Genomic DNA, 93797 nt, shown 5'->3' on the forward strand with positions numbered 1-93797 from the left:
GCTGCTGCTCGACGACGGGTACGACCTGGCACGCCAACTCGGGTGCGCCGACCTCGCGCTGGACGTGTCGTCGAGCAACCCCCGGGCGCGCCGCCTCTACGAGCGTCGCGGCTTCACCGACGAGTCGTACGCGCAGTGGACCGAGGTACGGCTCGACGGAGTCGCCCCCGACCCCACCGTCCGTCTGCTCGACTGGCCGTCGTTCGCGGCGCACCACGCGGCGTACGGCTTCGGGGATCTTCGGATCGGGTGGGCGACCGGCACGGCGAGCGTCCGGGTCGTCGGCCCGTCCCTGCGTCTCGCCGCAGAGGCGCCCGGCCCGGGTCTCGCCGCAGCACTCGCCCAGGTCGTGCCGGCCACCCGCTGCTATCGGATCGGCCCGACAACCGAGGCCGCCATTGCCGGAGGCTTTGCCCGATTCGTCCGGATGTCGCGTCCGGTCGATCTCCGGAGCTGAACACAGCGCCCGGCGAGGCGGTACGTGAAAAAGACAAGTGATCAATAAATAGGAGGTATCACTACATAAGGCGCAAAGCCGCCGGTCAGGCGGCCGAACGATTGGGACGAGGACACACATGCCGCAGCGGCACATCGAAAGAGAACGACGCTCGGAAAGGGCCGGAGCGCGATGGGGGGCGGTGCCTCGGGCGTGCGCTCTCCTCGGCGCGGACGCCGGCGCCTGGATCGTCGGGGTTGTGCTGGCCACCTGGGCGCGTTACGAGTTCACCCTCACCACTGGCCAACTGACGCGCGCGGTGACCCTCGGCGGCATCGCGGCGGTCCTGCACGCGGGGTTGGTTCCGGTGCGGCGGCTCCGCTCGGGCCGGCACCCCGTCGGCAGCCTCCACGAGGTCCAGCACGTCGCCGGCACGGCGATCATGATCGCGAGCATCCTGACGGTGGGTCTGTTGCCGCTCGCCGAGCGACCGGTACCTGCCAGCACCCCCCTCATCGGCGGCGCCCTGGCCGTGCTGTTCATGCTCGCCGCGCGGTTCGCGTACCGGCACCGCCACGATCTCGCCATGCGCCCCGACGTCCACTCGGCGACGCCGGTGCTGCTGTTCGGCATGGGCGACGCGGGCCAGGGCCTGCTGCGGGCCATGCTCGGCGACCCGCGCGGACACTACCTGCCGGTCGGCGCGCTCGACGACGATCCGGAGAAGCGCGACCTGCGCGTTGGCGGGGTACGGGTGCTGGGCGGCCGACACGACGTCGGCACTGCCGTCCGACGCACGGGCGCCGGTGCCGTGATCTTCTCGGTCGCCAACGCCGACGCCGCCCTGATCCGTCAGATCCGCGAGGCGACCCTCGAGACGGGCGCCGCCTTCAAGGTGCTGCCGCCCGTCCGGGACCTGGTGGACCACCGGATCACCGTCACCGACGTCCGCGACGTGCAGATCAGTGACCTGCTCGGCCGCCGCCAGGTCGTCGCCGACCTGCCACTGAGCGGCAACAGCCTCACCGGCCTGCGAATCCTGATCACCGGCGCCGGCGGCTCGATCGGCTCGGAACTGTGCCGACAGGTCATGAAGGCCGACCCGGGTGAGGTGATGATGCTGGACCGCGACGAGACGGCCCTGCACAGCCTCCAGATGTCGCTGGCCGGGCGTGCCCTGCTCGACGGCCCGGAGCTGATCCTCGCCGACCTTCGCGACGACGAGGGCATCCGCCGGGTCATCCGGGAACGCCGGCCGGACGTGATCTTCCACGCGGCGGCGCTCAAGCACCTCACCCTGCTCCAGCGGCACCCCGGCGAGGCGGTCAAGACAAACGTCTGGGGCACCCTGTCGGTGCTCGACGCCTGCCGGGACGTGGCCAGGTTCGTGAACATCTCCACGGACAAGGCAGCCAATCCGATCAGCGTCCTCGGCTACTCGAAGCGGATCACCGAGCTGCTGACCGCGCACGCCGCGTCGCGGTTCCCGGGCACGTTCCTCAGTGTCCGGTTCGGCAACGTGTTGAGCAGTCGGGGTTCGGTGGTGACAGCCTTCCAACGGCAGATCGAGGCCGGCAATCCGCTGACCGTCACCCACCCGGACGTGACCCGCTATCTCATGACGGTCCAGGAAGCCGTCCATCTGGTCCTCCAGGCCACCGAGATCGGTCGGGACGGGGAGGCTCTGGTGCTGGACATGGGCGAGCCGGTGCGGATCGCCGACCTGGCCCGGCAGATGGCCGAACACGCCACCAGCAGCGTTCCGATCGTCTACACGGGCCTACGGCCCGGCGAGAAGCTGCACGAGGACCTCCTCGGGGCTGGGGAAATCGACGCCCGACCGCTGCATCCTCTGGTGTCGCATGTGACGGTGCCGGCGCTGGACCCGAGGGAGGTGCGCGGGCTCGACCCGTACGCCGAGCCGGCGAAGGTCGTCGAGCAGCTCGCACTGCTCTGCACCCAGCCGACGCTTCCGGTGGTGAACGGTCCGCTGGGCGTACCGCTGCAGTCACGCTGACGATGGCCACAGGGCCGGGTCACCGCTCGACGCGGTGACCCGGCCCTGTCGACTGTCCGGCGCTGCCCGGTTCGGCGCTGCCTGCTTCAGCGGCGGATGCCCGCCCAGTCGTGGTGCCGGCGGACGGTGGAGAGGATGAAGTCGACGACCCGCCGGGAGGTGTCCGGCACCTGGTAGTCGACCGGGCAGGGAACCCCCTGCGCGGCCACCTGGGCCACCGTCACCTCGACCGCCTCGACCACGCCCTGCGGGTCGAGACCCGTCATGATGATGCCGCCGGCGTCGAGAGCCTCCGGCCGTTCGATCGACTCGCGCAACGTCACCGCGGGGAAGCCGAGGATGGCCGCCTCCTCGCTGACGGTCCCGCTGTCCGACAGGGTGCAGTACGCCATGGTCTGCAGGTGCACGTAGTCGAGCAGACCGAACGGCTCGTGGAAGGCGATGCCGTCCAGCGCGGTGGCGTCCGGGGCCAGCGCCTCCAGCCGCTTGCGGGTACGTGGGTGGGTGGAGACCAGCACCGGCAATCCCCATCGGTCCCGCACCGCGACCAGGCAGTCCAGCAGCCGGCGGAGCCGGTCGGGGCGGTCCACGTTCTCCTCCCGGTGCGCGCTGACCAGGAAGTACCCGCCCGGACCCAGTTCCATCTGCCGGAGGATGGTCGAGCCGGCGATCGATGTCCGGTAATGCTCCAGCACCTCCCGCATCGGCGACCCGGTGTGCAGGATGCGGCGCGGGTGCAGACCCTCGGCGAGCAGATTGCGCCGGGCGTGTTCGGTGTAGACGAGGTTGAAGTCGGCCACGTGGTCGACCAGCCGGCGGTTGGTCTCCTCCGGCACGTTCAGGTCGAAGCAGCGGTTCCCGGCCTCCATGTGATACACCGGCACCCGCATCCGCCTCGCCATCAGCGCGGCGATGCAACTGTTGGTGTCGCCCAGCACCAGCAGCGCGTCCGGGCGCAGCTCGGCGATCGCCTGCTCCATGCCGACCAGCACACCCCCGAGGACCCGGCCGAGCGACGAGGTGTCGACCTCCAGGAACCGGTCGGGCTGGCGCAGCCGCAGCTCGGTGAAGAACACGTCGGACAACGTCGGGTCCCAGTTCTGGCCGGTGTGGACCAGAACGTGGTCGACCGTGTCGTCGAGCCGGGCGAGCACCCGGGACAGCCGAATGATCTCCGGTCGGGTTCCGACCACCGTCATGATCCTGGTCATGCCCGTCCTCTCTGCGCAGCAACCTTGGTCAGGATGTCCTCGAACTGGTCGACGCCCACCCGCAGCGACATCCGCTCCTGGTAGGTGTGTCGGGCCCGGCGGCCCATCTCGCGACGCGCGTCGGTAGGCATGTCGGCTGCCGCCACGAACTGGTCGGCGAGCGCCCGCCAGTCCTCCGGTGGGCAGACGAGACCGAGCCCGGCCGAGCGGACGAGGGCCGCGGTGTCGCCGCCCGCCGCCGCGATCACCGGAATGCCACAGGCCAACGCGGCCTGGAGCTTCGACGGGACGGCGGCCCGCAGGGCGGGCACGTCCCGCAGGCACACCAACTGCCAGTCCGCCGCCGCGGACAGCTGCGCCATCTGATCGGGCGGGTGTCGACCGACGAACCGCACATTGTCGGCGCCCAGGTCGGCCGCGAGCCGACGGGCCGCGTCCTCGCCCGCGCCGGAACCGACAAGCACCAGGTCCAACCGGTCCCGGGCGGAGGCCGCCGCCCGGATGGCCGTGTCCAGGCCCTGCAGGAGCCCGAGGTTGCCGGCGAACATCACGGTGCACCGTCCGCGATGACCCAGCACCGCGCGGGCCTCGGCGGTGACCGGCACCGGCCGGAACAGGGCGTCGTCGGTCCAGTTCCAGACCACGCGCACCCGGTCCGGGTCGGCGCCTCCCGCCACCACCCGCTCGGCCATCGTCGGGGAGATCACCACGATGGTGTCCGCCAACCGGTACGTCGCACGCATCAGCGCGCCGACGGCCCCCTCCAGCGAGCGACCGGCCCGGCCGGTGGGTGCCATGCCGGAATGCGTCACCGAATCGGGCCACAGGTCCTGCACGTGCAGCACGATCGGTGTCCGCCGGGCGGCGCGCAGCAACGCCGCGGCGGCGACGGCCGTGGGCGGTGGGTGGTAGACGTACGTGACGTCGACGTCGGCGAGCCACCGTGCCCCGGGCAACGCGCTGCTGGCACCGAACGACAGGAGACTCAACGCCCGGCGCAGGGCGGAGGCGTCATGACTCGGATAGGCCGGAACCCGCCGGACCGCCACCGGCCCCTCGGTCTCCCGATACCCCCACCGCTGCCGCCAGCCGGGGTAGGTCCGGCCGTACGGGTAGCTCGGAAAGGTGGTGAGCACCCGGACCTGGTGGCCCCGGCCGGCGAGCCCGCTCGCCAGGTTGCCGGGGATGAACGCCCCCTCGGGGGGATACCACTGGCTGATCAGGCCAACCTTCACGCGCCGACCGCCACCGGCGCCGTCCGGGTCGCCTCCACCGGCTCAGGCCAGGTGTCCGGTCGGTCCGGATCGAACAGTTCGTTGGTCCAGAACATCGTCACCAGGTCGTCCGAGCCGGTGTTGACCAGCTTGTGCACCCACATCGTGGGCATGTCCACCAGCACCGGCTCGTCGCCGCTGACCGGGAACCGCAGCACCTCGGTGTCGTCCACCCGGCGCAGACTGATCTCGGCCGAGCCGCGCAGCACCACGAACCGTTCCACCTTCGCCAGGTGGAAGTGCTCACCTCGGGTGATGCCGGGGCGGGTGGTGGAGCAGAACGTCTGGCCGGCGCCGCCGTGCGCCTTGACCGTCTCGACCAGCTCGCCCCGGGCGTCGGCCCGGCGGGGCAGCGCGAGCGGATAGTGCGCCGGGAAGCAGTGCGACCGGTAGGTGTTGAACAGCCGCACGTCGTGCCGGCTCACCAGGGACGGGAACTCCCCGGTCCGGTACGTCGCGGCCATCCCGGTCAGCAGGCTGGCCAGAGCCTGCACGCCGATCCGCACCGGCGGCATGGCCGGATCCCACGAGCCGCCGGCCGGTACACCGATGAGCCGCGCGGCCGCGTCGGTGACGTGCACGAGGCTCAACTCGCGGTCGGCGTGCACCTCTGGCCGGCCGCCCTCGGCGAGCACCCGGCAGAACGTCGCCACGGCCGAGTTGTAGTACGGACGTCCGTGTTCGCCGTACAGATTCGGCAGCAACACGTCGTCGACCTCGATGCCGGTGGCCGCCAGCACCCGCGCGGCGGTGGCTTTGGCATCGCCGTACGGGGTGCCGTTGCCGGCCTGCACGGAGTTCGCGTAGACAACCCGTGCCGGCGGGTTCGCACACCGCTTGAGACCTTCGGCGAGCTGCGCGGCGAGTTGGACGTTCCCGGCCGCGACATCGGCCGGCTCGCCCCGGTTGACGCCGGCCAGGTGCAGCACACGGTCCACCCCGGCCACCTTGGCGGCGACCACGCCGGGATCGGTGAGGTCGGCCCGGGTGAGCACGACCGGTTCCGGCCAGCCCAGCGCCCGCAGCAGCACCCGCACGTGCCAGCCGAGGAATCCTCCGGCACCGGTGACGGCGAGCCTCAGCACGCCAGCACCGGGTCCCGCAGCGCCAGCTCCGCGCGTACCTCGGGCAGCGTCTTCAACAGCGCGATGATCTCGGGTACGCCGAGCTGCGGCGCGTTGGCCGAGTTGAAGTCCTCGCTCGGCCCGCCGCCGAGGTCACCCTCGGAGACGTACAGCGCGTAGTTGAGGTCGCGGGCGTCCAGCGGCACCCGGAGGAAGTCGCCGAAATCCTCGGCCTGGGCGAGTTCCTCCCTGCTGGCGAGCGTTTCGGCCTGTTTCTCTCCGTGTCGCACGCCGATCACGTCGAGCTTGGTGGGCACGTCGAAGAGCTGACACACCGCCTCGGCCAGGTCGCCGACCGTGCAGGCGGCGGCCTTGCGGATGAAGATGTCACCGGGTCGCGCGTGGTGGAAGGCGTGCTCGACCAGCTCGACCGAGTCGGCGAGCGACATCAGGAACCGGGTCATCCCCACGTCGGTCACGGTCGGCGCCCGGCCGGCCTTGATCTGCTCGACGAACAGCGGGATCACCGATCCACGCGAGTACATGACATTGCCGTACCGGACGCAGGAGACGGTGGTCGAGCTGTTCGGGTTGTTCCGGGCGTGCGCCTGGGCGACCTTCTCCATCAGCGCCTTGCTCATGCCCATCGCGTTGACCGGGTAGACGGCCTTGTCCGTGCTGAGCACGACGACCGATCCGACGCCGTTGCGCTCGGCGGCCTCGATGACGTTGGCGCTGCCCAGCACGTTGGTCCGGACGGCCTCCAGCGGGAAGAACTCACACGACGGCACCTGCTTGAGGGCTGCCGCGTGGAAGACGTAGTCGATGCCCCGGCTGGCCTTGAGCACCGAGTCGTAGTCGCGCACGTCCCCGACGTAGTAGCGGACCCGCTCGTCGCCGAGCAGCCGACGCATGGCGTCCTGTTTGGCCTCGTCCCGGCTCAGCACCCGGACCTCACCGGCACCACGGTCGAGGAGCCGGCGCACCATGGTCTGGCCGAAGGAACCCGTACCGCCGGTGATGAGAACACGGCGTCCGGTGGTTGCGAAATTCATTGATTCTCCCGTGTCGTCGCTGCGCCGGTCCGCAACCCGACGACTCGACGAGAGAGTCACGGGGCGCCCGCGCACCCGTCCCGGAGCAAGGGCCAAATCGGCCAGTTTCAGCATCCGGGATAACGAGAGGCGACCTCCACAGATACGCTCTCCGTCGCGATTCGACCGCAAGGCATTACCAGCAGCGAATCGATCCGGACGTCCAATGTGAATCGGGCACTCTATCGTGGCGCAGGCCAAGACGAATTGCGTTCGCGGACTGGAGCCCACCGCGTTTCCGATCGATTCGGAAACCTCTCGCACCCAGCGTCACGACGAGCCAGCGCGGACGGGGAAGATCGAAGTGGGCGAAGAGATTACGGGCGGCACGTCCTCGTCGGCCCGGTGCCGTCCGGCCATCTTTCCCGACCTCGGCAGTATCGACGTTCCCTTGGCCGCCCACCGCCACGTCCCTGGTGACAACCGCGACCACAGCGCCGCGACCAACCAACCGGCGGGAGACAGTTCCCAGTGACCGGACAGGAGGATCGGCAGCCACGCCAGGACCAACACGCCGGCGAGACATTTGCCGACCGTGCCCGAGCCCGCCGGCCCGATCAGCACCGCCACCCCGAGCGCGGCGAACAGCGCCAGCCCGACAGCACCCAGCTCCACGGCGATGGTCAACGGGACGCTGTGCGCTCCGATGCCGGTAACGGTCGGGAACATGCCCGGCCCGATGCCCGTCCAGATGTGCCCCTCCCACACCTGCCGGGCCAGCGCCCACAGATAGAGCCGCCCCGACATGTTGTCGTCCCTGCGGGCGAAGAACTCCTGCAACCACAGCAGCCGCGAGTCCCCGTACACCCCGAAAGGGATGGCGATGAGCAGGGCCGGAGCCGCTACCGCGATCGAGGTCCACGCGACCCGGGGCGCGGCCCGAGCCGCGAGCAGATATCCACCGACCAACACGAGGGCCATGAGCGCGCCCCGGGTGCCGTTCCACACCACCGCGTAGGCCAGCAGCGGGATCGCGGCCAGCACGGCGAGCCGCAGCCGCCGGGACAGCCCACCCGCCCGCGCCACCGCGACCGCTACCACCACCCCGGTGACCAGCGAATAGGCTGTGTAGTTCGGGTTCACCGCGCCGATCCCGACGCGGATCAGTGCCGGGTCGATCGTGGGGTCGACCCCCCGAGCGCTGCTCACCACCTCGACGGCCGCCCACACGCACCCGCCGAGGTAGGCGCAGCCCACCAACGCGAAATGCGAGGCGTTGGTCACCGCTCCCCGCGCCGCGACGAACAGCGTGCACATCCCCCAGTACGCCCACAGGGCGTTGGCAGACGACGGCACCCCGGTCACGCTGATTGCCGCGGCGCTCGCCCAGACGGCCAACACGACCGCGAGGAGATCCGGCCACCCGAGACAGCGCCACGCCGACGGCACGATCAGCAGCAGTGCCATCAACACATACCGCCCCTGCACGGTGGCCGGCGCCACCGGAGCCACTGCGGCGAGCACGCACACGAGGACCAGCCCCAGCCCGCCCCACAGGTTCACCGCCGGCAACTGATGGTCCCGACGGTAGCCGAGCTGCGCCCCCATGGTCCGCACCATGCCGTTGCGTCCCCTCTTCAAGGCGGCCCTGTCCCGCTCCTGCGGCCCGACCGATACCCCCTTCATCGCCCAACGCGACCGGGAGCCGCCGGGAAACTGTTGGACTGCACCCAATATCGGCAACTTTGGAGCCAGCTACGAGACGGTCGACGTCGTAGGCGCTGTGGAGAGCCGCCATGCGCGCGACCGGCATTCGCGAAAGCTGCCAGATATCGTTTCGGCCACTGATATAAAACCCTCAACACTTGTGACACCACCATCGGGAATGCCCCGCCCGCGACCTGACCTGCTCGCACGGCGACAGACCTCTGGTCGATCCACGTGTCGACCCGGCGGACCAGATCGGGGACGAGTGGAACCAGCCCGGCCGGGAGGCACCCGGCGGATCGGGAATTGACGCGGGAGCACCAGCCGGATGACCACGACAGCACCGAGCACCACACGTTGGAACGCACCTGCGCCCGTTCCCACGGAGCCCGTTCACCACCAGGGACCCTTTCGCCATTCGTCGCGCGCCTGGTTGCCACTGATACTGGCCGTCGGCTGGATGCTGGGGACATTCGGCTTCTTCTGGGCCGGGGCGCTGGCGCAACAGGTCCCGAACCCGGCCAAGCTGTGCCTGTTCGTGTTCAGCGCCACCGGCGCCTTCGCCGCCGGTTACGCCGCGCAGCTCTACCGCCGCGGTACACCTCGACGATCCGGCGGCGCGACGAGGTCGACCGACATCCGGCGGATCCGCAGGCTCGTCCTGGCCGGCGGGATCTACCACGTCGCGCTCGGCGTCGCCCTGCTGCTCGAATACGGGGCGACCGGCCCCGGCAGCATCCTCGCCAGTCTGCAGAACCCCGCGGCGGCCTACCTGAACAAGTTCACGGTCTACCAGCAGCAGCAGGACAGCGGGCGCACGAATCCGGCCATCCAGGTTCTCACTCTGCTCGGCGTGCTGGGTACGGTGCTCGTCCCACTGCTTGTCGTCCACTGGCGGCGGTTGTCCAGCGGCCTGCGAGCCGCCGGCATCGCGGGCGTCGGTGTCTACAGCCTCTTCTTCCTCTATATCGGCACCCTCAAAGGGCTCGGCGACGTCGTGCTCATGATGGCGGCCAGCCTGCTCATCGGCGCCTCGCGTGGGCCGGGCCGGCTCGGCCGGACGAAGAAGCGTCGACGCGCGACAGTGCTGGTGGCGGTCGTCGTGGCCCTCTTCTGCGCCTATCTGGTCAGCAACCAGGCCGATCGGGTGGACCAGTTCGGCACCCAGGACCGTGTCCGTGCCAACCCGACAGTGGAGCGGATCGTCGGCGAGCATGCCGCGACCGGAGTGGCCGCTCTGATGATCTATCCGACCCACGGCTATCTCGGTCTCGCGTACAACCTCGACACACCGTTCGTCTGGTCGCACGGTCTCGGCAGCACCCCGGCCGTCACCTCGTACGGCACCCAGTATTTCGGGGTCGACGCGGACCGGTATCCGGCCTATCCCACGCGTACCGAGGCCCGGACGGGATGGCCGGCGGGTATGTACTGGTCGACGATCTATCCCTGGCTGGCCTCTGACCTCACGTTCCCGGGGACCGTCCTGTTCATGGCGTTGCTGGGCTGGTTCTTCGCCGGGCTCTGGCGTGCGGTCAACCTCGCTGGCGGCATCCTGCCGACCCTGCTCTTCGTGCAGATGTGCCTGCTCGTCACGTACATCCCGGCGAACAATCAGCTCGGCATGTCCCGCCCGGGGATGATCGGTCTCGCCACCCTGCTGATGCTGTACCTGTGGAACGCCCTGACGAACGGCGCGGGCGATTCACGGCCGCCCGAGGTGCAGCGGCGAGCTGCGCCCCTGCTCGGCGGTGTCCACATCCCCTGATTGGGCGACCGACAGGCCGGCCAGGAACGACCGGATGCGTCGGCCCTGCGGTTCCGGACCGCGGGTCTCCCGCACGAAGGCGGCACCGGCAGCGCCGAGGGCGGCTCTCTCCCCGGGAGGCATCGCCAGCAGGTGCCGCAGCGCGTCGCACAGCCCGTCGGCCGTGTCCGTCTCCGCGAAGCGCAGGTACGGCTCGTAGTCGGGCGGGATGCCCGGCAACCGTGTGGTCACCACGGGAACGCCGGTGGACAGGTACTCGATGAGCTTCGACGGGAACGAGTAGCGGACGAACGTCTGATCCACCGGTCGCGGGTTCACCAGCACCGACGCGCCGGCGAGGCGTTGCACCAGCTCGGCGCGGTCCAGCAGCTCCGGCGGGGAGATCCGCGGATCGACCTCCGCCTGCGTCCGCGCCCACTCCTCCAGCTCGCCCCGCCCGAACAGGAGCAGGCGCAGGTCCGGGTCAGCCATACCGCGAAACGCCTCGACGAGACGGTCCACACCGTACGCGCGGGTCAGCCCACCGGCGTAGACGATGTCGCGGGTGGCGGTGTCCGGTCGGGTCGGGACGGCAGCGGGTCCGCCAGGTGACGCCCCGGCGGCGGGTGGATCGCAGATCCCCTCCATGACCAGGCGGGGAATCGATGGCGCGAAATCCTCGCCAAGTGCCGCAGTGAGCACCACGACGCCGGAGGAGCGACGCAGCGCCATCCGGACCAGCGCGTGATCCAGCCGGCGCAGCGCGCGGACGATCCGCCCGTCGGAGGGGAGAACCACACCGGGAGGATCGGTCAGCACCGGCACCACCCGTGCCGTGCCGCGCCGCGCGACCAGGACACCGAACCACAGGAACGGCGTGTGGACGCCGTGGATGAGCAGGACGTCGTCGCCGTGCCGGCGCAACGTCCGCGACCCGGCGCGTACGGCGGCAACGAACCGGGTCAGGTGCTTCAGGCCGAGCAGATTGACGAAGCCGAGCAGTTCCCCGTGCACGCCGTCCTGCTGGAACTGCCCCGAGCGGAAGTGGATCTGCCGGTTGCGCGGGAACGTCGATGCGGGTGCCGCGGAGAGCAGACGTACCGGACAGCCCGCCGCGCGGAGGCTCCGCACCAGGGCCCAGGCGAACGTGTGCGTCTGGGTGGGCAGGACGACATCGCGCGCCACGATCTCTCGGAGCACGTCGTCGGCGACCGTGAAGCCGAGCAGCAGTACGCGGGGGCAGTGCTCGTCGGTCACGCCGCTCCTCGCAGGATGCGCTGGTAGACGTCGTCGAGGGACCGGAGCATCACCGGCAGGCTGTACGCGTCGTGCACCACCTTGCGGCCCGTCTCCCCCAGGTGCCGACGTTCGGCGGCGTCGTCGAGCAACGGCTCGAGGGCGGCGGCGAACGCGACCGGGTCTCCCGCCGGCACGAGATGACCGCCACCCTGGCGCAGCACCTCGACGTTGCCGCCGACGGCGGAGGCCACGACGGGCAGCCCGTGGGCCATCGCCTCCAGCAGCGCGTTGGACAGGTTCTCGTGCAGGGTGGGAAAGACGAAGATGTCGGCGGCCGAGAGAAGATCCGGCACGTCGAGCCGACTGCCGAGCAGCCGCACCTCGATGTCGTGGACACCGGTCAGGGCTTCGGTGATTCCCGCGCGGTCCGGTCCGTCACCGGCGACCAGCAGCACCCGGCGGCGCGGTGGCGGCGGCAGTCGCCGCAGCGCGTCGGCCAGCACCCCGAAGCCCTTGTCCCAGTTCAGCCGCGCTACCGCGATCATGACCACGTCCTCGTGGCCCAGGCCGAGGGCGGCACGTCGAGTGCTCCGCACGCTGCCCACGTCGGCGGGTAGTGGAACCCCGTTGGGGATCACGCCGACGAACCTGCCGGCATGTGCCCGCACGAAGTCCCGGCCGGCGGCGTACTCGCACACCGTGGCGACGTGGCTGGCCATCCGCAGAGTGGCCGGTTCCGCGCCACCGGCCAACAGCGCTCTACGCCAACTGCGGCCGGTGTGCCTCAGGTCCCGCACGGTGCCGTGCACGGTGACCAGGATTCTGGGACAGCCGGCCAACCGGGCGGCGAGCACGCCGTGAAAACCCTCGTTCTGCAGGCCGCGCACGTGCACCAGATCGGGTCGCACCCGCCGCAGGAGTCGGACCCATTCGCGCAACAACGGCACGTTGAGACCGCCGTTGCCGCCGACCTGATGCATGCGGACGAACTCGTACCGCTCGCCGAGGGCGGAATCCAGCACCCGCCCCACGGCGGTCAGTGGCCCGTTGGCGCCGGGCGTGCCGGCCGAGTGCTGCACGACGACCGGCCGTGCGCGCACCGGTGGAGCGCTCGGACCGTGGTCGTCCCGGCGAACTGGCTGCACTGACACTCCATCGTCGACCGTGGGCCACCGACGGCGCGCCCTGATCCCCGGTAACCGCATCGGTGCGTACAGTAACACCGGCAATAGCCGTCAAACGTTTGAGACACGCTTTATACGAACGGAACGCATGAAAAGCGACGAGACCCTCACCTCTCCAGCTCGGTCGTCGATCGCCCCGGGCGAGCCGGCGCCACGAGTGGTCATGGTGGCGGCGTACCGGTTCCCGCACGGTGACGCCATGTCGAACCGGCTGCTCCAACTGGCCCGCTCCGCGACTCCCCCGGGCGCGACGACCGTGATCGTGAACGACTGGCCCGGCACCGAACGCCCACCCGAGCCGGTCACCCTGCCACCCGAACTGCGACTGATCACGCTGTTCGCCGCCGACGGGGGCGGGAGACTCCGGCGCTGGGCGCGCCGGCAGAGCCGCCCGCTTCGCGTGCTCAGAGCCCTGCGTCAGGCGGGGGTACCCACCGGTGAGGTCACCGGCATCTGCCTCCCGCTGGGCTTGTGGAACCTGAGCACCTGGATCGTGTTGCGGCTGACGATGCGCTGTCCGTTGACCGTGGACGTGCTCGAACGGCACGAGCCCGGACAGTTCCGCCACGGACGCCTGACGCCCTACTTCATCCGGCACCGGTGGCACTCCCTGCTCGCGGAACGGTTGGCGGATCGGGTCATCGCGATCTCCACGACGCTGCAACGACGCCTCGCCCGGCCGAACCGCCCCATCCTGGTGGTGCCGCCCCAGGTCGACTGCGCCGATTATCACGAACCCGCCCCGCCGTCGCTGAGGGACGGTCTGCGGTTGCTGTACGCCGGCACCGCAGGGCCCAAGGACCGCCTCGCCGCGGTGCTGGAGGGCATTCGCCGGCTGCCGGAACCTGAGCGTCAGCGGGTGCGGCTGACCGTGGCCGGGATGACCCAGGAGCAGGCCGCCGCCATGTCCGACCTGGACGATACGGTCGTGGCGGACCTCACCGACCAGATCGTCTTCCTGGGCCGGGTGTCGCGCGACCGCGTTCTGGCGGAGTTGCGCACGGCGCACTACTCGGTGCTGGTCCGACCCACCGGGGGCTACGCCGATGCGGGCTTCCCGTCGAAGGTGCCCGAGAGCCTGGCCGCCGGCTGCCCGGTCCTGCTCAACCACACCAGTGACCTGGCGACGTACATCGACGACGGGTGGCAGGGCATCGTGCTGGCCGGGCCCGACGCGGACGACGTCCGGGACGGCCTCCGGCGGGCGCTCAGCCTCGACGACGCGCAGTGGTGGCAGATGAGCCGCCGCGCCCGGGAGCGGGCGTCGGCGTTCGACTACCGCGCCTGGAGGCCCACGGTCAGCGCGTTCGTGGCCGGCCGCCCCTGACGTCTAGGACCTCGACACTCCGTAGATCTCGCGGATCACAGCGGCCTTCTCCTGCGCAGGCAGGTGGCCGCAGCCGAGCGACTTGGCCCTCATCGCTGTGAGGTACTCGTCGGTGGTGCGCAGAACGCGCGCGGGCACGCCAGCGGCGACGCTCCCGTCTGGAACGTCACGGGTGACGACGGAGCCGGCTCCGATGATGCATCGATTCCCGATCCGGACCCCCGGCATGATGATCGACCGGACACCGATGTAGACATCGTCGCCGACACTGATCGGCGCGGTCCACTCGAGATCCGGATATTCCCGGCGCAGGATGAGGGTGCCGCCGTCATGCGTGAGGAACTGCACGCCGGCCGTGATGTAGACGTTGTCGCCCAGTGTGATCAGCCAGGGCTCGGAGCCGAACATGCTCCGGTTGACGCCGTAGAAACGTACGCGCCCGCGTAGGTTCACCCCGATCGAGCGCGCGAACTCTTCCGGGTCGCGGGCCGCCGCTCGGCGATCACGCAGGGCAGCGAGGATGCTGCGCACCATCATGCTCCATCTCAGGTGAAGTGGACGATCTCGCGGAAACTCCCGCCAACGCCTTCCGGTAACCGACGATGGCGGCGGGGAGCACGGTCACCCCGTACGACAGCGCCGAGGCGAATGCGACACCGGAGAGGCCTTCGCTGCCCGCCAGCAGGATCTTCAGCGGTACGGCGACAGTCAGGCAGGCCACCCAACCGAGGAACTGCGGCCCCAGCAGCCCGACGCTGTTCTGCACCATGAAGAGCGGCGACGCGACGGCGACGCAGACCGACCACACGGCGAGCGCGACGAACAGCGGGATCGGCACCCGCGCGAGGTCGTCGGACCGTACCCAGATCCGCAGGATGTCGTTGCCACCCACCACGAGGCACAGCGCGGGCAGCGCCACCCCCGCGGCGGACAGGACGACCATCCGTCGGGTGCTGCGCCGGACCCAGCTCACGTCGCCCCGGGCGAGAGCTTCTCCATTGGCCGGCCAGAGCGGCAGGTTGACCAGAGTGACGAACAACGCCAGCACGGCGAACATCCGCAGGATCACCGCGTAGTTCGCGGCCGCGTGCAGACCGAGCACCCGGCCGACGAGGAAGCCGTCGATGTTGAGGGCGAGGGAGGTGAGCACGGAGAGCCCGAAGAACCGGGACCCCAACCTCAGGAGGCCCCGCACCTTCGTGGCGCGTACGTCCCTGCGGCGCGGTCGGAGGTCGGGCTGCTGCCAGCCGAAGAACCAGACGGAGTTGGCCAGGCTCATCAGGGGCACGGCAAGCACCGCGGCCGCGATCACCAGGACCGGGTCGGCGTTCGCGGCGGCGGCGACCACCACCAGGCCCGCCGAGATCAGGCTCCCGGCCGCCTGCCAGAGGTTGCTCGCCCCGACCTGCTGGTGGGCGTACTGCACCCGCTGGATGAGGGCCAGCGGAATGTTGACGAGGAAGGCGCCGAAACAGAGCAGCACGACCACTCGGGCGTCCCGGGCGACCGCCGGGTCCGCGACGTTCAGCAGCGCCGGCCAGGCCACCAGCCGGATGGTCGCCACCAGCACCAGCACCAGCGTCACCGCCAGGGAGCCGAGCAGGGCGTACGCGCTCGCGATCTCCCGGGCCGCCGCGCCGCGATCGCCTGTGGCGTAGAGCCGGGAGAGCCGGGTGAGCAGGCCGTTTCCGAGGCCGAAGTCGGCGAACAACGCCATCGCGGTCAGTGAGGTGATCGCCATCCACATGCCGTACCGCTCGGGGCCGAGATAGCGGAAGGCGATCGGGGTGATCAGCAGTGGCGCGACCAGGCCGACGGCCTTGCCGGCGAGTGACGAGGCGATGCCGGCGACCAGTGCCCGGCCACGCGAGCGCCGCGCCACCGACAGGTCGTCCTCGCCCACCGCCGACTCCGCCGTCGCGGCCTGTGCCGTCGACGCGGTGTCCACGGGCGTGTCGACCAGGGCAGGTGCGGCCGCCCCGGCCTCCGGGGGCCGGTCGAGCATCAGGCGGGCTGCTTCAACACATGCGCCTCGAACCATTCGACGGTGGCGCGCAGGCCGTCGATCCGGGGAGTCGGCACCACGTCGGGAAAGAGCGAGCGGAGCACCCGGTTGTCGGCCTCGGAGTGGCGGACGTCCCCGGTACGTGGCTCCACGTGCCGCCGGGCGATCGGGCGACCGATGATCTGCTCCAACTCGGACACCACCGTGTGCAGCTCGGCCCGGGCGCCGAAGGCCAGATTGACCGGCTGAGGATGGGAGACCGAGCGCTCCACCGCGTCGAGCAGCACCGCGCAGACCGTCTCGACATAGGTGAAGTCGCGGGACTGCCGACCGTCGCCGTGCAGCTCGACAGGTTCACCGCGCAGTGCCGCGTAGACGAAACGGGGTACGACGGCCGCGTAGCCGTGGTCGTGCCGTTGGGCGGGGCCAAAGACGTTGAAGAACCGGAACGCGAGGGTGGGAAGGCCGAAGGACGACTGGTACGCCAGCGCGTAGGCCTCGGTGGCGAGTTTGCTGACCGCGTACGGACTGAGCGGGCGGGTCCAGGCGAGCTCGGTCTTGGGCAGCACCGGGTTCGCGCCGTAGACCGAGGAGGACGAGGCGACGACGACGTGGCCCACCTCGTGACGGCGCGCGGCCTCCAGCACCCGCAGCGTGCCGGTGGCGTTGGCATGGTGCGACGCGATCGGGTCACGCAGCGAACGCGGCACGCTGGGCAGCGCCGCCAGGTGCACCACCGCGTCCCGGCCGACCATCGCCCGGTCCAAGGCCTCGTCGTCGAGCATCGAGCCCGGGATCGTGTCGACGTCGAGGCCGTCGAGATTGCTCATCTGCCCCGTTGCGAGATCATCGAGGATCCGGATGTCGGTGACGCTGCGGCGCAGGATCGCGGCACGGGCCAGGTTGGACCCGATGAAGCCCGCGCCGCCGGTGATGAGTAGTCGCATGCGTTCGCCTCCGCGATCCATGGAGTGGTCACCCGTTCCAACGAGCATCCACAGCGACCGTCACGTTTCGTCATCGGGCGACTACAAGCCGACATTGGCCCCGACCCTCAGTGCAGGGCAGCTGCGGTCGAGTTCGTTCGCGGCTCGGCCCCGGGCAGGCCCCGCAGGGCCGTCAGATCCGCCGGCGTCAGTCGGCGTTCCGGTGGATAGAGCAGTTGCTCGTGGGAAATGATCGTCTCCACGGGCCAGCGCAACCGGATCACGCGGGCCGGGTTGCCGGCGGCGACCGCGTAGGCCGGCACCGGGCGGGTCACCACGGCGCCGGCCCCGATCACCGCACCACGACCGATCGTGACGCCGTGCAGGATGACGGCGCGGGTGCCGACCCAGACGTCGTCACCAATCGTCACCCCCCGGTCGAGGTCGCCGTCGGCGTGCCCCTTCTCGACGGCGACCATCGGCACGCCGACGCGGTCGATCCGGTGGTTGCCACCCCGGATGGTCACCTCCGGGCCGAACATGACGTTGTCACCGATCCGGATCCGGGATCGAGCAGCCATGAGGATCGGACGGTGCCCGAGATCGACGTTGTGGCCCACCTCGATCGTCTCGTAGGTGTAGACGCCGTCCGGGTCGAAGGCGAAGTTGTCCCCGTGGGCGGCGAACCGACCGGCGTTCGCCACACCCCGGACGGCCCTGCGGGCCCGGGACCCGGTGGTCCAGACCAGATCCAGGAGCCGGGCGAAGCCCACGAGCACGCGCCCCGGGCCGCGCGAGGACACGCGCATCAGGCGCCACACCGCCCTGCGCCAATCAAGCCCTGCGAGGCCACACCAAGGACCTGACGCATCGACGTACTCCCTATCCGATGTCGTCACCACCACTGCGGACACGGGTGAGCGTACGTGCGGAATGCGGCTTCGATGGCGAAATGCTGGTTAACTGCGAAACGGGCGGTCGATCGCCACCACTGATCGACCTATTGACATCCTTAAGTGCAGACCGAAGGCTCGCGCCAACAGGTCCTTCACACAAGGAGGCGCGATGAGACCGAGACGACTGGCGATCGCCGGCGTGGTCACCCTGCTCGGAGCCCTGGCACTGGCGCCACCGGCGAGCGCGCGGCCACCGTCGGACCCCGGCGCCCGCGAGGGCCTGGAGGTGTACGTCGGCACGGTCGACGGCAAGCAGCGGGACCTGCTGCGCGAAGCCGGTGTGGACCTCGGTCACGACGCGACGGCGGACTCCACCGGACGCACAGCCGTCGAGACGGTCCTCACCCCGCGGCAGGCGAAGCGACTGATCGACAAGGGCGTACCCCTGCGGGTGAAGAAGGTGCGCGGCAAGGACGCGTCGCAGGCGCTCCGGGAGCAGGCCGCCGGAGGCTGGTCGGCGTTCCGCCCGTACAGCGAACCGGGCGGCCTGCGCGACGAGATGACCGCCACCGCCGCGCGGTTCCCGAAACTGGCCAAGGTGGAGACGATCGGCAGGACCCAGCAGGGCAAACCGATCCTCGCCGTCAAGGTGACCAGGGACGCGCGCAAGGTCCGCGACGGACAGCGACCGGCCGTCCTCTACTCCGGCGCCCAACACGCCCGCGAGTGGATCACTCCGGAGATGACCCGCCGCCTCATGCACCACGTCCTCGAAGGTTACGGCGCCAACCGGGAGATCACCCGCCTGCTCGACACGACCGAGCTGTGGTTCCTGCCCGTGGCCAACCCGGACGGCTACGACTACACGTTCACCCCCGGCAACCGCCTCTGGCGCAAGAACCTGCGGGACAACGACGGCGACGGCCAGATCGGCCCCGGCGACGGCGTGGACCTGAACCGCAACTTCGCCTTCAAGTGGGGGTACGACAACGAGGGCTCGTCGCCCGATCCCAACAGCGAGACCTACCGGGGCCCCCGACCCTCCTCCGAACCGGAGACGAGGGCCCTCGACGGGCTGCTGCGCCGGGTCGGCTTCGAGTTCTACGTCAACTACCACTCGGCGGCCCAACTGCTGCTCTACGGCGTGGGCTGGCAGGTCAGCACACCGACGCCCGATGATGTGATCTACGAGGCGATGGCCGGTGACGACGCCCATCCGGCCGTTCCGGGCTACGACCCGGACATCTCCGCGGAGCTCTACACCACCAACGGTGACACCGACAGCCACGCCACCGTCCGCTACGGGACGCTGGGCTTCACGCCCGAGATGTCCACCTGCGACTCCGCCGCGGCCGTCGATCCGGACGACGAGTGGCGCCCCGAGGACTGCGTCAGCGACTTCATCTTTCCCGACGACGAGACGCTGATCGCCGGCGAGGTCGCCAAGAACCTGCCGTTCGCGCTGGCCGTGGCGAAGTCCGCGGTCGACCCGGACGACCCGGTGTCGGTGGTCGGCCGCAGCACCCCCGACTTCGTCGTGGACGCCTTCGACACCTCGTACGGGCGCACCCAGCAGGTCGCCTCCATCACCCGTCGGGCCCTGAAGAACGTGCGGATGCACTACACGGTCAACGGTGGTCGGCCGAAGACGGTCGGGGTCCGCGAGTGGCGCGGCGGCGAGCGGTACGGCGACACCAACGACGACTACTACGCCGAACTGCGCGGCACGGTCACCGGCACGAAGCCCGGCGACCGGGTCGAGGTCTGGTTCACCGGCGTCAAGCAACGCGCCAAGGTGGTCGCCAGCGAACACTTCACCTACCGGGTGCACACCGACATCGGCGGTGACGTGCTGGTCCTCGCGATGGAGGACGTCACCGGGCTGAGCCCGACGCAGACCGGCGCCACCGCGAAGTACACGGACGAGATCGCCGCGTCGCTGACCGCCGCCGGCCGCACCAGCGACGTGTACGACTTCGACGCCATGCGCCGTACGGCCCCGCACCCGCTCGGTGTGCTGTCGCACTACAAGGCGGTGGTCTGGGAGACCGGCGACGACGTCATCCTGCGCTCCCCCGGTCAGGTGGCCGGCACCGCCGCCAAGGCGGCGCTGGACACCGAACTGGCCGTACGTGACTACCTCAACGAGGGGGGCAAGCTGCTCGTCAGCGGCCAGTACGCCCTCTACGCTCAGGGCGCCAACGGCGCGTACGTGTACCGGCCGGACGCGCCGCCGGAGTGCACCGACGGGGACGACCCGGCCTGCCTGCCGCTGCTGAACGACTTCCAGCAGTACTGGCTGGGCGCGCACACCTACGTCAGCGACGGTGGCACGGGCGACGACGGCCCGTACCCGATCCAGGGCGTCGACGGGGCGTACACCGGCCTGTCCGGCACCCTCAACGCGCCCGGCTCGGCCGGCAACCAGACCCACACGGCCTCGTTCCTGACCACGTCGAGCTTCCTGCCGGTGGACGACTTCCCGCAGTTCGCCAGCTCCGCGCCGGTCGGCTGGGTGCGTCCGGGGTCGGCCCCATTCGATCCGCGCACCGGTGACTGGTACCTGTGGAGCGGGCAGGCCGACGAGTCGTTCAAGCGGCTCACCCGGACCGTGGACCTCACCGCGGCCACGAGCGGCGAGCTGCGTTTCGCCGCCTCGTACGACATCGAGACGAACTGGGACTTCCTGGTCGTCGAGGCGCACGAGGTGGGCAGCGACGACTGGACCACGCTGCCCGACGCCAACGGGCACACCGGCCAGGAGACCGGGGACAGCTGCGCGTCGGGGTGGCAGACCCTGCACCCGTTCCTCACGCACTACCAGAGCGCGGACTGCTCGCCGACCGGCAGCACGGGTGCGTGGAACGCGATCACCGGAGCGTCCGGTGGCTGGCAGGAGATTTCGGTCGACCTCTCGGCGTACGCCGGTAAGCAGGTCGAGGTGTCGATCTCGTACGTCTCCGACTGGGGCACCCAGGGCCTGGGCGTCTTCCTGGACGATGCCCGGGTGCTCGTCGACGGTGCCACGGTCACCGAGACCTCGTTCGAGACCGAGGACCTGGGCGGCTGGACGGTGGCCGGTCCGCCAGCCGGTTCCACTGGTAACGCCACCGACTGGTCGCGCAGCCAGCAGGCGTTCGAGGAGGGGTCGGTGGTGGTCACCGGGGACACCGTCTACCTGGGCTTCGGGCTGGAGGGCCTGCCACCGGCCGCGCGCGACGACCTGGTCGCCCGCTCGCTGACCCACCTGACCGGGCGTCCGCGCCGCTGACGGCACGGGGTGCGCCGGCGGTCCGCGCGACCGCCGGCGCACCTTCGGGTGTACGCCGGACGCGTCCGACGCGGGTGTGGTGAGCTGTACGGGTGTCGGGGCTGGGTCTGGTGCTGCACCCCACCCGGGATGTCACCGAGGTGGTCGGGATCATCGAACGGTGGGCGACGCGCCACCACAAGTCGCTCTTCGTGCGCGCGGAGGACAAGCACCGCGTGCCGGCCAGCGTCGAGCCCCTGCCCGAGAAGGAGGTGGCCGTCCGCGCCGACGCGTTGATCAGCATCGGCGGTGACGGCACCATGCTGGGCGCGCTGCGCTCCGCCATCCTCGACCCGAAGCCGGTGCTCGGCGTCCACCTGGGCCGGCTCGGCTTCCTGGTCGAGATCGAGCCGCCCGCGCTGCCGGAGGCGCTGAGCCGGTTGCTGTCCAAGGACTTCACCGTCGAGTCGCACGCCTGCCTGGCCTGCGACGTGTGCGGCGACGACGTCGTGGCGTTCAACGACATCGCGCTGGTCCGGAGGCCCGGCTCGGGCTTCGTCACCGCCACCCTGGCCGTCGACGGGCAGCGGTACGGCTACTACCGTGCCGACGCCGTGGTGGTGAGTACGCCGATCGGCTCCACCGCGTACAGCTACGCCGCCGGCGGTCCGTTGATCTCCCCGGCGGCGGACGCCGTGGTCGTCACCCCGTCCGCGCCGATGGCCGGCATCTCCCGCTCGGTGGTGCTCTCCGGCGACGAGAAGATCCGACTGGAGTTGGAGCCGGGGTCGTCGTCCGTGGTGGTGGAGATGGACGGGCTGGTCTTCCGTGACGCGGCGGACGAGGGCGCCGTGGAGATCAGCTACCGGCGCAACGCCGGGCTGGTGGTCCGCTTCGACCCGCTGCGCTACCAGGAACGCAACCAGTTGAAGATGAGCCTCCTGGACCTGCCCTTCCTCCCGGAGCAACTGAAGGCCCTGCTCCCCAAGGAACTCCAGAACCCCAACGAAAAAGACATCCCCCCACGCTGCTAACCCCCCCCCAACCCCCCAACCCCCACCCCACCCCGTTGATCATGAAATTATTGCCACGACACGCCGAGGCGGATGGCAATAACTTCATGATCAACGGGGTGGGAGGGGCCGGGGGGCCGGGGGGGCCGGAGGGCCGGGGGGCCGGGGGGGTCGGGGGGTCGGGGGCGGTTCGTTAGCTTAGGACCTCGGTGACGAGCTCTTGGGCTTCCTGCTGGAGACGGCGGAGGTGGTCGGGGCCCTGGAAGGACTCGGCGTAGATCTTGTAGACGTCTTCCGTTCCCGAGGGCCTTGCCGCGAACCAGCCGGACTCCGTGCTCACCTTGAGGCCACCGATCGGGGCGCCGTTACCGGGGGCGGTGGTCAGGGTCGCGGTGATCGGCTCGCCGGCCAACTCCGTGGCGGTGACCTGGTCCGGGTTGAGCTTGGCGAGCACGGCCTTCTGCTCCCGGGTGGCCGGGGCGTCGATGCGGGCATACGCGGGCGCGCCGAAGCGCTCGGCCAGCTCCGCCCAGTGCTCGCTCGGGCTGCGCCCGGTGGTGGCCAGGATCTCGGAGGCGAGCAGGCAGAGCAGGATGCCGTCCTTGTCGGTGGTCCACGTGGAGCCGTCGCGGCGCAGGAACGACGCCCCGGCGCTCTCCTCGCCGCCGAAGCCGACCGACCCGTCGAGCAGGCCGGGCACGAACCACTTGAACCCGACCGGCACCTCCAGCAGGGGCCGGCCCAGGTCGGCGGCCACCCGGTCGATCATCGAGGACGACACCAGGGTCTTGCCGACGGCGGCGGCCGGACCCCAGTCGGCGCGCGTGCGGAACAGGTGCCCGATCGCCACCGCGAGGAAGTGGTTGGGGTTCATGAGGCCGCCGTCGGGAGTGACGATGCCGTGCCGGTCGGCGTCCGCGTCGTTGCCGGTGGAGATCTGATAGTCGGCGCGGGCGGCGATCAGCGACGCCATCGCGTTCGGCGACGAGCAGTCCATCCGGATCTTGCCGTCGCCGTCGAGGGTCATGAACCGCCAGGTCGGGTCGACGGTCGGGTTGACCACCGTCAGGTCCAGCCGGTGCCGCTCGGCGATCTCGCCCCAGTACGCCACGCTGGCACCGCCCAGCGGGTCCGCGCCGATCCGGATGCCGGCGTCGCGGATGGCGTCGATGTCGATGGCCGCCGGCAGGTCGTCGACGTAGTGGGCGAGGAAGTCGTACTCCCCGGTGGTGTCGGCGGCCCGGGCCCGCGCGTACGTGATCCGTCGGACCTCCTTGAGCCCGGCGGCCAGGATCGCGTTGGCCCGGTCCTGGATCCACCGGGTGACGTCGGTGTCGGCGGGCCCGCCGTTTGTCGGGTTGTACTTGAAGCCGCCGTCGTCCGGCGGATTGTGCGACGGGGTGATGACGATGCCGTCGGCGAGCCCGCTGGTACGACCCCGGTTGTGGGTGAGGATCGCGTGCGACAACGCCGGAGTGGGGGTGTAGCCGTCACGGCTGTCCAGCAGCACGGTGACGCCGTTGGCGGCGAGGACCTCCAGCGCGTCCACGGCGGCCGGCGCGGACAGCGCGTGGGTGTCCCGGGCGAGGAACAGCGGGCCGTCCAGGCCCTGCTCCCGCCGGTAGTCGCAGAGCGCCTGGGTGACCGCGACGATGTGGTCGGAGTTGAACGCGTTGCGCAGGCTGGAGCCCCGGTGACCGGAGGTGCCGAAGGAGACCTGCTGCGCCGGGTCCGCGGGGTCCGGATGCTCGGCGTAGTAGGCGGTCACCAGGCGCGGCACGTCGACCAGGTCGGCGGGCTCGGCGGGCTGGCCGGCACGGGGATGGGTCACTGCGGGATCCTCCTCGATGAGTACCTGTCGGTCACGGCTCGACCTTCTGGCCCTTGCCGATGACCACGATGCCGTTGTCGGAGACGGTGTAGCGCTGGCGGTCCTTCTCCAGGTCGACGCCGATCTCGACGCCCTCGGGGACGAACACGTTCTTGTCCAGGATCGCCCGTCGGACCACCGCGTGTCGGCCGATCTCGACGCCCTCCATCAGCACCGAGCCCTCGACGTGCGCCCACGAGTGCACCCGCACCTTCGGCGACACGATCGAGTTTTCCACCAGCGAGCCGGAGATCACCACCCCGGGAGAGACCATCGAGCCGACCGCCCGGCCGACCCGCTCACCCCACTGGTGGACGAACTTCGCCGGCGGCCACGGCGGCTGCTCGGTGTAGATCGGCCAGTCGAAGTTGTAGAGGTTGAACACGGGGTGCACGTTGATCAGATCCATGTGCGCGTCGTAGAACGAGTCGAGCGTCCCCACGTCCCGCCAGTAGCCACGGTCCCGATCGGTGCTGCCCGGCACCTCGTTGTCGCGGAAGTCGTAGACGTTCGCCTCGCCCCGCTCGACGAGCATCGGGATGATGCTGCCGCCCATGTCGTGCTTGCTGCTCTTGTCGGCGGCGTCGCGTTCGACTGCCTCGCAGAGCGCGCGCGTGGTGAAGACGTAGTTGCCCATCGAGGCGTAGATCTCGTCCGGCGCGTCCGGCAGGCCGACCGCGTCGGTGGGCTTCTCGCGGAACGCCCGGATCCTGCGGCCGTCCTCGCCGACCTCGATGACACCGAACTGGTCGGCCATCGACAGCGGCTGGCGGATGCCGGCGACGGTGACCGCCGCACCGGAGGCGATGTGGTCCTCGACCATCTGCCGGGGGTCCATCCGGTAGATGTGGTCGGCGCCGAAGACGATCACGTAGTCGGGCTGCTCGTCGTTGATGAGGTTGAAGCTCTGGTAGATGGCGTCGGCCGAGCCGGCGAACCACCACGGGCCGCGACGCTGCTGCGCCGGCACCGGGGTGACGTAGTTGCCGAGCAGCGTGGACATCCGCCAGGTCTTGGTGATGTGTCGGTCGAGGGAGTGGGACTTGTACTGGGTCAACACGACGATCTTGAGATAGCCGGCGTTGGCCAGGTTGGAGAGGACGAAGTCGACCATGCGGTACATCCCGCCGAACGGGACGGCCGGCTTGGCCCGGTCCGTGGTGAGTGGCATCAGGCGCTTGCCCTCCCCACCCGCCAGGACGATCGCGAGCACCTTGGCAGCCATGCCCCGACGCTATCCACCCGCGTCCCACTTCACCACTCGTACGGGGAGTCTTCTGCACTAGGGTGCGGGGTCATGACGGAACCCACCCCGCTGCGCGTCGACCTGCTCACCCGCGAGTACCCGCCGGAGGTCTACGGCGGCGCGGGCGTGCACGTCGAGTACCTGGCCCGGGAGCTGCGTCGCCTCGCCGACGTCCGCGTGCACTGCTTCGGCCTGCCGCGCACCGAGCCGGGCGTCACGGCGTACGCCGATCCACCCGGTCTGACCGGCGCGAACGCCGCGCTGCGGACGATGGGCGTGGACCTGGAGATGGCCGCCGGCGCCGCCGGCACCGACGTGGTGCACAGCCACACGTGGTACGCGAACCTGGCCGGGCACACCGCGAAGCTGCTGCACGGGGTGCCGCACGTGGTGACCGCGCACAGCCTGGAGCCGCTGCGGCCGTGGAAGGCCGAGCAGCTCGGCGGCGGTTACACGCTCTCCTCGTGGATCGAACGCACCGCGATGGAGGCCGCCGACACGGTGATCGCGGTCAGCGAGGGCATGCGCAGCGACGTGCTGACCGCGTACCCGCAGATCGATCCGTCGAAGGTCCGGGTGGTCTACAACGGCATCGACACCGTGCAGTACGCCCCGGACTCCGGCACCGACGTGCTCGACCGGCTCGGCATCGACCCGGCGCTGCCCAGCGTGGTGTACGTGGGCAGGATCACCCGCCAGAAGGGCCTGCCCTACCTGCTGCGGGCCGCCCGGGAGTTGCCGGCGGACACGCAGCTCGTGCTGCTGGCCGGCGCGCCGGACACGGCGGAGATCGCCGCCGAGGTCGAGGAGCTGGTCGCCGAGTTGCGCGCCAACCGCTCCGGCGTCGTCTGGGTGGCCGAGATGCTGCCCAAGCCCGAGGTGATCCAGGTGCTCACGCACGCGACGGTCTTCGTCTGCCCGTCCGTGTACGAGCCGATGGGCATCGTCAACCTGGAGGCGATGGCCTGCGAGACGGCGGTGGTGGCGACCGCCACCGGCGGCATCCCCGAGGTGGTGGCCGACGGCGACACCGGTCTGCTGGTGCCGATCGAGCAGGCCACCGACGGGTCGGGGACGCCGCTGAAGCCGGAGACGTTCGTGGCCGACCTCGCCGCGGCGATCAACACGCTGCTCGCCGACCCGGCGCGTACCGAACGGTTCGGTCTGGCCGGCCGGCGACGGGCGGTCGAGCACTTCTCGTGGGACGCCATCGCGCGGCAGACCCTGGACGTCTACCACTCGGTCAGCGCGCGCTGAGGAAGACGGGCGACGTTCCTCAGGCAACGTGGAGGGTGGCGGCGAGCTGGGAGAGTTCGGCCGGCGCGTCGGCGTTTCGCGACACGACGGCGACCAGCTTTCGTACCGCCGGACGATGGTGCACCTCGCTGTGGGCGACGCGCTCCGCGTCCAATAGCGTCCGGCCCGCCCGGGGCATGTCACCTGCCCGAGCGTGAACGCGTGCCACGTCGAGGAGGTACGCGGCACGGTGCTCGGGCGGCAGTGACCGCCACCGGTCGTCGGCGACCAGTCGCTGGTGCCGGGCTGCGGCCGTGGTGACGTCGCCCAGCGCCGCCTCGGCAACCACCCGAGCCGCGTCGACCGCCGCCCCCTTGTCCGCTCCGACCTCCCCCGCGGCGTCCGCCGCCCGGTCGAGCGACTGGTGGGCGACTCGTTCGTCTCCTTGGCCGGCGGCGGCGAGGGCGGATTGGACGAGCAGCGCTCCCCGTAGCGACGAGGCGGCCGTGGACCAGTCGCAGCGGTCGACGGCGAGGAGCGCGGCATCCAGAGCGGAGAGCCGCCGACCACGGGAGCGTAGGGCCTGACTCAGTGCCACGGTGGCGACGGCGGCCAGCCGGGGGTCGCCGGCAGCGGCGGTCATCGCGCGGTCGGCGGCCAACCACGCCAGGTCACCCTGGTCGACCTTGACCAGCGCCAGGGCGATGAGCGCGTACACCGACACCAGCAGCGCGTCCGTCGCGCCGGGGCGAGCCGCGTGCGCTTCCCGGGCCGCGTCGAGCAGGCCGGGCAACAGTGCGAGCAACGCCGGGTACCGAGCGTGGCGATAGCTCTGCTCGGCATACTCCAGCCGGGCCCGCAACTCCTCCGCCAGCGGCGGCCGGTCCGCGCCCGGTAGGTCGTACCGGGCGAGCGCCAGCCGTACCCCGTCCACCCCGGCCACGACCGGAGTCGGCCGCACTGGCCGTGCCGTCAACAGGACCTCCACGTCGATGCGCAGCGTCTCGGCGACCTCCCGGAGGTTCGACACCCGCTCCAACCGGCGTACCCCACGCTCGACCTTGTCCACCCAACTCTTCGACTTGCCGAGCCGGTCCGCGAACTGCTGCTGCGTCATGTTGCGCCGGACCCGCCACTGGGCGACCCGGCGACCCACCGGCAGCTCGTTCACCGCTGGCCCGTCGCGCTCACCGCACGACCCCAAGAACAAACAACAGGAGTACGACCACAGCGATCACGAGTCCGTAGAGGTACTGCCGACGGGTGAGCGACGCCCGCGCCGGGAGCGGCGGACAGGGGGCCTGATCCCCGTCCGGCAGCCGAGGACGCGCACCGGCAACGGGATTTGCCGGTGGCAACGGCCCATCCGGCGAACGTTCATACATCGTGCCTCCTGAACAGCGCGATCGAGATGGCGAACATGGGAAAAGGCGGCTGATCGGGCGATCGGCCCGGGGCGGAAGCGCCCTGGGGGCACTCCCGCCCCGGCTGGAGGCACTCCGTTGCTGACGAGAGAACCCCTACCCATCCCAACTTAGAAGGCACTGCCGTCACAGTCAACAGAGCATGCACGGCGAGTTACCCAGAGTGCGAAGATCGGTGCGCTGACGAGAGGTGGCGCCACCATGCCGCAAGCACCGCTGTACGAGCAGATCATCGATGACGTCGCTGCTTCAATCCGCAGCGGCACCCTCAAACCGGGCGACAAACTGCCGTCCATCGCCGAGATGCGTGAGCAGTACCAGTCGAGCGCGTGGCCGGTGCGTTACGCCCTTCGGATTCTCGAGGAGCGAGGCTGGATCGTCACTCGCCAGGGCAAGGGGTCGTTCGTCGCACCGAACCCGCCCGCCTGATCCGTTCGGGTCGCCCAGGCGACCTTGATCCACTCGTTTCGCAGGAAACCGTGGCATCCAAGGCGCATTGATGCCGCGGTTTCGCGGAACGCGAGTGGATCAGGACGAGCGCGGCCGACCAGACGGACGCCCCTCCCCACCGAGCTGCGGAGATCCGCGCAACTTCGGGGAAACTGCTGCCTCAACGCGCTCCGATACAGCAGTTTCCCCGAAAGTGAGCGGATCTTGGGTCGGGTGCCCATCGGGGCGAGGGCCGGGGCCGGCGAGTGGCGGTCAGTCGGCCGGCGTGATCAGTTCCAGGGTCGGGAAGTACGTGCGGTAGCGCGCCCCATCCCGGGTCAGCAGGTGGTATCGGCAGACGGCGGCATGCGCCCCGATGTAGAAGTCGGCTACCGGGGACCGCTTCGTGCCACCCAGTTTGCGGTACCGCGCGTAGGCCTTACCGGCCAGGAAGCCCGCCGGGTACGGCAACTCCTCGCGCAGGAAGTCCCCCGCCGGCAGCGCCTCGTCCAACTCCTCGACACGGGCGAAACGGACCGACACCTCGGCGTACACGATGGGGTTGATCACCAGATTCCCCGCGTCGCGGGCCTCGGCGAGGGCGGCGCCGGACCACTCCGCCCACTTGGGGTCGTCGGTCAGGATGTCCAGCAGCACGTTGGTGTCGACCAGGGTCGTCACCGCGTCGGATGAACGCGACGGAACCGCGCGGAGCCGGTCACTCGCCACGCAGCAACTCCATCAGTTCCTCGGTGGACATGTGCTCGGTCTCCTTGGCGCTCCCCCGACCCCGCATGTGGCGAACGAGACGATCACCACGAGTGTCGGCACCGTGCACGCGCACGATGCGGAGAGCACCGCCCTCCTCGACCACATCGACCTCGTCGCCCTCGTGCAGGTTGTACCGAACCCGCAACGCGGCCGGAATGGTGACCTGGCCCTTGCTATTCAACCGCATACCCGACCCCCTGTCACGTATCACACATGATACGCGACACCGGCTACGACGCATCACACCTGATGCGTAGGCGCATCACCGGCGGCACGCCAAGATCTGCGCAACGTCGGGGAACTGCTGTCTCAACGCGCTCCGATGCAGCAGTTTCCCCGAAAGTGAGCGGATCTTGGGTCGGGTCTCCGTCGGGCGGGTGCTTGGCCGCGCGCGAGCCGATCTCGCACAGTAGGTTGGCGGGGTGACAGGACGGTTCCCGATCGAAGACGTCTCCCCCGTCGTCTCGTGCGGGCGGTACCCGGCCAAGGCGGTCGTCGACGAGCCGGTTCCGGTGTCGGCGCGCGCCTACCGGGAGGGGCACGACGCGCTGGGCTGCAACGTGGTGTGGACCGGCCCGGACGGCGAGGAGCGCCCGTTCACCAGGATGCGCCCCGGCGAGCCCGGCCAGGACCGCTGGCACGCCGTGATCCGCCCGGACGCCGTCGGCTCCTGGACCTTCACCGTCGAGGCGTTCGGAGACCCGTACCTGACGTGGCAGAACGCGGTGACCAAGAAAATCGCCGCCGGGCAGGGCCCGGAAGACCTCGCCAACGACCTCGCCGAGGGCGCGCGGGTGCTGGCCGCTGCCCGGGACCTGGTGCCGGCCGCCGACCGCGCGAGCGTCGCCGACGCGCTCACCGCCCTCGCGGCCACCGACCTGCCGTTGCCGCAGCGCGTCGGGCCGGCACTCGCCCTCGCCGACCTGCTCTGGGAGCACCCGGTACGGGAGATGGTGACCGTCGGTGACGCGTACTCCCTCTGGGTTGACCGCAAGCGGGCCCTCTTCTCGGCCTGGTACGAGTTCTTCCCGCGCTCCGAAGGAGCAGCGGGTGGGCGCTCCGGCACCTTCGCCACCGCCACCGGGCGGCTGCCGGGTGTGGCGGCGATGGGCTTCGACGTGCTCTACCTGCCGCCGATCCACCCGATCGGCCGGGTCAACCGCAAGGGCCGCAACAACGCGCTCACCGCCGGGCCGACCGACGTCGGCTCGCCGTGGGCGATCGGCGCCGCCGAGGGCGGGCACGACACGATCCACCCCGACCTGGGTACGCCGGCAGACTTCCGGGCGTTCATCGAGGCGGCTGCCGCACAGGGCCTGGAAGTGGCGATGGACCTGGCGTTGCAGTGCGCGCCGGACCACCCGTGGGTCACCGAGCACCCGGAGTGGTTCACCACCCGGGCCGACGGCAGCATCGCGTACGCGGAGAACCCTCCGAAGAAGTACCAGGACATCTACCCGGTCAACTTCGACAACGATCCCGAGGGCATCCGGGCCGAGGTGCTGCGTGTCGTGCTGCACTGGGTGGGCGAGGGCATCCGGATCTTCCGGGTGGACAACCCGCACACCAAGCCGTTCGACTTCTGGCACTGGCTGATCGCCGAGGTCAAGAAGGTCGACCCGGACGTGCTGTTCCTGGCCGAGGCGTTCACCCGGCCGGCCATCATGCACGGGCTCGGCAAGGTCGGCTTCACGCAGTCGTACACCTATTTCACCTGGCGCACGACGGCCGCACAGATGCGGGAGTACTGCGAGGAACTGGTCGAGTCGGCCGACCACATGCGGCCCAACTTCTGGCCGAACACGCCGGACATCCTGCACGAATCGTTGCAGCACGGCGGCCCGCCGATGTTCAAGATCCGGGCGGTGCTGGCGGCGCTGCTCTCCCCCTCCTGGGGCCTGTACGCGGGTTACGAGCTGTTCGAGCACGTGGCCCGCCCGGGTGCCGAGGAGTACCTGGACAACGAGAAGTACGAGCTGCGCCCCCGCGACTGGGCCGCAGCCGAGGCGCAGGGCCGCTCGCTCGCGCCGTTCCTGACGACCCTCAACCGGGTACGCCGGGACAACCCCGCCCTGCACCAGCTCCGCAACCTGCGCTTCCACGAGATCGACAACCCGGCGCTGCTGTGCTGGTCGAAACACGACGCGGAGACCGGCAACACGGTGCTGGTGATCTGCTCGTTCGACTCGCGCGAGGTGCAGTGGGGCAACACCACCCTCGACATGCCGGCGCTCGGGTTCGACTGGCACGAGCGGTTCACCGTGTACGACGAGCTGACCGGCACCAGCTACGACTGGGGGCAGCGCAACGCGGTGCGGCTCGACCCGTACCTGCAACCGGCACACGTGCTGACCATCCGCCGCCCGACGCCGCCCGCCGTGCCCGAGCCGGCCGGCGTCGAACCGGCGGACCTCACCGTCACCGACGTACCGGAGGAGCTGTCCGGCGGCACCGCCCCGGTGGCCCCGGCCACCGCGCCGTCGCTACCGGCCAGCGTCGGAGAGTCGGCTAACCAGCCGTCGCCGCCGGCAACCGCGCCCGTGAACCCGGCCAGCGCGACGCCGCCCCCGGTCACCGCGCCGCCGCCCCCGGTCACCGCGCCGGTGACCCCGGTCACCGCGCCATCTGCCCCGGCCACCGCGCCGCCGACTCCGGCCACCGCGCCATCTGCCCCGGCGACCGCGCCGGTGACCCCGGCCAGCGGGGCGGCGACGCCGGCCATCCTGGCATCCCGCGCCGCGGCCCGTGCGGCTGCCGCCCGGTCCTCGGCCGGCCGTCGGTCCGCGCCCCGCCCGTCCGCCTCCGCACCGACCGCCGCCGCACCGAAGGACGACCGATGGACCAGCTGATCACCGGCGTGACGCACGACCCGCACGCGCTGCTCGGCGCGCACCCCGCCGACTCCTCGACCACGATCCGCACGATGCGCCGAGGCGCGGGTGACGTGGTGCTGCTCGTCGGCGACGAGCGGCACCCGATGAAGCGGGTGCACGATCTGGGCGTCTTCGAGGCGCAGGTCGAGGGCACCGTGCTCGACTACCGGGTGGAGGTCGACGGCACGACGCACGACGACCCGTACCGCTACCCGCCCACGCTCGGCGAGCTGGACCTGCACCTCATCGGCGAGGGCCGGCACGAGCGGCTGTGGGACGTGCTCGGCGCGCGGGTCTTCGACGAGGGCGTGGCGTTCAGCGTCTGGGCGCCCAACGCCCAGGGCGTGCGCGTGGTCGGCGACTTCACCGGCTGGGGCGCGGACGACGGCTGGCCGATGCGCTCGCTCGGCTCCAGCGGCGTGTGGGAGCTGTTCGTCCCCAACGCCCGGGTCGGTGCCCGCTACAAGTACCGGGTGCTCGGCGCCGACGGGCAGTGGCGGGACAAGGCCGATCCCCTGGCGGCGTACGCGGAGGTGCCGCCGGCCACCGCGTCGGTGGTGCACCACTCGACGTACCGGTGGAACGACGCCGACTGGCTGGCCCGCCGGGCCGAGCGGCGGCCGCACCAGGAGCCGATGAGCGTGTACGAGGTGCACCTCGGCTCCTGGCGGCCCGGCCTCGGCTACCGCGAGCTGGCCGACCAGCTCACCGCGTACGTCACCGAGCTGGGCTTCACGCACGTGGAGTTCCTGCCGGTGATGGAGCACCCGTTCGGCGGCTCCTGGGGCTACCAGGTGACCGGCTACTACGCGCCGACGTCCCGCTTCGGTGACCCGGACGAGTTCCGCCACCTCGTCGACGCCCTGCACGCCGCCGGCATCGGCGTGATCCTCGACTGGGTGCCCGCGCACTTCCCCAAGGACGAGTGGGCCCTCGCCCGGTTCGACGGCACCCCGCTCTACGAGCACCCCGACCCTCGGCGTGGCGAGCACCCCGACTGGGGCACGTACGTCTTCGACTTCGGCCGCCGTGAGGTCCGCAACTTCCTGGTCGCCAACGCGCTCTACTGGTGCGACCAGTTCCACGTCGACGGGCTGCGCGTCGACGCGGTGGCGTCGATGCTCTACCTGGACTACTCCCGCGAGGAGGGCCAGTGGGCTCCCAACCAGTACGGCGGTCGGGAGAACCTGGAGGCCATCGCGCTCATGCAGGAGGTGAACGCGACGGTCTACAAGCACCACGCCGGGGTCGTCATGATCGCCGAGGAGTCCACCGCGTGGCCGGGGGTCACCCAGTCCACCGCCAGCGGCGGGCTGGGCTTCGGGTTCAAGTGGAACATGGGCTGGATGCACGACACCCTGCTCTACACGTCGAAGGACCCGATCTACCGCCAGCACCACCACCACCAGCTCACGTTCTCCCTGGCGTACGCCTGGAGCGAGAACTACGTGCTGCCGATCAGCCACGACGAGGTCGTGCACGGCAAGGGCTCACTGGCCGGCAAGATGCCCGGCGACACCTGGCAGCGGTTGGCCAACGTCCGGGCGCTGCTGGCGTACATGTGGGCGCACCCCGGCAAGCAGTTGCTGTTCATGGGCTCCGAGCTGGCCGACGACCGGGAGTGGAGCGAGGAGCGGGGCCTCGACTGGTACCTGCTGCATGACCCGGCCCGCGCCGGCGTGCAGCGGCTCGTCGGTGACCTCAACCGCGTCTACCGGGACACCCCGGCGCTGTGGGCGCAGGACACCCAGCCGGCCGGGTTCCGGTGGATCGCCGGCGACGACGTCGCCAACAACGCCGTCTCGTTCGTCCGGATCGCCCCGGACGGCTCGACGCTGGTGTGCGTGGCGAACTTCTCCGCCCAGCCGCTGCACGACTACCGGATCGGGCTCCCGGCCGGCGGTACGTGGACCGAGGTGCTCAACACCGACGCGCACCACTACGGCGGGTCCGGCGTGGGCAACCTGGGCGAGGTGCACGCCCAGGACATGCCGTGGCACGGTCTGGTGGCGTCGGCGGCACTCCAGGTGCCCCCACTGGGCGTCATCTGGCTCCGCCAGAGCTGACCCTCGAAGGGGGCAGGGCTTACGGCTGATCGGCGCTGACCTGTACTAGCGTTGACGCCGTGAGCAATCGTGCGGCGAGGTACGAACCGATGACGATCGCACGGCTGGGTGTCCTGCTCGCCGGGAGCGACGACACCAGGCGGTGGCGTCTGGTGGCGGAGTTCCTGGAGGAGTACGGCTGGGAAGCATCCGAGCATCGCGCTGACCTGCTGATCCAGGAGCCAGCGCCAACCGGTGACGATCATTGGGATGTCTTCCTCGCGGCATTGGCGGAATATCTCTCCGCCCGTGACGGGCGCGGCGCCCCCTCGTGGGTCGAAGCCCGGTCGCTACGGCAGTTCTGGTTCCCCTTCAATACACGAGCCGCCCGTGTCGACGCCGTGGTGCACGCGCCAGCGGCATTCCGGCGCCGTGGGGTCTTCATCTCCCCGCAGGAGTTGAAGGTCGCGTGAGCGCCGACGACCCCCTGCTGGATCGAACTGCCATCGAAGACGCCTTCCGCCGGCTCGGCGACCGGCTGGCAACGCGGGGCGTGGTCGCCGACCTGTACATCTTCGGCGGAGCTGCCATGGCACTGGCCTACGACGCCCGCCGGGCGACGCGCGATATTGACGCCGTTTTTCAGCCGCATGGCATCGTCCTCGACGAAGCGCGGGCCGTCGCGGACGAGCTAGGGCTGCCGCAGTGGTGGCTGAACGAACAGGCGAGCTCGTACGTCGCCGTTGGCGGGGACCCGGAAGCACCACGGGTCTTCGATCACCCTGGCCTGCGGGTCTCGGCGGCGTCCCCGGAGCATCTGCTCGCCATGAAGGTTCTCGCGGCACGACGCCGAGACGCCGAGGACATCCGCTTCCTCGTGGAGCACCTCGGGCTGAACAACCCCGAAGAGGTCCTCGGCCTTTGCGCCGAGATCTTCCCGGACGAAGAGGTCCCCGGCCGGGCGAGGCTTGTCCTCGAAGACGTGTTCGACGGCCGGTAGCCCGGCGGGAGCCGCCGGTCAGACCAGCCCGGCCTCGCGCAGCAGTCGCCACAGGCCGGTGCCGTCGGGGGCGGGTAGGCATTTCTGCCCCACCGGCCCCAAGGACGGCCGGTAGGGGCGGGGACGGTCGGCGGATCGCCACCTCGGCGAGGTTCTCTGGACGGGCGGCGGACTCGTGGGCTCGGAGCTGGCCGACGACCGGGAGTGGAGCGAGGAGCGCGGCCTCGACTGGTACCTGCTGCACGACCCGGCCCGCGCCGGCGTGCAGCGGCTCGTCCGTGACCTCAACCGCGTCTACCGGGACACCCCGGCGCTGTGGGCGCAGGACACCCAACCGGCCGGGTTCCGGTGGATCGCCGGCGACGGCATCGCCAACAACACCGTCTCCTTCGTCAGCATCGCCCCGGACGGCCGACGCTGGTGTGCGTGGCGAACTTCTCCGCCCAGCCGCTGCACGACTACCGGATCGGGCTCCCGGCCGGCGGCACGTGAACAAAGGTGCTCAACACCGACGCCCACCACTACGGCGGGTCCGGGGTGGGCAACCTGGGCGAGGTGCACGCCGAGGACGTGCCGTAGCACGGACTGGTGGCGTCAGCAGCCCTCCAGGCCCCCCCGTTGGGCGTCATCTGGCTGCGCCAGAGCTGATTTCGCTTCAACCGTGACAGTGATTATCAACGGGACCGACTGAGGTTATCTGGCTCCGCAAAAAGCCTACCATTGCACACTACCCGCCATTATACGATCGTCGAGTGATGGCGGATTGTCATCAATAGCAGCCCCTTGTGCCCTACCACTAGATAGGGCACAAGGGGCGCCACCTATTTCATGCCGTCTTTGCTCGCGGGCTTCGGTGGAATTGCCAGGAGATCCGTCACGAACATCTGACTAAAACGTGTCTGACGTTCGATCGGCCCCCTGCCGAGTGGATTGGCAGAGAAGTGCGCGGCCTGAATAGCAAGCGCTGGGATCGCGACCAGCACTGATGCAAGGAACACCAGCACGGCCGGCGCAATCACCGCCACCATCATCGGACGACTGATTACGTGGTTGGCCCACAGGACCTGCGTCAGAACCAGTACGGCAGCCGACAGGAGCACCGCCCGCCCAGCCCATACCAGCAGGCGGTAGGATTTTCGTCCTCTCGCCTCAGCCATGATGTCGCTCAAGGCCTAACTCCTCACCCAAGTAGACCTGTCACATCGGACCAATCGAACCAGCGGCCGGCAGCCGTTTTGGAGCCACCCTCCGTATAGCCGCCGCCTACGCCCACTCCAGCGCTCGCGCCGACGCTGTGCACCGGCTGTCCGTGCTTTCCGGTGCCAGCCGTGAAGGACACGCTGCCGGAGGCCTCGGCGCCGGCGCCGGCCTGCCAATACTGGGACGTGCCGGCCTGATCGTCAATGCTACCGTCCGACGCCACAGAGCCCACGCCTCCAAACACCCCGAAGTTGGGCCCGATGTCGATGCCTTTCGTGTAGGTCCAACCCACGCCCTGGCGATCGAAAGCCACACACCCAGTGACTCCACCGCCCAGGATCCCTGCGAAACTTCCGGTCAGGCAAACTCCTTCCATTTTGACATTCGCAACCAGCGGCTCTTCGGCCGCGCAATCCGTCGGCTTCGCCGCCCAACAACCGATTGGGCCAGGATCAGGCGTGCCCGCCAGAAGCTGGGACACGTCAGGTTTCGGCCCAGGCCCTGGCTTCGGCGTCTCGCGGCGCGGCGCAACATGCTTGTCAACGATCTTTGCCTTGGTGGTGGACTTGTGGTTCGCCTTTCCCCAAGCCTTGTTCTTGGCAGTTCCACAGCCCCCGGGACAACCGCCGGCACCGCGGCCATCGCCCTTCTTAAGAGGCCGAGGATCGTAGCCGTAGCAGTCAAAGTGCCGGCAGCCCTCCGGGATGAGACCGGTCGGATCGCTCGACGTGACCGGTGTGTTGTTGGAGTAGGAGTAGCCATTCCACTGCTGCGGCTGTCCGGCGGCCTGCAGTGGGTCCACCGATGTGAATCTGCCGATCGCGGGGTCGTATGAGCGGGCGCCGATGGTCGTGAGTCCGACCGGGCTCATGGGCTTGTTCAAGAAGCCTCGGTTGTCGGGTGCGGCGACGGCCGCACCTCGGGCACCGCCGTACGGGGTGTACTGCCGCCAAGTCGGGTTCTGGGCGGTGTTGTCGAGGTAGAGCGACGGGGTTCCCTGGTGGTCGGCGATGGCGAAGGTGTACGCCGTGCCGCTGCCGGTGCGGATGCAGCTACCGCCGCCAGGGAGGGCGTAGTAGCGGCTGCCGGTCACGACGCTGGTGGCGGTGTTGAGGGTGAGTTGCTGCCCCGGCAGGTAGAGGGTGTTCTTGCCCGGCTCCTTCTGCAGCAGCAGGTTGCCGTCGGCGTCGTAGATGAAACTGTTGTTGCCGCTCGTGCCGCCGGTGACGTCGGCGAGCTTGCCGGCGTCGTCCCAGGTGAGAGTCTGGCTTCCCTGGGCGGCGTTGCGACCGGTGGTGTTACCGGCGTTGTCGTACGAGTACGACGTGGTGCCGGCGGTTCCGCCGGTCGTGGTGGTGGAGGTCAGGGTGTGGGGCTTGTTCTGACCGTTGCCGTTGTAGGCGTAGACCGTCTTGGTGTCGGCACCGCCGGTGAGGTTGTGCTCGGTCTGTTGGGTGCGGTTGCCGATCAGGTCGATCTGCCAGCTGGTCCAGTAGGCGCTACCCGCGCCGATGGTGTTGCCGACCATGGACTTGTTGGCGTCCGTGGGCGTGGCGGCGCAGGCGTCGGTGCCGAGCGGTCTCGGCGACGTCACCAACGACGGGAAGGTCGACCTGGTGGTCCGTCGCCGAAGCAACGGCACCATGACCCTCTACCCGGGCAACGGCGCCATCGGCACCGTCACCTGGGGTGCACCCTCGTTGCTGTAGTAGGCGAAAAGAACCCCCGGGCGCCGCAGGAGTCGCGGCGCCCGGGGGTTCTCGCGTATCCCGTCGAGGGGTCAGACGAGGCCGGCGTCGCGGAGTAGCTGCCACAGGCCGGCGCCGTCGGGCGCGGACAGCCACTTCTGCCCCACCAGCCCCGAGGAGGGCCGACCCGCCGGGGCGGGCAGGCTACCGGCCAGCACCGACTGGGTCGGGGACAGCCTGCGGATCGCCACCCCGGCGACGTTCTCCGGGTGGGCGGCGGCGAACTCCCGGTAGATCTCCTGGTCGTGCTGGCCGTCGTCGCCGACGAGGAGCCAGCGTACGTCGGGGAACTCCTTGGCCAGCCGCGCGAGGGTGGAGCGCTTGTGTTCCATGCCGCTGCGGAACCAGCGGTCGGCGGTCGGACCCCAGTCGGTGAGCAGCAGCGGCCCGGCCGGGTAGAGGTGCCGGGACAGGAACCGCGTCAACGTGGGCGCGACGTTCCAGGCGCCGGTGGACAGGTAGAAGACCGGGGCGCCGGGGTGTGCGGTGACGAGCCGCTCGTAGAGCACCGCCATCCCGGGTACGGCCGCACGGGCGTGCTCGTCGAGGACGAAGGTGTTCCACGCGGCGAGCAGCGGCCGGGGCAGCGCCGTGACCATCACCGTGTCGTCGATGTCGGAGAGGATGCCGAACTTGACCTCTGGGTCGAGGATGCGCACGGGCGCGTCGACCGGCTCGGCGTCGGCCACGCTGAGGCGTACGGTGCCCCAGCCGGGCGGCAGGTCGGCCTCGACGAGCGTGTCGACGAAACCGCTGCGGTCGGCGCGGGCCTCGTGTCGTACGCCACCGGCCTCGATCTGCACGGTGACGTGCTTGGCGGGCAGGGTCGTGAAACTGCGCCAGCCACGCACCTTGTCCAGCCGGCCCCGCTGACGGTTGTCCGGACGGCCCAGCAGCACCCGGCACATGACGCGTACCCAACCGGGACGGCCGTAGCCCGTGTAGGCGACGATGTTCATCCGCCAGCCGGTGCGGCGCAGCCGACGCTCCACGAGCTGGTGCACGGCGTCTTCGATCCGCGCGGCCCGGTGCAGATTCGGCACGGCCAGTTCGCCGGCGGGAGTGGGTGGCACCCGCCAACCCTGCCACAGGTCGACGCCGACGGCCACGCGAGCGGGTCCGAACCGCAGCCCGCCAGCCAGGCCGGACTGGGCCGAAGCGGCCCGGCCGGCCCACGGTCCGTGAAACACTCCGGTCGGGACGACGACGGGGGCGTGGTCGTGTCGCATCCAGAGCAGCACCGCGGGCGGTGGCGTCCGCAACTCGACCGGCCGGCGCTCGTCGCGCTGGTGTTCGGGCTGGTCGGTGTCGGGTACCGGCTGGTCCTGACGCTGTACACCGTGCCGGTGTCGAACAGCGACGAGGCGACCTTCGGGCTGGCCGCCCTGCACATCGGCCAGGGCCGCGAGCGTCCGGTCTTCCTCTACGGCCAGCACTACATGGGGATGCTGGAGTCGTACCTGGCCGCGCCTCTGCTCGCGGTGGCGGGGCCGAGCTGGCCGGTGCTGCGGCTACCGATGCTCGCCCTGTACGCGGCCTTCCTCTACCTCGTGTACCGGCTCACCCGTCGGCTCTACCCGCCGTGGTTCGCCGTCCTCGTGGTCGGTCTGCTGGCGCTGGGCCCGGAGCGGGTGGTGCGCGACCAGCTCACCGTGGTCGGGGGTCGGCCGGAGGTCAAGCCGGCGGTGCTGCTGATGCTGCTGATCACCGTGGGGCTGGCCGCCGGGTCGGTGCGCTACCGTCGACTGGCGTTCGCGCTGTTCGGGTTGCTGGCTGGGCTGGCCGCCTGGTCGGACTGGCTGATCCTGCCGTACCTCGCGGTCGCCGCGTCGGCCCTGGTCTGGGCGGTGCGGCGGGAGCTGTTCGGCTGGGCCGGGCTGCTGCTGGTGGCGGGTTTCGTGGTCGGGGTCGCGCCGATGATCGTCGACAACCTGCGCGCCGGGCCGGGTGAGGACTCGCTGACGGTGTTCCGGGAGGTCAGCACCAAGGCCGGCCCGCTGCCGCCATGGTCCGACCGGATTCGGGGCGGCCTGCTGGAGGGGGTGCCGCTGGCGCACGGGCTCTGCCCGGTCGACGGCTGCGGCCGGGGGCAGCAGTGGTTCGGACTGCTCTACCCGGCGCTGCTGGTGGCCGCCGCGGCGCTGGCGCTCGTCGCGTACCGCCGGGCCGCCGGCACGCCACCCGCCGAGAGCACGCCACGGGCCGCGCGGGTCGGGCCGGTCGTGCAGCTCGCGCTCGTCGTCGGCGCGGCGTTGACCCTCCTGTCGTACGTGCGCAGCCCGCTCGCCGCGACCAGCCCACTGGACAACGCCCGGTACCTGTCGGTGCTGCAACTGTCGCTGCCGGCGGTGCTCTGGCCGCTCTGGGCGGTGGCCGTGGCCTGCTGGCGGGGCACGGTGGGCGCCCTCGGCCGGCTGACCGGCGCGCTGGCCACCGCCGCGCTGGCGGCGCTGGCCACGACGACGCTGGTGGTCACCGTGCTCTTCGCGACCAGCGGCACGGCCGCGTCGCGGACCGAGGAGCGCCAGGCCCGGGAACTGGCCTCCGCGCTGCGCGCCGACGGACCCCACGAGGTGTACGGGGACTACTGGACCTGCAACCGGCTCATCTTCAACACGGACGAGACGGTGGTCTGCGGAGTGCTCGACGGCAATCTGTCCCCCGGGCAGAACCGCTACCGGCCGTACTGGCGGCAGGTCGGGCGGGCCGCGCGGCCGGGTTACGTGGTGGAGATCGACTCGCCGATGGACCGGCGGCTGCGCCGGCTGCTCGCCGACCGGCCCGACGCCGCCCCGGTACGTGAGGTGGGCGGCTATCGCGTGTACCACCCCGACACCCCGGTGCGGCCGTGGCGCTGACGACGGGTCGTACGCTGGCTGGGCCGCCTCCGTACCCGTTCGAGGAGACCCGATGCTCATCCTGCTGCCGCCCTCGGAGGGCAAGGCCGACGCCGGCACCGGGCGGCGGTGGACGCCGGACAGGCTCTCGCTGGCGGAGCTGAACCCGGCCCGCGAGCGGGTGCTCGACGCGCTCGTGGCGCTCAGCGCGGGGCCCGACGAGGAGGCCGCGCTGACCGCGCTCGGGCTCAGCGACGGTCAGCGCGGCGAGTTGCGGCGCAACGCCCGGCTGCGGGAGGCGGCCACCGCGCCGGCCGAGCGGCTCTACACGGGCGTGGTCTACGAGGCGCTGGAGCTGGCCACGCTCCCGTCGACGGCGCTGCGGGCGGCCCGCCGGTCGATCCTCATCAGTTCCGGGCTGTGGGGCGCGGTACGTCTCGCCGACCGGATTCCGCCCTACCGCTGCCCGATCGGGGCCCGCCTACCGGGCGTCGGGGCGCTGTCGACGTACTGGCGCCGGGAGCTGCCGTCGGTCCTCGCCGGCGCGGCCGGTCGGGGCCCGGTGCTGGACCTGCGCTCCGGCGCGTACGCGGCCACCTGGACTCCGCGCGGTGAGCTGGCCGAGCGGACGGTCACCGTGCGGGTGCTGCACGAGCGGGAGGTCGACGGTGTGCCCGTCCGCTCGGTCGTGAGCCACTTCAACAAGGCGACCAAGGGGCGTCTGGTGCGTGACCTGCTCCTGGCCGGCGTCAAGCCGCGTACCGCCCGGGAGCTGATCGGCACCCTGCGCGAGCTGAAGCACACCGTGGTGGAGGAACCGGCCGCCGCCGGCCGGGTACGGCAGGTGGATCTCGTGGTCACCGACCTGTAGCGGCGCGCAAGCCGCAAGATTTGCTCAAGGCTGGGCGGGACACGTTCCGTAACGGCCGCGCAGGGGCCACGGTAGGGGAACCCAGACTCCGGCAAAGGAGCCTCCGTTGGCCCTAGATCCCGCCCTGCTCGACAGGCCCCGCTCGCCGTCGACGCCCCCTCCGCTGGACTGGCTGACCCTGGGCGACGCGTTCGAGGCGGCCTGCCTGCTGCGTTGCACGGCGCCCCCGGCGGGCGCCCGGCCGATCGCCGCGCTGCCGTCACACGCGCCGGGAGTCGAGTTCAACCGGGAGGACGCCGCGCAGCGGATGCGACAGCTGCTCGCGCGCCTCGACATCCCGGTCACCCAGGAGGTCACGGTCGGCGGACTGCGCCGCCGATACGAGGTGCACCGGCTCTGGGTGCCGCCGGAGCACCGGGGCGCGTACGCCCGGCTGGTGGACGCGGGCTGGTGGCAGGGGCGTCGGGAGCTGCTTCGCGGTCCGGTGCCGGGCGCGTCGCCGGCCCGCCGCCGGTGGACGTCCCGCCTCGCGGCGGCGGCGTGGCGGTCGGCGCTGCTGGCCGGCGGACGACACGTGCGGCGGCACATCCTCGGCGTCCGGCTCACCGACCGGGAGTTGGCCGCCGTGCTGATCCGCGGCGCGGCAGTGCTCGACGTGCCGGCCGTACTCCGCCCCGGCACCGGCTGTTTCCTGGTCAGCGTCGCCGACGGGCCGGACCGTGAGCGCATCCTGCGCAGCGCGTCGACGGAGCCGGCGCGCGGCGCGGTATCGGAGCCGGGCCGCCGACCGGCCTGCTGAGCGAGGCTCGGCCCCACCTGCCCCGAGGTACTGACGGGTACGGGCTTGCGCCCGCCCGCCGGAGCGCGCACAGTGCAGCGCGTGAGTCGTACCTCGTCGGATCGGGCCGGTCGGCGCCGCGCGGGGGCGGCGGCGCTGGCGCTGGTCGTGGCTCTGACCGCCGCCGGCTGCCGTGACGACCCGGGCGAGCCGGTGGAGATCCGGATCGCCACCGGCAGCCCCACCGCCGTCTACTACGCGTTCGGACAGTCCCTCGCGACCATCCTCAACCGCGAACTGCCCGGGGTACGGGCCAGCGTGGTGATCACCGCGGCCTCGGCCGAGAACGTCCGCCTGGTCGGCTCGGGGGCGGCTGAGCTGGGTTTCACCCAGGCCGACGTGCTGCCCACCAGCCCGACGCAGAGCCTGCCGGTGGACGCGGTGGCCCGGGTGTACGACGACCAACTGCACCTGGTCACGACCGACGGCGGCCCGGTCCGTACGGTCGGCGACCTGCGCGGCCGACGGGTGTCGGTGGGGGCGGCCGGCTCCGGCACGGAGATCACCGCCACCCGACTGCTGGAGGTGGCCCGGCTCGGCGGTGACGCGGTACGCCGGGAACGCCTCAACCTGGACGACTCGGTGGCCGCTCTGCGCTCGGGACGCATCGACGCGTTCTTCTTCTCCGGCGGTCTGCCGGTACGCGGCATCGTGGAGCTGGCCGGACGCAGCGCCACCCGGATCGTCGACCTGGGCGAGTGGACGGAGCCGCTGCGCGCCCGCTACGGGCAGGTCTACGTCTCCCGGGACATCCCCCGCTCGGTGTACGGCATGAACCCGGTCACGACGGTCGCCGACCCGAACTACCTGATCGTGCGCGCCAACCTGCCCGAGCCGCTGGTCCGGGACGTGACCCGGCTGTTGATGGAACGTCGGGCGGAGCTGGGCGCGGCGCATCCGGCGGCGGGACGGATGAGTCCGCGCTCGGCGATCGCCACCGCTCCGCTGCCGCTGCACCCGGGCGCCGCCGCCTGGTACCGCGCCGCCAAGCCCTGAGCCGCCGGATGACGACCGCCGCGGCCCGCTCCGCCGGGCCCGTCAGCGCGCCGGGGCGGGCCGCCGTTCCGTGCTTGGCTCCTCGTCGGCCGGCTCCTCGTCGGTCGACTCCGTGGCCGGTTCCGGCGCGGGGAACCACAGGCCGGCGACCAGCCCGCGCGGTGTGCCCGCACGCATCGTGAGCCGGCCGTCGGAGGCGTCCACCAGCACGGCGGCGATGGTCAGGCCGAGCCCGGCGCCGTCGACGTTCTGCGCGTCCGGGGCCCGCCAGAACCGCTCGGTGGCCTGGCCGAGTTGACTCTCGGTCATGCCCGGGCCGGTGTCGCGCACCTCCAGCACCACCCCGTCGTCGCGCCGTGCCACGGTCACCGTCACCGCGCCGCCGGCACCGCTGAACTTCACCGCGTTGTCGATCAGGGCGTCCAGCGCCTGGTCGACGGCTGTCGGTACGGTCCGCGCGTACGCCGGGGCGTCGCTCGTGGCGAGGCGCAGCGCGACCGACCGGTGCCGGGCCAGCGGCGCCCAGGCGGACACCCGGGAGGCCGCCACGGCGGCGGCGTCCACGGTGACCCGCTCGTTCTCCTCACGCTCGGCGCGGGCCAGGGTGAGCAGCGCGTCGAGCACCAGCGCCAACCGGTCGGTCTCCTCCAACGCCAACCGGTGCTCGGAGCGCCCGTCCGCGTCGGTCAGGCTGGGACCCAGTTCCTCGACCCGCAGCCGCAACGCCGTGAGCGGATTGCGCAGCTGGTGGCTGGCGTGTGCGACGAACGCGCGCTGCCGGTCCATCACGTCGGAGACCACGTCGGCCATGTGGTTGAAGCTGGCTGCGAGACGGCGCAGCTCCGGCGGCCCGAGTCGGTGCTGCACGCGGGCGCTCCGGTCGCCCTCGGCGATCTCGTGGGTGACCGCGTCCAGCTCGGTGACCGGCCGCAGCACCCAGCCGGCCAGTCCGAACGCGGTGAGCACGCAGGCCAGCACGACGAGCAGGCCGGCCAGGGTGAGCAGCAGCCACCAGGTGGTCACGGCCCGGCGTATCTCGTCGGCCGGCGTCACGATCACCACCGCGCCGAGGACCTCCCCGCCGTCGTTGATGGGCACCGCCACCACCACCGGGCCGGCGGACCACGGCCAGATCGATTCCGGCGCGCTGCTCTGCTGGCCGGACAGCGCGACGTCCAGCACCGTGGCGGTCCCCGAGGACTGCCAGCTCGCCGAGTCCACGACGATGCCCCGGTCCCGGTCGACGACCGCCGCGCCGATCCCGTACAGCTCGTCGTAGCTGCGCAGCTCCGCGCCGATCGGCCCGGGTTCGCCGCCGCGCAGCGCCGGCCCGGCCAGCGAGGCGAACCGGGTGGCGTCCGCGAGCCGGTCGGCGCGTACGCGTTCGGTCTCCCGGCTGGCCAGGGTGACGGCGAGAGGGCTCTCCAACGCGACGAGGACGAGCACCATCAGCAGCAGGTAACTGATCACCAGTCGGCGGCGCACGGCGACCCCTCACGCATCGCGCAGCCGGTAGCCGACACCACGGACGGTCTCCACCAGGCGCGCGTCGCCCAGCTTGCCGCGCAACGACCCGACGTGCACCTCGACCGTGTGCGGGTCGGCCCAGGTGGTACCCCAGGCGTCGAGCAGGATGCGGTCGCGGGGCACCGCCACTCCCGGCTGGCGGGCCAACGACAGCAGGACGTCGAACTCCTTGCGGGTCAGCGTCACCGCGCGCCCCGCCACCGTCACCGTGCGGGCGGGCACGTCGATGCGCACCGTCCCCGCCTCGATCAGGTGCCGCTCGGGGGCGGCGTTCGCGGCGCGCCGCAGCACCGCCTCGATCCGGGCCTGCAACTCCACCATCGAGAACGGTTTGACCACGTAGTCGTCCGCGCCCAGGCGCAGCCCGAGCACCCGGTCGCGCTCCTCACCCCGCGCGGTCACCGCGATGATGCCGAGCTGGCTGCTGCGTCGGCGTAGTTCCCGACACACCTCGGTGCCATCGCCGTCGGGCAGGGTCAGATCGAGTAGCACCAGGTCGCAGGGGGCGGCGGAGAGCGCGGCGGCGACGGTGGCCGCGTGCTCGACCTGGTAGCCGCGGCGGGTCAGGGCGGAGGAGAGCGCAGCGGCCACCCGGCGGTCGTCCTCCACCAGCAGGATCCGCACCGTGCCCCCATCCGTCGCAGCCGTCCTGCGAATGGTGGCAGAAGGGTGCCGCGAGCGGGAGGGCCGGTCTGCTACAGACCAAAGACGTCGTCGGCGACCGCGTCGCGGACGCCGTCGGTGAAGCCCCGGAAACCGGGGTCGTCGTGCCGGGCGGGCACGCTCGTGACGTTGACACCGCTGGCCTGCGTGACGGCGTCGACCAGGGGCGGGAAGTCGATCTCGGCGTCGTCGAAGGCGTCGTCGTCCGCCTCGGCCAGGTTGATCACGTGCTGCACGTCGTCGGACGGGGTGTCCGGGTCCTCGGCCCACTCGCCGCCGGCCCGGTAGCACTCGTCGTACAGCCCGCGCTGGGTGTCGGTCCAGTCGTCGTCGTAGCTCGCCATCGTCCATCCCCTCCCGGCCGCTCCACCTGAGCATGCCGGGCGGTGGCCGGCGTCGGCGGCGGTACGGCCGAAACGCAGGCGACGTAGTCTGCGGAGGTGATCTACAAGCTGTTGCCGACCGTCGAGTGGGACGACGCCCGGGCCGCCGGAGTCGTCGCCGGCTCGGCCGTGGACCGCCAGGACGGCTTCATCCACCTGTCCGCCGCCGACCAGGTGGTGGAGACGGCCCGCCGGCACTTCTCCGGCGCCACCGGTCTCACCCTGCTCGGAGTGGACGAGGAGCGGCTGGCCGACGCCCTGCGCTGGGAACCCTCACGCGGCGGGCAGCTCTTTCCGCACCTGTACGGGCCGCTGCCGCTGAGCGCCGTGGTGACCGCGCGGGCGTTGCCGGCGGACAGTCCGGTCGCCGACGCGGTCGCCGCCCTGCTCGACTGAGCCGCACCGACGGCACCGACACGACCGCGCCCGGTCCGACGGGTGTCGGGCCGGGCGCGGGACGTGGTGCGCGGGTCAGCGGCAGAGCCGGGTGATCTCCTCGGCGAACCGGTCCATCGGGTTGGTCTCCGCCGGCCCCAGCAGGTACGTCTTCAGGTCGCGGCGCGCCTCGGTCATCGGGTCGTCGCCGACCCGGGTCACCGCCACGATCTTCTCCAGCTCACCGCAGTCGGCCGAGAGCAGGTACGCGGCCCGCGCGGTCGGGTACTCCCGGCGGAACTCGTCCTCCGGCAGGCCGGACGGGTTCGCCACCACGTACGGCCGCTGGCTCTGCACGAAGTCCGAGACCACACTGGACACGTCGCTGATCAGCAGGTCGGTCTGGTTGAAGCAGTCGAACAGCGCGGGCGTGCGGCCGGTCACCACCAGGTGGTCCGTACCATCCAGGGACGCCGCGTTGGGGTCGCCGCCGGCGGCCCGGATCGCCTCGACGATGCGCTCGTGCACGGCCCGGGCGGCCTTCGACCGTGAGCCGGTGAGCGGGTGCGGCTTGTAGACCAGACGCACCCGGGGACTGGTGGCCAGCAGACCCTTGACGATCCGCTCACCCATCAGCACCAGCGAGGTGTGGTACGGGTCGTCGTCGAGCCAGCCCTCCCAGGTGGGCGCGTAGAGCACGGTGAACGGACGGTCCACCGACTCGGCTCCGAAGGTGTGCACGCCGGCCAACTGCGGCCGGCCGACCTCCACGATGTCCTGGTCGAGCACGCCCACCGCGGCGCGGGCGTACCGCTCACGCCCGGCCAGGCCGGCGACCCAGACCTCGTCGTACACCTTGCTGTAGGGGTTGACGCTTGCCTGCTTGTCGCTGTCGCCGTGCCCCACGAAGACGTGCTTCATGCCGGGCTCGCGCAGCATGTGGATGTTGGCGCCGACGTTCGCGGCGTAGAGGGCCGCGCGGACGCTGCCGAGTTCGAGGTTCATGAAGTCCACCCCGGCCGGTACGCAGATCACCGGCAGACGGGTGTCGGCCAGCTCGGCGAACGCCTCCCGGCTGCGCATCAGCACCACCGCACGCTGGTTCAGCGCCTCGGTCGGCGCGAGCCACATGTTGGCCTGGTAGACGTCCTTGGCCGGGCCGGCGAAGTAGAGCGCCACCTCGGGCCGGTACGTGTCGAGCCAGCGCTGCACTGCCGGCATCAGCGGACCCTGGCCGGAGCCACGACCACGCAGCCAGGTCACGGCGATGATCGCGCCCACCACCGCGGTCGTCGCCACCGTCACCGCGGCGGCGACGAAGTACGGCGTCGGCTCGTGCCGCACCGCGGCGACCACCGCGGCCGGGACCAGCAACAGGTTGAGCAGAGGCATCCGCTCACCCGCGACCGCCGCCGCCCAGGCCGGCGGGCGGGGGGCCGAGCGCAGGGGGCCCAGCTCGATGTTGCGCACCAGGGCGGACTGCGGGTTACGACGGTCGATCATGGTGGAGAGCGCGCCGGCGAAGACGGAGACGACCCACACCGCCGCCGGCAGGATCAGCAGCAGGCTCAGCTCGGTGCCGTCGAGGGCGACCTCCGCGGCGACCAGCAGCACGGCCGCCAGGTCCCGGGTCAACTGCCGGTACGCCCAGTGCAGACCGACCTTCTCCAGCAGCACCTGCGACGGCGGGGACCAGCGGGCCACGGCGAACTCGCCCACCACCGCCGCCAGTCCGGCAACGGCGAACAACGCGACCCAGCCGAAGGCGCCTGCGACGAGCATGACCAGGTAGGCCAGCACCAGCAGCGCGCTGCGGGCGGCCACTCCGATGCGTCCTGTCAACGTGCCGAACAACGAGTTCGCTCCCTACTAGATCGTTTGCGGGCAGGGCCCGAGGTCGTCGCGGCGTCACCGCACGTGGCCAGGCGGGGAGTCGAGGCCTTCCGCAGTCGCCATGAGCGACCTTTCCGGAGCTGGATCGCCGCCGATCCGGCAGCCTGTTCCGATGTCCGAACTCCCGCTCCACGGCTGAATGGCGGGAAACGATCTCCCACGTGCCGCTCGTACACATGCGACCTTAACGCGAGGGGTCACCGAGCTACCGCTCGGGTATCAGAACCCTTTCCGGTCAGAACACGCCGCTGCTCAGCGTTCGACGAGCCCTCACCCGCGACGGAAGCAGGTCATCGCTCCCGGGCGCTTACGGGTGGCGAACTGCTCGAAGCCCAACGTCGGAGCCAGCTCACGGGCCACCTGGTTGCTCGAGTAGACGCAGATCGTGGTGACGTCGAGCCGCTCGATCGCCCCGGCCAGCTCGGGCACCGGCGCGAGGTCGGTCCTGCCGTTGGCCAGTGCAACCAACTTCAACCGATCCTGGACGAACGGCGTGTTCATCCCGTAGTCGGGCAGGTAACGGTCGTTCGGGCTGACCACGCGCATCCTGCTGGTGACCATCGGGGCGGTGTGCATGAGGGTGGACGGGGCCAGCACCACGCCGTCGGGCCGATCGAGCCGGGCCATCCAGAAGACGATCGTCTTGCGCTGCTGAGGCAACTTCCAGACGGGCTGCTCGTGCACCGCGACGTAACTCTTCGGCGACCACATGGGTGTGCCCAGGATGGCGAAGCCGGCGACTAGCGCCAGTGCGATCGCGACGCTGCCGAACACCCGCAGGCGCGGCAGGTCGACGGTGCACAGGATCCCGATCACCGCCGGGAGGGCGAACATCCACGGCGTCCGCCAGAGCACGACACCGATGCCGGTCAGGCTGTTGATCAGCTCGAGGACGCCGGGGAAGAGCAGGACGCTCATCGCCAGCGTGCTGCCCGCGACGAGCAGTTGGGGCGTCCGACGGCGAGCGATAAGGGGGCCGAGCCAGAGAGCCAGGCCACCGATCACGCCGAGCACACCGAACAAAACGGTCCGCCGGTAGGTGATTTCGGCGTCGTAGAAGGCCGCGGCCGCGTTCTCGGTGATAGGGCCTGCGGTGAGCCGCGACCAGATGGTCGCGCCGACGGGGTAGACCAGCGCCGCCGCCCCGGCCAGTAGCGCGTCCCGCCATCGCCCGACGACGATCATCGCGAACATCGCGCCGCCGACCAGCAGCGGAAGGACGATGGCAGAGGTGGTGCTGAGGCCGGTGGCCACGATGGAGAGCGCGGCGATGAGAATCAGCCCGCGACAGGACCGCGAGTCGAACCAGTCGGTCAGGTAGACCCACATAAGCGGCACCACGGCCGCCACAAACATGGTCTTGCCCTGGTGAAGCCGCGTCAGGTGGAAGGTGCCCAGGGCCGCGTCCTGCCCGGCGACCAGGTAGAGATAGGCCACGGCAACGGTGAAGGCGAGTGCGGCACGGCCCGGCGCCCATCGCTGCACCAGCCGCCACAGAGCCAGCACCGCCAGTACGGACATGACCGGCATCACGATGTACCAGGTGGCGGACGCCGCGTGCAGGCCGAAGACATGGGCGAAGGCGCCGTAGAAGACCTCGATCGAGGGCACCGGCGGCTGCGAGTTCATCGCGGGCGCGACGCCGTCGGTGAACAGGAAGTCCCGCAGCGGCACCTGGTTGCGTTCGGCGACCCAGACCGACTTGCCGACGAAGAAGGCGTCGTCGACGGAGTTCCGGGCGAAGAAGAGCCCGGACACGGCGGCCAGCACGGCGACGATCAGGGCGTACGCCGACGACAGGGGGGACGCGGCGGCCGCCGGGGCGACTCGCGCTGGCGTGGTGAGCCAACGACCCCGGGCGAGCAACAGGGCTCCCACCCCGGCGAGGGCCCCGAAGCCACCCGGGATCCACCAGGGGATACCTGCGCCGATGCCGTCATCCGCGGCGGTCAGCCCTGCCGTGACGGCGGCGACGGTGCCGGCGCCGAGCACCACGGCTAGGAGAGGACGCGAATACGCGTAGGTGGCGTCCTCCGCGGTCTCCTGCTGCACGGCATCGGCGGCGGCCGACGGCTGGACCCGGCGGCGGTGCCCCAGCCACGCGCCGAACGCGACCACACAGCCGACAACCCAGATCAGGAACGTCGTCGCCGGGGCCAGGTTGATCAGGAACGCCAGGTGGTACATGACGGTCCAGAGCGCGAACGCCAGTACGCCAGCATCGGTGAGCAGCGTCGGCGCCGCGGCCACGAGGGCGCGCAGTCGCGCTCCGGTGGTTGGCCGAACCGAGTTGAGCTGCTGTCGCTCCGGCTCTGGCCCGGCGTCCTTCGAGGTGGGCTCGGCGGGCGCGACGGCGACCTGTTCGACGTGGGGCACGGGACGTCCTTGTCGTCATACGAACGAATTCGGGAGAAACTGCGGGTCACACCTGGGTGGCGAGATGGGGCGTCGCCACGGCGGGGGCCAGCCTAGCGGAATCGGTCAGAGCGCCACCTCGTCCGACGCGGCAGGAAAGGTCAACTGAGAGCCGAGGCGTCACGTTGACGCGAGACGGAGTTGGTCGCGCCCAGTCCGGCGGCCACCGATTCGACCAGGTTGTCCAGGTAGTTGTCGGTGAGCGGCAGCCGCGCGATGGCGAGTCGCCAGTAGAGCGGCCCGACGATGAGGTCGACGGCGGCGTCCGGGTCGGTGTCGGCGGGTAGCTCGCCGCGCTGCACGGCACGGGTGACCAGGCGACCGCCGATCTCCTGCTGGCGGGAGTGCAGCACCTGCCGCAGGGTCGCGTCGATGGCCGGGTTGCGGGCGGCCTCGGCCAGCAGGTCCGGGATGATCTGGGACGCCAGGGGGTGGCGCAGCGCGTGTGTCACGGCCTGGAACAGCAGCGCCAGATCGCCGCGCAGGCTGCCGGTGTCCAGCACCGGCAGCTTGCCGTGGGCCGCCGCGGCGACGATCTCCACCACCAGGTCGAGCTTCGAACTCCACCGGCGGTAGACCGCCGTCTTGCTGACGCCGGCCCGACGGGCCACCGCCTCGATGGAGAGCCGGCCGTAGCCGACCGCGGCGAGCTCCTGCATGAGCGCGCGCCGGATGGCCGAGGTGATCTCGTCGCGCAGCACCGCCGCGCCGGCCGGCACGCGCCTCTTTTCGGTCGTCACCGAGGACTCTTCTCGCAGGTCACGCCGGCTAGAATAGCGCAACGACGGTACGGTTGCGTCCCGACGTGTTTCGGACTACTGTCCACGCAGCGACGAGGCGACGTCCCGCGCACGCTTCCCACTAGGATTCCATCGTCGCGAGCAACCCGTCTGCACGAAAGATCGGAGCGCCATTTCCATGGCCACCACCGCGCTGGTCGACCCCGACACGGGCCTGACCCAGGCGCAGCTGGCCGCTCGGCACGGGCTACGGGTCGCTGGTGAGCGACCCACCCTCACCGAGTACAGCCGCCGACTCTGGGCCTACCGGCACTTCATCGCCGCGTACGCCAACGCCAAGCTTGTCGCCTCGTACAGCAACGCCAAGCTGGGCCAGCTCTGGCAGGTGCTCACCCCGCTGACCAACGCCGCGGTCTACTACCTGATCTTCGGGGTGGTGCTGGCACAGAACAGCATCCCGAACTTCATCGCGTACCTGACGACGGGGTTGTTCATCTTCAACTTCACCCAGAGCGCGGTGCTGGCCGGCACCCAGTCGATCAGCAGCAACCTCGGGCTGATCCGGGCGCTGCACTTCCCCCGGGCCAGCCTGCCGCTGTCCACCACCATGACCCAGTTCCAGCAGCTGCTGGCCTCGATGGTCGTGCTGGTCGGCATCGTGCTGGTCACCGGTGAGCCGGTCACCTGGGACTGGCTGCTGCTGGTGCCGGCCCTGCTGCTGCAGGCGGTCTTCAACGCCGGCGTGGTGCTGCTGGTCGCCCGACTGGGTTCCAAGGCCAGCGACCTCAAGCAGGTCATGCCGTTCGTCATGCGCACCTGGATGTACGGCTCCGGCGTCCTCTACAGCGTCAGCCTCTTCGAGCGGCTGCCCGGCTGGGCGACGACGGTGGTCCAGTTCAACCCGCTGCTGGTCTACATCGAGCTGGCCCGGTACGCGCTGCTCGACCGGGCGCCACTGCTCAACGAGTCGCTGACCCAGCTCTGGCTGGTCGCCGCCGGCTGGGCGCTGGTGGCCGGCATCGGCGGCTACCTCTACTTCTGGCGCGGCGAACAGGAGTACGGCCGTGGTTGATTCCCTGCCGGCCGCCGACGAGGCGACCGTCTCCCTGCCCGTGCTGACGTCGGAGCGGATCCCCACCGTGGTGGTGGACGACGCGCACATCATCTACCGGGTCCACCAGGGCGCGACAGGTGGCACCACCCCGGTCGCCGCGCTGCGGCGGCTGGTCAAGCGCACCAACGCGCCGAACGTGCGGGAGGTGCACGCGGTCAAGGGCGTGTCGTTCACCGCGTACCGGGGCGAGGCGATCGGGCTGATCGGCAGCAACGGCTCCGGCAAGTCCACGATCCTGCGGGCCATCGCCGGCCTGCTGCCGGTCAACCGGGGCGCGATCCACACCCAGGGGCAGCCATCGCTGCTCGGCGTGAACGCGGCGCTGCTCAACGACCTCTCCGGTGAGCGCAACGTCGTCCTGGGGTGCCTGGCGATGGGCATGCACCCCGACGAGGTCGCCAAGCAGGCCGCGGGGATCATCGACTTCTCCGGCATCAACGAGCGGGGTGACTTCGCCAGCCTGCCGATGCGCACGTACTCGTCGGGCATGGCGGCTCGCCTGCGGTTCTCCATCGCCGCCGCGAAGAGGCACGACGTGCTGCTCATCGACGAGGCCCTCGCCACCGGCGACAAGGGTTTCCGCAAGCGCAGTGAGCAGCGCGTGCGTGAGCTGCGCGAGGGTGCCGGCACGGTGTTCCTGGTCAGCCACCAGCTCTCCTCCGTGCGCGACACCTGCGAACGGACGATCTGGCTGGAATCGGGCCTCATCCGGATGGACGGCCCCACCGACGAGGTCATCCGTGCATACGAGGCGTACGCGAACAGCAAGTAGAGTGCCGGCCAACCCCCGGCATCGACACGGCTACCAGGACCGCGTCGCCCGCGTTGGGGCGGCGCGGTCCGCGCGTTAAGGTTCATTCCGTCGCCGCTCGGGCGGAACCTTCCGTTAACGCAACCCTGAGAGTGAGGATCCGGCAATGACGCAGGACCAGACCACTGGCCCGGACGCCGCAACGGAGACCCCCGCACCGTGGCGGCCCTCGCGGACAGTGGCCGTGGTGCTGGCGGGCGGCACCGGAACCCGGCTGGGCCTCGGCATCCCCAAGCAGCTCCTGAAGATCGCCGGTAAGCCGATCATCGGGCACACGCTGGCGGTCTTCGAGTCCGCTCCGGAGATCGACGAGATCATCGTGCTGATGGCGAGCGGTCACCTCGAGGATGCCCAGCGGATCGTCGAGAAGGCCGGCCTGCGCAAGGTCACCAAGGTGATCGAGGGCGGCGACACCCGCAACGCGACCACCCGGATCGCGCTCGACGCCGTCGGTCCGGCCGACTGCAACATCCTCTTCCACGACGCCGTCCGTCCACTGCTCAGCGGCCGGATCGTCCGCGAGTGCGTGAACGCGCTGTGGACCTACTCCGCCGTCGACGTCGCCATCCCCTCCGCCGACACGATCGTCCAGGTGGACGAGAACGACTGCATCACCGACATCCCGGTGCGCTCCCGGCTGCGTCGGGGCCAGACCCCGCAGGCGTTCCGCTCCCCCACGATCCGCGAGGCGTACCGGATCGCCGAGGACGACCCCGACTTTGCCGCCACCGACGACTGTGGCGTGGTGCTGCGGTACCTGCCGGGTACCCCCATCAAGGTGATCGACGGCTCGGACGAGAACATCAAGGTCACCCACCCGGTCGACGTGCACCTGGCGGACAAGCTCTTCCAGCTCGCGGCGGCGCAGGCCCCCCGGCTCACCGACCACCGCAGCTACACCGAGGAGCTGACCGGCCGGACGATCGTGGTGTTCGGCGGCAGCTACGGGATCGGCCACGAACTGACCGAACTGGCGCGGCGCTACGGCGCGCAGGTCTTCCCGTTCAGCCGGTCCACCACCGGCACGCACGTCGAGCGCGCCGAGGACGTCGAGGCCGCGCTGACGACCGCCTTCGAGGCGACCGGCCGCATCGACCACGTGGTGGTCACCGCCGGAATCCTGGAGAAGGGCGCCCTCGCCGAGATGGACGAGGAAACGATGGACCGGGTGTTGCAGGTCAACTTCGTCGGTCCGGTGACCATCGCCCGGCAGGCCCTTCCGTACCTGCAGCAGACCAAGGGTCAGCTGCTGCTCTACACCTCCAGCTCGTACACCCGGGGTCGGGCCCGCTACGCCCTCTACTCGTCCACCAAGGCCGCCCTGGTCAACCTGACGCAGGCGCTCGCCGACGAGTGGGCCGACGTCGGCGTACGGGTCAACTGCATCAACCCGGAGCGGACCGCCACCCCGATGCGCACGCGGGCGTTCGGCGAGGAGCCGGAGCACACCCTGCTGGCCGCGGAGGCCGTCGCCCAGTCCTCGCTTGACGTGTTGATCTCCGACCTGACCGGTCAGGTCATCGACGTACGCCGGGCACCCGGTGACGGGCCGTCCGTGCCGGCGCAGTCCGGCCCGGCCCGGTCCGAGGCGCCGGCCGCGGCGTCCGCGAACTGACGCCGACGGCACCGCGACACCGACGGCGGCGAACGGAGCAACATGCGTGGTGACCTGGTCCGCAAGCTGGCCGCCCGATGCCTCAGCACCGGGCTCGCGGTGCTGGCATTCGTCGTGCTGGCCCTCACCGGCGTCACCGGATGGGGGCTCGCGCTGGCCGTCGCCGCGCTGGCGGCGGCGGCCGTCGAGCAGCGGGTCCGGCCCGGCGCGGACCTGGTCGCCGAGACCGCGCTGATCGCCGCGGCGGTCCTCGTCGGCTACGCCCGTCGGCTCGACGACGGGTTCGATCCGGCGCTGGCCGCCACGGCCCTGGTCCTGCTGGGGCTGGTGCTGCTGGTGGGGCCGCTGCGCACCGCGGGCAACCTGGAGATCCGGGCGGCGAACCTGCCGGTACGCGCCTGGACTCCGCTGATCGCCGACCGGCTCGGCGTCGCCCTGCTGGGGCTGCTGGCGGTGGTGGCGGTCGCCGCCGCGCTGACCCTGCCGGCCGCCGTGGCGCTCGCCGCGAGCATGCTGGTGGCCGCCGGCGCCGGGGCCGTCGCGCTGGACCTGGCCCGACGACGCTTCCGGCCGACCGCCGGCGGTGGGCAGGTGGCCCGCGCGCTGCGTCGGCACGAGCCGAAGTTCCTGCTCTACTTCTCCGCGCCACCCGGTTCGGAATACCAGGTCACCATGTGGCTGCCGTACCTCGAACGGATCGGCCGGCCCTTCCTGGTGTTGGTCCGCGAGCCGGAGTTCCTCGCGCCGCTCGCCGCGGCCACCGACGCGCCGGTGGTCTACTGCCCCACCCTGCGGGCGATGGACGAGGCGCTGGTGCCGAGCCTGCGGGTGGCCTTCTACGTCAACCACGGGGCGAAGAACAGCCACTGCATCCGGTTCACCCAGCTCACCCATGTGCAACTGCACCACGGCGACAGCGACAAGGCACCCAGCGCCAACCCGGTGTCGGGGATCTTCGACCGGATCTTCGTGGCCGGTCCGGCGGCGATCGACAGGTACGCCCGGGCCGGGGTGCAGATCCCGGCGGAGAAGTTCGTGGTGGTGGGCCGTCCCCAGGTGGAGTCGATCGAGGTACGCCAGGAGCCGACACGAGGGCTCGCCCACCCGACCGTGCTCTACACCCCGACCTGGACCGGGCACCACGCCGACGCCGACTACTGCTCGCTGCCGGTGGCCGAGGCGCTGCTGCGGAGGCTGGTGGAGCGCGGCGCGACGGTGATCCTGCGGGCGCACCCGTACACCGCGCAGAACCCGACGTCGGCCCGGCACCTGAGCCGGCTCACCGAGCTGCTGGCCGCCGACCGGGCGCGCAGCGGGCGGCAGCACGTCACCGGGGCGGCGGCCCGGGAGCTGAGCCTGACCGAGTGCGTCAACCGCTCGGATGCGCTGATCTCCGACGTCTCCGGGGTGATCTCGGACTACCTCTACTCCGGCAAGCCGTACGCGGTCACCGACATGGGCGACGAGGGTGACCGGTTCACCGAGCGCTTTCCACTGGCCGGGTCGGGCTACGTGCTGCGGCGCGACATGTCCAACGTGGACGTCGTACTCACGGCCCTGCTGGACACCGACCCGCTGGCCGACGCACGCTGGGTCACCCGCCGCCGCTACCTGGGCGACTTCCCGGCCGAGTCGTACGCCGAGGGTTTCCTGACCGCGGCCCGCCGGGAGCTGACGTCGGCGCGGGAACTGCCCGCGCCCGCACCCGCCTAGCGGTACGGCTCCAGCAGCTCCAGCACCGCCGCCGGGTCCTCCAGATGGGCGTTGTGCCCGAGGCCGGGCAGCGTGACGACCGGTACCCCATACTCCTTGAGCTGCGCGTCGGTGACCATCGGGTCGTGCTCCCCGCGCGCCAGCACCACCGGCACGTCGGTGGCGGCCAACAGCCCGGCCAGGTCGGGCTCGCCGACGGCGAACGCGCTCGTGTCCATCGCGAGCCGCCAGCGGCCATCGACCTGACGCAGGCCGGCGTCCACCATCGGGTGGTCCGGTGCGACGAGGCCGGCGAGACCGGCGACCCGCAGGTAGCGGCGGGCGGCCTCGGTGCGGGTGGCGTACCAGCCCACCGGACGGGCTGCCAGCTCCGCCGCACGGGTCAGCTCCGTGGGTGACCAGACCGCCTTGATGCCCAGCCCCACCACCGCGTCCACCGGCAGTCCGGCGGCGCGGGCCGCCAGCGCCACGCCGACCACACCACCGAGCGAGTGCCCGAGGACGACGAGGCGGTCGTCGGGGGTCAGGCCCTGCGCGACCCGCTGGGCGAAACCCTCGAAGGAGTACGACGGCAGTGGCGCCGACCAGCCGTGGCCGGCGAGGTCGGGTGCCGACCACCGCCCGGGCCAGTGCTGTTCCAGAAGTGGTGCCCAGGGCAGCCACACGTCACCTGTCGCCCCCATGCCGTGCAGCAGCAACAGGATCGGCTCACGGCCGGCTTGACCACCCGGTTCTTCCGCCACGGCCGCAGTCTCCCACGGTTCGCCGCCCGGTACGAGAGCCGTTCAGCGGCGGTCGCCGCCCGGCAACGAAGACGCCGCGGGCGCCGGCCCCTCGTGGGGACGCGGCGCCCGCGGCGTCGTGGGGTGTCCGCCTGGATCAGGCGGAGTAGCCCCGGCTGGTGATCCAGTTGGCCAGGTCGATCGTGGTGACCCAGTACGCCGGGTCGGCCGGGTTCGCCGAGTCGGCGATCCGCACGGTCCGGCCGTTGTCCTTGTAGCCCACGACGGCGATGTAGTGCCCGCCGCCGTAGGAGTGCCAACCGCCGTCGGTGTCGGTGGCGTCGCCGACGACGTTGGCCACCACGCCCCGGCCGTCGGTGATGGCCCTGACGACGTCGGCCGCAAGGCGGTCGATCTGGGCCGGGCTGGGCGCGCCCTCGAACATGCGGGTGCGGTACGGGGAGCCCTTCACCTCGGCGTTGAGCACCCGGGTGGTGTCCTCAGCCGAGTTGGTGCCCATCTCGGTGGTGCCCAGCTCGGCACCCAACTCCTCCTGCGTACGGTCGATGCCGCTGGCGCTCAGGGCGTTGCGGGTGGCCGCCGGGCCGCAGTTGTAGTACGTGTTCTGCGCCTCGTAGTCGTAGTCGAGCACCTTGGTCGCGGGCGGCTTCGGCTGCGTCGGCTTACGGGTGAGGTCCGGGTTGCTCGTGGCCTTCGCGGCGGGCGACGCGGCACTGGTGGCCGGGGCGGCGGTGCTCGGCGCGGTGCTCGGCGACGGGGCCGCGGACCGGACCTCGCCACGGGAGGCGACGGTGTCACTGCGCATCTCGGCGACCGTGGTCGGCGTGTGCTGGCCGGCCGGGGCGTCGGCGGCGCCGGCGACCAGGGCGCCGGTGGTGGTGGCGATGGCGAGGGCCGCGGCGGAGGCGGCGACGATCTGGTACGGGCGCTCGGTCGCAAGACGACGGAGCTGGCGCTTCAGGGTGTGCTTCACGAGGTCCTCCACGGTTCGGGGGGTGAGCGGCACACCGGGGCTCGGCCGGTATCCGGGCAGGCGCCAACGCGCGGGCCGTGGCCCGCGGATGGTGGACCGCTCAGGGGAACGCCCGGCACGGCCGGGCGGGAAGGGCGGTGACCCTGGGGGTCAGCTCACCGTCACGAGGCGGATGAGCGGGGACACCGCGACGCCGTGGAGGCGGGGGAACAACTGTGGGGTCGAGGGGTGCTGCACGAGGATGGAACTCCTTCCGTCACCGCCTACCGGGTTAGCTGACGGATTCGGGCGGGAAGATCGCCCTACCGCGGGCCGTGGCTCGCGGATTCACCCCGGACTTACTGTGGGTCCCCGGTTCGTTGATCACGATTGAGCGGGTCGGCGCGGCGTCGCCTCCTGCGATCGGTTACCGCACCGGACGGGACGACAGTACTGGCCGGTGGGCACTCTGCCAAGCCGCGCCCACCTGCGTAAACATCGATTAGCCCCGCAATTTCTGCGCGTCTTGCCGCTGACGTGACTCGATGGGACAACCGGTTCCGCCGGGACCTGTGGGCGACAACCGGACAGGCCGCCGACAACGCCGCCGCAATGCCAGGAACAATGGCCCCCGATGATGCCGGTCGCCCGATTCCGCCGCCGGTGGCGCGCCTCACATAACGGATCGGGCTCAACCCGCCCGAGCCGGACGCCAGCGCGCCACGACTGCCGTACGGGACGCCCGCGTCGCCGTACGCCGTGACCGCGCCGGGCCCGGCCGCGACCGCACTGCCGCCGCGTACGCCTCCTCGGCGAGGGTGCGCGCCGACTCGGCGGCCACCTCCGCGTCCCGCCAGGCCGACCGCTCCCGCTGCACGGCCCCCCGGTGCTCCGCCAGCCTCGCGTCACGGATCGCCCGGACGAGCAGCACCTCCTGCTCCACCGGGTGTCGGCGGGGGTCCCAGCCACGCCGGTGCCCGAACACGTCACCGAGCTGCGCCATGGTCAGCTCCCCGCGCCAGTACGCCGCCATCGCGGCTCGGTGCAGATAGCGCTCCCGGGCCGCGTACTCGCCGGGGGTGTGCGGGGTCCGGGGAGTCGGCAACGCCCCTGCGGTGGCGACCCGGCGGGCCGCGGTGTCCGCCTCGTCGTACGCCGTCCACGCCTGCTGCGCCTCGTCCTGAGCGACCAGCCAGTCAGCGCGACGGCGTCGGGCGGTCCGCGCCGCTCGGGCGGCGGCGACGGCCACCTCCTCGGCGTACCGGCGCAGGTCGGCGATCTCCGCGGCGGCCAGCTCTCGGGCGGTGGGTGTCGGCGGCGTCGGGTCAGCCGCCGGCGAGTCCCGCTCCGGGCGGGCCACCAGTACGGCGAGGACCGTCAGCGCCAGCAGGAACAGGGCCGACCAGATGGCGGCGGCCTGGGGCACCTCGGTCAGGAACTGGTAGAAGACGACGGTTTCCATGGTCGGCTCCTCGGCATGAGCACGTCAGCGATGGGATGCCGCACGGCGAGGGTGCGGGCGGTGTGTCGTCAGGTGCGGTGGCGGGGCGCTCAGGTCGACGGCAGGCCCGTGGGCCCAATGGTCGGCCTGGGGGTCCGGTGGCCGGGTAGAGACCGGCGTCTGGCATACGACTCGGCGCTCGCCGGACGGCGTGACGCCCCGCCTGTGACCCGCTAGGCCGGCGGCGCTCGGGAGGCTCGGCTGGCCGGGCCGGCGGCTCGGAGCGAGGGCTCAGCGGCCGTGCGGGCCTGGTTGCCGGCCGCCGGCGGGCCTGGCAGGACGGCCAAGGCATCCTTCAGCGCAGGCTGCGGGTCGACGGACCGCGCCGGCCCGGCGTCGGCCCGCGCCCCGGCGACCGGGTCCCCGCCGGCGTGCTGGGCAGCGGCCCGGCCGGAGAGAGCCGCGCGGTCGGTGACGGCGCGGTCGGTGAGGGCCGCGATCGACGGTCCGAGCGGCTCCGCGAGGGCGAGCGACCCGATGGTGGGCGGCGGGGCCGCTGCGGTCGATGCCGGCAGCAGCGCCGGGGCCGCGCCCAGGGCGAGCGACAGCACGGCGAGGCTGGTCAGCACCCGTGCCGCCCAGCGCGCCACCCACCACAGGGGACAGGTGAGCGCGACCGGGAGCACGTCCTCACGCTACCGTCGGGACCGCCCGGACGCATCGGCGACGGGCGTGTCGGCCCGCGCCGCGCCGACCCCGTCCGACCAGCGTGGACATGGTGGCGTGAGAGCCGGCTCTGGTGGGTGCCACCGCGCCCGTCAAGATCGTGCTCGATCGTTGATGTAGTGGCCTCAGTCGGCTCACGAGACCACTACAACCGGGATCGAGTGCGATCTTGCGCGGGCGCGCGGGCGGATTCGCCGGGGACGTCGGGGTCGACGCCTCCGGTCTCCGGGGCGCGCTGGTGGGGGACGATCGGCGCTCGACGAGTACGGCGCGGCGCGAGCCGGCGCATCATCGGCGTCTCGACGTAGCGGTGCAACAACCCGGCGAGCACCAGGTTCACGAGCAGGAACCCGAGCACCACCGCGGGCCCCTGCCAGCCCCGGAAGCCGGTCCCCCAGTCGCCACTGAGCCGGAGCACGCTGGTCATCACCAGCACGTGCACCAGATAGAACGCAAAGGAGACCTCGCCGAGCCAGACCAGCGGACGCGAGCGCCACGGCGAGCGCCGGTTCCGCACGTCGGCGTCGGCGGCGGCGGTGATCACCAGCAGGTACGCGACGGCGAGCAGGGTCGTCCACAACTCGGCGCGGATCCACTGCCCGGCGGCCACCCAGGTGCCCACGAAGATCGCGGTGGCGGTCGTCAGGCCAGGTCCGCGCCACAGACCCCGGAGCATCAGCTCGGCCGCCACCGCGCCCAGCCAGAACTCCAGGGACCGCACCGGCGGGAAGATCTGGGTGAACCACCAGCGGCTCGCCTCGGGCACCAGGTGCTGCGCCGGCCAGAGCGCGAGGATCAGCAGGGGCAGCGCGACGACAAGCGTCCAGAGCACCGCGGGTCGCGCCCGGCGCAGCAGGGGCAGTGCCAGCGGCAGGCAGAGATAGAAGAAGAACTCGCAGGACAGCGACCAGCTCACCGTGTTGACGCTGTAGAACCAGCCCAGCCGGGGGTCCCAGGCCTGCAACAGCAGCAGATTCTCCACGGCGACGGCCGGCAGGACGGGATCGGCGAACCACCAGGCGACAAGCAGCGCGGCGGCCCACAGCACCAGGTGGTTCGGGTAGATCTTCGCGACGCGGCGACGCCAGAAGGTCAGCCGCGAACCGCCCGGGCGGGCCGACCAGACCAGCACGAAGCCGCTGAGGATAAAGAAGAACTGCACCCCGGACAGGCCGAGGGTGAAGAGGGCGTCGACGACGGCCTTGTAGTCCGGCTCGGCGATGATCCGCATCGTCCCGGCGTGGAACCCGAAGACCAGCAGAGCGGCGATCCACCGCAGCCCGGTCAGTGAGGGCAACCGCGCGGGGGCGGGCGGCGCGGCCGGCGCGTCGGCGGTGCTCGTCATGCCGGGGTCCCGACGCTCCGCAGGGTCACCAGCACGTACGTCTCCTCCTGGGCCCGCAGCGTCGGACGACGCGACGGCGACGCCCGCGACGGCCCGGCAGGACCGCACCGAGGCACCCTACCGGGTCACTCCCGGGTGAACCGGGCGGCCGTTGTTAACCTTGCGCTTCGCCGGTGTTCAGGGACTCCACCATCGTCGGCCACGTGTGGTTCCGGGGCCGGCCACCCACGTCGTCAAAGGTGGCGAGGTGGTCAATGAGCCGACGCACGCGCCGCTGCTGAGCATCGTCGTGCCTGTCTACGGCGTCGAGGCGTACCTGTACCAGTGCCTCGAGTCGATTCGGGCGGACATCCCGGCGGGCGAGTCGGAGGCGGTCGAGCTGATCGCCGTGGACGACGCCTCCCCGGACGGCTGCGGCGCGATGCTGCGGTCCTACGCCGTCGGGCGCGACACCGTCCGCGTCGTACACCTGAAGGAGAACGTCGGTCTGGGGTTGGCCCGCAACGCGGGCCTCGACGTGGCCACCGGCGAGTACGTCTGGTTCGTCGACAGCGACGACTGGTTGCCACCGGGCACGATCGCGGCGGTGCTGGACCGGCTGCGCGAACACCAGCCCGACGTGCTGATGCTGGACCACCTGCGGGTGCACGAGGACGGCCGGCGGGAGGTCGACGCGAGCAGCCACCTGCTGCGCGGGGTGCCGGGCGTGGCCCGCCTGGCCGACCAGCCGCACCTGCTGCGGGTGCAGCACACGGCGTGGAACAAGGTGGTACGCCGGGCCTTCCTCGACGAGTTGGAGCTGCGCTTCTTCCCCGGCTGGTACGAGGACATCCCCTTCAGCCACCCCCTGCTGATCGGCGCGGAGAAGATCTCGGTGCTGGACCGGGTCTGCTACCTGTACCGGCAGGGCCGTCAGGGCGCGATCACCTCCACCCGCAGCGGCCGGCACTTCGACGCGTTCGGCCAGTACGAGCGGCTGATGGAGTGGGTCGCCCGCCGGCACCCGGACGAGGACCTGCGGGCCGAGCTGTTCCAATTGATGATCAGCCACTACCTGGTGGTGGTCGGCAACGACGACCGGCTGCACCCGCACCTGCGGCGCGCCTTCTTCCACCGGGTGGCCGAGCACTACCGCCGATACCTGCCCACGGGGGGCTATCCGATGCCGTCGGGCGTCACCGGGCTGAAGCACCGCCTGGTCGGACGCGGTGACTGGCTGGCGTACTCGGCGCTGCGGCAGGCGCACCGGGTCACCGGCCGGTGGCGACGGCCCAGCCCGGCCGGTGGCGCCGACTCGTCGACGGCCGACGAACCCTCCCAAGCGGCGACGCCGGTGAGCAGGTCGAACGCCGGGCACACCGGCGGCACGGCGGACCGTTCGGACGCGCTGGCCGGCGGCCGCCTGACGTGACCGGCCACGCACGGCACGCCGGCAGGGCCGAACCGGAGTTTTTCAGGTCGTCCGCCCGTCGGGGGACGACGACAGCACCACCGCACGTCGGTGCGGGCGTAGGGGAACAGAGGTCGGAATGACGTCGACAATCAAGATCGGACCGCACGTGGTCGGTGCCGGTGAGCGACCGTTCGTGGTCGCCGAGATGTCCGGTAACCACAACGGTGACCTGGACCGGGCGCTGTCCATCGTGGACGCGGTCGCCGAGAGCGGCGCGCACGCGCTCAAGCTGCAGACGTACCGGCCGGACACGATCACGATCGACGTCGACACCCCGGCCTTTCGCATCTCCGGTGGGCACGAGCTGTGGGGCGGGGAGAACCTGTACCGCCTCTACGAGCGGGCGCACACCCCGTACGAGTGGCACGCCCCGATCTTCGCGCGGGCCCGCGAGCGCGGGCTGACGGTCTTCTCGTCCCCGTTCGACGCGACCGCCGTGGAGCTGCTGGAGTCGCTGGACGCTCCGGCCTACAAGATCGCGTCGTCGGAGTTGGTGGACCTGCCGCTGATCCGGCTGGTGGCCAGCACCGGCAGGCCGATGGTGATCTCGACCGGGATGGCGACGATGGCCGAGATCGACGCGGCCGTACGGACCGCCCGCGACGGCGGCGCGGCGGGCATCGTCCTCCTGGCCTGCACCGCGTCCTATCCAGCGCCGCCCGCCGACAGCAACCTACGTCGACTGCCGGTGCTCGCTGGGGCGTTCGACGTGCCGGTCGGGCTGTCCGACCACACGCCCGGCATCGGCGTGGCGGTCGCCTCGGTGGCGCTGGGCGCCTGCTTCATCGAGAAGCACGTGACCCTCGACCGGGCCGACGGCGGCGTGGACTCGGACTTCTCGCTGAACCCGGCGGAGTTGACCGCACTGGTCGACGAGTCGGGCCGGGCGTACGCGGCGCTGGGCGGCAGCGCCGTCGGCCCGACGCCGGCCGAGCGGGAAGGGCTGCGGTTCCGTCGTTCGCTGTTCGTGGTCGAGGACGTCCGGGCCGGCGAGACGGTGACGGCGCAGAACGTCCGATCGATCCGGCCGGCCGGTGGACTGGCCCCGGTCGAGATCGACAAGGTGCTGGGTCGCACCTTCACCACCGACGTTCCGCGCGGCACCCCGCTGAGCTGGGACGTGATCTGACCGACGCAGCCCAGCCCGGCCCGGCTCAGCTCACCCTCGTGGCTGGGCTGGGCCGGGCTGACGCTGCTGGGCCGGTGAGCTGCCGGGCGCGAGGCCGATGGTGACCACCAGGTCGGCGACGCGCAGGGTGCGCCAGAGGATGGTGCCGTCCACCGGAGTGCCCAGTCCGTGCCGACGCCACCAGGTCGCGATCGGCACGTCGGCCAACTTGCAGCAGCACTCGGCCCGGGTCCACCGGGCCCAGAAGTCGCCCGCGCCGAACCGCCGGGCAAGCGCCGGGGGTACCGGGGCATCGGCGCGCTCCGCGTCGACGGCCACTCGCCAGCCCGGCACCGGCGGGCCGTACCAGCCGACGCAGCGTCCGTCGTCGAGATGACTGCGGGTCGTCGCGTCGGCCAGCTCGGCGGGCGTACCGATTCGTAGATGCCGTTCGGCGCTGGCGAGCAGTCCCGGCACCGGGCGTGCCGACGGCGGCGCGGCCGGGCCGGCGTCGACCAGGCGGTGCGCGGCCGGCAGCATCGGCCGCAGGTCAGATGGAGGCGGCACCGTCCACCACGATGACCTGGCCGTTGATGTTGGTGTGCTCGCGCAGCAGCATCCGTACCACGGGTACGACCTCCTCAGGCTCGGTCAGGTGGCCGGTCGGGGTGCGGCGCACGATCTGGTCGAGCTGGGTCGGGCCGAGCACGGCGGACATCTCCGAGGCGAAGAAGCCGGGTGCGACCGCGTTGACGAGCATCCGACCGCCGAGCTCCCGGGCGAGCGAGCGGGTGGCCGCGTCCATTCCTCCCTTGGTGGCCGAGTACGCGACCAGGCCCGGGTAACCGCGCTGCGCGCAGATCGAGGTGATGTTGACGACGCGGCCCCGCAGCCCCTTGCCGAGCATCCGACGGATCACCAGCCGGGTCAGTTGCAGCGGCGCGGTCAGGTTGGTCTCGATGATCCGGGCGATGTCGTCGGTGGCGGTGTGCACGTGCAGGGAGTCCTGCCCGACCGCGGCGTTGTTGACGATGCCGTCGATCGGGCCGAGGCGCTGCTCCACCTCTCGGACGAAGCCCTGCGCGGCGCGCAGGTCGGTGACGTCGACCGAACCGACGTGCACCCGGTCGGGGTGCTCGGCGGCGAGCTTCTCCAACTCGGGGGTGACGGTACGGGCGAACGCGGCCACCCGTACGCCCGCGTCGAGCAGGTCGGTGACGATGGCCAGGCCGAGCCCCCGGGAACCGCCGGAGACGAGGACCACGGAGCTGGGTGGGACGAGCTGGGTGTGGGCTGGGTCAGACATCGCTCTTCAGGGTCTCCTTGACGGGAATCTCGGTCAGCACACGGATCCGGCGGGGCACGGCGTGCTCGGGCAGCCGATCGGCACACCAGCGGACCAGCGCGGCCTCGTCGGGCAGCGGAGCGTCAGTGTGTTCGGCGGAACCGTCAACCCGGGCCGGGGCCGCGTCGGCAGAGTCTCCGGTGGGCGCGAGGACCACGTCGGCGACGACCATCCGGCCGAGCACCGGGGCGCGGCGGCCGGTGACCCGGGCCCAGGCCACGCCGGGGTGTTGGGTCAGCACGCCACGGACCACACCGGCGGAGACCTTGCTCCCACCGACGTTGATCTCGTCGGAGTCCAGCCGGCCGGTGATCAGCACCCGCCCGTCGACCACCTGCACCCGGTCACCGGTGCGGACCGGACCGGACAACCCGACCCCGTGGTACGGGGAGGTGACGACCAACTCGTCGTCGTGCACGGAGAGGATGGGGCGACCCGGGGTCTCCCGGTCCAGCCACTCGACGGGAAACCCGGCGAGCCCGTCGTGCACCACGATGGACGCGCCCACCTCGGAGGACGCGTAGATCCAGGAGATCCGCGCGGCGGGGAAGACCTCGCGCAGCTGGTCGAGGATCGCCTGGTCCACCGGCTCGCCACCGAGGGTGATCTGACGCAACGGCACCCGGGCGAGCGCGGCGGCGTCCCGGTAGAGGGTGCGCCGCCAGAAGGTGGGCGTGCCGGACGCGGCGTCGACCCCGTGCGCGGCGGCGACCACGGGCCAGTCGTCCAGCTCGTCCGGGTCGACCACCACCAGGTGCTGACCGGGTTGGGTCAGCGAGAGGGTCACGACCTGCCACCAGGCGTACGTGCCGGGGGCGTAGGGGCACAGCCAGGTCCGGTCGGGCTGGTCGGCCCGCACGGTGGTCAACGTGTCGAGGGTGTGCCCGACCCGCTTGGGACGGCCCGTCGAGCCGGACGTCAGCAGCCACAGCCGGCCGGGTTCGGCGGCGCGTGGTCGGGCGGGCGCGCTGGGGTGCGCGCCGTCGTCGTCGAGGACCGTCACGGTGAACCCGGCGTCGTGCAGCTCCGCGCGCATTGTCGCGTCCACCCGGCTCGCGCTGCTGAGCAGCAGCTCGGTGCCGTGCACGGCGTGCTGCCGCGCGGCGGCGAGCGCGTGCCGGGCCGAGCGCGCCAGCACCGCGGCGGGGTCGGGCAGCTCCGCCGCCGGCAGCGTCCGCCAGGTCAGCGGGGCGCCGCCCACGACGAGGCGGTTGTCGACGCCGGCCGGTTCTACGCCTGCGCCGGCCGGGCGGGGTGTCGCGACGGTCACTGCTGCACAAGCTCGACGAGGAAGTCGAGGACGTCGCCGACGGTGGCGATGCGACGCAGGCCGGGAGCGTCGAAGTTGAGCTCCTCCCCCGTCTCGTCCTCCACCCGCAGGGCGAGCTCGGAGAAGTCCAGCGAGCGGAAGCCGATGTCCCGCAGCTGCGCCGCGTCGTCGGCGGGCAGTTCCTTGTCCTGGTTCTTGAGCACCTGCGCCATGAGGTCGCGGATCTGCGCGCGACTCAATTCGTTCATGCGCCGGAGTCTACAACCCAACGAATGGATAACTGCTTTCCCGGTAGGCCCGGGTAAGGTGCTCCGACCGGATGTGAACAGACAGGAAAGCGGGAGCACGTGCTACGCGAAGCGACGGCGGACGACGTTCATCTGATGTTGTCCTGGCGTAATCAGGAAACCAACCGTCAGGTCAGCAAGACCAGCCACGAAATCACCGCCGAGGAGCACGCCCGGTGGTGGTCGGCGGTGCGCGCCGACCCGACGCGACGGGTCCTGGTGTACGTCCACGACGACACGCCCTGCGGCGTCGTCACCTTCTTCGACCTGCGGCTGGACGGTCCGCGTACGGGCGCGTGGGGCTTCTACCTGGACGCGGACGGGCTGGCCGAGCGGGGCGCGACGCTGCCGGCCTGGCTGGGGGTCATGCGGGAGGCCGTGGAGTACGCGTTCGACGGACTGCACCTGGCGCGGCTCGACGGGGAGGTGCTGGCGCACAACACCGTCGTACGACAGATGAACCGGCGTTTCCGATTCGTCGAGGACACACCGCGACAGGAAATTTCCGACGGTCGTGAAATCGCCGTCATCCCGATTTCCCTGGCCCGCGAGGATCGCCGCCAGCGCTGATTGGCGCACAATTTCCGCGATGGCGGAAAAACGTTAACCGCCGGTGCGCCCGGTGGACATCCGCCGTTCATCGAAACGCGGATGCCACCGGGCGGAACGGGCGTCGGATCAGGCGCGCCGCCAGGCCGCCCAGTGCTGCTCCTCGTTGCCGCCGAGCCGGACGAAACCGTACTTCGCGCCGTTCCAGTCGTCCGGCTGGCCGGGGGCCCAGCGGGCGAACACCACCTGCGCGGCGGCGGGTGGCTGCTCGCGGAACCACCGCACGTCGGTCCAGGTCACCTGGTGGCTCAGGTTGAACCGCAGGATGTAGTGCACGCCCGTGGAGGCCCAGACGCGCTCGCCGGGGCGTACGCCGACGTCGGCGACCCGGGGTGTCGGCGCGGTGCTGGCCGCCATCGGTCGCACCAGCCGCTGGTCGATCACCTGCATGGTGAGGAGGTTGACCACGACCAGGACACCGAGCAGCGGCAGCCGCAGCCGGGGCACGCGGACGGCGGCCACCAGCAGGACGCACGCGCCGATGCCGAGCAGCGACCCGAGCACCGGACGCATCTCCCGCCAGCCGTCGGTCAACGCCATCAGGTCCGGCGCGCCGAAGCCGCCGTAGCGCAGCGAGTGCCCTCGGCTGGCCACGTACGCGAGCCGGACGGCGACCAGCGCGCCACCGGCGACCAACAGGCCCACCGCGACCGCCGCCCGGCGCAGCACCACCCGACGCTCCTCGGTGAGCAGCACTCCGAGCCCGACCAGCAGCCAGAACGGGGCCAGCATCTGCACGTAGCGGCCGTAGATCGCGTCCAGCGGCTTGCCGGTGATGCCGGCCAGGATCACCGACGCTCCGCTGGCCACCCCGACGCTCACGACCAGCGCGACACCCATCGTCCAACGGGTGGCGTCACCGTGGCGTGGACGCCACAGCTCCTTGACGGCGGCGGCCCAGGCGAATCCGGCCAGTCCGAACGTGATCACCACGAGGTACCAGAGTTGGGTGGTGACGGCCGCCGCGACGCGTACCACTCCCTGCCCGGAGGCGACCGCGGCGACGGTGCCGCCGCCGGGGGTGCTGCCCAGCAGGTAGACCTTGTCCCCGAGGAGGCGGATGCCGGCCTCGTTGACCAGCGCCAGGGCCAGCACCGGCAGCAGCGCCGCGAGCACCGCGAGGGGGGTGACCCGGCGGCGGGCGAACAGCAGCAGGACCAGGCCGGCGTGCACGGCAACGATCACCAGGCCGCGCGAGTGCAGCAGGTGGAACGCCCCCACCAGCAGGCCGACGGTGGCCGCCGCGAGCGGCCCGGGGCGCTCGATCCAGCGGTGTACGGCGAGCAGCCACGCGACGACGAGCGGCGCCATCACCGTGTCGATCATCGCCACCCCGGCGTAGAAGGCGGTGGCCGGCAGGGTGGCCGCCGCGGCCGCCGCGAGCAGCGCCGACGCGCGGGGCAGTCGGAGCACCCGCCGGCCGAGGAGGTACGCCAGCGGCAGCAGCGCCGAGTTGACCATCGCGTTGATGAGCTGGACCAGCCGGTAGCTGTCGGCGAAGTCGTGGTGGCCGAGGAACGCGGGCGAGATCAGCATGGGATAGCCGACGCGACGCAGCAGGTCGTTCTCGCTGCTGAACCCGCCCGGACCACCGGCGAGGGCGCGGGCGGTGTTCAGATAGCTGTCCTCGTCGGTGTGGGCGATGGGCAGCGCGATGTGCCGCGACAGCCACATGCGCCAGGCGACACTCAGCACCCACCCGACGAACAGCAGCAGCGGCACCAACCATCGGCGTGCGGGTGTCTCGGTCGACGTCTCGGCCGGTACCGCCGGCCGTGCCATCACGTCGCTGCCGGTTGCCATCAACGCCTCCTGAACTGCCGGCCGGCCGGCCGCTGGGCACGCCGGCGCGGCCGGTGACGCTCGGGGATGACCCGCTCGCACCGAGGCGGCGCGGATGTCGGGTGAACACGGCACCGCCGACGCGCAGGGGCTGCCGGGTCGCTCGCGCGGCCACTGTAGCGGCCGAATCTCCCCTGGTCAGTCCGCTTGCCGGACGGTCGGAAGTGTTCGCCTGCGCGGTGCCCGCCATTCACGACCCCAGGGGAAGCGGTTAACCCGCGAGCGCCGGTGCGTTAACCCGCCGCGGTTAGCGTCTCACCCCGGTCGGCCGGCCGAGGGCCGCCGGTTCATCCACGATCACGGGAGCACCAAATTGAGTGAGTTGAATGGATCGTCCATTCTGATCACCGGGGGAACGGGTTCCTTCGGCAGGACCTTCCTCCGGCACATCCTCACCGAGGCCGACCCCGCACGGGTGGTGGTCTTCTCCCGCGACGAGCTCAAGCAGTACGAGCTGCGCCAGCAGCTCGGTGACGATCCGCGCCTGCGCTGGTTCATCGGCGACATCCGGGACCGGCACCGCCTCACCCGCGCGATGCACGGCGTGGACCACGTCGTGCACGCCGCCGCCCTCAAGCAGGTGGACACCGCGGAGTACAACCCGTCGGAGTTCATCGCCACCAACATCACCGGCTCGCAGCACGTCGTCGACGCCGCGATCGAGGCGGGCGTCAAGAAGGTCATCGCGCTCTCCACCGACAAGGCGTCCAGCCCGATCAACCTGTACGGCGCCACCAAGCTGGTCGGCGACAAGCTGTTCGTCTCGGCCAACCACTACGCCGCGCACCACCCGACCCGGTTCTCCGTGGTGCGCTACGGCAACGTGGTCGGCAGCCGTGGTTCGGTCGTCCCGCTGTTCCACCGGCTGGCCGCCGAGGGCAAGAGCCTGCCGATCACCGACAAGCGGATGACCCGCTTCTGGATCACCCTCGAGCAGGCCGTGCAGTTCGTCATGGACTCGTTCGACCAGATGCAGGGCGGCGAGCTGTTCGTGCCGCGGATTCCCAGCATGCGCATCCTCGACCTGGTCGAGGCCGTCGCCCCGGACGCCACCACCCACGAGATCGGCATCCGGCCGGGCGAGAAGCTGCACGAGGAGATGATCGCCCCGGACGACAGCCGGCGGACGCTGCGCGCCAAGGACCGCTACATCGTCCAGCCGACCATCGCCGGTTGGGGCTACCAGCCGCCGGTCGACTGCGAGCCCGTGCCGGACGGCTTCGCCTACCAGTCGGACACCAACGACGAGTGGCTCAGCGTCGAGCAGTTGCGCGACATGCTCGGCCTGACCGCATGACGGGGATGCTCCCGTACGGCCGGCAGTCGATCTCCGAGGACGACGTCGCAGCAGTCGCCGACGTGCTGCGCGGCGACTGGCTCACCACCGGCCCGCAGGTCGACGCGTTCGAGGCCGACCTCGCCCGCTGGACCGGTGGGGTGGGCGTCGCCGCGGTCTCCAACGGCACGGCGGCGCTGCACGTCGCGTACGCGGCTGCCGGGGTGGGACCGGGCGACGAGGTGGTGGTGCCACCGATGACGTTCGTGGCGACCGCCAGCAGCGCCGTCGCGCTCGGCGCGAAGATCGTGTTCGCCGACGTCGAGGACGAGACGTTCTGCCTCGACCCGGCTGCCGCGGCGGCGGCGGTCAGCTCACGTACCAAGGTGGTTTCCGCTGTCGACTACGCCGGACACCCGGCCGACTACGACGCGCTGCGCGCGACGCTGGCGGGCAGCGACGCGCTGCTGCTCGCCGACGCGGCGCACTCCATCGGCGGAACGTACCGTGGCCGGCCGGTGGGCTCGCTCGCCGACCTGACCACGTTCTCGTTCTTCCCCACGAAGAACCTGACGACCGCCGAGGGAGGCGCGGTCGCCGCGCTCGACCCGGAGGTCCTGAAGCGGGCCCGCCGGTTCCGTGGCGTCGGCATGGTCCGCGAGCGCGCCGACCTGCGCCACCCGGACGAGGGCGGCTGGCACCAGGAGGTGCACGAGTTCGGGCTGAACTACCGCCTGCCGGACGTGCTCTGCGCGCTGGGCCGCAGTCAACTGCGCCGGCTCGCCGCGTTCACGGCCCGCCGGACCGCGCTCGTCGCCCGCTACGACGAGGCACTGGCCAACCTGGACGGGGTACGCCTGCCGGTCCGCAGGTCGTGGGCCGACCCGGCGTGGCACCTCTACCCGATCCGGGTGCTCGACGGCCGTCGCCGTGAGGTGTACGACCGGATGCGCGCCGCCGGCATCGGTGTGCAGGTCAACTACATCCCCGTGCACTGGCACCCCGCCTTCGCCGACCTGGGTTACCGGCGCGGGTCGTGTCCGGTGGCCGAGTCGTTCTACGCCCAGCAGCTGTCGCTGCCGCTCTACCCGGGACTCAGCGACGCCGACCAGGACCGCGTCGTCGATGCGCTGACCGCGATCCTGCGGGGCAGCGCGGTGCGTTCCGCCGCCTGATGGGAAGCTGATGCACCACGCGAACCACTTCTACGGCCACGCCCACGTGCTGGCCCGTTACGCCGGTCTCGGCGACCGGCATCCGCCACGGATCAACGGGTACGTGCAGCACGGCTGGAACATCGGCGACGGCCTCGCGCCGGGCCACCCGTACGCCGACCGCACCCCGAGCCTGCTCTGGTCCGAGCAGACCCGCCGCCGGGCCTGGTCGGTGGGGCGGCGCAACGTCGTCGTGATCGGCGCTCCGTTCGTCTACCTGCTGGCCATGCGGCCCGAGGACCCGCCGGAGCAGGAGCGGGAGGGCACCATCTGGTACCCGTTCCACGGCTGGGAGGGCCAGCACGTCAAGGGCGACCACCGGGAGCTGATCGCCCGTATCCGGGACACCGAGCCCGGGCCGGTCACGGTCTGCCTCTACTGGCACGAGTACGGCATGCGCCACGTCCGACGGCTCTACGAGCGCGCCGGCTTCCGGGTGATCTGCCACGGCTACCGGGGACACTGGTGGAAGGACACCGACCCGGAGTTCCTCGACAAGCAGTTGACCGAGCTGCGCCGGCACCGGCGGGTAGCCTCCAACCGGCTGACCAGCGCGATTTTCTACGGCATCGCGGCCGGCTGCGAACCGGCGGTCTACGGCGACCCGATGATCCTGTCCAACGAGGACCCGACCTTCGGTGGCACCGCCCGCATCCGACGACAGTGGCCGGAGCTGCACGGCCCGCAGGTCGACAGGCCCACCGCGGTCTCGATCGCCCGGGCGGAGCTGGGCACCGACTACCGCTGCACCCCTGCCGAGCTGCGTGAACTGCTCGGTTGGGCGAACCTTCCGGAAGAAGAAGAGGACGACAGTGACGACTGAGACGGCACCCGCCGGCCGGATCACCCTGCCCGGCGGCGAGATGCTGGCCTGGTCCGACCTGCCGACGGAGCGGTTGGCCGACGGAGGACCCCTCGCGGCTCTGGCCGCCCGCGTCGTACCGCCCGGCGCGCGTGTCCTGCTGGCCGGCCCGCACGACCCGGCGCTGCTCGACCGGCTCGCCCACGCCGAGGTGACCTGCCTGCTGCGCAGCCACCCGGACGCCGTGGCGCTGGCCCAGCGCGCCGCCCGCGTGATCGTCGGCGGCCCCGCCGGCCTGGCCGACGACGAGACGTACGACGTGGTGATCGCCGCCGCCGGCCTGGACCCGATCGAGTCGGTGGAGGGCACCCGGCTGGGCTGGGACGGCGTGCTGGCACGGCTGGTCGCGGCGGTACGCCCCGGCGGCGCGCTGCTGCTGCGCCTGGACAACCCACTCGGGCTGCACCGGCTGGTCGCCACCACCCCCTGGTACGCCGCCCGCGACGATTCCGCCTGGATGATCGCCGGCGTGCTCGATGCGGCCCACCCCGCCAACCGGGACCAGCTCCGCCAGCGGATCACCGACAGCGGGCTCCGCCCGAGCGCCTGCTGGGCCGCGTACCCCGAGGGCGCTACGGCGACGGCTCTGCTCGACGCCGACCAGCTCGACCGCGGCGCGCACCGAGGGCTGTTCGACGCGGTGCTGCACGGCGCCTGCGCCGGTGCCTTCGGCCCCGCGACGGTGCTCCAGGACCCGGCCCGGCTGGCGGTGGACGCCCTGCACGCCGGGCGCGCCGCCGACCTGGCGCCGGCCTGGCTGATGCTGGCCCACCGGCCCGGCGGACCCACCGACACCCCAGCCGACGGGGATCTGCCGGTGGCGCTGGTGCAGACGGGGTCGTCCGGGCAGCCCGGGATCGGCGTGCTGGAGGTACGCGACGGCCCGTCGGGCTGGCGGTGGGGCCACGTGGTCACCGCCGACCCGACCGCGCCGGCCGCGCCGTTCGCCAGCCGCGAGGCCGCGTACCGGGACCCCGACGCGTTGACCGGGCCGGTGCCGTCCGGGCGACTGCTGCACACCCTGCTGCTCGATGCCGCGCTGCGCCGCGACCTGGCGACGGTGCGCACGCTGTTGCACGGGTACGCGGGCTGGCTCGCCGACCAGGCCGACGCCGACGGACGCCTCGCCGGCGCCGCAGCGCTGGCCAGCGCCGACAACATCGTGGTCGACGGGGAGCGCTTCGCGGTGCTCGACCCGAGCTGGCGGGCCGCCGACCGACTTCCCGGCGACGTGGTGCTGGCCCGCGGGCTGTGGCGCTTCGCGGCGGCCCTGCTCACCGGCGGGTACGCCCACCCGTGGTCGTCCACCCTCGACGTCGCCGGCCTCACCGTCGTCCTCGGCGGGCTCGCCGGCCACGACCTGGATCGGGCGACAGTGGCCGAGGCGGTACAGGCCGAGGCGGCGATCACGGCGAGCCTGCACGGCCTGGACGTCGAGCACCGGACAGCCCTCGCGACCGAACTCCAGGCGGTCGAACCGACCGATCCGCCGCTCGGCGCGCACAGCTACCAGCAGCTACGCGAGGCGTGGCTGCGTCAACGCGAGGAGATCAGTCGGCTCGCGGCCCTGACCCGGTGGACCGACGAGCTGCTCACGTCCCGGGAGCGGGCGCTGCGCCGGGCCGAGGCGAAGGTCGGACTGCTCAGCGGGTCCATCAGCTACCGCGTCGGCCGGCTCGCCATCACTCCGGCCCGGCTGGCCAAGCGGGGTGCGCGTGCCGCGAAGCGACGAGCACGGGCGGCGCTCGCCCCGAAGCAGCTCGGCACGGAGCAGGAGGAGCAGCAGTGAGCGGCGACGGCGACGCTACCGCGACGGCGGGCCCACCTGACCCGGGCCAGACCCCCGCGCCACGGATCGTCGGCATCGTGCAGGCCCGGATGGGCTCGTCGCGGCTGCCCGGCAAGGTGCTGCGCCCGCTCGCCGGGCGGTCCGTGCTCGGCCGTGTCGTCCGCGCCGCCCTCGACAGCGGCGTCCTCGCCGACCTGGTGGTCGCGACGAGCACCGACGCGGTCGACGACGCGGTGGTCGACGAGTGCCGGCGACTCGGCGTGGCGTGCCACCGCGGACCCGTCGACGACGTGCTGGGCCGCTTCGTGGGCGCGCTCGCCGCGCACCCGGGCGACGCGGTGATGCGGTTCACCGCCGACTGCCCGCTGCTCGACCCGGAGATCATCACGCTTGTCGCCTCGGTGTACCGGGCCGTGCCCGGCCTGGACTACGCAAGCACGTCGATCGCCCGCACCCTGCCCCGCGGACTGGACGTGGAGATCATCCGCGCGGAGACCCTGCGTACCCTGGACCGGCTCGCCACCGGCCACCACCGCGTGCACGTCACCTCGTACGCGTACACCCATCCGGAGCTGTTCCGGGTGCTCGGGGTGACCCTCACCCCGGACCGCTCGGCGCTGCGGCTCACCCTCGACACCGAGCAGGACTGGGCGCTGGTGAGCGCCGTCGCCGACCACTTCGGCGACGTGAGCGTGCCACTCGCCAAGCTCGCCGACTGGCTCGACGGGCAACCCCGGCTGCGCGCGCTCAACGCCGACGTACGCCAGAAGCGGCTGGAGGAGTCCTGAGCGCGCTACGGGTCGGACTCCGCTGCGACGCTGGGCCACGGCGCGGCGTCGGGCATCTCGTCCGCTGCCTCGCCCTCGCCGAAGAGTTCCTCGCCCGGGGCGCCCACGTCGCGGTGTTCGGCACTGTCGAGCGGGTCGGCTGGGCCAGCGCCGAACTGGCCGCGCGCGGAATCGAGCTGCACCCCGCCCCGGAGTCACCGAGCGAGCTGGTCGAGACGGCCCGACGACACGACCTCGACGTGGTGGTCCTCGACTCGTACGAACTGGACCCAGCCGGTGCTGGCGCCCTGCGCGCGGCGGGTGTCGTCACCCTCGCCGTCATCGACGGGGACAGCCGGGGCCAGGATGCCGACCTCTACCTCGACCAGAACTTCGGGGCACAGCTTCCGGCGTTGCCCGGGCGGCTGCTCGCCGGCAGCGGCTACGCCCTGCTGCGCGACTCGGTCGTGACCGCCCGCCCGGCGACGCCCCGGCCCGCCACGGCGGTCGGCAGGCCGCGGGTGCTGGCGTTCTTCGGCGGCACCGACGCGGTCGGCGCGGCCCCGGTGCTGACCCGGGTGCTGCTGGCCACCGGCCACCCGATGGACCTCACGGTCGTCGTCGGGCGACCAGAGATCGAGGCCGAGCTGGAGACGATCACCCCCGGGCGGGGACAGATCGTGCGTCCCGTCCCGCCCACCGGCGCGCTGCCCGCACTGATCACCGAGGCGGACCTGGTCGTCAGCGCCGCCGGCACCTCCACCTGGGAACTGTGCTGCCTCGGCGCGCCCGCGGCACTGGTCTGCGTGGTCGACAACCAACGCGAGTCGTACACCCGGGTGGTGCGGCACGGCCTGGCCGCCGGCCTCGGCGAACTGCCGGACCTGACCGCCACCGGGATGCCCGGGCGGACCGCCCGGGCTACGGCGGCGCGAACGCTCAACGGGCTCCTCAGCTCGCCGCAACGCCGCGCAGCGTTGGCCGCCCGAGCCTGGGCCGCCGTGGACGGCCAGGGCCGCGCCCGCGTCGTGGACGCGGTGCTACAAACCGCCCCCACCCCAACCTGACCCCGCCCTGCCCCCGCCCCCCACCTCCGCGATCTTGCACTTTCTGTTGCGACACAAGGGGCAAATCACCTCATGTCGTCGACCGAAAGTGCAAGATCGGCGCGGTCGTGGGTCGGGGCTCCCCGCTCGGGGTCTGACACTCGCACGGGTGTACTAACGTGCTGCTAGGGTGGCTTCATGGAGGCCGCCTACCAGCCGTCGATGCTCGATTTGACCGACACGGAGCCGACTCTGGGGCCACTGGGCGGTCAGATCCGGCGGCACCAGTTGAGCCGGGGCGCCTGGGTCGACCACCTTCCGACTTGGGTGCAGGGTTCCGACGCGGTCCTGGACACCCTGCTCGCCGAGGTGCCCTGGCGTGCGGAGCGCCGCACCATGTACGACAGCGAGGTCGACGTGCCACGCCTGCTCTGCTGGTACGACGGTGAGCGGCAACTGCCGCACCCGGTGCTCACCTCGGCGCGGACGGCACTGACCCGGCACTACGCACCCGAGCTGGGCGAACCGTTCGTCACCGCCGGCATGTGCCTCTACCGCTCCGGCCGCGACAGCGTCGCGTGGCACGGTGACACCATCGGCCGCTCGGCCCACAGCGACACGATCGTCGCGATCGTCTCCTTCGGGTCACCCCGGCCTCTGCTGCTGCGCCCTCGCGGCGGCGGCGGCGACAGCCTGCGCTTCCCGGTGGGGCACGGCGACCTGATCGTCATGGGCGGCTCCTGCCAGCGCACCTGGGAACACGCCATCCCCAAGACCACCCGCCCGGTAGGCCCAAGGGTCAGCGTCCAGTTCCGCCCCGTCAACGTCGCCTAACCCACCCCACCCCCTCCCACCCTCCCCACCCCCCTCCCCTCCCGCCTCCCCCCCGGCCTCCCCGCCGGGTGATCATGAAGTTATTGCCAAGACACGCCGACGACGGCGGCAATAACTTCATGATCGACGGGGGCCAGCAGGCCCGGAGGGGCCGTGGGGGTGGGTGGGTGGGGTGGGTGGGGGCGGTCAGTCGCGTTCGATCAGGTGGCCTACCACCGTTGGGCCGAGCATCACCGCGAAGCCGCTGCCGTCGCGGCGCGGGTCGGCTGCCGGCAGCTCCACCGGGTCGCCGGTGACTGTCGCGCCGACCGGACGCGGTCCCACCCAGGCCACGGCGACGTCCGTCTCACCCTTGAGGAAGCGGTGGGCACGCACGCCGGCGGTCGCCCGGCCCTTCGCCGGGTACGCCTGGAACGGCGTGACCTTGACCGTCGCCCCGGTGGAGGTGACCACCATCGGCTCGCCGTGACCCGGGTCGTCGGTGCGTACCGCGCCGAAGAAGACCACCCGCGCGCCGGCCGGCAGGTTGATGCCGGCCATGCCGCCGCCCTTGAGGCCCTGCGGGCGGACCAGCCCGGCAGCGAAGCGCAGCAACGACGCCTCCGAGGTGACGAAGGTCAGCGTCTCGGTGCCGTCGGTCAACCAGGTCGCCCCGACCACCTCGTCACCGTCCCGCAGGCCGATCACCTCGAACTCGTCGGAGCGCACCGGCCACTCCGGCGCGCACACCTTCACCACGCCGTGCCGGGTGCCCAGCGCAAGCCCGGGTGAGGTGTCGGCAGCGCCGCTGAGCGGGACCAGACCGACAACGGTCTCCCCCGCCTCCAGCGGCGCCAGCTCGGCGGCGGACATGCCGCCGCGCAGCGACACCGTGCCGGCCTGCTCGGGGAGCACCGGCAGCGGCAGTACGTCGACCTTGAAGGCGCGACCCGCGCTCGTGATCAGCAACACCCGGCCACGGGCGGTGGAGTGCACGATCGCGCGTACCGTGTCGTGCTTGACCCGACCGTTGCGTCGGCGCCCCTCGGCGCTCTCCTCCGACTCGGCCGCGGTCCGGGCGACCAGCCCGGTCGCCGAGAGGATCACCTGGCACGGGTCGTCGGCGACCTCCAGCGGGCCGGCCGGCGCGGACGCCGCCAGCACCTCCTTCAGGTCACCGTCGACAAGGGTCGTACGACGTTCGGTGCCGAACTGCTTGACCACGGCGGCCAACTCGTCGGAGACCAGCTTCTTGAGCACCCGCTCGTCGTCGAGGATCGTGGACAGCTCGGCGATCTCGGCACGCAGCCGCTCCTGCTCGGCCTCCAGCTCGATCCGGTCGAATTTCGTGAGCCGGCGCAGCGGCGTGTCCAGGATGTACGTGGCCTGGATGTCGGAGAGGCCGAACTGGCTCATCAGCCCGTCCTTGGCCTCCTGCGCGTCGTCGCTGCCACGGATCAGACGGACCACCCGGTCGATGTCGAGCAGCGCGACCAGCAGACCGTCGACCAGGTGCAGCCGCTCCTCGCGCTTGCGCCGACGGTAGGAGCTGCGCCGGGTGACCACCTCGTACCGGTGGGCCAGGAAGACCTCCAGCAGGGCCTTCAACCCGAGGGTACGGGGCTGACCGTCGACCAGCACGAGGTTGTTGACGCCGAAGGACTGCTCCAACGGGGTCAACCGGTACAGGTCGGCGAGCAGGGCCTGCGGATTGACCCCGACCTTGCACTCGACCACGAGGCGGGTGCCGCTCTCCCGGTCGGTGAGGTCCTTGACGTCCGCGATGCCGGTCAGCCGCTTGGTCTTGGTGACCTCGTTGGTGATCGCCGCGATGACCTTCTCCGCGCCGACGCCGTAGGGCAACTCGACCACGGTGATGGCCTGGCGACCCCGACTGCCCTCGATGTGACCGATCTCCACCTTGCCGCGCATCCGCACCACGCCGCGCCCGGTCTCGTACGCCCGGCGCACCTCGTCGAGGCCGAGCAGCACGCCGCCGGTGGGCAGGTCGGGGCCGGGGACGAACTCCATGAGCCGGTCCAGGGTGGCATCCGGGTGGTTGATCAGCCACCGGGCCGCGGAGACCACCTCGGCGAGGTTGTGCGGGATCATGTTGGTGGCCATGCCGACCGCGATCCCGGACGCGCCGTTGACCAGCAGGTTTGGAAAGGCCGCCGGCAGCACGGTCGGCTGCGTCAACGAACCGTCGTAGTTGGGCTCGACGTCGACCGTGTCCTCGCCCAGCTCACCGACGAGCAGCATCGCCTCGCGGGACATCCGGGCTTCGGTGTAGCGGCTGGCAGCCGGGCCGTCGTCTGGAGATCCAAAGTTGCCGTGCCCGTCGATCAGCGGCACGTTGAGCGAGAAGTCCTGCGCGAGGCGAACCATCGCGTCGTAGATCGCCGTGTCGCCGTGCGGATGGTACTTTCCCATTGTATCGCCGACAATTCGGGCGGACTTCACGTGGCCGCGATCCGGGCGGTAGCCCTGCTCGTACATCGACCAGAGGATCCGCCGGTGCACGGGCTTGAGGCCGTCGCGGGCATCCGGCAGGGCACGGGAGTGGATGACCGAGAAGGCGTACTCCAGGTAGGAGTCCGAGACCTCGGTCACCAGCGGGTTGTCGAAGACCCGCGCGCCGGCCTGGTCGAACGAGGAGAGATCGACCTTGTTGTCCTTACGGCGTGCCATGACTCAGCTCTCCACTCGAACGAGACAGGTGCTCATGCGTCGATCGCCTCGCGGTCGACCCGGTCGGCGGAGTCGATGAGCCAGTTGCGGCGCGGCTCAACCTTCTCGCCCATCAGCAGTTCGAGGATGCGCTCGGCGGCGTCCACGTCGTCGAGGGTGATCCGGCGGACGGCCCGGGTGGCCGGGTTCATCGTGGTGTCCCACAGCTCGTCGGCGTCCATCTCACCGAGGCCCTTGAAGCGCGGGATGGGCGTGACGATCTGCTTGCCGGCCTTCTCCAGTTTGCGGACCGTCGTCTCCATCTCGGCCTGGGTGTAGGTGTAGACGGTCTGCGGGTTCCGCCCCTTGGTCGTGATCTTGTGCAGGGGCGGCATCGCCGCGTAGAGACGACCGGCCTCGATCAACGGCCGCATGTAGCGGGCGAAGAGGGTGATCAGCAGCGTACGGATGTGCGCGCCGTCCACGTCGGCGTCGGCCATGATCAGCACGCGGCCGTAGCGCAGCGCGGAGAGGTCGAACGTCCGCCCCGAACCCGCCCCCAGCACCTGGACGATGGCCGCGCACTCGGCATTGTCCAGAACCTGCTGGAGGTTGGCCTTCTGCACGTTGAGGATCTTGCCCCGGATGGGCAGCAGCGCCTGGTATTCCGACGAGCGCGCCATCCGGCTCGTCCCCAGCGCGCTGTCGCCCTCCACGATGAACAGCTCACTGCGGTCGATGCCCGTCGCGCGACAGTCGACCAGCTTCGGCGGCATGGACGCGCCCTCCAGGGCGGTCTTACGCCGGGCGGCGTCCTTCTGCTGCTTCTGGGTGAGTCGTACCCGCGCCGCGTCGACGATCTTCTGCAGGACGACGCGCGCCTCGGCCTTGGTGCGCCGGTCCTCCAGCCAGGCCTTGACGTGCGCGTCGACGAGGCTCTGCAGGACCTTGGTGATGCCGGTGGTGGACAGCTCGTCCTTGGTCTGGGAGGTGAACTGCGGCTCGGGAATCCGCACGTGCACCACGGCCGTCATGCCCTCCAGGACGTCGTCCAGGGTCGGCGGCTCCTCCTTGGCCTTGAGCAGGCCGCGGGTGTTGCGGACGGCGTCGGCGAGGGTGCGCACGAGGGCACGTTCGAAGCCCTTGCGGTGGGTGCCACCGTGGGCGTTGCGGATCGTGTTGGTGAAGCACTCGACGGTGCGCTCGTAGCCGGTGCCCCAGCGGAACGCCACCTCCACCTCGGCGCGGCGCTGCACGTTGGACTGCATGACACCGTTGGCGTCGGCGGCGTTCTCCCGGTAGGTCCCCTCGCCGTTGACCAGCAGGATGCCGGAGACCGGCCGGTCACCGGCCGGCGCGAGGAACTCGACCATGTCGCTGAGCCCGTTGGGGTAGTGGAACCGCTCCTCGGCGGGCGCCTCGCCGGTCAGGTCACGCAGCAGGTACGTCACGCCGGGGACCAGGAACGCGGTGTTGCGCAGCTTCATCCGGACGGCGTCGACGTCGAGCGCCGCGCCGGTCTCGAAGTAGCGGGCGTCGTGCCACCAGCGGATGGAGGTGCCGGTGCGCTGGCCGCGCTTCATCGCCCCGGTCACCTGGAGGCCGGGGCCGGCGGTGAAGGACGCGTCCGGCCCGTCGCCGTCGAAGATCCCCGGCACGCCGTGCCGGAACGACATCGAGTGGACCTTGCCGGCGCGGCGGACGGTGACGTCGAAACGACGGGACAGCGCGTTGACGGCGGAGGCGCCAACGCCGTGCAGACCGCCGGAGGTCTTGTAGCCGGAGCCGCCGAACTTGCCGCCCGCGTGCAGGCGGGTCAGCACCAGCTCGACGCCGGAGATGCCGGACTTGGCGTGCACGTCGGTGGGGATGCCGCGACCGTCGTCGTCGACCTGCACCGAACCGTCGGCGTGCAGGATCACCTCGACGTTGCTCGCGTGACCGGCGACACCCTCGTCGGTGGAGTTGTCGAGGATCTCGTTGACGAGGTGACCCACGCCACGGCTGTCGGTGGAACCGATGTACATGCCGGGCCGCTTGCGGACAGCGTCCAGCCCCTCAAGGTGGGTGAGGTCATCGGCCCCGTACAGGGTGTCAGGCTCTGCGGTCAACTGGTCGTACTCCCCGGTCTCGGCGGTGTGGTGCCGCGTCCGAACTGATCGGTCGGCCGGCGCGCGCCGCAGCGAGCCTAACCGGCAGATGTGACACGACGACGGCACCCCGCAGTCGAGGCCCGCATCCCCGGTGCGAATGCGAGCCTCGACATCGTCTGCTGTCGTCCGGTTTCGACGCGTCAGCCGCGCCGTGACCGGTTGGTGGTCGGCCGCCCTACGGGGCCGGCACCTGGATAACAAGCGAGCTGTAGCCGACGTTCCCGACGCTGTCCACGGCGGCCACGTACAGCGTGTTCGTGCCGTAGGCGGGCGTCGCCAGGGTCACCGAAACGGTCTTGCCGGTCCAGCCGAGGCTCGTGCCGGCCTCCGCCTCCTCGGTGGGAGGGTTGCTCCAGCCGTAGCGGAAACTGACCACGTCCAGGTCCGGCGAACGCAGCTTGTAGGTGTAGAGCTCACCGGGCGGGGCGGGACTGGTGACCGCGTCCACGCTCACCGTGGGCGGCTGGTTGTCGATCGTGAACTCGCACCACCCCGACCAGGGGCTGGCCACGTAGCCGTCGTCACTGCGGGTCCGGAAGGCGTACGACTTCCCGTTGGTCGTGCCGGTCACCACTGCCGTGGTGGAGCGGGCGCCGGCCAGGACGGTGGAGCCCGTCGGCGCGGTCATGCGCGGCGTGGCGCTGTCGTAGACGCCCGAGGCGGGGATCTCCAGCAGTTCGTACGCCGTCTGGAGGACCTGGCCGGAGTCCGCGTCGGGGAAGACGGCGGAAAGGGTCGGCGGGGTGGCGAGGGTGACCCGTTCGCCCGTGACACAGGCCGCGCCACCGACCTGGAGAGCGGTGGGCTGGGTGGGCGGCGTGTCGTAGTCGACCAGCAGGCGTGCCGAGCTCGGGTCGAACTTCTTCCACCGGTTCGCCGTGCTCTCGCCGGTCCCGGACGAGTCGCTGCACGCGCAGAGCCCGTAGGTGATCGTGCTCAGGTGCGCGGCCGCCGCGCTGCTGACGCCGGCGGTGACGCTGCCGGTGAATCGCACCATCATCGGCGGCTGCGGCGCGTCGGTGCAGCCCGCCCCCGGGTTGGCGTGCGAGTTGGCGGAGGCGCGCAGCGTGGTCAGCGCGGGCGCCCAGGCGGTGCGGGGGGTGCTCGTGATCGGGCCCGACTGGTAGAGGTAGGTCGGGGTGTCGAAGCAGGACCAGGTGTGGGTCGCCACCACCTGCACATACGCCGACTTGATGAGTTTGCCGCTGAGATTGAGAGTGGGGAACTCGAAATAGGAGCGGTAGACGACCCCGCTGTCCGGGTTCAATCCGACCCGGGCAGCCGAGGTGTCGGTGTTGGTGGAGTTGTTGGTGGTGGCGTACGCCCAGCGGGAGGGGAGGGCGGACCAGGCCGGGTCGATGTAGACCGGGAAGGTCGCCTTCGCCGGGTCGAGCAGGCCCGCGGACGGGCGCAGCACAAGGTCGCCCGCCGCGTCGACGGCGGTCGCCACGGAGGAGGTACGCGCGGCCAGGCCGGGACCGGACGGCGAGGAGGCCGCCGCACGAGGCGCACCGGCAGGGCCGGAGGAGTCCCACATCTCGGCGGTGGCGGCGCGTGCCACCTCCGCCCCGCCGGCGAGCGCCCGCAGCGAGCCGTCGGCCTCCCGCCGGACCCGTGCGTCGCCCCCGAGGTCGAAGCGGATCTCCCGCAGCGCCGGGTTCGCCGCCGCCTGCGGGGTCTTCACCACGAGGACGTGGGTGAAGCCGGTGTGGGTGGCCGTCAGCACCAGGTCCACACCGGGCAGGACCTCGGGGTAGGTGGCGGCGTCCCCGGACACGCTCGGCGCGGGCAGCGCGCCGGGCCAGCCCAGCGTCATCGACTTGGCGCCGTTGGTCAGGGTGGCGGCGGGACCGTGCCCGCCGGCCGAGAACAGCACGGTGGCCGGGGAGACCGCCGGTCGCCAGCCGCTCGCCGCGCGGTGCAACGACAGGTCGACCTCGGACCAGGAGCCGTCGGCCTGGCGGACCCGCTGTGGAACGGCTGCGGTCTCGGCGACGAAGCCGCCACCCGGCTTGGCGAAGACCTGGGTCAGCTCGCTACGTGCCGATTCGACCTCGACGCGCTGACCGGTACGCGTGGCCGTGGCGGTCGCGTGGGCGGCGTCCCGCGCGGTCGTACCGCTGGACGTGGTACCGCCCGTCGACGTCGGCACGGCCGACGCGGGTGCGGCGAGGAGGGCGACGCCGATGGACGCCGAGATTCCGGCGGCGAGCAGGCGACGGGTTGATGATCTCGGAATGTGGACAGCATGCATGGAGCGGCCAATGGCCACCGCAACCCCCGTGTATGTGAGACGGCCAGACGGGGGAACTGTAGAGACAGAGATCCAGCACTGTCCACGTCTGTCACATCCCGTGAGCACAAAGGAGACGAGGTGCCGCATACCGCTGGGCGCGGCTGCCGAGCGGCACGATCGGTGACGACCCGGGAGATGCACGGTGATCGCGGGACCACGCAGCGACAGTCATCGCCGGTACGGTTCCTGTTGCATGCATGGCGGAGGCCGGGAGGTTGCCGAGGTGGACGAAACGACAGGCGACGCCCTACGGCGCTCCCTCGGTACGCGCACCCGCCGCTGGCTGCTCGCCGGCACCCTCCTGGCGGGGCTGCTCACCGCCGTGGCGCTCGTCGCGACGGCGGCACCCACCGACCGGACGTTCGTCGACCTGTCGGGCACGGTCCAGAGCCTGATGTCGGTGGCGACGCCACTGTTCGGCATCCTGCTCGTACGTGATCCACGCCGGGCTCGCGCCGACGTCGTCCCGACCGTGTTCGGGGTGCTGCTGCCGGCGGTCGTGATCGGCGTGGGTGGTGTGGCGATCTGCGCCGCGACACTGGCCGTGACCCCGGCCGGCGGGGTGGACGATCGGTGGCGGCACGTCGGCACGGTGGCGGTGGGCAGCGTGCTGGTGCAGCTCGTCGCCGGTCTGGTGGGCACCGGACTGGGCCTGCTGCTGCGCTCGCGGGTGGTCGCGTTCCTCGCCACGATCGTCCTCCCGCTGGGCCTGTTCGGGCTGCTGGGGGCGGTGGACGCGCTGCGTCCGGCACAGCCGTGGCTCACGCCGTTCGGCAGCGTCCGCCATCTGCTGTCCGGAGAGATGAGCGCGCTGCGGTGGACGCAGTGGTTCTGCGTACTCCTGATCTGGGGTGTCGGTCTGAACGCGCTCGGCGCGGCCGTGCGCGCCCGCTCCGAGGGCGACGCCGGCGCGGGCGCGTGACGCCGGAGGCACCCTCGCGCTAGGCCGGCGCGCGCACCGGCGATCGACACCATCCACAGTGCCGGGTCGGCCCGTGCTGGGCGCATACCGCTGCGCCCGGAGCCGTCGTGTCTTTCGTCGAACGATTCTGTTACGGGCCATTGACGCCCGTTGCACAGGGGTGATCTGATCGCGCTCTCAGAGAATCTTTCATCTTTCGATGGATGGGGACCCCATGCCCAGGTTCCGCCGTACCGCGCTCGCCGCGGCACTCACGATCGTCACAGCCGCGTTGTCGACCGCCGTCGCGCTGCCCGCCCCCGCTACCGCCGCGCTGCCCACCGCCGCCGTGGCGCTCGGTGACAGCTTCATCAGCGGAGAAGGCGCTGGGTCATACACCCCGGTGGTCGACACCAACGGGGTCTCCCAGGGTTTCCCCGGCTGGACCGCGCCGAACAACAACGCCTTCTTCTGCCACCGGTCAGCGAACGCCTCGCTGAACCAGGCGAACCTGCCCGGCATCCAGAACCGGTTCAACCTGGCCTGCTCCGGCGGCCAGCCGCACGACATCGCCAACGCCTCCCAGGCGCGGACCAACGGCCGTACGGTGGCCGCGCAGCTCGACCAGCTGCGTGCCGTCGCGCAGACCCAGGACATCGACCTGGTGCTGATCGGCCTCGGTTCCAACAACAGCTCGTTCACCTTCGGCAGCGTCGCGGAGACGTGCGCCAACCGGTTCATCGCCGACGCCTGGACCGGCTGGTGGGAGTTCTGGGCGTACCTGAACGGGCCGGTGGAGCAGAAGCCGTGCAGCGACGCGGACCTGGCCACGGCCGCGCAGCTCAGCGCCGCGACCGCGGAGACCACCGCCGCCGTACGCCAGATCCTGACCACCCTCGACCAGGTGGACGCGGACGGGCAGCACCGAATCGTGTTCCAGGACTACACCAACCCGCTGCCGCTGGACCTGAACCCGGCGTTCTACGAGGAGGACGGTCGGGACGACACCCGGGACAAGTTCCGTGACCTCGGCGCCGAGCGGTACGCGGCCGGATGCCCGATCCACCTGGCCAGCCTCGCCCCGGGACACCGCTTCTCGCAGGGTCTCGGTGGCATCGTCAAGTCCACCCGGGACACCCTGGCCGCCGAGTTCCCCAACGACGACCTGGTCTACCTGAACGTGCAGCGGGCCTTCGACGGCGCGCGGCTGTGCGAGTCGACGTCCAGCCCGACCGGCGCGCTGGCCACCCCCATCCGGCTCCAGGACGGCGCGACGGGCACCTTCGTGACCAGCCTCGCCGGCAAGGACAAGATCGCCATCCAGCGGATCGCCAACACCTGCGTCAGCTACTTCCAGACCTGCCAGGAGTCGTGGCACCCGAACGCCACCGGGCACGAGGTGCTGGGCCAGTGCCTCGCCGGCGCGGCGGTCACCGCCGCCCGCGCGGTGTCGTGTGTCCGCGCCGGCAACGGGACGATCTCCGTCTCCTGACCGGTTCTGCCACCGGAGGCCCCGTCACCCGACGGGGCCTCCGTCGTGTCGGCTCAGTCCTCCTCCAACGGCGTCCGCTCGCCGTCGCGTTCCACCTCGATCGACGCGTGGTCCTTGCGCGGCGCGACCTCGGCGGTGTTGCGGTGCGGATCGTTGTCCGGGTGCATGAGCACCGCGTCGGTCTTGGGAGTCTTCTCGCGGACCTCGTCCGGCTGCGACATGCCGTTCCCCTCTCCGTCAGCGTCGACGGGATCTACCCGCCGCCACGCCGACGACTCCTCCCGGTGACGATCTGCGACCACGACGCCCGTATGTCCCTGTCGCGCCACCCTGGCGAGGATCGACCGGCGGACGACGGGGTTAGCCGCCCGGGCGACGGGTAAGCCGCGTCGCCCGACACGGCGGAAGGGGATCACATGTCCGAACGACACACCGCACTGCGCTCCATGCACGATCTGGGTCTGGCGGCCTGGTTCGGTGGCTCCCTCATGGGTGCCTTCGGCGTCAACGGCGCAGCGGCGAAAATCAACGACTCGACCCAGCGGCTCCCGGTCGCCTCGGCCGGATGGTCGAAGTGGACGCCGGTCAACGCGGCCGCGATCGGCGCGCACCTCGCCGGAGCGGTCGGCGAACTGGTCACGGAGAGCCCACGGGTGGCGGCCCAGCGCGGCGTCGGCCGGGCCAGCGCCATCAAGACGGCCCTGACGATCGGCGCGCTCGCCGTCACCGGCTACAGCCGGTTGGTCGGCATGCGGTTGGAGAAGGCGGGCGGTCCGCCGGTGAGCGGCGCCACCGAGCCCAATCACCAGACACCGGCCAGCGTCGCCTCCTCGCAGCGACAGATGAAGCTGCTCCAGTGGGCGATCCCGGCACTGACCGGATCGCTGGTCGTGGTCACCGCGTACATGGGTGAGCAGCAGAAGCCCGGCCAGGTGCTGCGGGGGATCCTGAGCCGCACCGGCGGGATGCGCGGCGCCCCGATGGGCCTGGCCAAGATGGGCATGGGCATGGGCGTCGGCAAGCGGCAGATGGCGATGGCCGGACGCTGAGCGTCGGGTCGGCCGGTGTCCCGCCGGACCGTCGACGACGGGGCACCGGCCGACCCCGCGCACCCGCGCGGCACGCCTGAGGGGCAGGGATCACGCCGGAGGATCGGCCGGCCCCGCGCCCGGTGGCATCGAGTGACAGGACCGGGTCCGGCATCCGGGCAATCCGTCCGTCGACAGCGGCGGACCAACCGAGCGAGGTGGCCATGACGGCACACGAGGGACGCGGCGGTGACCGGCTCGAACCGGAGGCGACCAACCCGTGGGGTACGGGCGACGACTTCGACGCCGACGCGCCCTGGGGTGCGGGCGACGACTCGCCGATGGACGAGGGCAGCGAGGAGACGGCGGTGCCCGAGGGGCGGCGCGGTGAACGGCGCGCGGGCGCCCCGGTCGGGCAGAGCGGTCCGGCGGGCCGGCACGGCTTCGGCTCGGTCGAGCCCACCCGCACCACGGTGGCCGGGCCGGGCGCGCCGCCCGACCCGGCGCCCAGCGGCCGGAGCTTTCCCGACGAAGCGGACGTCACCGAGCGTTCCCAGGACGCGCTACGCACCCGGGGTCGACGCTCCTGATCGCCCGCCGCTGTCCGCGTGCCCCGCTCGGGACGGGGTGCACGCGGGCGGCCCGTCAGCCGGTCGAGGCCGCGACGGTCTGACCGTCGGACGGCCGACGCGGCCCGACCGGTACCCGCTCGTCGGCGAGCATGGTCTCGGCGAGCAGTTGCGCCAACCGGGTCGCGTCGCGCTGGGCCTGCCCGGCACAGCAGTTGTTGAACAGCACGTGCAGGTCGTCGACGTCCGCGGCCAGCCCGGCCAGTCGATCCGCCCAGTCGCGCAGTTCCTGCTCGGCGTACGCGTAGCGGAACTTGTCCTGCTTGTCGCCGTCGCGCCACGCGTCGCTGTGGCCGTGGAAGCGGACGATCGCCGGCTCCGCCGTCCGCGTCAGGATCGGTGGCACCGACGACGGATGCCCCTGCGGCATGTCCACGCAGACCAGTGAGAGGTCGTGCGCGCGCAGCAGGTCCAGGGTCGCGGTCGTGGCGGCGCCGTCGAACCAGGACCCGTGCCGCAGCTCCACCGCCACGCGCCACGGCTGGCACCGCTGGGCCAGCTCCACGATGCGCCGCTCGGCGGCGTCGCCGCGCGCCAGCCAGGGCGGGAACTGCAGGAGCACGGTTCCCAACTTGCCGGCGGCCGCGACCGGGGCCAGCGCCGCCCGGAAGCGGACCCACAACTCGTCGTACGTCTGCTCGGGCAGGTCACGCCGGCGGACCCGGCTGGGGCCGGCGGCCGGTCGCAGGTCGCGAGGCAGCACGGCGACCGGCGTGGGGTGCCCGGTGAAGAGGCTGAACGCCTTGACGTTGAAGGTGAAGTCGTCAGGCGTCGCCTCGACCCAGCCCTGCGTCGTCTCCGGCACCGGAACGGCGTAGTAGGACGTGTCCACCTCGACCAGCGGGAACCGGCTGGCGTAGAAGGCCAGCCGGCGCGCCGGCGTGTTGGCCGAGCGGGGATACCAGCCGGACCGCAGCAACGTCTGGTCGGCCCAGGACGACGTGCCCACCTTGATGACACCCATGTCATTCAGTGGACAGTCCCGCACCCCGATCGGCAACCGCTGGCGGCCGGTGCCTCGTCGTGTTTCGACCTCGAAGTGTCGGTGCCCGGTCCTAGGCTGACCGCCGACGGACTCCGAGGAAAGGGCGACACCATGACCAGCACCGCGCAGCTCACCGGGGAACGAGCCGACCTGCTGCAGACGCTGCGCCGGCACCGGGGCTTCCTCCTGCAGACCGTCGACGGGCTGACCGACGAGCAGGCGGCCACCCGTAGCACCGTGAGCGAGCTCTGCCTCGGCGGGCTCGTCAAGCACGTCGCCGGCACCGAGGAGCGGTGGATGCTGTTCGCCGTGGGTGGCGCGGAGGCGATGCAGCGGTCCGAGATCGACTGGGTCGGCCAGTTCCGGATGGCACCGGGCGAGACCCTGGCCGGGTTGGTCGAGCGGTTCCGATCGGTGGCCGCCCACACCGACGAGTTGATCGCCACCCTCGACCTGGACGCGGCCCACCCGCTGCCGCAGGCCCCGTGGTTCGAGCCGGGCGCGAGTTGGACGGTGCGTCGGGTGCTGCTGCACCTGATCGCCGAGACGTCCCAGCACGCCGGGCACGCCGACATCCTGCGGGAGGCGATCGACGGGGCGAAGACCATGGGCTGAGCCCGGTCCGGCAGTCGCCGGTCCACGTTCACCTCGTGTTCCGCTCCCCCCGACCGGAGGCGGATGTGACATCGCCCGACGGGGCGGCGCTGAGGGACACGAGATGAGCGCGGACCGGATAGACCAGGAGACCGCCGAGCGGCTGCTCGGTGGTCTCGCCGCCATGCCGTCGGCTGCCGCGCATCCGGTCGTGCTGCTGCTGACGGCGGTTCGCGCCGCGGCCCGCCCCGGGGAGCTGGCCGGTCTGGGTCACGCCGTGCAGGGCTTCCGCCGCGCCCAGGCGCAACACCGTCGCCCTCCCCCGGCCCGGCGGCTCGGGCGCTCCCCCGTCGTCGAGAGGAGCACGGACGGCACGACGGCCGCCGACCTCAGGACCGGGGAGGGGACGTCGGAGGTCTGACCGGCTGGGTGGAGCGCTCGCCGGCGTACGCGTCGGTGTGGCCCCAGCGTCCGGGGACGCCGAGCAGGTCGACGCGGCCGAAACCCGCGGGCAGGGCGGGCCTGACCAGCAGGTCCTCACCGGTGGGCCGCAGACCCAGCAGGGTGCCCAGCAACATCAGCAGGGCTCCCGACGACCACGACTTCGGGCGTCCGGCCGAGGGCAACTGGACCGGATACTTCGTCAGGCTCCGCTCGTAGCCGGCGATCTGCTCCGGCACCGCCCCGCCAAGCGTCTGCGCCATGTCGAAGATGCCGGCCGCGATCCGGGCCGCGTGCGCGTCGAAGCGGTAGTGCCGCAGCCCGGCGGCGATCAGGGCGTTGTCTGACGGCCACACCGCCCCCAGGTGCGACCCCACCGGGTTGTACGGGCGCTGGCCGGCGGCGAAGGTCCGTACGCCCCAGCCGTTGAACAGCCGGGGCCCGACCAGGTGCTCGGCGACCGCCTCGGCCCGATCGTCCGAGACGATCCCGCTCCACAGCAGGTGCCCGATGTTGGACGACAGGGCGTCGACCGGTTCGCCGTACGGGTCGAGCGCCAGGGCGTAGTACTCCCGGTGCGGCAGCCAGAAGTCCCTGTTGAACCGCTCCTTGAGTGCCGTCGCCTCCGCGTCGAGGCGGTCGGCGTACGCCGGATCGCCCCAGAACTCGCGGGCCAGCCGGGCGCCGCGCCTCTTGGCGTCGTACGCGTAGCCCTGCAACTCGCAGGTGGCGAGGGGAAGCTCGGGCATCCGCCCGTGCGCGTCGACGATCGCGTCCGGGGAGTCCTTCCAGGACTGGTTGACCGTGCCGACGCGCTCGTTGCGGCGTTGGTAGCGCACGTAACCGTCACCGGTCATGTCGCCGTACTCGTCGATCCAGTCCAGCGCCATCCGGGCCGGTTGACCCAGCTCGCGGACCAGTTGGGCGTCACCGGACCAGCGCTCGTACTCGTCGAGCAGCACGACGAACAGCGGGGTCATGTCGGCGCCGGCGTAGTACACCGCGCTCGGTCGCTCGCCGAAGACGCTCGACTCGCCGTAGCGGAGCTCAGAAATGATCTTGCCGGGCTCCTCCTCGCGTTCGTCGTCGAGGTGCCCGCCCTGCACCAGGGCCAGCATCCGCAGCGTGGCGGGCGTCAGCTCCGGGGTGAACGCCAGCGTCTCCAGGCAGGTGATGATGCTGTCCCGACCCAGGAAGGCCATCGCCCACGGCAGGCCGGCGACCGGCACGCGCTCGGCGGTCGACAGTGGCCGGTAGCGCAGCGCGGCCAGGTCGGCGAGGCTCCCCCGGTACATCATCTCCAGGCCGTCGCGCTCGGCCACCAGCTGCGGCGCCCGGTCGAGCCAGTCCTGGAGATCCTCCCGCATCCCGGTACGGACGGATTGCTGGTGCGCCTGCAGGCTGGCCCGCATGTCCTGACCGCCCTCCCCGACGACGGCCAGGACGACGTGCAGGTCGGTCTCCCACCGCCCGTGCGGGGCGACGCGGAGGCGGAACGTCATCCCGCCTTCGTCGACATCGACCGCGGCGGTGCTGCTGATCGTCGTCTCGCGGACGAAGCGCTGCCGTTCGTAGCGCAGGGTGAGCCGCTGGCGCGCCGAGTCGACGTCGACCCGTACGTCCCGCCGCCGCACGTCCCCGATCTCGTTGATGTCGGCGAAGTCGCTGCCCATCTCCATACGTACGGTCAGCTCGGCGGGCTGCGGCGAGTGGTTGAGCACAATGATCTTCTCGTGGAAGCACTCGTGGATCGAGCGGTGCCGGATGATCGACACGTCGGCGTCGACGTAGTGGCTCGCCGCGCCGGGCACCAGGAAGAACCGGGTCTCGAAGTACGTCATGTCGTCGCGGGAGAGGGCGTTGATCGGCTCCCCGTCGATGGTGAGCACCCAGTGCGAGAGGAAGCGCGTGTCGAACGCGAAGAGTCCGACCGGCGCCTGCGGATCCATCTCGATCTCGATGTCACCCTGGGCGTCGCTGATGGCGAACACGTTTCCGGCGAGGACGTGCACGAGTTCCTGTCTCATGGCCGGTCGTCCCGCCCGCCGGACGCCGCCCGCTCGCCGGGCCCCGCCCGCCCGCCGGGCCCCGCCCGCCCGGCGGACGCGTGTCGGCGGGCCAGCGCGGCCCGTCCCAGCTCACGTGGGTGTCGAGCACCCTTCGGCCCCGGCAGGACGCGCCGCAGCACCAGCAGCAGCCGCATGTCGCCCCGCAGGGTCAGCTCGTTGCGCAGCATGGCTGTGCCCGGGGGCAGGTCACCGTTGACCAACTCGTCGAAGACGCTACGGGCGGCGCGGACGATCAGGTCCGCGTCCTCGGCCGAGCGGGTGACCGTGATGTGCTGGCCCGCCACGGTCAGGTACCAGTGCTCGGTGTGCCCGTCGTCGCGCAGGTCCAGCCGGAGCGTCCCGGTGGTCGTCTCCGGTAGGTCGAAAGACCGGCCCGTGTCCAGCTGCTCCAGGTAGCTCGACGCCGTCGTGACCATCACATCCCCTCCCGCATCCCCGCAGGATCACCCGAAAAAGGGTGAGCGGGCCTCACCCGAACCAGGTGAGCCCCACTCCCCCGCGATCTTGCACTTTCTGTGGCGACACATCGCCCAGAAGACCCCAAATCAACAACCTAAAGTGCAAGATCGCGGGGGCGGGGGCGGGGGCGGGGCGGGGTGGGGTGGTCCTGACGGCCGGGACGACCCGGCAGCAGCCGGGCCAGCGGCACCTCGCCGTCCTCCAGCACGTCGGAGTCGTAGACATTCAG

At 71.4% G+C, this 93797-nt stretch carries 79 protein-coding genes, 3 pseudogenes and 1 riboswitch (1 of these 83 only partly in view); of the genes and pseudogenes, 39 read left to right on the plus strand and 43 right to left on the minus strand.

Annotated features, from left to right (window positions below; translation table 11 throughout):
* Both ABZV06_RS04460 and ABZV06_RS04465 read left to right on the plus strand, forming a co-directional pair.
* Positions 1-457, plus strand: the 3' portion of a protein-coding gene (locus ABZV06_RS04460) for an N-acetyltransferase (protein ID WP_355618568.1). The gene continues 317 nt to the left of window position 1, outside the view; 457 of the gene's 774 nt are visible here — the last part of the coding sequence; the start codon falls outside the window, past its left edge; its stop codon occupies positions 455-457.
* A gap of 181 nt (positions 458-638) precedes the next feature.
* Entirely contained in the window at positions 639-2453 is a 1815-nt protein-coding gene (locus tag ABZV06_RS04465) for a nucleoside-diphosphate sugar epimerase/dehydratase (protein ID WP_355237952.1), read from the plus strand.
* Between the two features lie 86 nt (positions 2454-2539).
* On the opposite strand, the gene wecB is transcribed toward ABZV06_RS04465, so the two are convergent.
* The 5 genes from wecB to ABZV06_RS04490 all read right to left on the minus strand — a co-directional run bounded on the left by wecB (position 2540) and on the right by ABZV06_RS04490 (position 8722).
* Complete coding sequence (gene wecB / locus ABZV06_RS04470) at positions 2540-3664, minus strand: UDP-N-acetylglucosamine 2-epimerase (non-hydrolyzing) (protein ID WP_355237955.1); 1125 nt, start codon at positions 3662-3664, stop codon at positions 2540-2542.
* Positions 3661-4899, minus strand: coding sequence for a glycosyltransferase family 4 protein (locus ABZV06_RS04475; RefSeq protein ID WP_355237958.1), 1239 nt, complete (start codon positions 4897-4899; stop codon positions 3661-3663). Before ABZV06_RS04475 ends, wecB begins: the two co-directional genes overlap by 4 nt.
* Positions 4896-6023 carry an NAD-dependent epimerase/dehydratase family protein gene (locus tag ABZV06_RS04480; RefSeq protein WP_355237961.1) on the minus strand — a complete coding sequence of 376 codons (1128 nt, stop codon included), beginning with the start codon at positions 6021-6023 and terminating at the stop codon, positions 4896-4898. The genes ABZV06_RS04475 and ABZV06_RS04480 overlap by 4 nt, the downstream gene beginning before the upstream one ends.
* Entirely contained in the window at positions 6017-7057 is a 1041-nt protein-coding gene (locus tag ABZV06_RS04485) for an SDR family NAD(P)-dependent oxidoreductase (RefSeq protein WP_355237964.1), read from the minus strand. The genes ABZV06_RS04480 and ABZV06_RS04485 overlap by 7 nt, the downstream gene beginning before the upstream one ends.
* A gap of 309 nt (positions 7058-7366) precedes the next feature.
* Positions 7367-8722 carry an O-antigen ligase family protein gene (locus tag ABZV06_RS04490; protein WP_355237967.1) on the minus strand — a complete coding sequence of 452 codons (1356 nt, stop codon included), beginning with the start codon at positions 8720-8722 and terminating at the stop codon, positions 7367-7369.
* 481 nt (positions 8723-9203) lie between these two features.
* Between ABZV06_RS04490 and ABZV06_RS04495 the strand changes: the two genes are divergently transcribed.
* Positions 9204-10511 carry a hypothetical protein gene (locus ABZV06_RS04495; protein WP_355618571.1) on the plus strand — a complete coding sequence of 436 codons (1308 nt, stop codon included), beginning with the start codon at positions 9204-9206 and terminating at the stop codon, positions 10509-10511.
* On the opposite strand, the gene ABZV06_RS04500 is transcribed toward ABZV06_RS04495, so the two are convergent.
* A complete protein-coding gene (locus ABZV06_RS04500; RefSeq protein WP_355618574.1) occupies positions 10449-11747 on the minus strand; it encodes a glycosyltransferase family 4 protein in 1299 nt (432 codons plus the stop codon). The genes ABZV06_RS04495 and ABZV06_RS04500 overlap by 63 nt on opposite strands.
* Positions 11744-12874, minus strand: a complete 1131-nt coding sequence (locus ABZV06_RS04505; protein WP_355618577.1) for a glycosyltransferase family 4 protein — start codon at positions 12872-12874, stop codon at positions 11744-11746. The genes ABZV06_RS04500 and ABZV06_RS04505 overlap by 4 nt, the downstream gene beginning before the upstream one ends.
* A gap of 127 nt (positions 12875-13001) precedes the next feature.
* On the opposite strand from ABZV06_RS04505, the gene ABZV06_RS04510 reads away from it, so the two are divergent.
* A complete protein-coding gene (locus tag ABZV06_RS04510; RefSeq protein WP_355237978.1) occupies positions 13002-14240 on the plus strand; it encodes a glycosyltransferase in 1239 nt (412 codons plus the stop codon).
* Between the two features lie 3 nt (positions 14241-14243).
* Here ABZV06_RS04510 and ABZV06_RS04515 read toward each other — a convergent pair whose 3' ends face one another.
* From ABZV06_RS04515 to ABZV06_RS04530, 4 genes are all read right to left on the minus strand, one after another.
* On the minus strand, positions 14244-14774 hold the full coding sequence (locus tag ABZV06_RS04515) for a DapH/DapD/GlmU-related protein (RefSeq protein WP_355618707.1): 531 nt from the start codon (positions 14772-14774) through the stop codon (positions 14244-14246).
* Positions 14743-16245: a lipopolysaccharide biosynthesis protein gene (locus tag ABZV06_RS04520; protein ID WP_355618580.1), complete on the minus strand. Its 1503-nt coding sequence runs from the start codon at positions 16243-16245 to the stop codon at positions 14743-14745. Before ABZV06_RS04520 ends, ABZV06_RS04515 begins: the two co-directional genes overlap by 32 nt.
* Entirely contained in the window at positions 16245-17192 is a 948-nt protein-coding gene (locus ABZV06_RS04525) for an NAD-dependent epimerase/dehydratase family protein (protein WP_355618582.1), read from the minus strand. Before ABZV06_RS04525 ends, ABZV06_RS04520 begins: the two co-directional genes overlap by 1 nt.
* Before the next feature lie 107 nt (positions 17193-17299).
* Positions 17300-17980, minus strand: coding sequence for an acyltransferase (locus tag ABZV06_RS04530; RefSeq protein WP_355237987.1), 681 nt, complete (start codon positions 17978-17980; stop codon positions 17300-17302).
* Positions 17981-18236: 256 nt separating this feature from the next.
* On the opposite strand from ABZV06_RS04530, the gene ABZV06_RS04535 reads away from it, so the two are divergent.
* Complete coding sequence (locus tag ABZV06_RS04535; RefSeq protein ID WP_355618585.1) at positions 18237-21338, plus strand: M14 family zinc carboxypeptidase; 3102 nt, start codon at positions 18237-18239, stop codon at positions 21336-21338.
* 92 nt (positions 21339-21430) lie between these two features.
* Positions 21431-22351 carry an NAD(+)/NADH kinase gene (locus tag ABZV06_RS04540; protein WP_355237993.1) on the plus strand — a complete coding sequence of 307 codons (921 nt, stop codon included), beginning with the start codon at positions 21431-21433 and terminating at the stop codon, positions 22349-22351.
* Between the two features lie 172 nt (positions 22352-22523).
* Here the strand turns inward: ABZV06_RS04540 and pgm are convergent, their stop codons facing one another.
* Positions 22524-24161, minus strand: a complete 1638-nt coding sequence (pgm, locus tag ABZV06_RS04545; protein ID WP_355237996.1) for a phosphoglucomutase (alpha-D-glucose-1,6-bisphosphate-dependent) — start codon at positions 24159-24161, stop codon at positions 22524-22526.
* A 31-nt stretch (positions 24162-24192) separates the two neighbouring features.
* A complete protein-coding gene (glgC, locus tag ABZV06_RS04550; RefSeq protein WP_355237999.1) occupies positions 24193-25425 on the minus strand; it encodes a glucose-1-phosphate adenylyltransferase in 1233 nt (410 codons plus the stop codon).
* Positions 25426-25497: 72 nt separating this feature from the next.
* On the opposite strand from glgC, the gene glgA reads away from it, so the two are divergent.
* Complete coding sequence (gene glgA / locus ABZV06_RS04555; protein ID WP_355238002.1) at positions 25498-26703, plus strand: glycogen synthase; 1206 nt, start codon at positions 25498-25500, stop codon at positions 26701-26703.
* Positions 26704-26722: 19 nt separating this feature from the next.
* Here glgA and ABZV06_RS04560 read toward each other — a convergent pair whose 3' ends face one another.
* Entirely contained in the window at positions 26723-27853 is a 1131-nt protein-coding gene (locus ABZV06_RS04560) for a helix-turn-helix transcriptional regulator (protein ID WP_355618588.1), read from the minus strand.
* 454 nt (positions 27854-28307) lie between these two features.
* Between ABZV06_RS04560 and ABZV06_RS04565 the strand changes: the two genes are divergently transcribed.
* Positions 28308-28535 carry a winged helix-turn-helix domain-containing protein gene (locus ABZV06_RS04565; RefSeq protein ID WP_355618591.1) on the plus strand — a complete coding sequence of 76 codons (228 nt, stop codon included), beginning with the start codon at positions 28308-28310 and terminating at the stop codon, positions 28533-28535.
* A gap of 273 nt (positions 28536-28808) precedes the next feature.
* Here the strand turns inward: ABZV06_RS04565 and ABZV06_RS04570 are convergent, their stop codons facing one another.
* Entirely contained in the window at positions 28809-29264 is a 456-nt protein-coding gene (locus tag ABZV06_RS04570; protein ID WP_355618594.1) for a type II toxin-antitoxin system VapC family toxin, read from the minus strand.
* Positions 29254-29493 carry an AbrB/MazE/SpoVT family DNA-binding domain-containing protein gene (locus ABZV06_RS04575; protein WP_355618597.1) on the minus strand — a complete coding sequence of 80 codons (240 nt, stop codon included), beginning with the start codon at positions 29491-29493 and terminating at the stop codon, positions 29254-29256. Before ABZV06_RS04575 ends, ABZV06_RS04570 begins: the two co-directional genes overlap by 11 nt.
* 235 nt (positions 29494-29728) lie before the next feature.
* Here ABZV06_RS04575 and ABZV06_RS04580 point away from each other — a divergent pair.
* From ABZV06_RS04580 to ABZV06_RS04595, 4 genes and pseudogenes are all read left to right on the plus strand, one after another.
* Positions 29729-31777: pseudogene (locus ABZV06_RS04580) on the plus strand (maltotransferase domain-containing protein); the annotation flags it as partial.
* Positions 31778-32142: 365 nt separating this feature from the next.
* Positions 32143-34245 (plus strand): 1,4-alpha-glucan branching protein GlgB, encoded by a 2103-nt coding sequence (glgB, locus tag ABZV06_RS04585; RefSeq protein WP_355618600.1) that lies wholly within the window; start codon positions 32143-32145, stop codon positions 34243-34245.
* Between the two features lie 89 nt (positions 34246-34334).
* On the plus strand, positions 34335-34697 hold the full coding sequence (locus ABZV06_RS04590) for a hypothetical protein (RefSeq protein WP_355238014.1): 363 nt from the start codon (positions 34335-34337) through the stop codon (positions 34695-34697).
* Positions 34694-35224 carry a DUF6036 family nucleotidyltransferase gene (locus tag ABZV06_RS04595; RefSeq protein ID WP_355238017.1) on the plus strand — a complete coding sequence of 177 codons (531 nt, stop codon included), beginning with the start codon at positions 34694-34696 and terminating at the stop codon, positions 35222-35224. The genes ABZV06_RS04590 and ABZV06_RS04595 overlap by 4 nt, the downstream gene beginning before the upstream one ends.
* Before the next feature lie 18 nt (positions 35225-35242).
* Here ABZV06_RS04595 and ABZV06_RS04600 read toward each other — a convergent pair.
* Positions 35243-35396, minus strand: a pseudogene (locus ABZV06_RS04600) (ACP synthase); the annotation flags it as partial.
* Between the two features lie 3 nt (positions 35397-35399).
* On the opposite strand from ABZV06_RS04600, the pseudogene ABZV06_RS04605 reads away from it, so the two are divergent.
* Positions 35400-35872, plus strand: a pseudogene (locus tag ABZV06_RS04605) (alpha amylase C-terminal domain-containing protein); the annotation flags it as partial.
* 173 nt (positions 35873-36045) lie between these two features.
* On the opposite strand, the gene ABZV06_RS04610 reads toward ABZV06_RS04605, so the two are convergent.
* A complete protein-coding gene (locus tag ABZV06_RS04610) occupies positions 36046-36393 on the minus strand; it encodes a hypothetical protein (RefSeq protein ID WP_355618603.1) in 348 nt (115 codons plus the stop codon).
* 11 nt (positions 36394-36404) lie between these two features.
* Positions 36405-37952, minus strand: a complete 1548-nt coding sequence (locus tag ABZV06_RS04615) for an RHS repeat-associated core domain-containing protein (protein WP_355618605.1) — start codon at positions 37950-37952, stop codon at positions 36405-36407.
* Between ABZV06_RS04615 and ABZV06_RS04620 the strand changes: the two genes are divergently transcribed.
* Positions 37951-38133 carry a hypothetical protein gene (locus tag ABZV06_RS04620; RefSeq protein WP_355238026.1) on the plus strand — a complete coding sequence of 61 codons (183 nt, stop codon included), beginning with the start codon at positions 37951-37953 and terminating at the stop codon, positions 38131-38133. The genes ABZV06_RS04615 and ABZV06_RS04620 overlap by 2 nt on opposite strands.
* A 71-nt stretch (positions 38134-38204) precedes the next feature.
* Here the strand turns inward: ABZV06_RS04620 and ABZV06_RS04625 are convergent, their stop codons facing one another.
* Complete coding sequence (locus tag ABZV06_RS04625) at positions 38205-39245, minus strand: phosphatase domain-containing protein (protein WP_355238299.1); 1041 nt, start codon at positions 39243-39245, stop codon at positions 38205-38207.
* A gap of 147 nt (positions 39246-39392) precedes the next feature.
* Here ABZV06_RS04625 and ABZV06_RS04630 point away from each other — a divergent pair, with 147 nt between their 5' ends.
* From ABZV06_RS04630 to ABZV06_RS04645, 4 genes are all read left to right on the plus strand, one after another.
* Entirely contained in the window at positions 39393-41030 is a 1638-nt protein-coding gene (locus tag ABZV06_RS04630) for a hypothetical protein (protein WP_355618608.1), read from the plus strand.
* Between the two features lie 52 nt (positions 41031-41082).
* Complete coding sequence (yaaA, locus tag ABZV06_RS04635) at positions 41083-41880, plus strand: peroxide stress protein YaaA (protein ID WP_355618611.1); 798 nt, start codon at positions 41083-41085, stop codon at positions 41878-41880.
* A 106-nt stretch (positions 41881-41986) separates the two neighbouring features.
* The gene (locus ABZV06_RS04640; RefSeq protein ID WP_355618614.1) at positions 41987-42679 is read left to right on the plus strand and encodes a hypothetical protein; all 693 of its coding nucleotides are present in this window, start codon (positions 41987-41989) and stop codon (positions 42677-42679) included.
* 72 nt (positions 42680-42751) lie between these two features.
* Complete coding sequence (locus ABZV06_RS04645; protein ID WP_355618617.1) at positions 42752-43714, plus strand: TAXI family TRAP transporter solute-binding subunit; 963 nt, start codon at positions 42752-42754, stop codon at positions 43712-43714.
* A 42-nt stretch (positions 43715-43756) separates the two neighbouring features.
* On the opposite strand, the gene ABZV06_RS04650 is transcribed toward ABZV06_RS04645, so the two are convergent.
* From ABZV06_RS04650 to ABZV06_RS04660, 3 genes are all read right to left on the minus strand, one after another.
* On the minus strand, positions 43757-45199 hold the full coding sequence (locus ABZV06_RS04650) for a HAMP domain-containing sensor histidine kinase (RefSeq protein WP_355618619.1): 1443 nt from the start codon (positions 45197-45199) through the stop codon (positions 43757-43759).
* Positions 45200-45208: 9 nt separating this feature from the next.
* Positions 45209-45865, minus strand: a complete 657-nt coding sequence (locus ABZV06_RS04655; RefSeq protein WP_355238042.1) for a response regulator transcription factor — start codon at positions 45863-45865, stop codon at positions 45209-45211.
* A gap of 71 nt (positions 45866-45936) precedes the next feature.
* Positions 45937-46248 (minus strand): hypothetical protein, encoded by a 312-nt coding sequence (locus ABZV06_RS04660; protein WP_355618622.1) that lies wholly within the window; start codon positions 46246-46248, stop codon positions 45937-45939.
* A 96-nt stretch (positions 46249-46344) separates the two neighbouring features.
* On the opposite strand from ABZV06_RS04660, the gene ABZV06_RS04665 reads away from it, so the two are divergent.
* Positions 46345-46683 carry a DUF952 domain-containing protein gene (locus tag ABZV06_RS04665; RefSeq protein ID WP_355238048.1) on the plus strand — a complete coding sequence of 113 codons (339 nt, stop codon included), beginning with the start codon at positions 46345-46347 and terminating at the stop codon, positions 46681-46683.
* 75 nt (positions 46684-46758) lie between these two features.
* On the opposite strand, the gene ABZV06_RS04670 is transcribed toward ABZV06_RS04665, so the two are convergent.
* The 3 genes from ABZV06_RS04670 to ABZV06_RS04680 form a co-directional block, all read right to left on the minus strand.
* On the minus strand, positions 46759-48516 hold the full coding sequence (locus ABZV06_RS04670; protein ID WP_355618625.1) for a CDP-glycerol glycerophosphotransferase family protein: 1758 nt from the start codon (positions 48514-48516) through the stop codon (positions 46759-46761).
* Between the two features lie 309 nt (positions 48517-48825).
* Positions 48826-50931, minus strand: coding sequence for a DUF6077 domain-containing protein (locus ABZV06_RS04675; protein WP_355618628.1), 2106 nt, complete (start codon positions 50929-50931; stop codon positions 48826-48828).
* Positions 50932-51071: 140 nt separating this feature from the next.
* Complete coding sequence (locus tag ABZV06_RS04680; protein ID WP_355238302.1) at positions 51072-51671, minus strand: TetR/AcrR family transcriptional regulator; 600 nt, start codon at positions 51669-51671, stop codon at positions 51072-51074.
* Between the two features lie 217 nt (positions 51672-51888).
* On the opposite strand from ABZV06_RS04680, the gene ABZV06_RS04685 reads away from it, so the two are divergent.
* The 4 genes from ABZV06_RS04685 (at position 51889) to ABZV06_RS04700 (ending at position 56963) form a co-directional block, all read left to right on the plus strand.
* On the plus strand, positions 51889-52782 hold the full coding sequence (locus ABZV06_RS04685) for an ABC transporter permease (protein WP_355618631.1): 894 nt from the start codon (positions 51889-51891) through the stop codon (positions 52780-52782).
* Positions 52775-53596, plus strand: coding sequence for an ABC transporter ATP-binding protein (locus ABZV06_RS04690; RefSeq protein WP_355238060.1), 822 nt, complete (start codon positions 52775-52777; stop codon positions 53594-53596). Before ABZV06_RS04685 ends, ABZV06_RS04690 begins: the two co-directional genes overlap by 8 nt.
* Before the next feature lie 145 nt (positions 53597-53741).
* Positions 53742-55250 carry a bifunctional cytidylyltransferase/SDR family oxidoreductase gene (locus ABZV06_RS04695; protein WP_355618634.1) on the plus strand — a complete coding sequence of 503 codons (1509 nt, stop codon included), beginning with the start codon at positions 53742-53744 and terminating at the stop codon, positions 55248-55250.
* Positions 55251-55292: 42 nt separating this feature from the next.
* Complete coding sequence (locus tag ABZV06_RS04700; RefSeq protein ID WP_355618637.1) at positions 55293-56963, plus strand: CDP-glycerol glycerophosphotransferase family protein; 1671 nt, start codon at positions 55293-55295, stop codon at positions 56961-56963.
* On the opposite strand, the gene ABZV06_RS04705 is transcribed toward ABZV06_RS04700, so the two are convergent.
* The 5 genes from ABZV06_RS04705 to ABZV06_RS04725 form a co-directional block, all read right to left on the minus strand.
* Positions 56960-57706, minus strand: coding sequence for an alpha/beta fold hydrolase (locus ABZV06_RS04705; protein ID WP_355238069.1), 747 nt, complete (start codon positions 57704-57706; stop codon positions 56960-56962). The genes ABZV06_RS04700 and ABZV06_RS04705 overlap by 4 nt on opposite strands.
* Positions 57707-57842: 136 nt before the next feature.
* Complete coding sequence (locus ABZV06_RS04710; protein WP_355618640.1) at positions 57843-58691, minus strand: C39 family peptidase; 849 nt, start codon at positions 58689-58691, stop codon at positions 57843-57845.
* A gap of 233 nt (positions 58692-58924) precedes the next feature.
* A riboswitch (cyclic di-AMP (ydaO/yuaA leader) is annotated at positions 58925-59065 on the minus strand.
* Positions 59066-59349: 284 nt separating this feature from the next.
* Complete coding sequence (locus ABZV06_RS04715; protein WP_355238075.1) at positions 59350-60120, minus strand: hypothetical protein; 771 nt, start codon at positions 60118-60120, stop codon at positions 59350-59352.
* A gap of 212 nt (positions 60121-60332) precedes the next feature.
* Positions 60333-60785 (minus strand): hypothetical protein, encoded by a 453-nt coding sequence (locus ABZV06_RS04720; protein ID WP_355618643.1) that lies wholly within the window; start codon positions 60783-60785, stop codon positions 60333-60335.
* 185 nt (positions 60786-60970) lie between these two features.
* Entirely contained in the window at positions 60971-62170 is a 1200-nt protein-coding gene (locus tag ABZV06_RS04725; RefSeq protein ID WP_355238081.1) for an acyltransferase, read from the minus strand.
* A 247-nt stretch (positions 62171-62417) separates the two neighbouring features.
* On the opposite strand from ABZV06_RS04725, the gene ABZV06_RS04730 reads away from it, so the two are divergent.
* Together ABZV06_RS04730 and pseI are read left to right on the plus strand one after the other, a co-directional pair.
* A complete protein-coding gene (locus ABZV06_RS04730; protein ID WP_355618646.1) occupies positions 62418-63581 on the plus strand; it encodes a glycosyltransferase in 1164 nt (387 codons plus the stop codon).
* 118 nt (positions 63582-63699) lie between these two features.
* Complete coding sequence (pseI, locus tag ABZV06_RS04735) at positions 63700-64752, plus strand: pseudaminic acid synthase (RefSeq protein WP_355618649.1); 1053 nt, start codon at positions 63700-63702, stop codon at positions 64750-64752.
* Between the two features lie 30 nt (positions 64753-64782).
* Here the strand turns inward: pseI and ABZV06_RS04740 are convergent, their stop codons facing one another.
* From ABZV06_RS04740 to ABZV06_RS04755, 4 genes are read right to left on the minus strand one after another with little or no spacing between them, the layout of a single operon-like run.
* On the minus strand, positions 64783-65298 hold the full coding sequence (locus tag ABZV06_RS04740; RefSeq protein ID WP_355238090.1) for a hypothetical protein: 516 nt from the start codon (positions 65296-65298) through the stop codon (positions 64783-64785).
* The gene (locus ABZV06_RS04745) at positions 65282-66037 is read right to left on the minus strand and encodes an SDR family NAD(P)-dependent oxidoreductase (RefSeq protein WP_355618652.1); all 756 of its coding nucleotides are present in this window, start codon (positions 66035-66037) and stop codon (positions 65282-65284) included. The genes ABZV06_RS04740 and ABZV06_RS04745 overlap by 17 nt, the downstream gene beginning before the upstream one ends.
* Complete coding sequence (locus tag ABZV06_RS04750; RefSeq protein ID WP_355618655.1) at positions 66030-67346, minus strand: AMP-binding protein; 1317 nt, start codon at positions 67344-67346, stop codon at positions 66030-66032. The genes ABZV06_RS04745 and ABZV06_RS04750 overlap by 8 nt, the downstream gene beginning before the upstream one ends.
* Positions 67343-67594, minus strand: a complete 252-nt coding sequence (locus ABZV06_RS04755) for an acyl carrier protein (protein WP_355618658.1) — start codon at positions 67592-67594, stop codon at positions 67343-67345. The genes ABZV06_RS04750 and ABZV06_RS04755 overlap by 4 nt, the downstream gene beginning before the upstream one ends.
* A gap of 99 nt (positions 67595-67693) precedes the next feature.
* Here ABZV06_RS04755 and ABZV06_RS04760 point away from each other — a divergent pair, with 99 nt between their 5' ends.
* Complete coding sequence (locus ABZV06_RS04760; RefSeq protein ID WP_355618661.1) at positions 67694-68203, plus strand: GNAT family N-acetyltransferase; 510 nt, start codon at positions 67694-67696, stop codon at positions 68201-68203.
* Positions 68204-68311: 108 nt separating this feature from the next.
* Here ABZV06_RS04760 and ABZV06_RS04765 read toward each other — a convergent pair whose 3' ends face one another.
* Entirely contained in the window at positions 68312-70045 is a 1734-nt protein-coding gene (locus ABZV06_RS04765) for a hypothetical protein (RefSeq protein ID WP_355618664.1), read from the minus strand.
* 352 nt (positions 70046-70397) lie between these two features.
* Here ABZV06_RS04765 and pseB point away from each other — a divergent pair, with 352 nt between their 5' ends.
* The 7 genes from pseB to ABZV06_RS04800 all read left to right on the plus strand — a co-directional run bounded on the left by pseB (position 70398) and on the right by ABZV06_RS04800 (position 77872).
* A complete protein-coding gene (pseB, locus tag ABZV06_RS04770) occupies positions 70398-71381 on the plus strand; it encodes a UDP-N-acetylglucosamine 4,6-dehydratase (inverting) (RefSeq protein ID WP_355238108.1) in 984 nt (327 codons plus the stop codon).
* Complete coding sequence (locus ABZV06_RS04775; protein ID WP_355618667.1) at positions 71378-72535, plus strand: aminotransferase class I/II-fold pyridoxal phosphate-dependent enzyme; 1158 nt, start codon at positions 71378-71380, stop codon at positions 72533-72535. The genes pseB and ABZV06_RS04775 overlap by 4 nt, the downstream gene beginning before the upstream one ends.
* Positions 72536-72545: 10 nt before the next feature.
* Positions 72546-73397 carry a hypothetical protein gene (locus ABZV06_RS04780; protein WP_355618668.1) on the plus strand — a complete coding sequence of 284 codons (852 nt, stop codon included), beginning with the start codon at positions 72546-72548 and terminating at the stop codon, positions 73395-73397.
* Positions 73387-75225: a class I SAM-dependent methyltransferase gene (locus tag ABZV06_RS04785; protein WP_355618671.1), complete on the plus strand. Its 1839-nt coding sequence runs from the start codon at positions 73387-73389 to the stop codon at positions 75223-75225. The genes ABZV06_RS04780 and ABZV06_RS04785 overlap by 11 nt, the downstream gene beginning before the upstream one ends.
* Positions 75226-75290: 65 nt before the next feature.
* A complete protein-coding gene (locus tag ABZV06_RS04790) occupies positions 75291-76013 on the plus strand; it encodes a glycosyltransferase family protein (protein ID WP_355618710.1) in 723 nt (240 codons plus the stop codon).
* A 113-nt stretch (positions 76014-76126) separates the two neighbouring features.
* Positions 76127-77059 carry a spore coat protein gene (locus ABZV06_RS04795; RefSeq protein WP_355618674.1) on the plus strand — a complete coding sequence of 311 codons (933 nt, stop codon included), beginning with the start codon at positions 76127-76129 and terminating at the stop codon, positions 77057-77059.
* 177 nt (positions 77060-77236) lie between these two features.
* Positions 77237-77872: an alpha-ketoglutarate-dependent dioxygenase AlkB gene (locus tag ABZV06_RS04800; RefSeq protein WP_355618677.1), complete on the plus strand. Its 636-nt coding sequence runs from the start codon at positions 77237-77239 to the stop codon at positions 77870-77872.
* Positions 77873-78058: 186 nt separating this feature from the next.
* On the opposite strand, the gene ABZV06_RS04805 is transcribed toward ABZV06_RS04800, so the two are convergent.
* The 3 genes from ABZV06_RS04805 to ABZV06_RS04815 form a co-directional block, all read right to left on the minus strand.
* Positions 78059-80542, minus strand: coding sequence for a DNA topoisomerase IV subunit A (locus tag ABZV06_RS04805; protein WP_355618680.1), 2484 nt, complete (start codon positions 80540-80542; stop codon positions 78059-78061).
* Between the two features lie 32 nt (positions 80543-80574).
* Positions 80575-82704: a DNA topoisomerase IV subunit B gene (locus ABZV06_RS04810; RefSeq protein WP_355618713.1), complete on the minus strand. Its 2130-nt coding sequence runs from the start codon at positions 82702-82704 to the stop codon at positions 80575-80577.
* Positions 82705-82849: 145 nt separating this feature from the next.
* The gene (locus ABZV06_RS04815; protein WP_355618683.1) at positions 82850-84928 is read right to left on the minus strand and encodes a hypothetical protein; all 2079 of its coding nucleotides are present in this window, start codon (positions 84926-84928) and stop codon (positions 82850-82852) included.
* Positions 84929-85193: 265 nt separating this feature from the next.
* Between ABZV06_RS04815 and ABZV06_RS04820 the strand changes: the two genes are divergently transcribed.
* Both ABZV06_RS04820 and ABZV06_RS04825 read left to right on the plus strand, forming a co-directional pair.
* On the plus strand, positions 85194-85892 hold the full coding sequence (locus ABZV06_RS04820) for a hypothetical protein (RefSeq protein ID WP_355618686.1): 699 nt from the start codon (positions 85194-85196) through the stop codon (positions 85890-85892).
* Positions 85893-86106: 214 nt separating this feature from the next.
* Positions 86107-87363, plus strand: coding sequence for a hypothetical protein (locus ABZV06_RS04825; RefSeq protein WP_355618689.1), 1257 nt, complete (start codon positions 86107-86109; stop codon positions 87361-87363).
* A 53-nt stretch (positions 87364-87416) separates the two neighbouring features.
* Here ABZV06_RS04825 and ABZV06_RS04830 read toward each other — a convergent pair whose 3' ends face one another.
* Positions 87417-87584, minus strand: coding sequence for a hypothetical protein (locus tag ABZV06_RS04830; RefSeq protein WP_355618692.1), 168 nt, complete (start codon positions 87582-87584; stop codon positions 87417-87419).
* A 195-nt stretch (positions 87585-87779) separates the two neighbouring features.
* Between ABZV06_RS04830 and ABZV06_RS04835 the strand changes: the two genes are divergently transcribed.
* Complete coding sequence (locus ABZV06_RS04835; protein ID WP_355238141.1) at positions 87780-88412, plus strand: hypothetical protein; 633 nt, start codon at positions 87780-87782, stop codon at positions 88410-88412.
* A 203-nt stretch (positions 88413-88615) separates the two neighbouring features.
* The gene (locus ABZV06_RS04840; RefSeq protein ID WP_355238144.1) at positions 88616-88981 is read left to right on the plus strand and encodes a hypothetical protein; all 366 of its coding nucleotides are present in this window, start codon (positions 88616-88618) and stop codon (positions 88979-88981) included.
* Positions 88982-89036: 55 nt separating this feature from the next.
* On the opposite strand, the gene ABZV06_RS04845 is transcribed toward ABZV06_RS04840, so the two are convergent.
* Complete coding sequence (locus tag ABZV06_RS04845; protein ID WP_355238147.1) at positions 89037-89984, minus strand: DUF72 domain-containing protein; 948 nt, start codon at positions 89982-89984, stop codon at positions 89037-89039.
* 132 nt (positions 89985-90116) lie between these two features.
* Between ABZV06_RS04845 and ABZV06_RS04850 the strand changes: the two genes are divergently transcribed.
* Positions 90117-90620, plus strand: coding sequence for a DinB family protein (locus ABZV06_RS04850; RefSeq protein ID WP_355238150.1), 504 nt, complete (start codon positions 90117-90119; stop codon positions 90618-90620).
* A gap of 103 nt (positions 90621-90723) precedes the next feature.
* On the plus strand, positions 90724-91020 hold the full coding sequence (locus ABZV06_RS04855) for a hypothetical protein (protein WP_355618695.1): 297 nt from the start codon (positions 90724-90726) through the stop codon (positions 91018-91020).
* Here the strand turns inward: ABZV06_RS04855 and ABZV06_RS04860 are convergent.
* Complete coding sequence (locus ABZV06_RS04860) at positions 90989-93067, minus strand: glycogen debranching N-terminal domain-containing protein (protein WP_355238156.1); 2079 nt, start codon at positions 93065-93067, stop codon at positions 90989-90991. The genes ABZV06_RS04855 and ABZV06_RS04860 overlap by 32 nt on opposite strands.
* Entirely contained in the window at positions 93064-93525 is a 462-nt protein-coding gene (locus tag ABZV06_RS04865) for an SCP2 sterol-binding domain-containing protein (protein ID WP_355618716.1), read from the minus strand. The genes ABZV06_RS04860 and ABZV06_RS04865 overlap by 4 nt, the downstream gene beginning before the upstream one ends.
* Between the last annotated feature and the right edge of the window lie 272 nt (positions 93526-93797).

The organism is Micromonospora sp. NPDC005172, from assembly GCF_040608555.1.
Classification (GTDB): Bacteria; Actinomycetota; Actinomycetes; order Mycobacteriales; family Micromonosporaceae; genus Micromonospora.

Bases quoted from the DNA above. Each gene is read 5' to 3' on its own strand.
- wecB (WP_355237955.1), bottom strand. From the start codon at position 3,664: ATGACCAGGATCATGACGGTGGTCGGAACCCGACCGGAGATCATTCGG.
- ABZV06_RS04485 (WP_355237964.1), bottom strand. From the start codon at position 7,057: ATGAATTTCGCAACCACCGGACGCCGTGTTCTCATCACCGGCGGTACG.
- ABZV06_RS04490 (WP_355237967.1), bottom strand. From the start codon at position 8,722: ATGAAGGGGGTATCGGTCGGGCCGCAGGAGCGGGACAGGGCCGCCTTG.
- ABZV06_RS04495 (WP_355618571.1), top strand. From the start codon at position 9,204: ATGCTGGGGACATTCGGCTTCTTCTGGGCCGGGGCGCTGGCGCAACAG.
- ABZV06_RS04510 (WP_355237978.1), top strand. From the start codon at position 13,002: ATGAAAAGCGACGAGACCCTCACCTCTCCAGCTCGGTCGTCGATCGCC.
- ABZV06_RS04515 (WP_355618707.1), bottom strand. From the start codon at position 14,774: ATGGTGCGCAGCATCCTCGCTGCCCTGCGTGATCGCCGAGCGGCGGCC.
- ABZV06_RS04520 (WP_355618580.1), bottom strand. From the start codon at position 16,245: ATGCTCGACCGGCCCCCGGAGGCCGGGGCGGCCGCACCTGCCCTGGTC.
- ABZV06_RS04525 (WP_355618582.1), bottom strand. From the start codon at position 17,192: ATGCGACTACTCATCACCGGCGGCGCGGGCTTCATCGGGTCCAACCTG.
- ABZV06_RS04530 (WP_355237987.1), bottom strand. From the start codon at position 17,980: ATGCGCGTGTCCTCGCGCGGCCCGGGGCGCGTGCTCGTGGGCTTCGCC.
- ABZV06_RS04535 (WP_355618585.1), top strand. From the start codon at position 18,237: ATGAGACCGAGACGACTGGCGATCGCCGGCGTGGTCACCCTGCTCGGA.
- glgC (WP_355237999.1), bottom strand. From the start codon at position 25,425: ATGGCTGCCAAGGTGCTCGCGATCGTCCTGGCGGGTGGGGAGGGCAAG.
- glgA (WP_355238002.1), top strand. From the start codon at position 25,498: ATGACGGAACCCACCCCGCTGCGCGTCGACCTGCTCACCCGCGAGTAC.
- ABZV06_RS04565 (WP_355618591.1), top strand. From the start codon at position 28,308: ATGCCGCAAGCACCGCTGTACGAGCAGATCATCGATGACGTCGCTGCT.
- ABZV06_RS04575 (WP_355618597.1), bottom strand. From the start codon at position 29,493: ATGCGGTTGAATAGCAAGGGCCAGGTCACCATTCCGGCCGCGTTGCGG.
- glgB (WP_355618600.1), top strand. From the start codon at position 32,143: ATGGACCAGCTGATCACCGGCGTGACGCACGACCCGCACGCGCTGCTC.
- ABZV06_RS04590 (WP_355238014.1), top strand. From the start codon at position 34,335: ATGACGATCGCACGGCTGGGTGTCCTGCTCGCCGGGAGCGACGACACC.
- ABZV06_RS04620 (WP_355238026.1), top strand. From the start codon at position 37,951: ATGGACTTGTTGGCGTCCGTGGGCGTGGCGGCGCAGGCGTCGGTGCCG.
- ABZV06_RS04615 (WP_355618605.1), bottom strand. From the start codon at position 37,952: ATGGTCGGCAACACCATCGGCGCGGGTAGCGCCTACTGGACCAGCTGG.
- yaaA (WP_355618611.1), top strand. From the start codon at position 41,083: ATGCTCATCCTGCTGCCGCCCTCGGAGGGCAAGGCCGACGCCGGCACC.
- ABZV06_RS04660 (WP_355618622.1), bottom strand. From the start codon at position 46,248: ATGGCGAGCTACGACGACGACTGGACCGACACCCAGCGCGGGCTGTAC.
- ABZV06_RS04685 (WP_355618631.1), top strand. From the start codon at position 51,889: ATGGCCACCACCGCGCTGGTCGACCCCGACACGGGCCTGACCCAGGCG.
- ABZV06_RS04695 (WP_355618634.1), top strand. From the start codon at position 53,742: ATGACGCAGGACCAGACCACTGGCCCGGACGCCGCAACGGAGACCCCC.
- ABZV06_RS04700 (WP_355618637.1), top strand. From the start codon at position 55,293: ATGCGTGGTGACCTGGTCCGCAAGCTGGCCGCCCGATGCCTCAGCACC.
- ABZV06_RS04715 (WP_355238075.1), bottom strand. From the start codon at position 60,120: ATGGAAACCGTCGTCTTCTACCAGTTCCTGACCGAGGTGCCCCAGGCC.
- ABZV06_RS04725 (WP_355238081.1), bottom strand. From the start codon at position 62,170: ATGACGAGCACCGCCGACGCGCCGGCCGCGCCGCCCGCCCCCGCGCGG.
- pseI (WP_355618649.1), top strand. From the start codon at position 63,700: ATGACGTCGACAATCAAGATCGGACCGCACGTGGTCGGTGCCGGTGAG.
- ABZV06_RS04745 (WP_355618652.1), bottom strand. From the start codon at position 66,037: ATGTCTGACCCAGCCCACACCCAGCTCGTCCCACCCAGCTCCGTGGTC.
- ABZV06_RS04755 (WP_355618658.1), bottom strand. From the start codon at position 67,594: ATGAACGAATTGAGTCGCGCGCAGATCCGCGACCTCATGGCGCAGGTG.
- ABZV06_RS04765 (WP_355618664.1), bottom strand. From the start codon at position 70,045: ATGGCAACCGGCAGCGACGTGATGGCACGGCCGGCGGTACCGGCCGAG.
- ABZV06_RS04775 (WP_355618667.1), top strand. From the start codon at position 71,378: ATGACGGGGATGCTCCCGTACGGCCGGCAGTCGATCTCCGAGGACGAC.
- ABZV06_RS04780 (WP_355618668.1), top strand. From the start codon at position 72,546: ATGCACCACGCGAACCACTTCTACGGCCACGCCCACGTGCTGGCCCGT.
- ABZV06_RS04800 (WP_355618677.1), top strand. From the start codon at position 77,237: ATGGAGGCCGCCTACCAGCCGTCGATGCTCGATTTGACCGACACGGAG.
- ABZV06_RS04805 (WP_355618680.1), bottom strand. From the start codon at position 80,542: ATGGCACGCCGTAAGGACAACAAGGTCGATCTCTCCTCGTTCGACCAG.
- ABZV06_RS04815 (WP_355618683.1), bottom strand. From the start codon at position 84,928: ATGCATGCTGTCCACATTCCGAGATCATCAACCCGTCGCCTGCTCGCC.
- ABZV06_RS04825 (WP_355618689.1), top strand. From the start codon at position 86,107: ATGCCCAGGTTCCGCCGTACCGCGCTCGCCGCGGCACTCACGATCGTC.
- ABZV06_RS04830 (WP_355618692.1), bottom strand. From the start codon at position 87,584: ATGTCGCAGCCGGACGAGGTCCGCGAGAAGACTCCCAAGACCGACGCG.
- ABZV06_RS04835 (WP_355238141.1), top strand. From the start codon at position 87,780: ATGTCCGAACGACACACCGCACTGCGCTCCATGCACGATCTGGGTCTG.
- ABZV06_RS04840 (WP_355238144.1), top strand. From the start codon at position 88,616: ATGACGGCACACGAGGGACGCGGCGGTGACCGGCTCGAACCGGAGGCG.
- ABZV06_RS04845 (WP_355238147.1), bottom strand. From the start codon at position 89,984: ATGGGTGTCATCAAGGTGGGCACGTCGTCCTGGGCCGACCAGACGTTG.
- ABZV06_RS04850 (WP_355238150.1), top strand. From the start codon at position 90,117: ATGACCAGCACCGCGCAGCTCACCGGGGAACGAGCCGACCTGCTGCAG.
- ABZV06_RS04855 (WP_355618695.1), top strand. From the start codon at position 90,724: ATGAGCGCGGACCGGATAGACCAGGAGACCGCCGAGCGGCTGCTCGGT.
- ABZV06_RS04860 (WP_355238156.1), bottom strand. From the start codon at position 93,067: ATGAGACAGGAACTCGTGCACGTCCTCGCCGGAAACGTGTTCGCCATC.
- ABZV06_RS04865 (WP_355618716.1), bottom strand. From the start codon at position 93,525: ATGGTCACGACGGCGTCGAGCTACCTGGAGCAGCTGGACACGGGCCGG.